Below are 108233 nucleotides of genomic sequence, written 5' to 3'. Positions count from 1 at the left end.
GGTCGGCTGCTTCGAAACCCAGCGCGAAGGCGCGCAGGCTGGCCTCCACGCCCAGGCCGGCGCGCCGCACCGTGGCCTCGAAATCGTCGCGTGCGAACGGCAGCGCGCCGCTGCCCGCCACCGCGCCGAACAGGCTGGCGCTGATGACGCTGCCGGCCCGGTCGGCCAGGTCCTGCAGGTCGAAGCAGAGAAAGCGACGGGCCGCCGCGCGACCGGCTTCCAGCACTTTGTTGGGATCGGCGATGCCGTTGCCGGGCGCGGATTTTTCGCTGACGGCGTAGCTGCGGTGCGACGAGGCCAGCAGCACCGTGCGCTCGGGCGTGACCAGGCCGCGCTGGATCGCGCGCCCGCCTTCCATCAGCTCGGCCGCCACCACCAGGTCCACGTCGCCAGGCGTGGGCATCAGCGCCAGCGCCGGCTGCCTGCCGGCGCGCCGCACTTCGGCCTCGGGCATCAGCTCCACGTAATAGATGGTGGCGCCGGTGCGCTGGGCCACGCCGGGCACCGAAGTGGTCTGGGCCCACCAGCCGGCGTGCTCGGCCATGTCGACGATCCAGTCGGCCAGCACGCCGCCGCCCTGGCCGCCCATGGCCAGGATGGCGATCTTGATCGGATTGGCTTGCTGCATAGCGGCCGCGTTCATGGAGCAGAGTTCCTCAAAGGGCGTCGTGGGTCAGGCGCGCGGCGCGGCGCCGTTGCAGAAAGCCGATCACGGCGCCGCGCATGCGCGCCATGAAGCGGTCCCGGCCGGTCGGGTTGTGGACGATGTCGGCGCGGTAGAACGACGGGCACAGCACCGCGGCATGGGCCACTTCGCCGCAGTTGCCGCAGCCCACGCAGCTGCTTTCGACGTGCGCGACCGGATCTTCCTTGAGCGGATCGCCGCTGTCCTTGACCGTCAGCGACGGACAGCCCGACAGGCGGATACAGGCGTGGTCGCCGGTGCAGACGTCCGGGTCCACGCCGAAGCGTTCCTTGACCGCGCGCTTGCCCGCCTTCACCGCCTGGTTGAACAGCGGCTTGACGCGGCGCTGCTTGTTCAGCATGCATTCGGACTGCGCGATGATGACCTTGGGGCCCTTGACGTCGGTGGTCAGCGCCTCTTCGAGGGTGGCGCGCACCTTGGCCACGTCGTAGGTGCGGTCCAGCGTGCGCACCCATTTCACGCCGACGCCGCGCACGGCCTCGTCGATGGGGTTGTTGGTCGAGCGGTCCGGGTTGTCGGCGCGCGAGGACAGGATGTCCTGGCCGCCGGTGGCCGAGGAGTAGTAGTTGTCGACGATGACGATCACGCCGTCGTACTTGTTGAACACCGCGTTGCCGATGCCCGAGGCCAGCCCGTTGTGCCAGAAGCCGCCGTCGCCCATGATGGAAATGGGCCGCTTGGCCGCCGGCACGTTGAACGCCGCTGCGCTGGAGGCGCCCAGGCCGTAGCCCATGGTGGTGGCGCCCAGGTTGAAGGGCGGCAGGATGGAGAACAGGTGGCAGCCGATGTCGCACGAAATGTGGTGCTGGCCCAGCTTCTCCTGTGCCAGGGTCAGCGCCGAGAAGATCGGCCGCTCCGGACAGCCGGTACAGAAGCCCGCCGGCCGCGGCGGCACCACCGCCGCCAGGCCTTCGACGTGCTTGTGGAAGGTGATGGGCTGCTCGGCCGGCCGGGCCGGCCTGGGCCGCGCCAGTTCGGTGATTTCGAGCTGGCGTTCGGCGGCCTGGGCGTCGGCCGCCACGGCAGGGTGCGTCTGCAGCGATTGCGGGCGGTTGCGCTTGAGGAATTCGCGCAGACCGTCGCGCATGACCTGGGTGGTGTACTCGCCGGCCATGGGCAGCACGTCCTTGCCGGACAGCCGCGTCTGGACGCCGGCGCGGCGCAGCACCGCGTGCAGGTTCTGCTCGATATAGTCGGGCTGGCCTTCTTCCAGCAGCAGCACGGCGCGCTTGCCCCGGCAGAACTCGACGACCTCGTCCTCGATCACGGGATAGGTCACGTTCATGACGTACAGCGGAATGCGGCTGTTTCCGAAATGGTCGGCCAGGCCCAGCAGCTGCAGCGCGCGGATGACGCCGTTGTAGAGGCCGCCCTGCAGGATCAGGCCCACGTCGTCCTGCTCGCCGTCGAAGAACTCGTTGAGCCTGTGTTCCTTGATGTAGCGGATGGCGGCGGGCCAGCGCTCCTTGATCTTTTCCTGCTCGTGCAGGAACGAGGCCGGCGGCAGCACGATGCGGCTGGTGTCGCGCTCGGGGCTTTCCAGCGCCTGGGCCAGCGAAAACGCAGGACGCTTGTTTTCCTTGGCGATGAAGCGGCCATGCACGTGGCAGCCGCGGATGCGCAGCTGCAGCATCACCGGCGTCTTGCTGGCCTCGGACAATTCGAACCCGTCCTCGACCGCCTTGACCATGCTTTCCAGGTTGGGACGCGGGTCCAGCAGCCAGATCTGGGATTTCATGGCGAACGCGTGCGAGCGTTCCTGCATGATGGACGAGCCTTCGCCGTAGTCCTCGCCCACGATCACCAGCGCGCCGCCGGTGACGCCGCCCGAGGCCAGGTTGGCCAGCGCGTCGGAGGCGACGTTGGTGCCCACGGTGGATTTCCAGGTGACCGCGCCGCGGATCGGATACATGACCGAGGCCGCCAGCGTGGCGGCCGCGGTGGCTTCCGAGGCGCTGGCCTCGAAGTGCACGCCGAGTTCCTGCAGGATGTCGTTGGCGTCGGCCAGCACGTCCATCAGGTGCGAGATCGGCGAACCCTGGTAGCCGGCGACGTAGCCCACGCCGGATTGCAGCAGGGCCTTGGTGACCGCAAGAATTCCCTCGCCGCGGAACTCTTCGCCCGCGCCGATTCGCAGTTGCTGGACTTCTTTCTTGAAAGACCTTTCTGCCATCAGGAACTCCTTGCGGGCCCGGTCGTCGGGTCCTCAGCCGTTGCTGCTGCGCAGCATCGCCACGTCATGGAAAATTCATCTAAAAAATACTTTAGGAGTCAACGTTTTAGCTGTCAACAAAAAAGATGAAATTTCATGGAAAGAAAAAAATATCGCAATAAAACAAGGATGTATATACTCGTTGATCACTAGTTTGGGGCACGCCGCGCGCCCCGTCAGAGTGCAAAAACGGGTTGCGATTCCGGGTATACCCTGTGTTGCGCAACAGCATGCGCCCGGGCGCGGACATCGGAGCAGAACAGCATGGAATTGCAGAAGCAGCGGGACACTTCCACGGCGGCGCGCGGCGCTCCCCGTTTCGTCGACGGCTACCTCGCCTATCTGCTGGCGCAGGCCAGCCAGCGCATTTCGGCGGAGTTCCACCTGCAGGTCAGGGCGGCCGGCCTGTCGGTGACCCAGTGGCGGGTGCTGGCCAGCCTGCAGGGCAGCGAGGGCGAAACCATAGGCTCGCTGGCGGTGCTGGCCATCACCAAACAGCCCACGCTGAGCAAGGTGGTGCAGCGCATGGAGGCCGAAGGTCTGGTGGCGCGCAACGGCGTGCGGGCGGACCGGCGCCAGACGCGCGTGCGCATCACGGCCAAGGGATCGAACCTGATTGCCTCGCTGTGCGAGCAGGCCATGCAGCACCAGAAGGCGGTGCTGGCGCCCTTCGGCGAGGCAAAGGCCGCGCAGCTGATCGAGATGCTGGAAGTGCTGATGACCGAGCACGTGCCGCTGGAACTGCCGATCGCGGAAGAGGAATAGGGCGGCGCGAAACCGAACAGCGTTCGTCCGATTTTTTTGTTACAAGCATATGCGTCCCTAATAGTTTTCTCTCTGAGAAAACCTGTTCCGGTACGCATAAACCCTGAATTGACGGGGGTTCCGCGGGTAGGCAATATCGCGCCGGTATTCAGACTACTGTCAGGAGTTGATCCTATGCGCCGCACTTTGATTGCTATCGCGATCGCCGCAGCCGCCGTGGCCGCGCCCTCGATCGGGCAGGCCAAAACCTTCCGCTGGGCCGCCCAGGGCGACATCCTCACCTTCGACCCGCACTCGCAGAACGAAGGCATGACGATCGCCGCCAACAGCTATATCTACGAACCGCTGGTGGACTACGACAAGTCCTTCAAGCTGACCCCGCGCCTGGCCACCGAATGGCAGCAGGTCTCGCCCACGCTGTACCGCTTCAAGCTGCGCCCGAACGTGAAGTTCCACGACGGCGCCGCCTTCACCGCCGACGACGTGGTGTTCTCGATCCACCGCGCGATGGCCCCGACCTCGAACTACAAGGCCTACACCACCGGCATCAAGGAAGCGCGCAAGGTCGACGACCTGACGGTCGAGGTGGAGACCTCGGCGCCCAATCCCGTGCTGCTGCGCCAGCTGACCAATGTGTTCATCATGAACAAGGCCTGGGCCGAGAAGCACAACATCGCCAAGCCGCAGGACTTCGTCAACAAGGAAGAAACCTACGGCGCGCGCAATACCAACGGCACCGGCCCGTACAAGCTGAAGTCGCGCGAAGTGGACGTGCGCACCGTGTTCGAGGAGAACAAGGACTGGTGGAACAAGGCCGGCAAGGTCGGCAACGTGACCGAAGTCGTGTTCACGCCGATCAAGCAGAACGCCACCCGCACCGCGGCGCTGCTGTCGGGCGAGATCGACTTCGTGCTGGACCCGGCGGCCCAGGACCTGGACCGCCTGCGCCAGTCGGCCAAGGTGGTCGAGGGCAACGAATACCGCACCATCTACCTGGGCCTGGACCAGAAGCGTCCCGAGCTGCAGTACTCCACCATCAAGGGCAAGAACCCGTTCCAGGACGTGCGCGTGCGCGAGGCGCTGTACCGCGCCATCGACGTGGACGCGATCAAGCGCGCCGTGATGCGCGGCCTGTCCGCGCCCACCGGCACCATGATCGCGCCGCAGGTGCACGGCTGGGCCGAGTCGCTGCACAAGCGCGTGCCCTACGACGCCGACAAGGCGCGCGCGCTGCTCAAGGAAGCCGGCTACGACGGCACGCTCAACTTCACGCTGGACTGCCCCAACAACCGCTACATCAACGACGAGGCCATCTGCCAGGCCGTCATCGGCATGTGGGCCAAGGTGGGCGTGAAGGCCACCATGAACGCCATGCCGCGCGCCACCTACTTCCCCAAGGTGCAGTCGTACGACACCAGCGCCTACCTGTTCGGCTGGGGCGTGCCCACCTTCGACGCCATGTACACGCTGCAGAACCTGATCCGCACCAAGGGCGAAGGCGCGGACGGCATGTACAACCTGGGCAACTACAGCAACAAGGAACTGGACGCCATCATCGACCGGATCAAGACCGAGACCGATCCGGCCAAGCGCGACGCCGACATCATCAAGGTGCTGGAAGGGCACGCCAAGGACTTCGGCCACATCCCGCTGCACGACCAGGTCATTCCCTGGGCCATGCGCAAGAACGTGACGGTGGTGCACCGCGCCGACAACCGTCTGGTCGCCGACTGGGTCAAGGTCGACTGATCCCGTCCAGGGTTGAAAGACCCTAATCCAGGGCGGGGCCCTCCCGGGGCTCCGCCAATTCGCCTTTTCTCCTATGTTTGCTTTCATACTGCGCCGCCTGCTGCAGGCCGTGGCGGTGATGCTCACCGTCGCGCTGCTGGCATTCGTGCTTTTCCAATACGTCGGCGATCCCGTCACCATCATGCTGGGGCAGGACGCCACCGACGCCGAACGCATGGCACTGCGTGAACGCCTGGGCCTGAACGAGCCGGCCATCGTCCAGTTCGGCCACTTCGTGGCCAACGCCGTGCAGGGCAATTTCGGCATCTCCCTGCGCCAGAGCGAACCCGTATCCGCGCTGCTGAAGTCGCGCCTGCCGGCCACGCTGGAGCTGTCCGTCGTGGCCGCGCTGCTGGCGCTGCTGCTGGGCGTGCCGCTGGGCGTCTACACCGCGCTCAAGCGCAACAGCCTGCTGTCGCAGCTGCTGCTGGCCGGCTCGCTGTTGGGGGTGTCGCTGCCGACCTTCCTGATCGGCATCCTGCTGATCCTGGTGTTTTCCGTGCAACTGGGCTGGCTGCCCAGCTACGGGCGCGGCGATACCGTCGGCATCGGCTGGTGGACGTCGGGGCTGTTCACCGTCACGGGGTGGAAGCACCTGATCCTGCCGTCCATCACGCTGTCGCTGTTCCAGATGACGCTGGTGCTGCGGCTGGTGCGCTCCGAAATGCTGGAGGTGCTGCGTTCGGACTACATCAAGTTCGCGCGCGCCCGCGGCCTGAAGCGCCGCGCCATCCACTTCGGCCACGCGCTGAAGAACACGATGGTGCCGGTCATCACCATCACCGGCCTGCAGCTCGGCGGCATCATCGCCTTCGCCATCGTGACCGAGACGGTGTTCCAGTGGCCGGGCATGGGCCTGCTGTTCATCCAGGCGGTGCAATTCGCCGACGTGCCGGTCATGGCCGCGTACCTGTGCCTGATCGCGCTGGTGTTCGTGGTCATCAACCTGGTCGTCGATCTTCTGTATTTCGTCGTGGACCCGCGCCTGCGCTCCGGGCTGACACGCGGGGGGGCTCACTGATGCGCGCCGTACTCAAACGCTGGTGGGACAGCGACATCGCCTGGGCCTGGCGCCGGGCTCCCGTGGCCATCGCCGCCACCGTGCTGCTGGCGCTGCTGCTCGTCTGTTCCTTCGGGGCCGGCTGGGTGGCGCCGCACAACCCCTTCGACCTGACCAAGGTGGAGCTGCTGGACGCGCTGCTGCCGCCGGTCTGGGAGGCCAACGGGCAGTCCACTTATCTACTGGGCACGGACAGCCAGGGGCGCGACCTGTTTTCGGCCATTCTGTACGGCACGCGCGTGTCGCTGCTGATCGGGCTGGCCTCGGTGCTGCTGTCCATGCTGATCGGCATCGTGCTGGGCCTGGTGTCGGGATACGCGGGCGGGCGGATCGACGCCTTCATCATGCGCGTGGCCGACGTGCAGCTGTCGTTTCCCGCCATCCTGATCGCGCTGCTGATCGACGGCGTGGCGCGTGCCGCCGTGCCGCGCGAAATGCACGAGCTGATCGCCTTTCCCGTGCTGATCGGCTCGATCGCGCTGGCCGGCTGGCCGCAATACGCGCGCACGGTGCGCGGCTCCACGCTGGTGGAGAAGAACCGCGAATACGTGCAGGCGGCGCGGGTCATCGGCGTGGCCTCGCCGGTCATCATGTTCCGCCACGTGCTGCCCAACGTGCTGGGGCCGGTGCTGGTGCTGGCCACCGTGCACCTGGCCACCGCCATCATCACCGAGGCGACGCTGTCGTTCCTGGGCGTGGGAGTGCCGCCGACGGCGCCTTCGCTGGGCACGCTGATCCGCATCGGCAATGACTTCCTGTTTTCCGGAGAGTGGTGGATCACCATTTTCCCGGGCGCGGCGCTGGTGCTGCTGGTGTTGTCCGTCAATCTGCTGGGCGACTGGCTGCGCGACGCGCTCAACCCCAAACTGAATTGAGGTGTCGCGCATGAGCGCTTTACTTGAAGTCCGCAACCTGCGGGTGGAATTTCCCACCCGCCGCGGCACGCTGCGCGCGCTGGACGACGTGTCGTTCTCCATCCAGGAAGGCGAAGTGCTGGGCGTGGTGGGCGAGTCCGGGGCCGGCAAGTCGCTGACCGGCGCGTCCATCATCGGGCTGCTGGAGCCGCCGGGGCGCGTGGCCGCGGGCGAGATCCTGCTGGCCGGCCGCCGCATCGACAACCTGCCCGACGAGCAGATGCGCCGCGTGCGCGGCCGCGAAATCGGCGCGGTGTTCCAGGACCCGCTGACCTCGCTCAATCCGCTGTACACGGTGGGCCGGCAGCTGGCCGAGACCATCGTCACGCATCTGGACATGAGCTGGTCGCAGGCGCGCAACCGCGCCGTCGAGCTGCTGGCGGCCACCGGCATTCCGGCGGCGCGCGAGCGCATCGACCACTATCCGCACCAGTTCTCGGGCGGCATGCGCCAGCGCGTGGTGATCGCGCTGGCTCTGGCGGCCGAGCCCAAGCTGGTGGTGGCCGACGAGCCGACCACGGCGCTGGACGTATCGATCCAGGCGCAGATCATCGAACTGCTCAAGCGCCTGTGCCGAGAGCACGGCACGGCGGTGATGCTGATCACGCACGACATGGGCGTGATCGCCGAAACCGCCGACCGCGTGGCGGTGATGTACGCCGGGCGCGTGGCCGAGATCGGCCCGGTGGCCGACGTCATCCACAAGCCGCGCCATCCTTACACGGCGGGGCTGATGGGCTCCATTCCCACACTGGACGCGCATGCCGACAGGCTGGTGCAGATCGACGGCAGCATGCCGCGGCTGAACGCGATTCCGCCCGGCTGCGCCTTCAATCCGCGTTGCGGGCAGCGCCTGCCGCGCTGCGAGCGCGACCGGCCCGAACTCATGCCCGCAGGCACTTCACAAGCGGCCTGCTGGCTCCATGACGATGCCCCCACGCCGCGCCCGCCGAGCGGGCTTGCTGCCCCCCAAGGGGGCGCTTTTGCCTTGGGGCGGCCCGGCGGCAAAAGAAATACTAAGGAGTCCGCATGAGCACCCCCCTGGTTGAAGTCAAGGACGCGGCCCGCTGGTTCGACGTGTCGCCGCCCTGGCTGGAACGCAAGCTGGCGCGCAAGCCGCAGGTGATGCTGCGCGCCGTGGACGGCGTGTCGTTCGAGATCGCGCGCGGCGAGACCCTGGCGCTGGTGGGCGAATCGGGCTGCGGCAAGTCGACCGTGGCGCGCATGCTGGTCGGCCTGTACGAGCTGACGCGCGGCGACATCCGCTTCGACGGCCAGCCCCTGTCGCGCATGTCGGAGCCGGGCGGACGGGCGCTGCGCAAGCGCCTGCAGATGATTTTCCAGGACCCCTATGCCAGCCTGAATCCGCGCTGGCGGGTCGGACGCATCATCGCCGAGCCCATGCTGACCCATACGCGGATGACGCCCGCCGAGCGCAGCGCCCGCGTCGGCGAGCTGCTGCGGCAGGTCGGTCTGGACCCGGCGGACCAGGGACGCTATCCGCACCAGTTCTCGGGCGGCCAGCGCCAGCGCATCTCGATTGCGCGGGCGCTGGCGGTCAATCCGGAATTCCTGGTGTGTGACGAGCCGACCTCGGCGCTCGACGTGTCGGTGCAGGCCCAGGTGCTGAACCTGATGAAGGACCTGCAGCGCGAGCTGGGGCTGACCTATCTGTTCATTTCCCACAACCTGGCGGTGGTGCACCACGTGGCCGACCGGGTGGGAGTGATGTACCTGGGTCGCATGGTGGAAGTGGCGCCGCGCGACGAGCTGTTCGCGCGGCCGCGGCATCCGTACACGCGGATGCTGCTGCAGGCCATTCCCGACATCAACGGCGCGGGCAAGCCGCGCACGGCGGTGGCGGGCGAGGTGCCGAATCCGCTCAATCCGCCGTCGGGCTGCACGTTCCATCCTCGCTGCCCGCACGCCAATGACCGCTGCAAGCGCGAAGCGCCGGCCGCGCTGGCCTCGGGCGTGTCAGTGGTGGCCTGTCACGCGGTGCAGGAGGGGCGGGTCACGGTGTGATCCGCGCGGGGCGGTCAGTGGCGGCGGGCGTCGCCGTCCGCTTCTTCGCCCTCGTCCTCGTCTTCGTCGTCTTCATCGTCGTCTTCGTCCGGATCTTCCGGCATGGGCTCTTCGGTGAGCGCGAACGGCAGCACGTCTTCCAGGCTGTCGGACCAGGCGGATTCTTCGCCGTCCTGGTCGAGCTTGACGAAGCGCTCGCCTTCGTTGAGCGAGATTTCGATGGCCCAGAGATACAGGCAATCGTAGCTATCGTCGTCGGACGGCGGCAGCCCGCCGCGGTTGCCCAGCAGACGCGCGCCGGGGCCGCCGAGCTGGACGTGGGTCTGCTCGTCGTCGGGCTTGGCGTTCTCGTCCACGGGCACGCCATAGGTGACCCATTCGGTGCCTTCGTCGCCCAGCACCACCTCGGCCAGCACCGGCTTGCCCAGATAGGCACTCAGGGCGTCGGCGGTCTTGGCCAGCATGTCCAGTTCGGCGGCGTTGAAATGGGTCAGGGAAGCTGGGGGAGTGGCGGAGGCGGACATGAGAGGTTCCTGGGCGCGATGAAGCCGCGACGGCACGGCAATACGAAAGTAAACCGTATTGTCTCGCGATCGGCCCGCGCTTGCATCCGACGCTTGGCCGACGCGATTTTCCCGGGTCAGGGCAGGACGTCGCGGCGGCGCGCGCTGTCGGGCGACGTGCCGGTCAGCCGCTGGAACATGGCGATGAAGGCCGACGGCGTGCTGTAGCCCAGCTCATGCGCCACCGACTGGACCGATCTGCCCGCGTCCAGCAGGCCCAGCGCGCTCACGACCCGCAGCCGCTGGCGCCATTCGTTGAAGGACATGCCCAGGTGCTGCTGGCAGCGGCGCAGCAGCGTGCGCTCCGTGACGCCGGCGCTGGCGGCCCAGTGCGCGGCGCCGCGCTTGTCGCCCGGATGCCGCTGCAGCGCCGCCAGGATGGGCGCGAGCAGCGGGTCGCCGGTGGACGGCAGATAGCTGGCGTAGGCGCGCGCCTGGCGCGCCTGGTCGATGACGATCTGCGCCATCCGCCGGTCTTCGGGCGTATCCGGATAGGTGACCGCCCGCCGTTCGAAGTCGGCCAGAATCGCCCGCATCACCGGACTGATCTCCAGCGTGCAGGGCTGTTCGGGCAGGCCGGCGCATGCCGCCGCCGGAATGTCGATGCAGGCGTAATGCACTTCGTCCTGGTTCTGGCAGCAGTGTTCGACGTGCGGCGGTATCCAGATGGCGTACTGCGGCGGAGACAGGTAGCTGACGCCGCCTATGCCGATTTCCATGATGCCGGAGATCGCGAAATTCAGTTCCGCCCATGGCGAGGCATGGCGGCGCATGCGCGAACGGGGCGTGAAATGCAGGATGCGGCAGGCCAGCGGATAGGGCAGGTGGCCGGCAAGCTGCGGCGCGGAATCGGCGGACGGCATGTCGGAACTTCGCAGGATTTGTCTGTTTTTCATTATATACATCGAGTCAGACACGTCCTACACTTGCTCGCTCCCGTTCTGTTTCGATGTCCCCGCCATGCCCACCCCCGCCGCCGCGCACCCGCCCGCCCGTTATCTGCTGTTTCCCCTGCTGGCGGCCCTGATCTGGTCGGTCAACATGATCGTGACCAAGATGGCCGCCGGCGTGATCGCGCCCGCCGCCATCGGGTTCTACCGCTGGGCGCTGGCCGGCGTGATCCTGACCCCGTTCGCGCTGCCCGGCGTATGGGCGCAGCGCCGCCAGATCCGGCCCAACCTGCTGAAGTTCGCGGTGCTGGGCGGGCTGGGCATGGCGCTGTACCAGGGCCTGGCCTATGTGGCGGCCGCCAGCACCACGGCCACCAACATGGGCATCATCACCGCCATGATTCCGCTGATGACCATCGCCGTGGTGGCGGTGGTGCTGCGCGAGCGGCCTTCGGCGATGGCGATGCTGGGCGGCCTGCTGTCGCTGGCCGGCCTGGCGCTGCTGATCGGCGAGGGCGATCCGGCCCGCCTGCTGGCGGTGGGCGCCAATCGCGGCGACGTGCTGATGGGCATAGGCGCGCTGGCGTACGCGCTGTACGGCGTGCTGCTGCGCCGCTGGGCGCTGCCCGTGGGGCCGTGGCAGTCGCTGTACGTGCAGGTCGGCTTCGGCGTGCTGTTCCAGCTGCCGGCCTTCCTGCTGGCGCCGGCCTCGCCGCTCAACGGCGAGAACCTGCCGCTGGTGCTGTACGCCGCGCTGTTTCCGTCGCTGTTCGCGCCTTTCCTGTGGATGCAGGGCGTCAAGCACCTGGGGCCGAACCGCGCCAGCATCTTCCTGAACGTGATGCCGGTGGCCACGGTCGCCATCGCCGCGCTGTTCCTGGACGAAAAGCCGCACGTGTTCCACATCGTCGGCGGCGCGATGGCGCTGGCCGGCGTGACGCTGGCGCAGATGCGCGTCGGCCGCGCGGCGCAGCAGCCCCGCGCGGCCTGACGGCGCGCGCGCCCGCGGGCCGGGGTTCCGGCCTACAATCAGCGGTTTATCAGCTATATCTCCGATACGAGCCCATGGCCCAATACGTCTACACCATGAACCGCGTCGGCAAGATCGTGCCGCCCAAGCGGCAGATCCTGCGCGACATCTCGCTTTCGTTTTTTCCTGGCGCCAAGATCGGCGTGCTGGGCCTGAACGGCTCGGGCAAGTCGACGCTGCTGAAGATCATGGCCGGCGTCGATAAGGAAATCGAGGGCGAAGCCATCCCCATGCCGGGCCTGAACATCGGCTACCTGCCGCAGGAACCGCAGTTGAACCCCGAGCACACCGTGCGCCAGGCGGTCGAGGAAGGCCTGGGCGCCGTCGTCACCGCCAAGAAGCGCCTCGACGAGGTCTATGCCGCCTATGCCGAGCCGGACGCCGATTTCGACGCGCTGGCCGCCGAACAGGCCGAGCTCGAAGCCATCATCGCCGCCGCGGCCTCCAGCGGCGCCGACGACATCGAGCACCAGATGGAAATCGCCGCCGACGCGCTGCGCCTGCCGCCCTGGGACGCCGTGATCGGCAACCTGTCGGGCGGCGAGAAGCGCCGCGTCGCGCTGTGCCGCCTGCTGCTGTCCAAGCCCGACATGCTGCTGCTGGACGAGCCCACCAACCACCTGGACGCCGAAAGCGTGGAATGGCTGGAGCAGTTCCTGCACAAGTTCCCGGGCACCGTGGTGGGCGTGACCCACGACCGCTACTTCCTGGACAACGCGGCCGAATGGATCCTCGAACTGGACCGCGGCCACGGCATTCCCTGGAAGGGCAACTACAGCTCGTGGCTGGAGCAGAAGGAAGACCGCCTCAAGCAGGAAGAGGCCTCGGAATCCGCGCGCCAGAAGACCATCAAGAAAGAACTGGAATGGGTGCGCCAGAACCCCAAGGGCCGCCAGGCCAAGGCCAAGGCGCGTCTGGCCCGCTTCGAGGAACTGTCGTCCTACGAATACCAGAAACGCAACGAAACCCAGGAAATCTTCATTCCCGTGGGCGAGCGCCTGGGCAACGAGGTCATCGAATTCAATAACGTCAGCAAGGCCTACGGCGACCGCCTGCTGATCGACAACCTCAGCTTCAAGGTGCCGCCGGGCGCCATCGTCGGCATCATCGGCGCCAACGGCGCCGGCAAGTCGACGCTGTTCCGCATGATCGCCGGCCGCGAGCAGCCGGACTCGGGCGAGGTCAAGATCGGCCAGACCGTGAAGCTGGCCTACGTGGACCAGTCGCGCGACGCGCTGGAAGACAAGAAGACCGTGTTCGACGCCGTGGCCGACGGCGCCGACCTGCTGACGGTGGGCAAGTTCGAGATGTCCTCGCGCGCCTACCTGGGCCGCTTCAACTTCAAGGGCGGCGACCAGAACAAGCTGGTGGGCCAGCTGTCCGGCGGCGAACGCGGCCGCCTGCACATGGCCAAGACGCTGATCGCCGGCGGCAACGTGCTGTTGCTTGACGAACCGTCCAACGACCTCGACGTCGAAACGCTGCGCGCGCTGGAAGACGCGTTGCTGGAGTTCCCCGGCAGCGTCATGGTGATCAGCCACGACCGCTGGTTCCTGGACCGTATCGCCACTCACATCCTGGCTTTCGAAGGCGATTCGCAAGTGGTGTTCTTCGACGGCAACTACCAGGAATACGAAGCGGACAAGAAGCGCCGCCTGGGCGAAGAGGGCGCCAAGCCCAAGCGCCTGCGGTACAAGGCCTTGAAGTAGGATGGGTGCAGCGCGAGAATCCTTAAGCAAGAACCCAGGTATCGAGCGCGCGTAACCCATCAGGCGGCGCCAGCCGCCGCCTTTCGTGGCAAGAGACGAATGCCGGCTTTCGCCGGCCGATGGGTTACGCGCGCTGGATACCGGAATTCTTGTCCACGTGTCCGCGCGCTGCACCCATCCTACAATCACCATCACGCCCGCAACCGCAACCCGGCGCCTTCCTTCAGGAGTCCAGACCATGCTGCTTTCCGCCGCCGATTCCACCTTGCTGATCGTCGACATGCAGGGACGGCTGATGCCGGTGATCCACGAAGGCCAGGCCGTGCTCGACGCCGCGCACAAGCTGGCGCAGGCCGCGCGGCTGCTGGACGTGCCGGTGGCCGCCACCGAGCATCACGCCAAGATGCTGGGCGCGACGGTCGAGCCGCTGCGCGCGCAGGTGCAGACCACTTTCCAGAAAATGCATTTCTCTTCGGCGCTCGAACCCGGTTTCGAGGCCTGGCTGCCGGCGGGACGCAAGACGGTGCTGGTGGCGGGTTGCGAGGCGCACATCTGCGTGCTGCAGACCGTGATCGGCCTGCTCGACCTGGGCTATCACGCGGCCCTGGTCAGCGATGCCGCGGGTTCGCGCAAGCCGTCCGACCATCACGCCGCGCTGCGCCGCGCGCGCGCCCACGGCGCTGAAATCGTCACGTCGGAAATGGCGATTTTCGAGTGGATGCGCACTTGCGAGCACCCGCGCTTCCGCGAGGTGTTACGTCTGGTCAAATAGCGCCGGCCGCCTGCAACACAGTCCCCGGGGGATGCAAAGATTCTCTCGCCCTTTGACACAATTCATGGGCAAACCTAACAGCCAGCGCAAGAATATTTTGCGATCCTGAAGGTTCCAAACCCGCAAGGGAACCGCGTGCTCGCGTCCTGTTTCATAGGCGCGGTCCCGGGTATGAGAATAGGAACTACACCATGAAAATCGCATCTCTCTCCAAAATCTGTGTCGCGCTGGCGATGACCGCCGCCATGGCCGGCTGCTCTTCCTGGGACGGCATGAGCCATCGCCAGAAAAGCGCCGTCGGCGGCGCTGCGTTGGGCGGCGTGGCTGGCGCCGTGATCACCAACGGCGGCGTCCTCGGTACGGTGGGCGGAGCGGCGATCGGCGGCGTGATCGGCGATCAGGTCGGCAAGCGGCGCTAAGCGCGGCCCGCCCCATGCAAAACGCCCGGCATCGCCGGGCGTTTTTTGTGGCCGCGCGGGGGCGGTCTCAGGTTTCGTTCTGCGGCATTTCGATCTTCACCTCCAGCACTTCCAGCGTGTCCTGGCGTTCCAGGTGCACCTTGATGTCGTTGGGGTTGATCTTCACGTATTTCGAGATGACGGCGATCAGTTCCTGCTGCAGCTGCGGCAGGTAGTCGGGCGAGTCGCCGCGGCCGCGCTCGTGGGCCAGAATGATCTGCAACCGCTCCTTGGCGACGGAAGCGGAGGTCTTCTTTTGACCGAGTAGAAACGACAGGAAGGACATTGCTTACTTGCCTCCGAACAGGCGTTTCAGGAAACCGGGCTTTTCATAATCGGTAAAGCGCAGGGCCTTGTCTTCGCCAAGGTAACGGGCCACGACGTCCTTGTAGGCTTCGGAGACGTCGGAGTCTTTCAGGTGGATGGCCGGCAGGCCCTGGTTCGACGCCTGCAGCACCGATTCCGATTCGGGGATGACGCCGATCAGCTTGATGCGCAGGATGTCTTCGATATCGGTCAGCGACAGCATTTCGCCGTCGACCACGCGCTTGGGGCTGTAGCGCGTCAGCAGCAGGTATTCCTTGACCGGCTCGTCGCCCTCGACCGCGCGCTTGGACTTGGCCGACAGGATGCCCAGGATGCGGTCGGAGTCGCGCACGGACGAGACTTCCGGGTTGGTCACGACCAGCGCGTCGTCGGCGAAGTAGGCGGCCATCAGCGCGCCCGTCTCGATGCCGGCGGGCGAGTCGCAGACGATGTACTCGAAGCCCATGCCCTTGAGGTCGTTGATGACCTTTTCCACGCCTTCCTGCGTCAGCGCGTCCTTGTCGCGCGTTTGCGAGGCCGGCAGGATGAACAGGTTCTCGAGCTGCTTGTCCTTGATGAGCGCCTGGTTGAGCGTGGCTTCGCCCTGGATCACATTGACGAAGTCGTACACCACGCGGCGCTCGCAGCCCATGATCAGGTCGAGGTTGCGCAGGCCGACGTCGAAGTCGATGACCGCGGTTTTGTGGCCCCGCATCGCGAGTCCCGCAGAAAAACTGGCGCTGGTCGTGGTCTTGCCCACGCCGCCTTTGCCGGAAGTCACCACAACAATGCGTGTCATGACGATCAAACCCTTATGTTCGAATAAATCGCGTTATCGTAAAGCAAAAAGCCTTTGTAAGGCTTCTTACAGGATGTGTTGAAAGTTGCGCAGTCGCAATGCCGGCGCCGGTTCCAGGCCCGCGCGGCTCACGCCTTCAAGGCCTCGATGCGCAGCGTGTCGCCGTCCAGCCGCACCAGCGCCGGCTGGTTCTGCAGGCTGCGGTCCAGCTTGTCCTCGACCACCCGGTAGACGCCGGCCACGGCCAGCAGCTCGGCATCCAGATGCGTGGTGAAGACGCGCGCCGACGTGTCGCCGCGCGCGCCGGCCATGGCCTTGCCGCGCAGGGGGCCGTAGACGTGCACGTTGCCGTCGGCGATGACTTCGGCGCCCTGGCTCACCATGCCGATCACCACCAGGTCGGTGTGCCGCGCATAGACGCGCTGGCCGGAACGCAGGGGCCGGGTGATGACCAGCGCCGACGACGAATGCGGCACGGCGGGCGTGGGGCTGGCGGCCGCGGTGGCGCCGCTGGCTTCGCGCTCGGGCAGGGGCTCGCTGTCGGGCTTGGCCGCGGCCGGTTCGGCCGGCGCGGGCGCGGTTTCGATGGCGGCGGCCGGCACCGAAGGCACGGGCGTGGCGACGTCGTTGGGCGGCGCGGTGTCGATGACCGGGGCCGGACGGGCCGCGGGCGTGGACAGCTCCACCGGGGTCAGCCCGGCGGCGCGGGCGGCCTCCAGGTTGGCGCCTTCGGCCACGACGCCGATGGGGGGCAGGTTATGGCCCCGCAGCGCCGCCAGCAGGGCGGTCCAGTCGATGGTCTCTTCGACGCGGCTGGCGTCGATGACCACCGGTTCGTTCTCGAAGAAGCTGCCGGCGTCCGTCATGCGCTTGGCCAGGGCGGCTTCCAGGCGTTCGGGATCGGCGCTGTGCAGAACCACCCTGATCGCATACAGAGTGGCGCTTTTGAAGTCCAGGGCTAGGGATTCAGTGTTCATCTTGGTCGTGGCTGCTGGCGGTCCGGGCGTCTGAAACGGCAGGCGCGCGGCCGGCTGCGGGATGTCGGGCATGATAACCCGCCGTACGTCCCAGGGGAGTGTTTCCGCAGGGGGAGCGGGCAAGGAAAAGGCGCCTTGCGGCGCCTTTCGCGGACAGTGCGGATCCGGGGCGCCTCAGCCCTGGGCCCAGGAGTCGCGCAGGGTCACGATCCGGTTGAGCACCGGCGCCTCGGGCGTGGAATCCTTGGCGTCGGCCACGAAGTAGCCCAGGCGCTCGAACTGCCAGGTCGCGCCCGGCGAGGCCACGGTGCCCGGTTCCAGCCAGGCCGTGACGGTCTGCTTGGAATTCGGGTTCAGGCAGGTCAGGAAGTCCTTGTCGCCGGCGTCGGGACGCGGGTCGGCGAACAGCCGGTCGTACAGGTGGATCTGGGCGGGCACCGCGTGGGCCGCGCTGACCCAGGTGATGTTGCCCTTGACCTTGACGCTGTCGGCGCCCGGCGTGCCGCTCTTGGTGTCGGGCAGGTACTCGGCATGGACCTCGACGACCTCGCCCGCTTCGTTCTTGACGAAGCCGGTGCAACGCACCACGTAGCCGTACTTCAGGCGCACGGTGTTGCCCGGGAACAGGCGGAAGTACTTCTTGGGGGCTTCCTCGCGGAAATCGTCGCGTTCGATCCAGAGCTCGCGCGACAGCGGGAACTCGCGCTGGCCGGCCTGCGGATCGTGCGGGTTGCGCGGCGCGGTACAGATCTCGCTCTGGCCTTCCGGATAGTTGGTGAGGACCAGCTTGATCGGGTCCAGCACCGCCACCGAACGGGCGGCCACCGGGTCCAGGTCGTCGCGCACGGCCTGTTCGAGCAGGCTGTAGTCGATGCGCGAGTCGGACTTGGAAACCGCGGTGCGGTCGCAGAACAGGCGGATCGACGACGGCGTGTAGCCGCGGCGGCGCAGGCCGAAGATAGTGGGCATGCGCGGGTCGTCCCAGCCGTCCACGTAGCCTTCGCGCACCAGCTGCAGCAGCTTGCGCTTGCTGGTGACGACGTAGCTGAGATTCAGGCGCGCGAATTCATACTGGTGCGGCAGCGGGCGGGCCAGCTTGCCCAGCTCGGCCAGGCGTTCCAGGATCCAGTCGTAGAACGGACGCTGGTCTTCGAACTCCAGCGTGCAGACGCTGTGCGTGATGCCTTCGAGCGCGTCTTCGACCGGATGCGCCCAGCTGTACATCGGATAGATGCACCACTGGTCGCCGGTGCGGTGGTGGGTGGCGTGGCGCACGCGGTACATGACCGGGTCGCGCAGGTTGATGTTGGGCGAAGCCATGTTGATCTTCGCGCGCAGCACCAGGCTGCCGTCGGGATGCTTGCCATCGCGCATTTCGCGCAGCAGGGCCAGCGATTCCGCGGCCGGGCGGTCGCGCCAGGGCGAGTTGACGCCGGGCTCGGTCAGCGTGCCGCGGTTGGCGCGGATCTCCTCGGCGCTCTGTTCGTCGACGTAGGCATGGCCGGCCTCGATCAGCGCTTCGGCGAACTCGTACATGTAGCCGAAGTAGTCGCTCGCGAAATACAGGTTGTCGTTGCCGTCGGCCTTCCAGTCGAAGCCCAGCCAGTGCACGGCCTCGATGATGGCGTCGACGTATTCCTGGTCTTCCTTTTCGGGATTGGTGTCGTCGAAGCGCAGGTGGCAGACGCCGCCGAAGTCGCGCGCCAGCCCGAAGTTCACGCAGATGCTCTTGGCGTGGCCGATGTGCAGGTAGCCGTTGGGCTCCGGCGGAAAGCGCGTGCGGATGCGGGCCGGATCCAGGCCGCCCTGCTGTTGCTGCGCCGCCGGGCCAGGCTTGCCGGCCCAACGCTTGCCAGCGTAGCGGTTGGCGTCGAGATCGTCCTGGACGATGTTCAGCAGGAAGTTTGAGGCGGCGGGGGTCGGCGTCGTGGCGGAGGTCATTCTTGAAAGAATAGGAAAAAGCGGCGACAAAGCGTCAATTTTGCCATGTTCCGCCGCAGATCCCTTTTCAGGGCTGGCGCAACCGGTTTCAAACTGTCCCCACAGTCTTGTAACTGGCTCTACACTACGGCCCATCATGGACATATCCACCTTATCCCTGGCCCGCGCGCAGTTCGTGGCCAGCCTGAGTTTCCTGGCGCTGTTCCTGGCTGTTTCCCTGGCGCTCGCCTGGGTGCTGCTGTTTTTCAAGGTCCGGGCGCGCTGGTCCGGCCTGCCCGGCTGGACGGCCGCCTACCGCTTCTGGGTGCGCATCTTCGCGCTCGCCTTCGTGCTGACGCTGGCGGCCAGCGTGCCCGTGCTGATCCAGCTGGGCAGCCTGTGGGCCGGGCTGATGGACAAGGTCGGCAACGTGGCCGGCCCCTTGCTCGGCTACGGCATTCTTTCCGTGTTCATCCTGAAATCGTGTTTCCTGGGCGTGATGCTGTTCGGCCAGCGGCGCGTGTCCGACGGCGCGCACACGATGGCCGTGCTGATGGTGGCGGTGGGGCAGCTGGTGGCGGTGTTCTGGGTGCTGGCCCTGCAATCCTGGATGCAGACGCCCGACGGCGCGCTGCTGGTCGACGGCCGCTACCAGGTCTACGACTGGGTGGCCGTGGTGCTGAACCCCTCGGTGGGGTGGCGCATGGCCGTGGTGGCGGTGGGCGCGGCGCTGGCCGCCTCGTTCCTGATGATGGGCGTGACCGCCTTGCAGGCGCTGCGCCGCCCGCTGGGCGACGGCGAGCGCAACGCGTTCAAGACCGCGCTGGTGGTCGCGCTGGTAGCCGCCTTCCTGCAGATCCCGGTCGCGACCGGCGCCGGCCAGCTGGTCGCCAAGCTGCAGCCGGCCAAGGCGGCCGCGGCGGCCGGCTACTGGGAAAGCGGCGCCGAGCCGGAGCTGGTGCTGTTCGGCTGGCCCGACGCCCGCAACCATCGCAACCTGGCCGACGTGACCGTGCGCAATGCGGGCGGGATGTGGCTGCACCGCAATCCTGACGGCACCTACCAGGGGCTGGACAAGTATTCGGGCATGCTGCCGCCGGTCGCGCTCACCTTCCTGTCGCTGCGCGTGGCGGCCGGGCTGGGCCTCTTGATGCTGGCCGTGGCCTGCGTGACCTTTCTGTGGACGTTCCGGCGCGGGCTGGACCTGTCCACGCTGCCGCGCTGGTGGCAGCGGGTGGTGTGCGGCATGATGTTCTCGGGCGGCATCGCCGTGGTGGCGGGCTGGTGGGTGTCGGTGATCGGGCTGCAGCCCTTCGTGGTCAACGGCACCGTCACCCAATCGGAAGTGCTGGGTTCGGTTTCGTCCAACACCGTGCTGTACGGCCTGATCGGCTACGGCGTGTTGTACGCCGTGCTGCTGGCCGCATTCGCCGGCATGCTGTTTCACGCGGCGCGCTACGGCGTGGTGCCGGTGCGCAAGCTGGCCGGAGGTGCGCCATGATCGCCATGCTGGCCGCTTCGCAAGGCCTCAATCCCGACGACCCCTCGTTCTGGATGCCGCTGGCGTTCATGGCGCTGCTGTTCGTGGTGATCGCCGCGGGCATGGTGCTCGATGGCTTCGACCTGGGCGTGGGCATCCTGCTGCAGCTCGCGCCCGAGCACGAGCGCGGCCGCATGATGAGCCTGCTGAGTCCGTGGCGCGACGCCAACGAGTTCTGGCTGCTGCTGGGCATGGGGCTGTTCGCCTCGGCCTTTCCGTTCGCCTGGGGCGCGGTGCTGGGCAAGCTCTACGGGCCGCTCACCTGCATGGTGCTGGGCGTGGTGCTGCGCAGCGTGGCGTTCGAATTCCGCATCCGCGCGCGCAACGAAATGAAGCCGCGCTGGATCTTCGGCTTCTGGGCCGGCTCGCTCATCACCGCCTTCGGCCAGGGCATGCTGCTGGGCCGCATCGCCACCGGCTACCAGTCCGACGCCGGCTACGGCTGGTTCTCGGTGTTCGTGGGCCTGTGCGCGGTGGCGGCCTATATCCTGCTGGGCGCGGCCTGGCTGGTCATGCGGGTCGACGGCGACCTGCAGCGGCGCGCGGCCAACTGGGCGCGCCACGCCATCCGCTGGACGGCGGTGGGCATGGTGTCGATCGCGGTGACGCTGGGGCTGGCCAACGCCGGCATCTTCTACAAATGGAGCAACATCGCCCACCTGAGCGTGGCCGCCACGGTCTGGGTGCTGATGCTGGCCGGCTTCGTCGCGGCCGAAATGCTGCTGGCGCGGCTGCCCGGCAAGGCGGACCGTTTCAGCTGGCTGCCCTTCGTGCTGTGCGTGGCCCTGTTCCTGCTGATGCTGAGCGGCCTGGCCTACAGCCTGTTCCCCTATCTGATCCTGGACGACATGACGATCTGGGACGGCGCGGGCGCGCTGGGCTCGATGCGGCTGGTCCTGGCCGGCGCGGTCGTGGGCGTGCCGGTGGTGCTGGTGTTCAACATCCTGGCCTACCGCTCGGTGTTCGGCAAGGAACGCCCGCCGGTGCCGCTGCTGCCGCCGCCGGCGTGAGGGGTGGGGGCGGCCGTGATGCCGATTTGATGCGGGCCGGGATGCCGACTGGGATGCTGGCCGTGATGTCGACGGTGATGCCGGCCGTGATGCCGACGGTGATGCCGGCCGTGATGCTTGCGTAGGATGGGTGCAGCGCGAGGGGATTTGGAAAAGGACGCGGGCCTCCAGCGCGCGGAACCCATCGGCCGGCGCAAGCCGGCATTTGTCTCTTGCCTCGAAAAGCGGCGGCTTGCGCCGCCTGATGGGTTACGCGCGCTCGACAGCTGAGTTCTTGCTTAAGAATTCTCGCGCTGCACCCATCCTACGGCCCCCCGCCAACCACACCCTCATCAAACGATCGGCCTGGACACCCGCTGCAGGATTTCCTCGCCGTAGGCTTCCAGCTTGCGCGCGCCCACGCCGCTGATGTGGCTCAGCGCGTCCATGGAGTCGGGCTGGGCCAGCGCGATTTCGCGCAGCGTGGCGTCGTGGAAGATGACGTAGGCCGGCACGCCGTGGCTCTTGGCCACTTCGCCGCGCCAGGCGCGCAAGGCTTCGAAGACGGGCTGCAGTTCGGGCGGCAGGTCGATGGCGGCGGCCTTGGGGCGGCCGCTGCCGGTCTTGCCCGAGCGCGGTTTCTTTTCCGATTCGCGGCGCAGCATCAGCTGGCGCTCGCCCTTGAGCACGGCGCGGCTGCCTTCGGTCAGGGCCAGCGTGCCGTAGCCTTCGTTGTCCACGGTCAGCAGGCCCTGCGCCAGCAGCTGGCGCAGCACGCCGCGCCATGCGGTGTCGCTGAGGTCGGCGCCCACGCCGAAGACGCTCAGGGTTTCATGGCCGTGCTGCCTGGTGCGGTCGGTGACCTTGCCGCGCAGGATGTCGATGATGTGGCCGGCGCCGTAGCGCTGGCCGCGTTCCTTCCATAGCCGGTAGACGGCCGACAGCACTTTCTGCGCCGCGATGGTGCCGTCCCAGGCCTGGGGCGGGTCGAGGCAGACGTCGCAGTTGCCGCAGGCCGTGATCTGCTGGCCGAAGTAGGCCAGCAGCCGCACGCGCCGGCATTCCACGGTTTCGCACAGCCCCAGCATGGCGTCGAGCTGCTGGCCCAGGCGCCGGCGGTAGGCGTCGTCGCCGGGCGATTCGTCGATCATGCGGCGCTGCTGCACCACGTCCTGCAGGCCGTAGGCCAGCCAGGCGGTGGCGGGCAGGCCGTCGCGGCCGGCGCGGCCGGTTTCCTGGTAATAGCCTTCCACGGACTTGGGCAGGTCGATGTGCGCGACGAAGCGCACGTCGGGCTTGTCGATGCCCATGCCGAAGGCGATGGTGGCCACCATGACCACGCCGTCCTCGCGCAGGAAGCGCGCCTGGTTGGCCGCGCGCACCTGTGCGCTGAGCCCGGCGTGGTAGGGCATGGCGTCCACGCCCTGGTTGCACAGGAATTCGGCGGTCTCTTCCACCCGCGCGCGCGACAGGCAGTAGACCACGCCCGATTCGCCTTCGTGTTCGGTGCGGATCAGGTCCAGCAGCTGCTTGCGTACCTCGTTTTTCTCGACGATGCGGTAGCGGATGTTGGGGCGGTCGAAGCTGGCGACGAAGTGGCGCGCCTCGTCCAGCGACAGGCGCTGCGCGATTTCGCGGCGGGTGGCGTCGGTGGCGGTCGCGGTAAGCGCGATGCGCGGCACGTCGGGCCAGCGCTCGTGCAGCATCGACAGGCCCAGGTATTCCGGCCGGAAGTCGTGGCCCCATTGGGACACGCAGTGGGCCTCGTCGATGGCGAACAGCGCGATGCGGCCGCGTTCCAGCAATTGCAGGCAGCGGTCGGTCAGCAGGCGTTCGGGCGCCACGTAGAGCAGATCCAGCTCGCCGGCCAGGAAGGCCTGTTCGACCTCGCGGGCCACGCGCCATTCCTGGGTGGAGTTCAGGTAGGCGGCGCGCACGCCCAGTTCGGTCAGGGCGTCGACCTGGTCCTGCATCAGGGCGATGAGCGGCGACACCACGATGCCGGTGCCTTCGCGCACCAGCGAGGGCACCTGGTAGCAGAGCGATTTGCCGCCGCCGGTGGGCATGAGCACCAGCGCGTCGCCGCCGCCGATCACCTGATCGACAATGGCTTGCTGGTCGCCGCGGAAGGATTCGTAACCGAAAACGCGCTGCAATACGCTGAGGGCGCGCGCGTCAGACATGGGGGTAGGCCGGAAGCATCATGGCAGGGATTTTAAGCCCCAAATCCCGCGGCCCGTCGCGCCAGGGAGATTTCCGTCCGCTACCAGTTCAGCCAGGTGCCGCGCATGAAGGTGTCGACCGGCATGCTGAGGTTGGCGCGCCACTCGTAGTCGCCCGACAGGATGTCGCGGTCGGCGCCGACGGCCAGCTGGACCTTGGGCGCCACGAACATGCTGTGCGACAGCCCGACGCGCTGTTCGGCCTGGGTCGAGCCTTCGCGCAGGCCCGAATAGGTGCCGCTGAAGGTGCCCCAGCCCGAAATGGGGACGCCCGCCGACAGCGTGTTGCGGGTCTGGCCCGTGGCGGCCGCGCCGTCGGCATACATGGACAGGTCGCCGAAACCCGCGCCCACCTGTTCGGCCGTATAGCCCAGGTGGACCAGGTTGGCCACCTCCACGTTGTAGCCGAAGCGGTAGCGCCAGGCGTTGACCGCGTCGAACGAGCTTTGCGTGGCCCCGGCCTGGAAGGTGCCGTATTCGCCGGCGGCGTAGGTGGTGCCCATGCCGCGGGTGGTGAGCGAAGGCGCACTCTGCATCTGGCCTTCCAGGGTGAGGGCCGGCGTGAGGCCGTAGCGCACGCTGCCGCTGCCTGCCGAGGCCCCGTAGTCGACGGCGCCCGAGCGCGCCGCCGGGTCCATGTTGTTGAGCAGGCCCACGGACGAGGAATAGCCGAAGGCGCCTTCGGCGATGGTGGGGCCCGTCCCGGCCCAGTTCGAGATCTGCAGCCCGCCCACGGGGGCGCCGCTGCCCCAGGCCGGGGCGGCGGCGGTGACGTTGCCGACTGCGATGGAGGGGCCGGCCGTGTTGCGGTAGACCCAGTTGCGGCTGCCGCCATAGCGCAGGCCGTCCTGGCCGCTGACCGAGGCGAACCAGGGCCGGGACGGGCGCGCCACACCCGAGATCACCACCACGGGAATGTCGCCTTCCTCCAGCGCGAAGGAGTAGTCGGGCGCGGGCTCCTCGGGGGCGGTGAGGGCGCGGCAGTCGACCGCCGGCGGCCGGACGTCGCCCGACAGCTCGGCCCCGGTGCCGGGAATGCTCAGTTCCGGCGTCTGGCCGTCGCCGCCGCCGTGCACGCGGGTGTCGATGGCGGGTTCCAGGGTCTGCAGATCGCAGGGGGAGGGGTCCAGCGGCACCGCGCGCGCGCCGATGGCGGGCGCGGGACGCACGGGGATGGTCTGGACCGGCGCCAGCGCGCCGATGCCGCGCACCCAGCCGGCCGGCGTGCCGGACGCGGGCAGCAGGGCGTCCGCCGCGCTGCCGGCAGCGGCCGGCAGCGGGCCCAGCGCGGCTGCGGCCAGGATTGCGCGCAGCAGCCAGTTTCGCCGGAAGAATGCAGGGGCGGGCATAGGAACCAGTGTAGAAAGGGAGCGCCGCGGATGCTGTGAACGTTCATGGGCTGTCCGCGGCTGGGCAGGATTCATTTTATCGCCTCGATCGGCTTCCGATAAAAGCGCCGGAAACGGCGTTCTACATCGTGCAACAGGTATATTTCAGTTGATTTCCTGCCTCTTGCGGCCCGACGCGCCGCGCCCCACTATGGCATCCATGGACAATCCCCACACCAAGCTGCTGGTCGTCGACGACGATCCGGCCCTGCGGCAGCTGCTTGCCGACTACCTGAACCGGCACGGCTACGACACGCTGCTGGCGCCCGACGCCACCGACCTGTCGGCCCGCATCACCCGTTACGCGCCCGACCTGCTGGTGCTCGACCGCATGCTGCCCGGCGGCGACGGCGCCGACGCCTGTCGCCGCCTGCGCGAACAGGGCGAGGACATCCCCGTCATCCTGCTGACCGCCCGCGACGAGGCGGTGGACCGCATCATCGGCCTGGAGGCCGGCGCCGACGATTACGTCGGCAAGCCTTTCGATCCGCGCGAACTGCTGGCCCGCATCGAGGCCGTGCTGCGCCGCAAGCGCGGCCCGTCCGCCCTGACCAAGGACGCGCCGGTCTCGTTCGGCCCGTTCCTGTTCGATCCGTCCACGCGCCAGCTCTCGCGCGACGGCACCGTGGTCAAGCTGACGGGCGGCGAGATCAACCTGCTCGAAGCGCTGGTGCGCAATGCCGGCAAGCCCTTGTCGCGCGAACGCCTGCTGGCCCTGGCGCGCGACGACGACGCCGGCGAACGCAACGACCGCGCCATCGACATCGCCATCCTGCGCCTGCGCCGCGTGATCGAGGACGATCCCAAGCAGCCGCGCTGGATCCAGACGGTCTGGGGCATCGGCTACCGGTTTTCGCCCTAGAGCCCCGTCCCGATGCGCTTTTCTCCCGGTTTCCTGATGCCGCGCTCGCTACGGGCGAGGCTGATCCTGCTGATCCTGGGCGCGGTGCTGCTGACGCAGGCGGCCACGCTGGTGACGGTGTCCTACTTCCGCCACAAGTTCATGGAAGAGGTGGCGATCGGCTACATCGTCACCACCATCCGCACGCTGCGGGCCGCCGTGTCGCAGGTGCCGGCCGACGAACGCGCCGATTTCGTGCGCACGGCCTCGCAGAACCAGTGGCGCCTGTGGTCGCGCGTGCTGCCGGCGGAAGCCAAGCTGCAGCGTTTCAACGGCCGCCGCGCCAAGCCGCCGCCCAAGCCCGCGCCCACGCCGCCGTCGGCCGATCCGCAGCTGCACGGCCCGCCGGCGCCGCCGCCGCCCGAAGTGCGCGACGACGACCGCGAAGAACGCCGCGCGGAGCAGGAGTTCAGGCGGCGCCACAAGCCCGAGCCGGACGACATCCGCCAGGACCTGCGCGGGCTGGTGCAGCAGCTCAACGAGCGGCTCAACGACGGCACGCGCGTGGCCCTGTCGCGCGGGCCCACGCCGGAAATCTTCATTTCGCTGGCCCCCAATTCCAACACCGAGGACGTGCCGCGTCTGCGCGAGTGGCTGGTGATCCCGCTGGACCGGCTCGACCCGCCCGTGACCACGCCCTTCATCGCCGCCTGGCTGGGCGGGCTGGGCCTGCTGCTGCTCCTGGCCGTGGGTTTTTCCTGGCACATCACGCGCCCGATCACGCGGCTGGCCGACGCCGCCGACCGGCTGGCCGCGGGGCAGCCGCAGCGGGTCGACCCCTCGGGGCCGCACGAGACGCGGGTGCTGGGCGAGCGCTTCAACGCCATGCTGGACGCGCTGGCCGAATCCGATTCGGTGCGCCGCACGCTGCTGTCCGGCCTGCCGCACGACCTCAAGGGGCCGCTGTCGCGGATGTGGCTGCGCATCGAGCTGGCCGACGATTCCAAGCTCAAGGAAGGCCTGCGCGCCGACCTGCAGGACATGCAGCACATGGTCGACCAGTTCATCGGCTTCGTGCGCGGAACCGACCCGGCCGCCTACCGCTACGCCTCGATGGTGCTGGGCGACTGGCTGATCGAGCGCGTGGGCGCCTGGCAGGGGGCGGGCACCGACATCCGCCTGCGCAACGGCGCCGACGACGACGCGGCGCTGGTGGTGCAGGCCGACGCGGTGGCGCTGGGCCGGCTGCTGGACAACCTGATCGGCAACGCCCTGAACCACGGCGCGCCGCCGGTCGACGTGACGCTGAGCCGCGAAGGGCGCTACGCGGTGCTGGACGTGGCGGACCACGGCGCCGGCATCGCGCCGGAGCGCCGCCGCGAGGCGCTGCGCCCGTTCAGCCGGCTCGACGACGCGCGCACGCGCACCGGCAGCGTCGGGCTGGGCCTGGCCCTGGCCGAGGCCATCGCGCGCGCCCACGGCGGCTCACTGGAGCTGCGCGCGGCCGATTCCGGCGGCCTGTGCGTGCGGGTGCGGCTGCCCCTGTCGGAAACCGCCTAGGGTTACGGTACGATGCATCCTGCTTCGTCCTTTGCCGTTTCCGCACCATGGCCATCCAGTCCGATTCGCTTTCCTCCCGCCCCGACGCCCCCCGTATCGTGGCGCCGCAGCCGGTATCTCCCAACGAGGAGTCGATCGAACGCGCGCTGCGGCCCAAGGCCCTGGACGAGTACGTGGGGCAGCAGCGCGCCCGCGAACAGCTCGAAATCTTCATCGCCGCCGCCAGAAAGCGCGGCGAGGCGCTGGACCACGTGCTGCTGTTCGGCCCGCCGGGCCTGGGCAAGACCACGCTGGCCCACATCATCGCCCATGAAATGGGCGTGCAGCTGCGCCAGACCTCCGGCCCGGTGCTGGAGCGCCCGGGCGACCTGGCCGCGCTGCTGACCAATCTCGAAAAGAACGACGTCCTCTTCATCGACGAGATCCACCGCCTGTCGCCCGTGGTCGAGGAAATCCTCTATCCGGCGCTGGAGGACTTCCAGATCGACATCCTGATCGGCGAAGGGCCGGCCGCGCGCAGCGTCAAGCTGGACCTGCAGCCCTTCACGCTGGTGGGCGCGACCACGCGCGCCGGCATGCTGACCAATCCGCTGCGCGACCGCTTCGGCATCGTCTCGCGGCTGGAGTTCTACGACGCCGCCGACCTGGGCCGCATCGTCACGCGCAGCGCCGGCCTGCTCAACGCCGGCATCACGCCGGAAGGCGCGGCCGAGGTGGCGCGCCGCGCCCGCGGCACGCCGCGCATCGCCAACCGGCTGCTGCGCCGCGTGCGCGACTACGCCGAGGTCAAGGCCGGCGGCATCATCGACGCGGACGTGGCCGGCCGCGCGCTGGCCATGCTGGAAGTCGACCCGCAGGGGCTGGACCTGATGGACCGCAAGCTGCTCGAAGCCATCGTCCACAAGTTCGACGGCGGCCCCGTGGGCGTGGACAGCCTGGCCGCGGCCATCGGCGAAGAGCGCGACACCATCGAGGACGTGATCGAACCCTACCTGATCCAGCACGGCTACCTGCAGCGCACGCCGCGCGGACGCACGGCCACGCTGACGACCTGGCGCCACCTGGGGCTGACCCCGCCGGCCGGCAGCGCCAGCGGATCGGGCGACCTGTTCGGCAAATAGGCCCGCCCGCGCCCGAGGGGCGGCGGCGGGTTTATCATCCTGGGGTTCCGTTTCCCTTCAAGGACCGATTCCCCATGCAGCCCGAATTGCCCTCTTACGACGACGTCGCGCGCGCCAGCGAGCGCCTGGCCGGCAACGCGCACCGCACGCCGGTGCTGACCTCGGCCACCGCCGACGCGATCAGCGGCGCCTCGCTGTTCTTCAAGTGCGAGAACTTCCAGCGCATGGGCGCCTTCAAGTTCCGCGGCGGCTACAACGCGATCGCGCGCCTGACGCCCGAACAGCGGGCCGCGGGCGTGGTCACGTTCTCGTCGGGCAACCATGCCCAGGCCATCGCGCTGGCCTCCAGGCTGCAGGGCGTGCAGGCCACCATCATCATGCCGCTGGACGCGCCGGCGGCCAAGCGCGCCGCCACCGAGGGCTACGGCGGCAAGATCGTCACCTACGACCGCTACACCGAGGACCGCGAGGCCATCGCGCGCCGCATCCAGGCCGAGACCGGCGCCACGCTGATCCCGCCCTACGACCACGCCGATGTCATCGCCGGCCAGGGCACCGCGGCCAAGGAGCTGTTCGAGGACGTGGGCGAGCTGGACTATCTGTTCGTCTGCCTGGGCGGCGGCGGGCTGCTGGCCGGCTCGGCCTTGTCCGCCTACGCGCTGAGCCCGCGCTGCCTGGTCTACGGGGTCGAGCCCGAGGCCGGCAACGACGGCCAGCAGTCCCTGCGCAAGGGTGAAGTCGTCCGCATTCCGGCGCCCAAGACCCTGGCCGACGGCGCCGCCACCACGCACCTGGGCAATCTGACCTTCCCGCTGATCCAGAAGCACGTGCGCGACATCGTCACGGTGACCGACGAGCAGCTGGTCGCCACCATGAAATTCTTCGCGGAACGCATGAAGATGGTGGTCGAGCCCACCGGCTGCCTGGGCGCGTCCGCGGTGATGCAGAACGTGGTGCCGGTGCGCGGCGCCCGGGTCGGGGTGATCATCAGCGGCGGCAACGTCGATCTCCCGGCCTACGCCAGACTGCTGGCGGGCTGACGCACGCCGGCGGCGGCCGGCGCGGCCGGCCGCCGATGCGCGCTTGCGGTTGTCGCCCGTGCAGGGCAGAATCGGGGCTGAATCCTGACGAACAGGGGCTGCGCATGCGTATTCTTGTCATTGGCGGCACCGGTTTCATCGGTCGCCACCTGATCGCGCGGCTCAGCGCGCAGCCGCAACAAATCATCGTGCCCACCCGCCGTTTCAGCCGTGGGCGCGATCTGCAGATCTTCCCCACCGTCACCCTGCTCGAACGCGACGTCCACGACGACGCCACGCTGGACGCGCTGGCGCGCGGCTGCGACGCGGTCGTCAACCTGGTGGGCATCCTGCATGGCAATTCAGGCCGGCCCTATGGCTCGGACTTCGCGCGGGCGCACGTGCTGCTGCCGCAGCGCATCGCGCAGGCCTGCCGCCGCCAGGGCGTGCCGCGCCTGCTGCACGTCAGCGCGCTGGGCGCCGACCCGCAGGGCGACAGCATGTACCAGCGCTCCAAGGGCGATGGCGAGGCCGCCATCAAGCAGGAATTCGCCGGCTGGCGCGAAGGCGGCTGGACCATCTTCCGTCCCTCCGTCGTGTTCGGCCCCGACGACCAGTTCACCAATATGTTCGCCCGGCTGGCGCGCTGGCTGCCGGTGCTGCCGCTGGCCGGCGCCCACGTGCGCATGCAGCCGGTGTACGTGGGCGACGTGGTGGCCGCGCTGATGGCGGCGCTGCGCGACCCCGGCGCCCGCGGCAAGACCTATGAACTGGGCGGCCCGCAGGTCTATACGCTGGGCGAGATCGCGCGCCTGTGCGCCGCCTGGAGCGGCCATCCGCGGCCGGTGCTCAACATGCCGATGGGCGTGGGCCGCATGCAGGCCATGCTGTTCGAATGCCTGCCCGGCACGCCGCTGATGTCGCGCGACAACCTGGACTCCCTGCGCCGCGACAACGTCTGCGGCGGGCCGATAGCGCCCGAGCTGCACGTGGTGCCGACCGGCCTGGAAGCCGTCGCGCCGCGGTATCTGTGACGGGCGGCGCAAACCGCGGTCTTTCGCGGCGGGCCCCGCTCAGCGCACCAATGCCTTGAGCGCCTGCTTGATCCCGTCGGACACGCCCACGCCTTCTGGCAGGGTCTTCAGCGCCGACAGCGATTCCTTCTCGGAGTAGCCCAGCGCCAGCAGCGCGTTCAGGATGTCCGACTGGCTGTCGGGCGCGGCGTGCGGGGTCGCGCCGATGTCGGCGCCGAGCTTGCCGCGCATTTCCAGCAGCAGGCGTTCGGCGGTTTTCTTGCCGATGCCGGGCACGCGGGTCAGGCGTCCGGATTCCTGCAGGGTGATGGCCTGGGCCAGGTCGGCCACCGACAGCCCCGACAGGACCGCCAGCGCGGTGCGCGCGCCGATGCCGCTGACCTTGATGAGTTCGCGGAACGCGCTGCGTTCGCCGGCGGTGGCGAAGCCGTACAGGATGTGGGCGTCCTCGCGCACGGTCAGGTGGGTGTAGAGCGTGACGCGCGCGCCGTTGTCCGGCAGGGCGTACAGCGTGCTCATGGGCACGTCGATGTCATAGCCCAGACCGCCCACGTCCACGCAGATGGTGGGCGGAAGTTTTTCGATCAGGGTTCCGGTGATGCGTCCGATCATGGTGATGGCAGGCCTGGCAAGAGTGGAACCGCGCGCGATGCGCGGCGAATGCGGGGATTCTATACGCTGGGCGCTAGGGCCTGTTCACACTAAAAGGAGCCACGCACAGGCCCTAGCCCAGCAGGCGGCCGTTGCGGATGCGGGTCTTGCCGCCCATGTGCAGGGCGCCGCCCAGGCGGTCGAGCTTGTCCTGGAGGGGGCCGACGTGGGCGTGGCAGATCGCGCAGGCCAGCGCGTCGGCCGAGTCGGGCGAGGGCGCGCCGTCCAGCGCCAGCAGGTGCTGCACCATCATCTGCACCTGCTCCTTGGCGGCGCGGCCGGTGCCGACCACGGCTTTCTTGATCTGCAGCGCGGTGTATTCGTGCACCGCCAGCGAGCTGTCGGCCAGCGCGCACAGGGCCGCGCCGCGCGCCTGGCCCAGCAGCAGGGTGGAGGCCGGGTTGGTGTTGAGGAAGATGATTTCCAGCGCGGCCACGTCGGGCCGCGTGTCGCGCGCGACCTCGCGCAGATTGTCCAGGATGACCTTGAGACGTTCGGGCAGGGACAGCGCCGGCGGGACCACGATGGTCCCGCTGGCGACGTAGCGCAGCCGCGAGCCGTCGGCATCGATCACACCGAAGCCGGTGCGGCGCAGGCCGGGATCGATGCCGAGGACGCGCATCAGTGGCGGAAGTGGCGGGTGCCGGTCAGCACCATGGCGATGCCGTGCTCGTCGGCCGCCGCGATCACTTCGTCGTCGCGCACGCTGCCGCCGGGCTGGATCACGCAGGTCGCGCCCGCCGCCACCACCACGTCCAGGCCGTCGCGGAAGGGGAAGAAGGCGTCCGAGGCCACGGCCGAGCCCTTCAGGGTCAGGCCGGCGTTTTCCGCCTTGATCGAGGCGATGCGGGCCGAGTCGATGCGGCTCATCTGTCCGGCGCCCACGCCCAGCGTCATGCCGCCGCCGACAAACACGATGGCGTTGGACTTGACGTACTTGGCGACCTTCCAGGCGAAGGCCAGGTCGTTCATTTCCTGCTCGGTGGGTTGGCGCTTGGTGACTACCTTGAGCGCGTCGCGCGGCACGTTGTAGGCGTCCGGGCTCTGCACCAGCCAGCCGCCGCCCACGCGCTTGACGTCGAAGGCGTTCTGGCCCGTGCCCATCGGCACTTCCAGCACGCGCACGTTCTTCTTGGCCGCCAGGATGGCCAGCGCGGCGCCGTCATAGGCCGGCGCCAGCAGCACTTCCAGGAACTGCGAGCTGACGGCTTCGGCCGTGGCCGCGTCGACCGGGCGGTTGAAGGCGATGATGCCGCCGAAGGCCGAGGTGGGGTCGGTCTTGAAGGCCTGCTGGTACGCGCCCAGCGTGTCGGCCGCGACCGCCACGCCGCAGGGGTTGGCGTGCTTGACGATGACGCAGGCCGGGGCCTCGAAGCTGCGCGAGCATTCCCAGGCGGCGTCGGCGTCGGCGATGTTGTTGTACGAGAGTTCCTTGCCCTGCAGCTGGCGGTAGTTGCCCAGCAGGCCGGCCGGACGCTGTGCGTCGACGTAGAAGGCGGCGGTCTGGTGGGGGTTCTCGCCGTAGCGCAGCGCCTGCTCCTGCTTGACCTGCAGCGTCAGCGTGCCCGGCCATTCGTTGCGCGCCGGCACGGCGTCCTGCTTGGGCTCGGCGTCGGCCAGGCTGCTGAGGTAGGCGGCGATGGCGCCGTCGTAGGCGGCGGTGTGGGCGTAGACCTTGGCGGCCAGCGCCAGGCGCAGGCCGTAGGAGGTGGCGCCGCCCTGGTCCATTTCGGCCAGCACGCGCGAGTAGTCGACCGGGTCGATCACCACCGTCACGCCGCCGGCTTCGGTGCCGTGGTTCTTGGCCGCCGCGCGCAGCATGGCCGGGCCGCCGATGTCGATGTTCTCGACCGCGTCGGCGAAGGTGCAGTCCGGCTTGGCCACGGTTTCGCGGAACGGATACAGGTTGACCACCAGCATGTCGATGCGATCGATGCCCGCCGCCTTGATGGTGTCCATGTGCTCGGCGCTGTCGCGGCGCGCCAGCAGGCCGCCGTGGATCTTGGGATGCAGCGTCTTGACGCGGCCGTCCAGGATCTCGGGCGAGCCGGTGTGGGCGGCCACTTCGGTGACGGTCAGGCCGGAGTCGGCCAGCAGCTTGGCGGTGCCGCCGGTCGACAGCAGGCGCACGCCGCGCGCGGCCAGCGCGCGGGCAAATTCAACGATGCCGGTCTTGTCGGACACCGAAAGCAGGGCGGTTTCGATTTTCATGGTGAGGGACGGGAGTGGGGCGGGACGCCTTTCTCGTTCTGGTCAGATGGGAAATCTTGAAGGAGCGGGCGGCGCGCCGCGGCGCCTCTCCCGCGCGGGAAAGCTATACCTGAATATTGTGCGCCAGCAGCTTCTTGCGCAGCGTGTTGCGGGTGATGCCCAGCATTTCGGATGCGCGCGACTGGTTGCCGCCCGAGCGCTCCAGCGCCACTTCGAGCACCGGGCGTTCGACGCAACGCATCACCATGTCCCACATGTCGTGGGGCTCGGATTCGCCCAAGTCTTCGAAATAGCGCTCCAGGCTGGCGCGCACGCATTCTTCCAGGACATCTTTCTTGCTCATTTGAGTACAGATATTTTTATGTTGGTGGTGTTGAGGCGGTTATGCCGCCAGCAGGGCTTCTGCGATCGGCGCCGGATGAGGCCCGCCGTCGCGCGAGATGAGGTCGAACCAGTCCGACACCGCCCGCCACTGGTCTCGGGTATTGTCGATCAGATTCATGCGGGCGCAGAACGAATCCGCTCCCGGCAGGCCGTCCAGATACCAGCCGATGTGCTTGCGCGCCGTGCGTACGCCGGTGTGCTCGCCATAGAACCGGTAGTGGTCGTCGAGATGTTCGAGCAACAGCTCGCGCATTTCCCCGTATGAGGGAGGGGCCAGTGTTTCGCCCGTGCGCAGGTAGTGGTCGATTTCGCGGAAAATCCACGGACGGCCCTGGGCCGCCCGGCCGATCATGACCGCATCGGCGCCAGTGTAATCCAGGACGCGCCTGGCTTTTTCAGGAGTATCGATATCCCCGTTGGCGACCACGGGGATGTCCAGCTCCGCCTTGACGGCCCGGATGGTGTCATATTCCGCCTCGCCCGTATAGAGGTCGGCGCGCGTGCGGCCGTGCAGGGTGAGGGCGGCGATGCCGGCCTCCTGCGCCATTTTCGCGATGCGCAAGGCGTTGCGGTTCTCCCGGTCCCAGCCGGTGCGGGTCTTGAGCGTGACCGGCACGCCCAGCGGCGCGCAAGCCGACACCACGGCATCGAGAATCCGGGCCACCAGGTCTTCGTGGCGCAGCAGCGCCGACCCGGAGGCGACGTTGCAGACCTTCTTGACCGGGCAGCCCATGTTGATGTCGATGATCCGGGCCCCTTTATTCGCGTTGAACACCGCCGCCTCCGCCATCATGGCGGGATCGGCGCCGGCGATCTGCACCGAGACCGGGGCGATTTCGCCGTCGTGGTTCAGGCGGCGTGAGGTCTTGACGCTATCCCACAGCTTCGGGTTGCTGGCGGCCATTTCCGAGACGGCGTAGCCGGCCCCCAGCTTCTTGCAGAGCTGGCGGAAAGGACGGTCCGTCACGCCCGCCATGGGCGCGACCAGAACGTTGTTGGGAAGGGACCATTGGCCTATGCGCATGCTCACATTTTAACCGGCTCGATCGCGCCCTCATTTTTCCGGCCGGCAAACGGCTGGTAACGATGGACGACCAAAGCAAACCGAGCCGCCCCGACGGGGGACGGGTCGAGAGGACTCAGGCGCGGAACCCCTGCAGCAGATGCTGGGCCAGCGGCGCGCGCAGCGGCGAGGCCAGGTCCAGCGCCAGCAGGGCCAGGCCGCAGGCGTGCTCGACCGGCGCCAGGCCGGTGGCGAAGACCCGCGGCATCAGGTCGGTCAGGCCGGCGGTGATGGCGCGGTCCACGTGGCGGGCGCGGGCGAACTCGGTCAGGGCCGCGGCCGGGCTGCCCTGGGGATGGGCCAGCCAGCCGCCCAGCGTCTGGGCCAGGCGGGCGGCGTCGCGCAGCCCCAGGTTCAGGCCCTGGCCGGCGACCGGGTGCAGGGTCTGGGCGGCGTTGCCGATGGCCGCCACGCGGCCGTGGACCTGCGCGCGGCGCGCGCTCAGCGCCAGCGGGAAGACGTGGCGCGGCGCCTGGCTCGACAGGCGGCCGAGGCGGTCGCCGAAGGCCGCGGACAGGGCTTGCGAAAACGCGGCGTTGTCCAGCGCGGCGAGTTCGGCGGCGCGTTCCGGCGCGCAGCACCAGACCACCGAATAGGCGTCCGGCGTCTGCGGATGGGGCAGCAGGGCCAGCGGACCCTCCGCGGTGAAGCGTTCCCAGGCCCAGCCGCGGCGCGGCAGCGTGGCCTGCGCGCTGGTCAGCACGGCGTGCTGGCCGTAGTCGCGGCGCAGGTCGGAAGCGCCCGCGCCGTCGGATTGCACGGCGACCTGGCACAGCAGTTCGGTCTCGCCCTGCCGGATGCGCACGCCGTCGCCGTCCTGGCGGTCGATCCGGGCGGGCGGCCCGGACAGCACGGTCACGCCGCTGTCGGCCACGCGCTCGTCCAGTTTCGCGTACAGCCCGGCGTAAGCGACCACGCTGCCCAGCTGGGGCACGCCGAAATCGGTGTTCTGGATCAGGGTGCGGCCCAGCCGCCCGCGCTGCGACACATGGATGTTGCGGATGTCGGCCGAGCGTTCGGGCCAGGCCTGCAGCGATTCCAGCAGCACGCGGCTGCCGTGGTTCATGGCCAGCACCCGCGGGTCCGCGGCCGGCGCAGCGGCCGCCGCGGCCGGGGCGGGCGCGTTGCCCGCGAGCAGGGCGATGCGGGCCGGGTCCGGCGCCACGCGCGCCAACATCAGGGCCAGCACCCGGCCCACCGGGCCGGCGCCGAGTATCGCAATGTCGAAGGCGGATGAGGTCATCCGCGGATTTTAACCGTCCACTACAATCGCACGCAGAGCCGGCGCGCCCAGGCGCCGGCGTTCCCCTTACCGGTTGATCGACATGACGCAGGCCCAGGCGCAATCCTCCCCGTTGTCTACAGCATCCGCCCGCCGTCCCCGCGGCAAGGTCGCCGTGGGCCTGCTGGCCTGTTTCTTCGGCTGGATGGGCGCGCACTGGTGGTATCTGGGCCGGCGCCACGCCTGGGTGGTGACCGCGCTGGCGCTGGTCAGCGGCTTTTGCGCGCTGCGTTTCTATCCGGTCTGGTACGACAACCCCGCCTTCTTCCTGCTGTTCATTCCGATGATCGACGGGTTCATCGAAAGCGCGGTGTTCTCGCTGATGCCGGACGAGAAATTCGACCGCCTCTACAACCCCGGCCTGGGCCGGCCCAGCAACACGGCCTGGGGGCCGGTGCTGGTGGCCCTACTGGCCTGCCTGGTCGGCGCGATCGCGTCGATGGGCGCGATCGCGATGGTGGTGGTCTATACCTGGGTGGCGATGGGCTGGCTGGACGGCTACGTGTTCTAGCGCCCGCTATTCCCGCATCAGCGCCTCGATCTCGCCGGCCTGCACCGGCACGCCCCGCGTGATGATCTCGCAGCCCTCGTCGGTGACCAGCGCGTCGTCCTCGGTGCGGATGCCGATGTTCCAGTAGGCCTCGGGCACGTCGCCGGCCGGCCGCACGTAGATGCCGGGTTCTATGGTCAGCATCATCCCGGCCTCCAGCCTGCGCCATGGACGCTCGGCGCCCTGGGCGGGGCCGGGCTGGCGGTAGTCGCCCACGTCGTGCACGTCCAGGCCCAGCCAGTGGCCGGTGCGGTGCATGTAGAACCGGCTGTAGTCGCCGGATTCCAGCACGCCGTCGAGCGAGCCTTTCAGCAGTTTCAGGTCCAGCATGCCCTGCGCCAGCACGCGCAGCGCCGCCTGGTGGGCGTCGTTGAAGCCGCGCCCGGGCGCGGTGGCCTGGGCGGCGGCCTCCTGGGCCGCCACCGTCAGGTCGTACAGCGCGCGCTGCGGGCCGCTGTAGTGGCCGTTGACCGGAAACGTGCGGGTGATGTCGCTGGCGTAGCTGTCCACCTCGCAGCCGGCGTCGATCAGGACCAGGTCGCCGTCGCGCAGCACGGCCTCGCCGGCCGGATAGTGCAGCACGCAGGCGTTGGCGCCGGCGGCCACGATGCTGTTGTAGGCCACCGACTGCGCGCCGTGGCGGCGGAATTCGTAGAGCAGTTCGGCTTCGAGTTCGTATTCGTGCATGCCGGGGCGGCACACGCGCATGGCGCGCGCGTGGGCGCCGGCCGAGATCTTGGCCGCGCGGCGCATCGCCGCGATCTCCGAGGCGTCCTTGACCAGCCGCATCTCGGCCAGCACCGGCCGGATGTCCTGCTGGCGCGCGGGCGGCGCGTGGCCGCCGCGGCCGGCCTCGCGCGCCGCCGCCAGCCAGCGGTGCAGCCGCCCGTCGGTGCGCTTGTCGCCCGCCAGCGGGGCGTACAGGGTAGGGTGGTCGAGCAGCAGCGTGGGCATCAGCTCGTCCAGCGCGTCGACGGGATGGGCGTCGTCGAAGCCGAAATGCGCCGCGGCGGCCTCGGGGCCGAAGCGCTTGCCTTCCCAGATTTCGTGTTCGGCGTTGCGCGGCCGGCAGAACAGCAGGGCGCGGTCGGACGCGCCGGCGATCAGGACCAGCCACGCGTCCGGCTCGGTGAAGCCGGTGAGGTAGAAGAAATCGCTGTCGTGCCGGTACGGATATTCGGCGTCGCGGTTGCGCACGGCCTCGGGCGCGGTCGCCAGGACGGCGATACCGCCTCCCGCGGCGCGCATCTGTTCCATCAGGCGCTGGCGGCGGGCGGCGAAGGGGGCGATATCGTCGGGAGGCAGGCTCATGGCGGGCGGGGGCGCAAGCCCCGGCAAGGGTTGGGGATGGCGTTTACTTTACCTGCCATACCGCAAACACGACACCCCGCGCGGTCATGCCGAAATGACTGGACGGATCGGCACGGGCTGCTACAATCGCCGCTCTGTCATTGGGGAGTAGCCATCCTTTGCCCCCTCAAAGGAGCTAGCGTCAACAGACTTGGTGGTTCAGCGCTGCGGAGCAGCCGCTAGAACTCCATGGCGTTAGCGGTTTCCATGCTCGGCGGCGCGCCCGCCGCATGGATCAGCCAGGCGAGACCTTTGGCCGCATTGCGTTCACCCCTGGCCGGGCGAGCCGCGATGTCGCGCCAATGGTTTCTGCTCGTCCGGCTGCGTCTATATGTTCCTCACCCTGTTCCTGTTCTTCCTGTCTGCGGCAGTGATCTACTTCGCCTGCGAATTCTTCGTCAACGGCGTCGAGTGGGTCGGCCACCGCTTCCAGCTCGGCGCCACCGCCACGGGCACCGTGCTCGCGGCGTTCGGCACGGCCTTGCCCGAGAGCGCGGTCACCTTCATGGCCGTGGTCTTCGGCGACACCCCCGAGCAAAAGGACATCGGCGTCGGCGCCGCCATGGGCGGGCCGCTGGTGCTGGCCACGCTGGCCTATGCCGTGGTCGGCCTGGCGCTGTGGCGCGCGCGCCGCGGCCGCGTGAGCCAGGCCGACTGTATCAATGCGGACCAGCGCAGGCTGGCCCGCGACCAGGCCTGGTTCATGGGGATATTCGTGTTCAAGGTCGGCCTGGGCCTGCTGGCGTTCGCCTGGAAACCGTGGCTGGGCATCCTGTTCCTGGCCACCTACGCCCTCTATGTCAAGCGCGAACTCAGCAACGACGAGGAAAGCCTGGACAGCGAAGACCTGGAGCCGCTCAAGCTGCGCCCGCGCGACGAGGACCCGTCGCTGTCCTGGGCGATCGTGCAGACGGTGCTGGCGCTGGTGGTGATCGCGGGCGCCTCGCACGTGTTCGTGAACCAGATCGAGGCGCTGGGCGTGGCGATGGGCGCCTCGCCCCACGTCGCGGCCCTGCTGCTGGCGCCGGTGGCGACCGAACTGCCCGAAATCATGAATGCGCTCATCTGGGTACGGCAGGGCAAGGAGCGCCTGGCGCTGGCCAACATCTCGGGCGCCATGATGATCCAGGCCACCATACCCAGCGCGCTGGGCATCTTCATGACGCCCTGGCTGCTGGATGCGCCGCTGCTGGTGGCCGGCCTGTTCACCATGCTGTCGATCGGCCTGCTGTGGCTGCGCTTCCAGCGCGCGGCCATGAGCGTGCCGGCGCTGTCGGCGGTGGGCGGCCTGTACCTGGCCTTCGCGGCCTACCTGGGCTGGCATTTCTACGCCTGATGGCGGGCGGCGCGCAAACCGTCCGCGCCGCCCCTTTTTCAAGCCGTGAATGGCCGCTGGCCCAGGGTCTCCATGACATAGTCCACGAAGCAGGTGATGCGCGCCGCCAGCGCGGTATTGCGGTAGTAGACCGCGTTGATGGATTGGCGCACGTCCAGTGTCTCGGCGGCAAACAACTGCACCAGCTTGCCGCTCTTGCGGTCTTCGCGCGTCATGAAGTCCGACAGGCAGACGACGCCCAGGCCTGCCAGGGCCATGTGGCGCAGGGTTTCGCCGCTGGAGGAGGCTATCGTCGGCTGGATGCGCAGGGTGTCGCCGGCCGGGCCGCGCAGCGGCCAGTCATTGAGCGATTCGGGCTGGGTGAAGCCCAGCAGCGAATGCCGGGCCAGCTGTTCCGTGCCGGTGGGCGTGCCGTGGCGCTTGAGGTAGGCCGGACTGGCCAGAACGCGCACCTGGCTGCTGCCCACGGGGCGGGCGTGCAGCGTGGAGTCCTTGAGGACGCCGATGCGAAAGGCCACGTCGGTGCGTTTTTCGATCAGGTCGATGATGCCTTCGTTGGAGTTCATTTCCAGTTCCACCTGCGGATAGCGCTCGCGAAAACCGGCTATCAGCGGCACCAGCACATGCAGCATGAAAGGAGTGGCCGCATCGACACGCAGCCGCCCGGCCGGGCGCATGCGGCGCGCGGCCATCTGTTCCTCGGCTTCGTCGACCGAGGCGATGATGGCGCGGGCGCTCTGCAAAAAGCTGGCGCCTTCCTCGGTCAGTTCCAGACGGCGCGTGGTGCGGCGTAGCAGCGTGGTCTGAAGCTTTTCTTCCAGCCTGGCCAGCGTGCGGCTGGTGGCCGAGATCGTAAGGCCCAGCAGCTCCGAGGCGGCGGTGATGGAGCCCGTGTCCACGACCGCCACAAAAGCCTGCAACTCATCGAGGGTGGTCTTCATTATTGAATTTAATTCAAAAGAATTTGTTTGATATCGGGCTTAATCCGCAAATATTAAACGAGGACACTGCAAGCCATTGAAAAATATCACTGGATCGCAGCCAGGCCTCTCGCCCTGCTTGCCCTCACCCTGGCGGCCTTTGCCATCGGGACCACCGAATTCGTCATCGTCGGATTGATTCCGACCATCGCCTCCGATCTGAGCGTTTCCCTGCCTTCGGCCGGTCTGCTGGTCAGCCTGTATGCGCTGGGCGTGGCCATCGGCGCGCCCGTTCTGACGGCGCTGACCGGCCGCGTGCCGCGCAAGCTGTTGCTGGTCGGCCTCATGGCCTTGTTCACCGCGGGGAATCTGGTGGCCTGGCTGGCGCCCGGCTACGAAACGCTGATCGTGGCCCGCCTGCTCACCGGCCTGGCCCATGGCGTGTTCTTCTCGGTGGGCACCATCGTCGCCACCAGCCTGGTGCCGCGCGAGAAGGGCGCCAGCGCGATCGCGACCATGTTCAGCGGCATGACCGTGGCATTTGTCACCGGGATTCCGCTGGGTACGTTCATCGGCCAGCATTTCGGCTGGCGCACTACCTTCCTGGTCGTCGCGGCCTTTGGCTTGGTGGCGATGATCGGCGCATGGGCCCTGGTGCCGCGCAATATCGCGCATGCCCAACCGGCGCCGCTCAGCCGCCAACTGCGCGTGCTGCTGCAGCCGCGCCTGCTGCTGGTCTATGCCATGACGGCCGTGGGCTACGGCGGTTCGCTGATCGCCTTCACCTTCCTGGCGCCGATTCTGGAAGACATCACCGGCTTCAGTCCCAACATGGTGAGCCTGGTGTTGCTGGCCTACGGCGTTTCGGTGGCCGTCGGCAATTTCTGGGGCGGCCGCCTGGCCGACCGCAAGGGTCCGGTGGTGGCGCTCAAGCTCATCTTTGCGCTACTGGCCGCCGTGCTGCTGGTGTTGACCTTCACCGCGCCCAGCAAGCCGCTGATGCTGCTGACCGTGCTGGCCTGGGGAGCCGTGGCCTTCGGCAACGTGCCCGGCCTGCAGGTCTATGTGGTGCGCCTGGCGGAAGAAGTGGCGCCCGAGGCCACCGACGTGGCCACCGGCTTCAATATCTCCGCCTTCAATCTCGGCGTGGCCGGCGGTTCCTGGGCCGGCGCCCAGGTCGTCAGCCACCTGGGCCTGGCCCATACCCCCTGGGTTGCAGCGCTGGTGACGCTGGGCGCCCTGGGCCTGACCGTGCTGTCGGGGCGGCTGGACCGCCGCGCCGCCTCCCGGCAGCTGGCCAGCGCCTGAAAGTTCATGGCGGGCGCGGGCGCCGCGAACCTGAGGCCAGTCGTTCGACTGGCTTTTTTTTGCTCCGATATTTAACTTTATTTCAAAAGAATTTGTTCGATAAGGGGCTTAATTGGCAAATATGAAAAGCGCAAACTTCAGCCTATCGGGAAACCACCCCGCCTTTCACATCATCCCAGGAGTCCTTCCATGAGCAATATTCCTTCCTTCGGCGTCGGCACCTTCCGCCTGAACGGCCAAGTCGTGATCGACTCGGTCCGCAACGCCCTGGACGTGGGTTACCGCGCCGTCGATACGGCGCAGATCTACGGCAACGAGGCCGAAGTCGGCCAGGCCATCGCCGAAAGCGGCGTGCAGCGCACGGACCTCTTCGTGACCACCAAGATCTGGGTCGAGAACTACAGCAAGGCCAGGCTGGTTCCCAGCCTGCAGGACAGCCTCAAGAAGCTGCGCACCGACTATGTGGACCTGACCCTGATCCACTGGCCCGCGCCCGGCAATGGCGTGGAGTTGTCCGAGTACATGGAAGCCCTGGCCGATGCCAAGGCCCGGGGCCTGACCCGCCAGATCGGCATCTCCAACTTCAATATCGAGCTGACCCGCCAGGCCATCGCCGCCGTGGGCGAGGGCGAGATCGCGACCAACCAGATCGAGCTCAGCCCCTACCTGCAAGGCCGCAAGCTGACGGCTTTCCTGAAGGAGCAGGGCATCCGGGTCACCTCCTACATGACCCTGGCCTACGGCAAGGTGCTCAAAGACCCGGTGCTGGCCGGCATCGCCGCCAAGCACAACGCCACGGTGGCGCAGGTGGCGCTGGCCTGGGCGCTGCAACTGGGCTATGCCGTGATTCCGTCCTCGACCAAGCGCGAGAACCTGGCCAGCAACCTGCTGGCGCGCGACTTCAAACTGGACGCCGAAGACATGGCCCTGATCGCCTCCCTGGAGCGCAACGGCCGCGAAGTCAGCCCCGAGGGCCTGGCGCCGGTGTGGGACTAAGGAGCGCTTGAAATGGCGACTCTGGCTCGACGAGACCTTCCATGAGATCGCCGAGCACGTGCTGCCTGTTTTTCATCGTTCAGCGGCCAAGGTGACTGCGCCGGCCGAGGAGATTTGCAATGCCTGATATCCAAGACCCCTTGTTCAAGCCATATTCGATGGGCGGCCTCGACCTGCCCAACCGCATCGTCATGCCCCCGATGACGCGTTCGCGCGCCAGCCAGCCCGGCGACGTGCCCAACGCCCTGATGGCTGAGTACTACGCCCAGCGCGCCAGCGCCGGCCTCATCGTCAGCGAAGGCACCTGGATCTCGCCGCTGGGCAAGGGCTATGCCTGGACGCCCGGCATCCATACGCCGGAGCAGATAGCAGGCTGGCGCCTGGTGACCGAAGCCGTGCACGCCGCCGGCGGCCGCATCTTTGCTCAGCTCTGGCACGTGGGCCGCTTGAGCCACAGCAGCCTGTTGAATGGCCAGTCGCCCGTGTCTTCCTCGGCCATCCAGGCCCAGGGCGTGAATGTGTTCGTGGCCGAGGCCGACGGCAAGCCCGGCTTCGCCCAGGCGTCCATGCCGCGCGCGCTCAGCGTCGACGGGATCCACGCCATCGTGGCCGACTACCGCCAGGCCGCGCGCAACGCCATGGAAGCCGGTTTCGACGGCGTGGAGCTGCATGCGGCCAACGGCTACCTGGTCAACCAGTTCATCGACTCCAACGCCAACGACCGCACCGACGAGTATGGCGGCGCGCTGGAAAACCGCCTGCGCTTCCTGGGCGAAGTGACCCAGGCGCTGATCGAGGGCACGGGCGGCGCCGGCCGCGTCGGCATTCGCCTGGCGCCGCTGACCACGCTCAATGGCTGTGTGGACGCCGACCCTGAAACCACTTACCTGGGAGCGGCCCGGCTGCTGGCCGGCATGGGCGTGGGCTATATCCACATTGCCGAGGCCGACTGGGAAGACGCACCGCTCATGCCGGTGGACTTCAAGCAGCGCCTGCGTCAGGCCTTCCCCGGCGCCATGATCTATGCCGGCGGCTACACGGCCGAGCGCGCCCGCCAGGCCCTGGAGCAGGGCTGGGCCGACCTGATCGGCTTTGGCCGGCCTTTTGTCGCCAACCCCGACCTGCCCGAGCGCCTGCGCACCGGCGCGCCGCTGAACATGCATGACCGCGAAACACTGTTCGGCGGCGGCGAGTGCGGCCTGACCGACTACCCCGCACTGGAAACCGAAGCGGCCTGAGCGCATTGCCAAGAACCTGGTGTCGGCCCACGCGCCTCTGCCTCTCTGATCGAAGCCATGAGCACCACTACCCCCTCCCGTCCGTTGTTCGCCGGACGCAGCTTTCGTGTCGACTACGACGGTCTGTCTGCGCACAACATCTATTCGGAAGACGGCAAGACGATCCGCTACGCCATCGTCTCGGGCGCCTACGCCGGCGCCAGCGGCGAGGCGCAATGCCAGTGGCAGGAGGTCAGCGATGGCGTTTACGCGATCTCCTGGCAGGAAGCGGATGGCGCCACCGTCGTGCATATCGACGATTTCATCCGCGGCCGTTCGCAGGCCTGCTTCACCGCCGCCGATCTGAGCTTTTACCGCATGCAGGGGCCGCTGACCGAGCTCCACTGAAAAAGGAAGCAAGCATGGATGCCGGGCATTTTTTCTGTGGATAACCCTTGTCCATAAGTGGAAACCCGGCTAAAATCTCGAGCGTTATCCATCCCAGGAGCAATCTTCGTGAATACCGATTCCGGCGAAAGTTGTCGATCTTGCATCGACGCCGCTGTCTGACAGGTCCACGCAGAACTCCGTCTGCCGCAGCCTGTTGAACAGGTTGCGGTCTTCCCGGTCGCATCAGGCTTACCGGGAACCTCCCCAACGTATACACCGGCGTACCAACCGCCAGAACCGCCGCTAGCCGCAGCGCCCGCGTACGCGCACGCCTGTTTCGTGCCGTGCTTCCAGCGCCGCGCAGGCCTGCGCGCGTATTCGCGATCACGCTCCCCGTTCCTGCAATGGAGGTCGTTATGCGTTTCTTCGACTTGTTCCTGCGCCGCGCCGGCGTGGACCGTGCCGCCGCCCTGAGCCGCCGCCGCGGCACTTCGCGCCTGACCGTCATTTGTCCGCGCGGCGAACTGGGCGCCCTGCGCAAGCAGATCTATCTGGACTTCAGCGCCGCCGGCCTGGCCGTCTCGCAAGTCCAGATCGAACCGGGCCACGACCCCGATACGGCATCGGCCTGCATCACGGTCAATTGCCCCCCCGAGCTGCGCGGCGAGCTGATGTCGCAGGCCCGCCGCCTGAGCGCCAACCCCGCCGTGCGCCGCGTGCATTTCGGCGCGCAGGCCGCGATGGCCTGAGCCGTCCGGCCCAAACCAGGAGAGATCCATGCCCAGTGCCTTAGACCCTGAATCTCGATTGCGCCGTGCAGTGCGCGGCACCGGCATGCCTGTCTGACCCGTCTTCTCGCTGCGAGCCGACGATCGGACAGCCGTTCCGGTCCGTACGGAGCCCGCAGCCCAGGATCCCCGGCCTGGCCCACGCCACGTGAGCCGCTGGCGCCGCCCCGGATTCCTTCGCCAGCCTTTCTTCCGTTTTCCGCACCCGGCGCATCTACGACGCGATCCGGACACCGGCAACATCGCCCCGGCGTCTGCGCACGCCCGTAAGCGGAACGACGACCTGCCCCCCGCAGGCCGTGGCCCGCGGCCGGCCGCGCGCAGCCGCGGGCGGAAGCGTCAGTGTCTCCGACAACACCAGAAAAACCGGAGCACTCCAATGTTCAAGTTCCTCCATTCCTTCTTTTCGTCGGCGGCCGGCCTGCGCCATGTCGCGCGCCATTTCCGCCGCACGCCCATGCCGTTGCGGGCCGGCGACGCCGCCGCGTCGGTCGAAGCCGGCCGCCGCGCCAACCGCCAGATGCTGGCGCTGGCGCGGCTGGACGACGACGCCCTGTTCGCCCGCTACGGCAGCAGCCGGGCGGGGCTGAGCGAAGCCCAGGCCCGCGCCGCGCGCGAGCGCCACGGCGCCAACGAGGTCGACCACGAAAAGCCGCTGTCCTGGCATGCCCATCTGTGGCTGTCCTACCGCAATCCGTTCAACCTGCTGCTGACGGCGCTGGCCGTGCTGTCGTGGCTGACCGACGTGCGCATGGCCGCGCCGGCCGAACAATCGTGGACCGCGGCCCTCATCATCGGCTCCATGGTGCTGATCTCCACCGTGCTGCGCTTCGTGCAGGAGCGGCGCTCCAACCGCGCGGCCGAGGCGCTCAAGGCCATGGTGCAGAACACCGCCACGGTGCTGCGCAGCGATGCCGGCCCGGCGCCGCGCCAGTTCGGCGGCGCGCAGGCCGGCGGGCCGCGCCAGGCGGAAGTGCCCCTGGCCGACCTGGCGCCGGGCGACGTGGTGCTGCTGTCGGCCGGCGACATGATTCCGGCCGACTGCCGCATCCTGGCGGCCAAGGACCTGTTCGTGGCCCAGGCCGCGCTGACGGGCGAATCCCTGCCGGTCGAGAAGCACGCTTGCCAGCGCACCCCGGCCGCCGCCGCGCTGGAGCTGGAAAACATGGCGTTCATGGGCACCAACGTGGTCAGCGGCTCCGGCCTGGCCCTGGTGGTGGCCACCGGCGCGCGCACCTATTTCGGCCAGCTCGCCGGACGTGTGACGCAGGCCAGCCGCGAGCCCACCCAGTTCCAGCAAGGCATCAACCGGGTGAGCTGGGTGCTGATCCGCTTCATGCTGGTGATGGCGCCCATCGTCATGCTGATCAACGGCTTCACCAAGGGCGACTGGCTGGAGGCGCTGCTGTTCGCGCTGGCCATCGCCGTGGGGCTGACCCCCGAAATGCTGCCCATGATCGTCACGGCCACGCTGGCCAAGGGCGCGCTGCGCATGTCGCGGCGCAAAGTGGTGGTCAAGCGCCTGGACGCCATTCAGAACCTGGGCGCGATGAACGTGCTGTGCACCGACAAGACCGGCACCCTGACCCAGGACCGCATCGTGCTGGAGCGGCACATCGACGTCTACGGCGCGAGCTGCGACGAGGTGCTGGCCTACGCCTATCTCAACAGCTACTACCAGACCGGGCTGAAGAACCTGCTGGACGTGGCCGTGCTGCAGCACGCCGAAGTCGAGCGCAGCCTGGAGCTGGCCGCGAAGTACCGCAAGGTCGACGAGATCCCCTTCGACTTCGCGCGCCGCCGCATGTCGGTCGTGGTCAACGAAACCGAGAACGGCCGCGACCACCACGAGCTGATCTGCAAGGGCGCGCTGGAGGAAGTGCTGGCCGCCTGCACCCGCCTGCGCGTGGGCGGCGAGACGCATCCGCTGACCGAGGCGCGCCGGCAGGACATCCGCCGCGTGACGGCGGCGCTGAACCGCGACGGTCTGCGCGTCATCGCCGTGGGCGTGAAGGAAATGCCGCCGGCCGGCCGCGCCTACGGCGTGGCCGACGAGTCCGACCTGGTGCTGGTGGGCTACATCGCGTTCCTGGACCCGCCCAAGGAGTCCACCGCGCCCGCGCTGGCGGCGCTGCGCGAGTCCGGCGTCGAAGTGAAGGTGCTGACCGGCGACGTGGAGCTGGTCACGCAGAAGGTCTGCCGGGAGGTCGATTTCACGGTGCGCAAGGTCTACCTGGGCGCCGAGATCGAAGAGATGGACGAGCGCCAGCTGGCCGCCGCCGTGCGCGAGGCCAACGTGTTCGCCCGCCTGACGCCGGCGCACAAGGAAAGAATCGTGCGCAGCCTGCGGGCGCAGGGCTGCACCGTGGGCTTCATGGGCGACGGCATCAACGACGCGCCGGCGCTGCGCGCGGCCGACGTGGGGATCTCGGTGGACTCGGCGGTCGACATCTCGAAAGAGGCCGCCGACATCATCCTGCTGGAGAAAAGCCTGATGGTGCTGGAGGACGGCATCATCGAAGGCCGCAAGACCTTCTGCAACATGCTCAAGTACCTGAAGATGACGGCCAGCTCGAATTTCGGCAACGTGTTTTCGGTATTGGTGGCCAGCGCCTTTCTGCCGTTTTTGCCCATGCTGCCCATCCACCTGCTGCTGCAGAACCTGATCTACGACATCTCCCAGGCCGCGATCCCGTTCGACAACGTGGACGCGGAACTGCTGCGGCGGCCCCAGCAATGGGACCCCGACGGCCTGGGGCGGTTCATGGTCTTCTTCGGCCCGATCAGCTCCATTTTCGACATCGCCACGTACGCCCTCATGTGGTACGTGTTCCAGGCCAACGCGCCCGAGCACCAGACGCTGTTCCAGTCGGGCTGGTTCGTCGAAGGCCTGCTGTCGCAGACGCTGGTGGTGCACATGATCCGCACGCGCAAGATTCCGTTCCTGCAAAGCCGTCCCGCCTGGCCGCTGGCGGCGATGACGCTGGCGGTCGTGGGCGTGGGGCTGCTGCTGCCGTTCTCGCCGCTGGCCGGGTATTTCCAGCTGCAGGCGCTGCCGTGGCGCTATTTCCCCTGGCTCGCGGGTATCCTGCTCAGCTACTGCGTCCTGACGCAGCTGCTGAAAACGATCTGGGTGCGCCGTCATGGCTGGCAATAGCCGCGGGCGTCCGTGGCCGTATCGGGAGACCGGCATGAAAAGCTTCTGCATGGGCGCGCTGGCCCTGGCCGGCGCGGTTCTGGCGCCCTGGGCGCAGGCCGCGGACGCGGCGAGCGGCGTGCTCCTGTACGGGGTGGTGGACGCCGGCTTGGCCGTCACCAGCACCTCGGGCAAGGGCAGCCGCGCCGGCCTGCTCGACGGCGGGCTCACCGACTCCCTGTGGGGGCTGATGGGCGCCGAAGAGCTGGGCGGCGGCTGGCGGTCGCGCTTCCAGCTGGAAAGCGGCTTCGACCCGTCCTCGGGCCGGCGGGCCGACGGCGACGGCAAATTGTTCGACTACGCCGCCTGGGTCGGGCTGGCCAGCGACGACTATGGCGAGCTGCGGTTGGGCCGCCAGCACCCGGTGGGCCAGCTGTACGGCAGCGCGCTGGAAATCGCTTCCTGGAAGGAAATGGGCATGGGCGCCACCTTCAAGGCTTCGGACAACTACCAGCTCGACAATATGGTGAATTATCTTTCGCCGACGTGGAGCGGTTTCCAGGCCGGCCTCGGCTATTCCTTCGACGCCGACGGCCAGGATCGCTTCCGCACCGCGGCGAACAACCGGGCCGTCAGCGCCGGCCTGAAGTACGAGCAGGGGCCGCTGCTGGCGGTCGCCACCTGGGACCAGCTGCGGCTGGCCGACGGCCCCGAGGCCGGCGGCCGTCCGCAGGCCGTGCAGCTCGGCGCGGCTTACGACTTCGAGGTGCTGAGGCTGTCCGTGGCCTGGTCTCGCCAGCGCAACGGCTATGCCGGGCTGGACGGGGGCGGCCCGGACGGCCTGGGGCCGCCGGCGTTCGCGCGCGGCGGCACGGTCGACGCCTGGCTGATCGGCGCCAGCGTGCCGGCCGGGCCGGGCACGCTGCTGCTGCAATGGTCGCTGGCGCATCCGGATTGGCGCTGGGACGACGGCGCCCGGGCGCGCAACGCGCAGGTGGCCACGCTGGGCTATACCTACGGCCTGTCGCGGCGGACCACGCTTTATGCGTTTGCGGGCTATGCCTCGAACTACACCCTGGAAGAACAGTTCGATCCGGCCCATTCCCACACCATCCGGTGCGGCGCCGGCATCTCCCACCGTTTCTGAGCTCCGCAGCTACAATCGACGGGATGCGGCGCCTGGCGCCGGTCCTCGTCATCCCCGCAGTTTTCCGGACGGTTTGCATGGATAGTCTCGAATGGCTCGTACCCTGGGAGTTCTCTCCCACGCTGGTGGCTTCCTTTGCGGTCGCCATCGCGCTGTTCGTGCGCGGCCAGCGCGTCCATCGCGTGACCGGCGCGCGCAAGATCCTGTTCTGGGCGGGCCTGGTGCTGCTGTACCTGTCCATGCATACCCGGCTGGACTACTACGCCGAGCGCATGTTCTTCATCCACCGCATCCAGCACCTGGTGCTGCACCATCTGGGGCCGCTGCTGGTGATGGCGGCTTTCCCGGGGCAGGTCATGCGTGCGGGCCTGCCCATGGCGTGGCGGCTGCGGCTGCGGGACTTCCTGCGCACCGGCGCGGGCCGCGCCACGGTGGCGGTGCTGACCAACAAGATCTTCGTGCCGTCGCTGTTCGTGTTCCTGGTGCTGGTCTGGCTGATCCCGTCGGTGCAGTTCTATTCCATGCTGGACTGGCGCCTGTACCGCCTGATGAACTGGTCGGTGGTGATCAGCGGCTTCATGTACTGGAACCTGATCCTCGACCGCCGGCCCGCGCCGCCGGCGGCCATGACGCCCGGCGGCCGGGTCATTTCGCCGGTGCTGACGATGCTGCCGCAGATGGTGGCGGGCGCGGTCATCGCCTTCACGGAAAGCGATATCTACCCTTTGTTCGAGCTGTGCGGCCGCGCCATCGCGATGTCGGCCCAGACCGACCAGACCATCGGCGGGCTGACGATGTGGATTCCCGCCGCGCTGGTCGAGGTGATCGGCCTGATGGTGGCCCTGGGAACCTTGATGCGGCTGTCGGCCAAGGGGCGCCTGCGCAAGGCCGACCGCGACGCCCAGGCCCGCGCGCGGGCCAAGAGCCGCGCGCTGTCGGCCTAGCCGCCTAGCGCGGGTTCATTCCGGTTCGAGGCCGTGGTACTTCTTGCCCAGCGCCACGGTGGCCTGGAACATGCCGGCCTTGCTGCCGCAGTCGTAGCGCACGCCGTCGTAGCGGTGCGCGTACACGGCGCGTTCGCGCATCATCGAGGCGATGCCGTCGGTGAGCTGGATTTCGTTGCCGGCGCCCATCTTGGTGGAGCGCAGATGATCGAAGATGGCGGCTTCCAGCACGTAGCGGCCCACCACCGCCAGCGTGGACGGGGCGACTTCGGGATCGGGCTTTTCAACGATGTGCGTGACGCGCTCGGTGCGGCCGTCGGCGCGGGACTCGCCCTCGCGGGTGGCCACGATGCCGTACTTGCGGGTGTCGGCGCGGGGCACGTCCTGCACGCCCAGCACGCTGGCGTTCTGCGCCACGGCCACGTCCACCAGCTGCTTCAGGGCCGGCGTGTCGGAGTCGATCAGGTCGTCGGCCAGCAGCACGGCGAAGGGCTCGTCGCCCACGGCCGGGGCGGCCGACAGCACGGCGTGGCCCAGCCCGAGCGGGGCCGACTGGCGGATGTACAGACAGTTGACGTGCGCGGGTAGAATGCCGCGCACCATGGCCAGGAGCTCGTGCTTGCCCTTGCTTTCCAGGTCGGATTCAAGCTCGGGGGCGGAATCGAAGTGGTCTTCGATTGCGCGCTTGTTGCGTCCTGTCACGAAAATCAGGTCGGTGATGCCGGCGGCGACGGCCTCTTCGACGGCATATTGGATGAGCGGCTTGTCGACCACGGGCAGCATTTCCTTGGGCATCGCCTTGGTGGCGGGCAGGAAGCGCGTGCCCATGCCAGCGACGGGGAAAACGGCTTTACGGACAGGACGCATTGAGACCTCGTTGGGGAGTCGATGAAACATTTTAATCTCATCGCTATCATAGGCTTATGAACCGCAGGAAAATGCCATCCATTTGCTCGATTGCGAAACGAGGCGCAATTTTCGGCCTCTGTGCGGCGCTGGCCGTGCCGGGGCTGCCGGCAACCGCCTGGGCGCAGCCGATGGGGCTGCCCTCGATGGGCGCGGCCTCGGCGGCCGAACTCTCGCCCATGCTGGAGCGCAGCCTGGGCCAGGCCATCATGGCCCAGGGGCGGCGCGACCCCACCTATATCGACGACCCCGAACTCAGCCAGTACCTCACCACCATGGGGCGCAAGCTCGCGTCCTACGCGTCGGGCGCCGTGCCCGAGGTGGAAATGTTCGGCGTGCGCGACCCCGAGATCAACGCCTTCGCCATGCCCGGCGGGTACATCGGCGTCAATACCGGCCTGATCGTGTCCTCGGCCAGCGAATCCGAACTGGCGGCGGTGCTGGCGCACGAAATCGGCCACGTCGTGCAGCGTCACATCGCGCGCGGCATGACGCAGCAGAACCAGAACGGCATGGTGATGCTGGCCAGCCTGGCCGGGGCGCTGCTGGCCGCCCTGGCCGGCGGCGGCGGCAACCTGGCGGTGGGCGTGGCCGCGTTCGGCCAGGCCGCGGCCATCAACCGCCAGCTGGGCTTCTCGCGCGACGCCGAGCGCGAGGCCGACCGCGCCGGGGTCCAGATGCTGACCAAGGCCGGTTACGACGCCAGCGGCATGTCGCAGATGTTCGCGCGCCTGATGAACGCCTCGCGCCTGAACGAAGGCGCCGGCGGCGGCTCCTGGGCCAGCACCCACCCGCTGTCCATCGAGCGCATGTCGGACATCCAGAACCGCGTGCGCGGCATGCCGGCCTCGCGCCATATCGACAGCGACGATTTCTGGTACTTGCGCGCCAAGATGCGGGTGGTGCAGGGGCGCGACGCCGTCAGCCTGCGTTCGGCCGCCCAGCAGCTCCAGGACGAGGCGCAGGCGCTGTCCGGCGTGCGCCGCTCGGCCGCCTACTACGGCCTGGCGCTGCAGGCCTTCCAGCGCAACAACCTGGCCGAAGCCGAACGCAACCTGGAACTGGCCGCCGCGGACGGACGCAACTCGCCCCAGCTGGCCAAGCTCGGCATCGACGTGGCGCTGGCGCGCAAGACCTACCCCAAGGCGCTGGAACTGGCCCAGGCCGCCACCAAGCGCTGGCCCGACCAGCGCGCGCTCGGCATCGCCTACGCCCAGGCGCTGCAAAGCGTGGGCCGCCACGCCGAGGCGCAGGACTACCTGCGGGCCAAAATCAAGGTCTGGGGCGACGACGAGCCCAGCCTCTACCAGATGCTGGCGCAAAGCGAGGAGCGCAACGGCAAGCCCGTGCAGGCGCGCCGCGACCTGGCGCGCTTCTATGTCATGACCGGCGCGTTCGCCGCCGCCGAATCGCAGCTGCAGCAGGCGCGCGGCATGTCCAACGATTTCTATGAGCAGTCGCAGATCGACGTGCAGATCAAGGAAGTCAAGGACAAGCTGGCCGAGGAACGCCAGCTGCTGGAGCGCTTCAAGTCGGGCTGAACCCTACAGCCCGGTTTCGAAAAAGCGCCCCAGCCGCTGCGGCAGCCAGTTCAGGTGGGCCGGGAAGCTGCCCGTGGGAAAGCCCGCGTGCCCGCCGTCCGTAGGTTGGTGCAGCAGGATGGAAGGCGAGCAGTCCTGCGGCGTGGGCAGCGAGGCGGCCGGGATGAAGGGGTCGTTGCGCGCATTGAGCACTAGCGTGGGCACGGCGATCTTCGGCAGCCAGGGCTTGCTGGAGGCGCGCGTCCAGTAATCGAGCGCGTTGCGAAAACCATGCATGGGCGCCGTGTAGGTGTCGTCGAATTCGCGCAGGTCGTGCGCGTGCGCGATGCGCATGACGTCGACGGCGCCCGGAAAGCGGTGCGCCTTCTCCAGCACCTTGTGCTTGAGCGTCTTCAGGAAATGCGCGGTATAGACGCGGCGGTTGAAGACGCCCGTGGACAGGGTCTTGCCGCAGGCCACCAGGTCCAGCGGCGCCGAGACGCCCGCGCAGGCGTTCAGCCAGCGGGTTTCCTCGTGGTGCTCCCCCAGGTATTTCAGCAGCGCGTTGCCGCCCAGCGAGACGCCCACGGCATGCCAGCGCGCGTGCGGGATGCGCTGGCGCACGGTCTCCAGCATGAAGCCCACCTCGGCCGAATCGCCCGAGTAATAGGCCCGCGCCAGGCGGTTCGGCACGCCCGAGCAGCCGCGGAAGTGCGCGATCACCACGATCCAGCCGCGCGCGCGGAAATGGTGCGCGATGGACTGCGCGTAGCGGCTGCTGCTGCCGCCTTCCAGGCCGTGGAACAGGATCAGGGCGGGGGTGTCGGGGTTGTGCGGCAGGGATTGCCAGTCGGCTTCGGTCATCCACCTGGCCGCGGCGGTCTTGCCGTTGGCCACCGGACGCTGGCCGCTGACCGGCGCGCCGTCGGCGGCCTTGTGCGGAAACAGCCCCGGGCCGGTCCAGTCGAAATCGACGAAGTCGGTGTCGGGCGTATCGACCCGCTCGCGCACGAAGGCGATGCGGTGGTACTGCGCGAACAGGGCGGCATAGACCGTCTGGCTATCGCCTCCGGGCAGCCAGGAAGGAACGGGGCAGGGTGTTGTATCCAGGCGAGCAGCGGCCAACGAGAAATCCACCCCGGTCAATGCAGCATGTCGGGTACGTCGTGCAGGTCGAGCACCCCGGCTTCCGTGGGCGCCGGCGAAGCGTGGTGCATGACCATGCGCCAGCCCGTGGGGCCCTTGTGGTAGATGTTGGTGGCGTAGCAATTGGCGAATTGCGTGCCTTCCCGGGTGCGCATCGCCACCTGTTCGACCAGCACGTGCACCGCGCACATCATGCTTTGCATGACCAGCGGGCGCAGCGGGCGGATGTGCAGGGGGCCGTTGGCCAGCACCTGCTGCCACGACTCCTGCACCGCCGAGTGCCCGACGATGCGCAGGCCTCCCGGATGGATGCAGACGACCTCTTCGTCGTCGGCCCAGATCTGCATCAGGCGAACGCTGTCCGCCTGTTCCAGGGCTTCGTAGAACGCGTGTTCTGCTTCTTCGGGCGTGGCGAACATGGTGACGGAAACGGGTATGCGTTGTAAGGCCGGCTCAGTGCCCGTGGCCGTGCAGCACGGTGCCGGGCTTCAGGCGGTACTGGGCGCCGCAATAGGCGCAGCTGGCCGAACCGGTGCGGGCCACGTCCAGGAAGACGCGCGGGTGCATGCTCCAGAGCGGCGCCTTGGGGCCGGGGCAGAAAACGGGCAGGTCTTCGGCGCCGACTTCGATGACTTCGTGGGAGTGGGGGACGGCGGCCGGGGCAGCAGCGGTCATGGATATTCCTGAATAAAAAAACCGGTAAACGGCAGGTTGTGGCGATGGCGCGGCCCGATCGCGGGCCGGGCCGCTGGGATCAGACTTTGCTCAGCCAGTGATGGTACTTCGGGTTGCGTCCATTCACCATGTCAAAAAACGCTTTCTGCAGCTGTTCGGTGATGGGGCCGCGCCGGCCGGAGCCGATCTGGCGGTTGTCCACCTCGCGGATGGGCGTGACTTCGGCGGCGGTGCCGGTGAAAAAGGCCTCGTCGGCAATGTAGACGTCGTCGCGGGTCAGGCGCTTGGTGACCACGCGCAGGCCGAAGTCGGCCGCCAGCGCGTGGATGGTGCTGCGGGTGATGCCGGTCAGGGCGGAGGCGATCTCGGGCTCGCAGAGCACGCCGTCCTTGACGATGAAAAGATTCTCGCCCGAACCCTCGGCCACGAAACCCTCGGTATCCAGCAGCAGGGCTTCGTCGTAGCCGTCCTGCAGGGCCTCGGTGTTGGCGAGGATGGAATTGGCGTAGGTGGTGGCCACCTTGGCGCGCGGCATGGTGACGTTCACGTGCTGGCGCGCATAGGACGACACCTTGACCCGGATGCCCTGCGACAGGGCTTCTTCGCCCAGGTAGGCGCCCCAGGGCCAGGCGGCGATGGCCACGTGCACGCGCGCGCCCTTGGGGGACACGCCCATTTTTTCCGGACCGTAGAACACCAGGGGGCGCAGATAGCCGGATTCGAGCTGGTTTTCGCGCACCACCGTCCGCTGGGCCTCATTGATTGTGTCGCGATCGAAAGGCATGGGGATCTGGTAGATGTGCGCCGAGTTGAACAGACGGTTGGTGTGGTCTTCGAGGCGGAAGATGGCGGTGCCGATCTCGGAGCGGTAGGCGCGCACGCCTTCGAATACCGACAGGCCGTAGTGCAGGGAATGGGTCAGGACGTGCGTGGTTGCGTCCCGCCACGGGACGAGTTTGCCGTCATACCAGATGAATCCGTCGCGGTCTGCCATCGACATGGTCTTCTCCCCGGGTCTGCTTCCCGTCTGCTCCTCTATAGAGGCGCATATTGTATCAAGCAGCGAGGGTACAATACGCGCCTATTCCGCGCCCTGGCGCGGCGCCGCCAGCGCATTGTGCCGCCGGCGGGCGAACGGGTTGTCGTGCGTTCCTTTCCTTAGAGTTTCCATGTCGTCCTGTCCGAATCGCCAGGGGGCTGCCGTTGTCCTCTGAATCTGCGCTTTCCGAAACCGAAGACCCGGCCGTGCACCGGCGGGAACGCGTCACCGCCTTCCGTGCCGGCGTCCACGCCATCGTGCCGGCCCTGATCGCCACGGCCACCTGGGGCCTGGTCACCGGCGTGGCGATGGTCAAATCCGGCCTGACCGAATCCATGGCGCTGGCCATGACGCTGCTGCTGTACGCGGGCTCGGCCCAGCTGACCTCGCTGCCGCTGATCGCCACCGGCGCGCCACTGTGGCTGATCTTCGCCGCCGGCTGCGTGGTCAACCTGCGGTTCCTGATCTTCGGCGCGGCCCTGCAGCCTTATTTCCGCCATCTTTCCTGGCCCAAGCGGCTGGGCCTGGGCTATTTCACCACCGACATGGGCTTCGTGCTGTTCATGCCGCGCTATGGCGACGCCGCCGAGCGCGGCACGCGCGAGCAGCTCTGGTACTTCATCGGCGTCATCACGCCGGGCTGGTTCGTGTGGCAGGGGTCTTCCATCATCGGCATCTACCTGGGCACGATGGTGCCCGCCGCCTGGTCGCTGGACTTCGCGGCGGTGCTGGCGCTGCTGGCGATCACGGTGCCGCTGGCCAACTCGCGTCCCATGCTGGTCTCCATGCTGGCCGCCGGCGTGGTCGCCTGGGTCGGCCAGGCGCTGCCGCTGCGCCTGGGCCTGGCGGCCGCCGTCGTGGCCGGCGTGGTCGCCGGCATCTGGGCGGAACGCTTCTTCAAGGGCCGCGCATGACCCTCTGGCCTTCCGAGATCTACGTCTATTCCGCCATCCTGCTGCTGGCGCTGTGCAGCGTGCTGACCCGCGCCGGCTTCATGCTGTTCGGCGACTACATCCCGCTGCCCGAAGGCGTGCGGCGGGCGCTGCGTTACGCGCCCGCGGCCGCCCTGACCGCCATCATCGTGCCCGATCTGCTGCCCTGGAAGGCCGGGCTGGGCCCGGTGTTCGACTACAAACTGGTGGCCGGCGTGCTGGCGGTGCTGGTGTTCCTGCGCACCCGCAGCGCGGTGCTGGTCATCATCGTTGGCATGCTGGCCCTGTGGGGCCTGCGCTGGCTGGCGGGTTGACGGCCGTTCCGTTCCGGGCGTCCATCAGGTGGACGCTTCCGGCCTGCCTGCCGGACGCTTGCATCCGGCCGCGCAGGGGCCTTGTAACGGCTTTCGAAAGCCGGTTTGACGGCGGCGTAATCCGGCTGCGCTAAAATCAGCCGATACACAGCAATCCGGGCCTGGTACTGCCCTCATAGGTATCGAATCCAGAACGCGCCGCCTGGCCTGCAAGGGCAGGACTCACATGGCGCGTGTTCAGGCTGTCCCGATGCATATGCAGGGCAGTGCGTGCAGCACTCTCGTTTTGTTCTTTTTCATTGGTCCCGGTATCTGCCTAACCCTGATGACTGAATCCACTCAACCCGTAGCACCCGCCTCCGAAGCGCCCGCGCCGACGTTCGCCGACTTCGGGCTGCATCCCCTGCTGTTGCAGTCCATCGCCGAAACCGGCTACACGACTCCCACGCCCATCCAGGCCCAGGCCATCCCCGTAGTGGTGGAAGGGCGCGACGTCATGGGCGCGGCGCAGACCGGCACAGGCAAGACGGCGGCCTTCACGCTGCCCATCCTGCACCGCCTCATGCCGCTGGCCAACACCAGCGCATCGCCCGCGCGCCATCCGGTGCGCGCGCTGATCCTCACGCCCACGCGCGAACTCGCGGACCAGGTGTACGAAAGCGTCAAGCGCTACAGCAAGCAGACGCCGCTGCGCAGCGCGGTGGTGTTCGGCGGCGTGGACATCGGGCCGCAGAAAGAAGCCCTGCGCCGCGGCTGCGAAGTGCTGGTGGCCACGCCGGGCCGCCTGCTCGACCACGTCGAGCAGAAGAACGTGAATCTCAGCCAGGTCGGCATCCTGGTGCTGGACGAAGCCGACCGCATGCTGGACATGGGCTTTCTGCCCGACCTCGAACGCATCATCCGGCTGCTGCCCGCGCAGCGCCAGGGCCTGCTGTTCTCCGCCACGTTCAGCAACGAGATCCGCAAGCTCGGCCGTTCCTACCTGAACCATCCGGTCGAAATCGAAGTCGCCGCGCGCAACGCCACCGCCGCGACGATCACGCAGATCGCCTACAAGATGCCCAGCGACGCCAAGCGCGCCGCCGTCGTGCATCTGGTGAAGTCGCGCGGACTGAAGCAGGTCATCGTGTTCTCGAACACCAAGATCGGCACCGCGCGCCTGGCGCGCGAGCTGGAGCGCGACGGCGTCAAGGCCGAATCGATCCACGGCGACAAGACCCAGGCCGACCGCATGAAGGCGCTGGAAGCCTTCAAGGCCGGCGAGCTGGAAGTGCTGGTGGCCACCGACGTGGCCGCGCGCGGCCTGGACGTGGCCGGCGTGCCCTGCGTCATCAACTACGACCTGCCGTACAACGCCGAAGACTACGTGCACCGCATCGGCCGCACCGGCCGCGCCGGCGCCTCGGGCGAGGCCATCGCGCTGTTCACGCCCGACGAAGAACGCTTCCTGCTCGACATCGAAAAGCTGATCAAGCGCGAAGTGCCGCGCGGCACGCTGGACGTGCCGGCCGACCTGGTGGCGCGCAGCCACCGCCGCAGCGACGACCGCCGCGGCGGCTCGTCCTCGCGCGAAGGCCGCGGCGAACGCGGCCGTTCGGGCGATCGCCGCTCCAGCTACGCCGGCGCGCCGCGCCAGCCGGTGGACGATTTCTTCCTCAAGCCCTACGAGCCCTCGGCGCCGTCGGCGCCGGCCGAAGCGCCCGCCGCGCCCAAGAGCAACCCGTCGGCGCCCAAGCGGCAGCTCGCCGTGCTGCTGGGCGGCAGCCGCAAGCCCTGAGTCCACCCATGAAAAAACCGCAAGCCCTCGATGCGAGGCCTTGCGGTTTTTTTATGGACGGGCGCTTCAGGCGGCCAGCAGCCGCGGCAGGTCGGGCAGCGCCGTCTGCACCGTCGCGCTGTTTTCGTCCAGGCTTTCGAGCAGGCGCTCGAGATGGCCGATGTGCGGCAGCATGGGTCCGTAGAACACCACGCGCGGGCCGATCTGCACCAGCAGCGTGGGGAAGTTCTCCACGTCTTCCTCGCCCAGCAGCTCCGCGTGGTCTTCGATGTCTATCCATGCGAAGACGTGTTGCGGCATGGCCTGGGCCAGCGCCTGCAGCTTGGGCTTGTACTGTTCGCAGGTATCGCACCAGGCCGCGCAGAAACAGGCGACCAGCCAGGTGTCGGGCGACGAGGCCAGGCGCGCCCGCAGCGCGGCCTGATCGGTATCGGGTACGAGTAGAGACATGTGGGCAGATCGAGGCGTGTTTGACTATCATACCCGGGATGTCCACCGCCTCTTTGTCCACGCCATGACCGTTATGCGCACCGATTCCCCCACGCCCGAGCAGGACCGTCTTTCCAGCGCCGGCGCGGGCGCGGCCAACGTGGGCCAGGCGTTCAAGCGCGCGCTGGTGTCGCAATGCCACCCGACGATGCTGTTCGCGGTCCTGCTGCCTTTCCTGATCGCGCTGGTGGGCGCCTTCCTGCTGCTGTGGCTGTTCTGGACGCCGCTGACCGATTGGCTGCGCGCCGAGGTCTCGCACTGGGACGTGGTCAACCGGGTCGACGAATGGCTGGTCGCCGTCGGCCTGTTCTCGCTCAAGATCTATCTGATCCCGGTCATCGCCGCGGCCATCCTGCTGCCGGTCTCGGGCATCCTGGGGCTGGCCATCGCCGCCGTCTTCGTCATGCCGCTGGTGCTGCGCCACGTGGGCCAGCGCGAGTACGCGTCGGTCAGCCGGCAGGGCAAGTTTTCCACCGCGGTCAGCGTCTGGAACGCGGTGTGGGTGTCGGTCGCCTTCGCCGTGGGCTGGACGCTGACCTTGCCGCTGTGGCTGGTGCCGCCGATGGCGGTGGTGCTGTCCATCTTCTGGTGGGCCTTCGCGTTTTCGCGCATGATGCGCGTGGACGCCATCGTCGAACATGCCAGCCCGGCCGAGCGCAAGCTCATCCTGGAACGCAACAACGGCGGCTTCTGGACCATCGGGCTGATCTGCTCGCTGCTGAACCTGTTGCCGCCGGCGTGGATCATCCTGCCGGTGTTCTCGGCCCTGGTCTACGCGCACTACGGACTGGAGGCGCTCAAGCGCCTGCGCCAGGACCGCGTCATCGACGCCTGAGGCGTCATTCTTCTCACCACTCTGGAACCGTACATGGCCGCAGAACCCGCCGCCCGCCGCATCGGCCTCATCATCGTGGGGGATGAAATCCTCTCGGGCCGCCGTCAGGACAAGCATTTTTCCAAAGTCGTCGAGCTGCTGGGCGCGCGCGGCATGCAGCTGGGCTGGACCGAGATCCTGCCCGACGACCGCGACACGCTGACGGCGGCGTACCGCCGCAGCTTCGCCTCGGGCGACGTGGTGTTCTCCTGCGGCGGCATCGGCGGCACGCCGGACGACCACACCCGGCAGGCAGCGGCCGCCGCGCTGGACCTGCCGCTGGCGCTGCATCCCGAGGCCGAGCAGGCCATCGCCCAGCGCACCGCCGAGCTGGCCGCCAAAGGGCAGGGCACGGCCGACATGAGCGCACCCGAGAACCAGCAGCGCCTGCAGATGGGCGTGTTCCCGCAGGGCTGCGAGATCGTGCCCAACCCCTACAACCGGATTCCGGGCTTCTTCATCCGCGACCATACCTTCGTGCCCGGCTTTCCCGTCATGGCCTGGCCGATGCTGGAATGGACGCTGGACACCCGTTATCGTGCGCTGCAGCATGTGCGCGTCCACGCCGAGCATTCCTTCCTGGTGTTCGGCATGCCGGAGTCGCGCATCACGCCGGCCATGGTCAGCGTGGAAACGCGCTGGCCGGGCGTGCGCGCCTTCAGCCTGCCCAGCGTCGGCGAGACCGGCGGCGCCCCGCATATCGAGCTGGGCGTGAAGGGCGAGCCCGAGGGCGCGGCCGAGGCCCTGGCCTTCCTGCGGGCCGAGGTCCTGCGCCTGGGCGGCAAGCTGGAAGCGCCGGCCGGCGTCTGATGGCCGGCAGGCGGATAAGGTGCGGCCCCGTTTTATTTACGAAAAATCCATTGCCAAACAGGCTGGTAAATTTCACAATACGGGATAGAAATGTTTGTTGCGTCGCCGCAAGCAGTTCGCCTGCGGCGCAGACCCACATCATCCCATGGCCCGTCTTTCGCCCTCCCGCAATCCCCTGGACGCCGAAACCGAAGGCGCTTCCGCCCATCCCATCGCCATCCAGGTGATCGAGCGCGCCATGCGCCTGCTCGACGCCCTGGCCGCGCAGCCGGACCCCGTGACGCTCAAGGAATTGTCCGCCACCACGGGCCTGCACGCGTCCACCGCGCACCGTATCCTCAACGATCTGGTGGTCGGCCGGTACGTCGAGCGGGTCGACAACGGCCTGTACCAGCTGGGCATGCGCCTGCTGGAGCTGGGTTCGCTGGTCAAGGGGCGCCTGAACGTGCGCGAGGCGGCCATCTCCGCCATGCGTTCGCTGCACAAGCTGACCGGGCAGACCATCAACCTGTCGGTGCAGCAGGGCGACGAGATCGTGTACATCGACCGCGCCTGGAGCGAGCGCTCGGGCATGCAGGTGGTGCGCGCCATCGGCGGACGCGCGCCGCTGCACCTGACCTCCACCGGCAAGCTGTTCCTGTCCACCGGCGATGCGCGCCTGGTGCGCGCCTACGCGCTGCGCACCGGGCTGGCCGGCCACACGCGCAACAGCATCACCGACCTGGACCGCCTGGAGCGCGAGCTGGCGCTGGTGCGCCGCCACGGCTATGCGCGCGACAACGAAGAGCTCGAACTGGGCGTGCGCTGCATCGCCGCCGGCATATTCGACGACACCGGCAAGCTGGTGGCCGGGCTGTCGATCTCGGCGCCGGCCGAACGCCTGCAGGACGAATGGATCAAGGCGCTGGTGGACACCGCCGCCAGCATCTCCGAGGCGCTGGGCTACGAGCCGTCGGTGTCCGCCAGCTTCAACGGGCTGGGCATGGCGGCCGAGGCGCTCAGGGGCTGATCGTCCCGCGCCCAAAAAGAAAAGCCCCGCGGGGCTTTTCTTTTTTGCATCCGCCTGAGCGGGCGAGGCGGCCTTATTGCGCTTCGACGCCGGCCTTCTTGAACAGCTCGGCCCATTGCGGGACCTGCTGCTTGACCTTGGCTTCCAGTGCCTGCGGGTTGGCTTCGGCCGTCAGGACCGTGGCGCCCAGCTGCTTCATGCGTTCCTGGAACTTGGGGTCGGCCAGGCCGGCCTGCAGGCTCTTGACCAGCTTGTCCACGACCGGCTTGGGCGTGCCCTTCGGCACCCACATGCCATGCCAGATGCCGACTTCGAAGCCCTTGTAGCCGGACTCGTCCATGGTCGGCAGCTTGGGCAGCGTGGGCACGCGCTTCAGGCTGGTGACGGCGTAGGCCTTGACCTTGCCGCTGTCGATCTGCTGCGTGGTGTTGGTGGTCTGGTCGCAGAGCAGGTCCACCTGCTTGCCCAGCAGGTCGTTCATGGCCGGCGCGGTGCCCTTGTACGGGATGGTCAGCAGCTGCACGCCCAGCGCTTCGACCAGCATGGTGCCGCACAGGTGGCTGGCGGCGCCGATACCGGCGTTGGCGAGCGAGACCTTGTCCTTGTTCTTTTTGACGTAGTCGGCCAGTTCCTGGATGTTGTTGGGCGGGAAGTCCGAGCGCGCGATGATGGTCATCGGCACGTCGACCACCAGGCCGATGGGCTCGAAGCTCTTGTAGGGGTCATACCCGGGGTTCTTGTACAGCGACGGCGCCGTCGAAAAACCGGCGTGCATCAGCAGGACGGAATAGCCGTCGGGCTGCGCGCGCGCCACCTGGGTGGTGCCGATCGTGCCGCCGGCGCCGCCCTTGTTTTCGACCACGACTGTCTGGCCCAGCGCGGTCCGCATGGCCTCGGCGAGCGAGCGCGCGACGTTGTCCGTCGGGCCGCCTGCGGCGAAAGGCACCACCATATTGACGGGGCGATCCGGGTATTCCGCCTGGGCTGCGCCGGCAGCGAGCATGGCGCTTGCGGCGAGCAGGGCCGACAGCGTGCGGGGAATGAGGGTCATGGAGTCTCCAGTTGCAGGGTTTTGCTTGCTGCGATTTAGTTATTGCCGGCTGACTTGTCGATTATGTTTTTTTCAGCGGCGTGAAAGCAGTGTAGAAAAGAATTGATACGCCGTCACGTCCGGTTTTTCCCCAAGCGGGGGGCTGTTTGTCTTGGATCAAACGCCGGTCCGCGGGGGCTCGCCGGGAAAGTGCAATCATTTATTGCACCGCACAAAAACTCCTTGACAAGTTTTTTTCCCAGCCTAGAATGGCAATTGTGCAGTGCATCAAACGAGCCGGCGGTAGCTTGTAGTACCAGTTTCCGCGCACGTTTACCCCTTCGTCGCAGACAACCAATCCTTATTTGCCGGATCGCCCCCCGGCTACCTCCCAAGGAGCATTCTATGAGCGCCATTCCGCAACAAGTCCTGGACCGTCAAAAGGCCAACATCAACACCCTCGTGGCCGCTCAATCGGCTGTGTTCGCCGGTTTCGAAAAGCTGGTCGAGCTGAACCTGAAGGTCGTCAAGGCCACCCTGGACGAAGTCGCCCAGAAGTCGCAGCAAGCCGCCGAACTGAAGGACCCGCAGGAAGCCGCTGCTTTCGCCTCGGGCCTGCTGCAGCCGGGCGCCGAAAAGGCCATGGCCTACACCAAGCACGTGTACGACATCGTCGCCGGCGTGCAAGGCAGCCTGGTCAAGCTGACCGAAGAACAGATCGCCGAAAGCCAGCAACAGCTGAGCGAAGTGGTCGACCAGTTCTCCAAGAACGCCCCGACCGGTTCCGAAAGCGCCGTCGCCCTGATCAAGTCCTCGCTGGCCACCGCGACCAGCGCCTACGATTCGATGAGCAAGGCCGCCAAGCAGGCCGCCGAAGTCGCCGAGTCGAACCTGAACGCCGCCGCCAACGCCACGTTCAAGGCCGCCACCGACGCTGCCGAGGCCGCCAACAAGGTCGCCAGCCGCAGCCGCCGCAGCGCCGCCTGAGCCTTTGGCGCGCGCACCGGCGCGCAAACCGCTAGTGCGCAAACCGCAGTAATGTAGTACTGTTGAGTGACAGAGCAGAGCTGGAATTAGGGCCACCCGATGGGTGGCCCCTTTTTTTTCCCGGTCAGCGGGCCACGGCCCGCACGCATTCGCCCACCAGGGCCGGGCCGCGGTAGATCAGGCCGGTATAGAGCTGCACCGCGTCGGCGCCGGCTTCCAGCTTCTCGCGGGCCTGGCGGCCCGACATCACCCCGCCCACCCCGATGATGGCCAGGCTGCTTCCCAATTGCTGCTTGAGCCGGCGGATGACTGCCAGCGACAGTTCGTGCACCGGCGCGCCCGACAGGCCGCCGGCTTCTTCGGCATGCGGCTGGCCGGCGACCGCGTCGCGCGAGAGCGTGGTGTTGGTGGCGATGACGCCGTCGATGCCGTGGCGCGGCAGGGCGTCGGCGATGGCGTCGATCTGTTCCTGCGTGAGGTCCGGGGCGATCTTCACCGCCATCGGCACGCGGCGCTGGTGCCGGTCTTCCAGCGCCTTGCGCTTGTCGGCCAGCTGCGCCAGCAGCGCCGACAGTTCGTCGCCGCCCTGCAGCGCGCGCAGGTTCTTGGTGTTGGGCGACGAGATATTGACCGTCACGTAGTCCGCGTGCGGATACACGCCTTCCAGGCCGATCAGGTAGTCGTCGGCCGCGCGTTCTATCGGGGTGTCGGCATTCTTGCCGATGTTCAGGCCCAGGATGCCGCCCTGGGTGCGCCAGGTGCTGCGCTGCACGTTGGCCAGGAAGGCCGGCAGGCCCTGGTTGTTGAAGCCCAGCCGGTTGATGAGCGCGTTGGCGCGCGGCAGCCGGAACATGCGCGGCTTGGGATTGCCGGGCTGGGCGCGCGGCGTGACCGTGCCCACTTCGATGAAGCCGAATCCCAGGTTCCCGAGCGCGTCGATATAGGCGCCGTTCTTGTCCAGCCCCGCGGCCAGCCCGATCGGGTTGGCCAGCTGCATCCCCATCAGCGTGCACGGCGCCTTGGGCTGCGCGTGCAGCAGCTTGCGCGTGGCGCCGCAGTCATAGGCGCGCTGCAGGCCCGACAAAGTGACTTCGTGGGCGGTTTCCGCGTCCATGGCGAACAGCGCCGGGCGGGCCAGGGGATAGGCGTGGAAGAGAATAGACATGGGGCGGAATTGTAGAGCGAATTCGGCCGGCCCTGCGCCCGCCGCCGGGATCAGGCGGCCGGCGGTTCGGGCTGGTCGCGCCAGGCGCCGTCGACCAGGAACTGCGCGGGATGGAAATTCGACTTGTAGGACATCTTGCGGCTGGCGGCGATCCAGTAGCCCAGGTAGAGCCAGGGCAGGTTCAGGATGCGGCATTGCTCGACCTGCCACAGGATGCTGTAGGTGCCGAGACTGCCGGGGTGGTCCGGGTCGTAGAACGTGTAGACCGAGGACAGGCCGTCGTCCAGCACGTCGATGATGGACACCATGACCAGCTCGCCCTCGGGGCTGCGGAATTCCACCAGCCGGGTATTGACGCGGCTGGTGAGCAGGAATTGCGCATACTGGGTGCGGCTGTCCTCGTCCATGCCGCCGCCGGGATGGCGGCCTTGCTGGTAGCGCGTATAGAGCCGGTAGTGCTCGGGCGACCAGGCCAGTTCGGCGACGAAGGACTGCAGGTCCTGGTGCGCGCGCCAGGCGCGGCGCTGGCTGCGGTTGGGCGCGAAGCCGGCCGCGTCCACCCGCACCGGAATGCAGGCCTGACAGTTGTCGCAATGGGGGCGGTAGGTGAACAGCCCGCTGCGGCGAAAGCCCTGTTCCACCAGCTGCGAGTACGTGCCCGCGTTGATCAGGTGACCGGGCGCGGCGACCTGCGAGCGGGCCTGGCGGCCAGGCAGATAGCTGCAGGGGTAGGGAGCGGTTGCGTAGAACTGCAGGGTCGAGAAGGGAAGTTCTTTAAGCTGGCTCATGGCGATCCCGGAAGACGGCGGCGAGTCCGCGACGGGACGGCTACATAGTAACGCCGTTCCCCGGTCCGCAGGCGCCGTCCGGATGCAGGCGTCCGGCACTGTCGAGCGTGCCGCGCGTCCACGGCGGCCCGGGCTGCGCGGTGGCGCCGCGCACATGCTGCAGGAACGCGACGCGCGAGATCGGGCGCGCGCCCAGGCTCGCCAGGTGGCGGGTCTGCTGCTGGCAGTCGATGCGCTGCACGCCGTGCGCGGCCAGGTAGCGCACCAGGTAGGCCAGCGCCACCTTGGAGGCGTCGGGGCGGCGGGCGAACATGGATTCGCCGAAGAACATGCGGCCCAGGCTGATGCCATACAGGCCGCCGGCCAGTTCGCCATCGATCCAGGTTTCGATGCTGTGCACGTAGCCGGCCTCGTGCCAGGCGCGGTAGGCCTGCTGCATCGCGCCGGTGATCCAGGTGCCGGGCTGGCCGTCGCGCGGCGCGGCGCAGGCGGCCATGACCCGCTCGAACGCGGTGTCCACGCGCACCTGCACGCGGGCCTGGCCCGCGGCCTCCTCGCGCGCGAGCCTGCGCAGCAGCTTGCGCAGCGAGTGCGAGGGCGCGAAATCCCTGACCGCCAGCACCATGCGCGGATCGGGGCTCCACCACAGAATGGGCTCGCCTTCCGAATACCACGGGAAGATGCCGTTGGAGTAAGCCTGGATCAGCCGCGGGATGGACAGGTCAGCGCCCGCGGCCAGCAGGCCGTCGGGGTCCGTCAGCGCGAACTCGGCAGGCGGGAACGGCGTATCGACGGCGAGCCAGGGCAGTTTCAACGGTGCGATTCTAGGGTGTAGTGGTGAGGCGAGAACACGCCGGACTTGCGGTCCTCGAAATAGTGGCGCAGCGTGGTGGCCACGGTGCGGAACGCCAGGTCGTCCCAGGGGATTTCGGATTCTTCGTAGTAGCGCGCTTCCAGGCTCTCGGGGCCGGGGTCCAGGTCGGGCGACAGGGCCTGGGCCAGGTAGAACACGTGCACCTGGTCGATCTGCGGCAGGTCGATGACGGTGTAGAGCTCGCCCAGCTGGATGCGGGCGCCGGCTTCTTCCAGCGTTTCGCGCGCGGCGCCCTGCGCCGTGCTTTCGCCCAGTTCCATGAAGCCGGCGGGCAGCGTCCAGGTGTTGTAGCGCGGCTCGATCGCGCGCCGGCACAGCAGCACGCGGTTTTCCCAGACCGGCACGGTGCCGACCACGAGGCGGGGGTTCTGGTAGTGGATGGCCCCGCAGTGGTCGCAGATGTCGCGTTCGCGGTTGTCGCCCTCGGGCACCCGGCGATTGACGGGCGAGCCGCATTGGCTGCAGAAATGCGAACGGCGCGGCGCGGGGAAGTATTCGATGGGCGATTTGGCGGTCATGGGTAGGATTCTACCGGCTGCGGCGGGGACTGGCGCGCCGGCCCGGCGCGGGCGGGGGCGCCGCCCCGTAGCGCGCTTCCAGGTGTTCGACGAAGGACCGCACCTTGGGCGACAGAAAGCGCCGGTGCGGGTAGAGCGCGTACATGGAGATCGGGGTGTGCGCGTAGTCGGTCAGCAGCGCCACCAGCCGTCCGGCGCGCACGTCTTCGCCCACCAGGAAGTCGGGCTGCAGGATGATGCCGTGCCCGGCCAGCGCCGCGGTGCGCAGCACGTCGCCGTTATTGGCGCGCAGCGCGGCGTTCACGCGCACCAGGTGGGTCACGCCGTCCTTCTCGAAATGCCATTCGTTGCCGGTGCTGGCGTAGGCGTAGTGCAGGCAGCGATGCTGCCTGAGTTCTTCCGGGCTTTGCGGCGTGCCGTGGCGCGCCAGATAGGACGGGGCCGCGCACACCAGCAGCTGCTGCGGCGCCAGCGGACGCGCCACCAGCGAAGAGTCCAGCAGCGGGCCGATGCGCACCGCCACGTCGAAGCCGTCTTCCACCAGGTCGACAACGCGGTCGTTCAGGTCCAGGTCGATGACCACGTCGGGATAGCGCTGCAGGTATTCGGCGATGGCCGGGCCCAGGTGCAGGATGCCGAAAGACACCGGCGCGCTGACGCGCAGCCGGCCGCTGGGACGCTGGCCCTCGGCCTGCAGCGACTGCTCCAGGTCCGCCACTTCTGCCAGGATGGGGCGCACGCGCTCGTAGAACGCGCGGCCGGCGTCGGTCATGCTGAGCTTGCGGGTCGTGCGGTTCAGCAGCCGCACGCCGTAGCGCTGCTCCAGGTAGGCGATCTGGCGCGTGACGACGGAACGGGCCAGGCCCAGCTTGTCGGCCGCCGCCGCGAACGAGCCCAGTTCCACCACCTTGGCGTAGGTCTGCATGGCGGTATGCGTGTCCAAGATTGTTTCCTATCGAGGAACAATAATTTGCGATTCTCCATCTTTATCATTGTTTTTGGAATCGCAAGAATAGCGCTCCCGAATGATCGCTCCAGGAGAGTGCAATGGTTGATACCCGTACCGCGCCTTATGCCGCGCTGCTGCTGCGCTTGGCGCTAGGCGCCATGTTTCTGGCCCATGGCCTGACCAAGCTGCTGGTGTTCACGCTGCCCGGCACGGCCCAGTTCTTCGCCAAGATCGGCTTCGCCGGCTGGCTGGCCTATCCGGTGACCTTCTTCGAGATCGGCGCCGGCGTGCTGCTGATCCTGGGCGTGGTGCCGCGCTGGATCGCCGCCATCGCCGCGGTGCAGCTATTGGTGGCCTCGACCGTGCATTTCGGCAACGGCTGGAGCTCCGGCAATCCGGGCGGCGGCTGGGAATACCCGGTCTTCCTGACCGTGGCGGCCGCCGCGCTGGCGCTGCTGGGCGACGGCAAATTCGCGCTGTACGGCAGCCGCCGCGGCTGAGCGCCGCGCGCGGCCCATAGAATGGAACGGTCGTCCCCAAACACCGGAGTTGCCATGTCCTTGCCCCTGTCGTTTCTCAAGCGCGCCGCGGCCGCGTCGCTGCTGGCCGCCGCGCTGTCGCCATTGGCCGCCCATGCCTCGGCCGAACAGGAAGCCGCCAACAAGGCGGCGGTGCTGGCCTTCTACGAGAAGGGCCTGAACCAGAAGGATGCCGAGGCGGCGCTGAAGTATGTGGGCGACCGCTATGTGCAGCACAACCCGAACGCGGAAGACGGGCCGGACGGCTTTCGCAAGTTCATCGCCTTTCTGCGCGACAAGTATCCGCAGTCCCGAAGCGAGATCAAGCGCGCCTTCACCGACGGGGACTACGTGATCCTGCATGTGCACGCGGTGCGCGAACCCGGCACGCGCGGCAGCGCCATCATCGATATCTTCCGCCTGGAACAGGGCAAGATCGTCGAGCACTGGGATGCGGTCCAGCCCATCCCCGAGCGGTCCGCCAACGCCAACGGCATGTTCTGAGCCGCCGCTCAGGCCGCGGGCGGCCGGGGATCGGGATCGAACCCCAGCTCCCGCGCGACGTCGGCCTGCGCGACCGGCGCCAGCGGCGCGGCCGGATAGGCGCCGGGCCATGCGACCTGGATCGCGCCGCCGGGCGCCAGCTCGTCCAGCGCTTCCAGCAGCGGCGCGCCGTCGCCGGTGACCAGCTTTTCCAGCAGCGCCGGCAGGTCGCGGTCCAGCACGATGCCCGCGCCCAGCGGCGTCATGGCGTAAAGCCGGCCGGCATCGTCCAGCCGCCAGCCGGTCACCGCCTCGACCGCGGCGTCCGTGTGGGTGACCAGGGCGCCGGCCTCATCGTCGAGCCGCAACACGTAGGGCGCGGCATCCAGGCGCAGGTACACGCGCTGCGGGCCGTTCTGGAAATACCAGCGGCCGGCCTCGTCATGTTCGTAATTGCGGTTGATGAACGCCAGGATCTGGCTGTTGGTAATGGATTCGCCCGGCCCGCCCTGCGCGGACAGGCCCTGCGGATGCAGCCGCCAGCGGCCCCTGGCGTCCAGCGACAGCCAGCCGTACACCGCGGGCACGTCGGGCCAGCGGGCGAGAGCGTCTTTTACCGATTGGTCCATATTCCCCGTGCCGCAATGGCGTGCGTCGCGCAGCCGATGGTCAGCAGGCAAGAATAGCGGAAAAGGGGGGAGACTGGAGAAGCTGCTGGAGGCGCAAGCCGGAATCGAACCGACGTACACGGATTTGCAATCCGCTGCATAACCACTCTGCCATTGCGCCAGCATTTCAAGAAAAAAGGAAGCTCGGTATAGGCCGTTGCTTCCTTTTTATAATTTGGAGCGGGAGACGAGTCTCGAACTCGCGACCTCAACCTTGGCAAGGTTGCGCTCTACCAACTGAGCTACTCCCGCATATGCATTGCATTCGATGCCCTGCATGTGTTTTTGGTGCGTTTTTCTTTTTCAAGAAAAAGGCCGTGTTCACCAAAGACAGCGATTATACACAGAATTTCGGACTTGTGCCAATAACGGGATTCAGTGCGTTTCCGCCGCGGGCGCTGCTTCAGCCTCGGCCTGCGGCGCGGCGTCGGCCGCCGCATCGGGCTTCGGCGCGGGCGCGGCCTTGGCGCGCGGCTTGCCGGCGGGGCGGCGGCTGGCCTGGCGGCGCGCGTAGGCGGCCTGCTGTGCGGTCACCTTGCCCACGGGCTGGCCTTGCAGGTCGATGCGCGGCGCGTCTTCGGTCAGGCAGGCCCAGTAGCGGCTGCCTTTGCACCATTCGGCGATGGCCAGCTTGAGCTGTTCCTGCGTCATGGAAAGCGCTTCGAGGTGTTGGGCGGCATCGGCCAGGATGCCCTCCTTGAGCGGCACCTTGGGCGCGGGATTCTTGGGGAAGGCCAGCGGAAACTGCTTCTGCAGGCGCCAGATCGCCTCGATCGTGGGATCGACCGGCTCGCGCTTCCTGGCCTCCTGCTTGCGGGCGGGATTGCGTTGCTGCTTGGCGGCATCGCGCTTTTTCGACTGGCCTGCGGCTTTCGGTTGGGCTGGCGCCGCTTGCTGGGCTTGCGCCCGGAGCTGCTCTCGCAGGTCGGCAAGTTTTTCAAAACCCATTGTTCTTTCCAACACCTCTGACTTGTGCAACCAGAAGGTTACCCCATGTCCGTGACCGGGGCACTGCGAGTGGTTGCGGATGGGCCGGGCGATAAAAAAAGGGCCCGAGGGCCCTTTTCACCGGGATTTCCCAAAAACCGCGCATGCGTTTTCGGAAATCGAAATCTGGAGCGGGAGACGAGTCTCGAACTCGCGACCTCAACCTTGGCAAGGTTGCGCTCTACCAACTGAGCTACTCCCGCATCGTTGCCTGGACCGTCTGCGATCACGGGGACCGGCGGCGGCTTATGGCAAGCGAGGCGGAAGTATACCCAATTTTTCCGGAAACGCCAGCCGCGCAGGCGACGGCCCATTCAGCTTGATCCATATCAAGATTCTGCGCATGTGTTGATGACAGGGCCGGGCGGCTGGTCCCATACTCTGCTTCGAATTAAGTGATACAGAAAAATGTAGATAACAAAAAATTCAGTATCACTTAATCGGGTCGCGACACTTCGCGATCGCACGACGCCCATCCGATCAAGGAGGAGAGGAAAGCCATGGAAAAGCAACGTTATGCCGCCACGCAGGAACTGCCGCCGCCGATAGAGCAGCCCAACGTCTATCCGCTGTCGTGGGTCTGCAAGACCCGCAAACTTCAGGAGGTCTGGGAAGCATCCCTGCGAGAGAACTGGGACCCGGAGAAACTGCCCTGGGACACCCTGGACCTGGAAAGCTACAGCTGGGAAGAACGCGAGGCGATCGCCTATTGGTGGACGCTGTTGTCGGTGTTCGACGCGTCGGCGCCGCCGGTATTCGCCGAGGCCCTGGTCAAGACCTACGAGGTCCATGAAGAGGACGTCGTGCGCAAATGTTTTTTCTCGGTCACGCGCGACGAACAGAACCACGAGATCATGTGCGGTCTGGCCATCACGCGGCTGCTGGAGCATCCCGACCCGCTCACCTACACGCCCAAGACCGAACTCGGCAAGCGGCTGCAGAAGAACGCGCAGTGGCTGTACTTCAACGGCTCGCGCTACTGGACGGGCTACAAGAAGGCGGTGCCGAAATACGATCTCGCGGTGCTGTTCAGTTCGTTCCTGATGGGCGAGATCGCGGCCGCCACGATCTTCAAGCAGATGTACGAAAACTCGCGCGAAGCCGTGTTCAAGGAAGGTTTCAAGAACATCGGCCGCGACGAGGGCCGCCACATGGCCATCTGTATGGCCGTGATGGAGCGCGACTATCCCGGCCTGAAGGACGACGTCAAGGCGGTGGTGACCAAGCAGATCCGCGCCGGCTATCTGTTCCTGTCGGCCGTGCTGTTCGAGCCGCCGATGGAGTTCTGGGACCTGCCGGCCGACTTCATCGCCAACCAGCGCGAGGCCGAGGAAGTGGCGCGCGAGGCCGGCTTCGGTATTCCCACCCATGAGGCCAAGCTGGAGAACTGGCGCAACGCCATGCTCAACCTGAAAGGCGTGCTGGACCGCTACAACATTCCGTTCCCCGCCATCCCCGAAGTCGGCATCACCGGCCAGGAAGTGTCGGACGTGGACCTGGAAGACATCATCCCGGTGTTCTGACCTCATGACATGACTACCATCACCATACAACCCTCCGGCCGGACGGTGGAATGCCTGCCCGGCGACACCGTGCTGACGGCGCTGGAGCGGGCGGGCTACGCCTTGCCCAACAACTGCCGCGCCGGCGCCTGCGGCGAATGCAAGGTCAAGGTGCTCGCCGGCGCGTTCGATCAGGGCACCGTGCTGGACATGGCCTTGACCCCGCAGGAGCGCGCCCAGGGCTACGGCCTCATGTGCATGGCCAAGCCGCTGGACGACGCGCTGGAGATCGAATGGGGCACGGCCGACGCGCGGCCCAAGCTGTTTCCGCCGCGCGAAAACCAGCTGTTCGTGGTCACCGACAAACGGCCGCTGGCCCCGCGCGTCATGGAGCTGCGCCTGCGGCCGCTGGGCAAGCCCATGCGCTACTGGCCCGGCCAGTACGTGATGCTGGGCAACCCCGGCGCGGGCGTCGCGCCGCGCGCGTACTCGATCTCCAACGCCCCGCGGCCCGACGGCGAACTGGTGCTGCAGATCGCGCGCCGGGACGGCGGCGCCACCAGCGTGTGGGCGCACGATACGCTGATGCCGGGCGACAACATCAAGCTGGCCGGTCCCTACGGCACTTTCATCGGCGATCCCGCCGTGGACGCGCCGATACTGTGCCTGGCCGCCGGCACCGGGCTGGCGCCCATCCTGGCGCTGACCGAAGCGGCCATGCGCCGCGGCTTTCGCCAGCGCGTCATGCTGGTGGTGTCGGCGCGCACCCATGCCGACGTATACGGGCTGGGCATGCTGGCGTGGTGGCGCGCCCGTCACCGCAAGTTCGATTACCGCATCGCGCTGACCCGCGAGCAGCGCGACGGCTGCCTCGCGGGCCACGTCCAGGACGTGCTGGCGGAGGTGGCGGCGGACCTGTCGCGGCACACGGTGTTCGCCGCCGGCAGTCCCGGCTTCGTCGCCTCGGCCGTGGCCGCGGCCACGCGCCTGGGCGCGCAACCGGACGCGATCTACACCGAAGGTTTCCACGCCCAGCAGCGGCCCACGGTGGCCGACGACGCCCATTTGCTGTCGGGCGCCGCGGCCTGACGGGGCGCTATCGGCGCGGCGCCGGCCTGAAAGCCGGCGCGGCCAGCAGCAGAAAGCCGCCCGCGATCGCCAGGTTCTTCAGGAAGCTGTTCAGCTGGCCGGAGAACTGCGCCGGTTCCGCGGCCCAGAACGGATGGCCGATGAAGGCCGTGAGCACCGTGAACGCGCCCATCGCCAGCGCCACGTCGCGCAGCCGCCAGCCCAGCGCCACGGCGACGGCCCCGCCGATTTCCACCAGGATCACCATGATCGCCAGAAGCTCGGGCAACGGCAGGCCGAGCTTGGCGAAATAGCCCGCCGTGCCGCCGAAGGCGAGGGCCTTCCTGATGCCCGCGACCAGGAAAAGCAAGGCCAGCAGCAGGCGTGCGGCGAGTTGAAGGCGGTTTTGGTCCATGTCACTTTGCTCCTTGTGGTGATGTGATGGTTGCGTGGTGGACGTTCTGCGCGGCGAGCAGGTCGGCGTACAACTGCTGTGTCTGTGCGACGAAACCCTGCACGCCGAATTCGGCCACGCTCTTGGCGCGGGCCTCCTGGCTCATGGCGTCGAGCCGCGGCCGCTGCGCAAGAATGCGGGTCAGGCATTGCGCGATGTCCTGCGGCGAGGATGGCTTCACTAACCAGCCGTTCACGCCGTCGTCGATGTTCTCGGGCAGGCCCGCGTAGCGGCTCACCATGACCGGCTTGCCCATGGCCATCATTTCGCGGCAGGCGAACGAGATGGTCTCGATGCGGCTGGACAGCACGAAGCCCAGGTCGAACTCCGCCACGAAAGGCCGCACGTCGGTGAGTAGCCCCGCGTAGTACACCTGGCCCATCATGTCCAGTTCCTGGATGCGCGCGAGCTGCGCGGCGCTGGGCGGCTGGCCGGCGACCGCCACCAGCGCCTGTTCGCGCAGGTGCCGTGGCAGCAGCGCCACCGCCTCCACCATGTGCAGCCAGTTCTTGTAGTCCGCCGTGCCGGCGTTGCTGCCGATCACCAGGCGGCCCCGGATCGGAATGGGCCATACCGGGGAGTCCGAGGGCGGGCGCGGCCGGTAGTATTCCGTGTCCACGCCGTTCTTGATGGTGCTTATGGGGCAGCGCGCATAGGGCGAGGCGCGCAGCCTGCGCGCCGTGTCGTCGCATACCGCGATGACCTGGTCGGTGCCCAGGCCGGCGCGCAGCCGCGCGCCCAGCCCGGAAATTTCATGGTTGTCGTGCTTGGTGTAGACGATGCGGGGGCGCGGCCCGCGCATGCGCATGCGCGCCAGCATCACGCAGCGGTGGTCCAGCGGGCCGTTGACGTGCACGATGTGAAAGCGCTCCGCCTCCATGAGCGCCTTCAGCCGGGCGACCAGCGCGGGCGTGCGCCAGATGCGGCTGGAGTATTCCACCGCCACCTTGCGGCTCATGCCGGCCAGGCTGGAATCGCGGTAAAGCCGGCTCGACGCGGGCACGGCAAGCGTCAGGTTGTGCAGCCCGCCCAGCTGCCGGATGAGGGTGGACAGGTAAGTGGTGTGGCCGCCGCCGTCGCCTTTGTGGTAGTTGGTGTACAGAATCTTCATGGATCTCGGGCCCGCATTTCCCGCCGGATGTGCATGTTTCCGCACTCTATGCAAGGGCCGCTGACCCCAGCGTGACCCAGGCCTGACACGAACATGACGGCAGGCTGACCGGCCCGTTTCCTGACAATTGCGTCAGGTTCGAGTCATGCTGCCGACGGCGCCGGCGGTATAAATTCAGGAGGCGCCCCGTGACGGCGGCCGGCGCACCGAAAGCAAATCTCGAAGGAAACCCATGCGCCTGCTGGTAGTGGAAGACGAGCCCAAGACGGCTTCGTACATCAAGCGTGGGCTGACCGGCCTGGGCTACACCGTGGACGTCTCCGGCGACGGCGTCGACGGCCTGTTCCTGGCCCTGGAACACGAATACGACGGCATCGTCCTGGACGTCATGCTGCCAGGCCAGGATGGCTATGCTTTCCTGGAGCGCCTGCGCGCGCGCAAGCAGACGCCGGTGCTGATGCTGTCGGCCCGCGGCTCGGTGGACGAGCGCGTCAAGGGCCTGCGCAAGGGCGCCGACGACTACCTGCCCAAGCCGTTCTCGTTCACCGAGCTGGTGGCGCGCATCCAGGCGCTGCTGCGCCGCCGCGGCGGAAACGGCGTCGACATGACGCTGCTGCAGGTCGACGACCTGCAGGTCGACATGATGGCGCGCCGCGCCACCCGCGCCGGCCAGCGGCTGGATCTCACGGCCAAGGAGTTCGCGCTGCTCAGTCTGCTGGCGCGCCATCAGGGCGAAATCCTGTCCAAGCTGATGATCGCCGAACAGGTCTGGGACATGAATTTCGACAGCGACGCCAACGTGGTCGAAGTGGCGATGCGGCGGTTGCGCGTCAAGGTCGACGCGCCCTACGAAAAGAAGCTGCTGCACACCGTCAGGGGCATGGGCTACCTGCTGGAAAGCCGCGACGAAACTGCGTCCGACGCCTCATGAGCCCCTCGATTTCGTCGCGCCTGGCGCTGATGTTCGCCTTGTCGGTGGCCTTGATCGTTTCTGTCTGCGCGGTGCTGCTGCAGGGCTCGCTCAAGATGTCGCTGCAACAGCAGATGGAAAACGAGCTGGAGCTGCGCCACGCATTCCTGGACCCGCTGGTGATGTCGCGAGAGTCGCCCGCGATGTGGCCCAAGCTGGTCTCCCGGCTCGGCGCCATGACGCCGGACGACGGGCTGGACGCGCAGCACTGGATCATCAGCGACGATCCGCGCTACCGCTACGGCGGCCCGGCACCCGAGGGCGTGGAGTGGAGCCGCGTGCCCGACGGCTTTTCGGTCCTGCCCGGCAACAAGGGCTGCTGTCCGCTGAACGTCCTCATCACCACCATCGGGCCGGCCGGCGACCGCCCCTCGGTGCGCCTGGTCGTCGCGCTGGATTCCACGCCGTACATGAAGACGCTGGGCGATTTCACCAGCGTGCTGATCGCCATCTCCATCGCCGGCGTGCTGCTGGTGGCCTTGCTGGGCTACGGCATCGCGCGGCTGGGGCTGGCGCCGGTGCGGCTGTTGAGCGGCCAGGCGCACGGGCTGGCGCCCGGCAACAACGGGCAGCGCCTGGACATCCGCCGCCTGCCGGCCGAGATCAAGGACCTGGCGGTGTCCTTCAATGGCGTGCTGGAGCGGCAGGAGGTGGCCTGGCGCCAGCTCGAGAGCTTCAACGCCGATGTGGCGCACGAACTGCGCACGCCGCTGACCAACCTGATCGGACAGACGCAGCTCGGGCTGGCGGTGGGCAAGGACCGGCAGGAATTCAAGGAACTGCTGCAGTCCAACATGGAGGAGCTGGAGCGCATGACCTCCATCGTCAACGACATGCTGTTCCTGTCGCACGCGCAGGTCGGCAGGATGGCGATGGACCTGGGCGAAGTCTCGCTGCGCGAAGAAGCCGCCAAGACCGCGGAGTACGTCGAGCCGCTGTTCGTCGAGAAGGAGCTGACGGTCCTTATGCAGGGCGACGCCCGCGCCTGCGTGGACCGCAGGCTGTTTCACCGGGCGCTGGCCAACCTGCTGGAGAACGCGGCCTGCTATGCCGATCCCGGCACCGAAATCGGCGTGACGATGCGCGAGCGGCAGGGCTACGCTTACGTCGAAGTCTCCAACCGCGGCGCGCCGATAGATCCCCAGATCCTGCCGCGCCTGTTCGAACGCTTCTTCCGCGCCGAGTCCGCGCGCAGCCAGAGCGGCAAGCACCACGGTTTGGGTCTGGCGATCGTCAAGGCGATTGCCTCGATCCACCGCGGCGACGTGTTCGTGCGCAGCGAGGGCGGAGTCAATACGTTTGGGTTTTCGATGGCGAGCGGGGAGGCGAGGGCGGGCGGGGAGTGAGGCTGGACCGCGCGTTCACAGGCCGAAATCTTCCCGAAGGCGGTCGATCCGGTGCATCCGTTCGTGGAGTGTCGTCACGATGCCGATATCGTTGTTGGAGAGCCGGCGCCAGTAGGCGAAGTGTTGCTCGTAGCGAAAAAAATAACCGTCTATGCCGAATTCGGCCGGTACGGGACCCGATGGCGTCTTGCGGGTTTCGATTCCGTCGAAAGCCTTGAACAGGCCGGTGATATAGCGGTCGGCCTGCTGAGTGCCCCAACGGTTCCGCGTATATCGATAGATCTCGTCGAGCCGGTAGGCCGCGGCCTCTTGGACTCGTATCCTTGTCTGCGCCACGCTGTCAGGCCCGGTTGCGCGCGATCACCTCGGCCGCTGACAGCGGCAGGTACGAAGATTCGGGAGCGGCGTAAGCAAGGGCCAGTTCCGCTTTCAAGCGGTCGGATGCCTCCTGTTCCACGCGCTCGTTGTCTCGTCGGATCAGATCGCGCACGTATTCGCTGACGTTCTCATAAGCGCCATGCTCGCCGACGTTGGCGGCGACGAAATCGCTAAGCGGGCCGCTAAGGCGGACCGTCATGGTCGTAGTGGTCTTGGGCATGATTGATTCCCATGAGGGATTTGTATTCAATATTATTAAATTTGAATACAACAACAAATCCTGGGACGACGCTTTGCCGGGCGGGGCGGAAAAGCAAAAAGGCCCAAACCGAAGTCTGGGCCTTTTCTGGAATCTGGAGCGGGAGACGAGTCTCGAACTCGCGACCTCAACCTTGGCAAGGTTGCGCTCTACCAACTGAGCTACTCCCGCGTGGGTTTCGTGCCATCACGCTCTGCAATGCCGAAACCGGTTTCTTATTCACTCCGATCAACTTGGTTATCGATCGGAAGGCGCGCATTCTACATGATTTTTTTGAGCTTGTCATTTGATCTGTGCCGTCCAGTCTTGTTCACTGCACGGGGTGCGGATAAGACAAGGCAGGCAAAAGCCAGATCAAACACTCAATCAAGTAATATGAGCGAAGACAGAAACTATAGCATACACAGTCGTGCCCATGTCAAATTCCTTCGCTGACGCCGTCGCGCCGATTTCCATGTCTCCGGTCAGCCAGGATCTCACCCGGCTCAATACGCTGGGCCTGGCGTCGCGGGCCGAGGCCTTCGTCACGCTGGACGATCCGGCCCAGCTGCCGGCGCTGTCGCGCCTGGCGCGGCAGGCGTCGTCGCTGCTGGTGCTGGGCGGCGGCAGCAACCTGGTGCTGCCCGAGCGGGTGTCGGGGCTGGTGGCGCGGGTCGGGTTCAAGGGCGTGCGTCTGCTGCAGGCGGGGCCGGATGCCTGGCTGGTCGAGGCGGCGGGCGGTGAAAACTGGCATGGCTTCGTGCAGACCTGCATCGAACAGGGCTGGGACGGGCTGGAGAATCTGGCGCTGATACCCGGCACCGTGGGGGCGGCGCCGGTGCAGAACATCGGCGCCTACGGCGTCGAGCTGCAGGAGCGTTTCCACGGGCTGACCGCCTGGGACGTGCGCGAGGCGCGCTACGTCGACATGGACGCGGCGGCTTGCCGGTTTTCGTACCGCGACAGCGTGTTCAAGCATGACGAGCCGGGGCGCTGGATCATCGTGAGCGTGCGTTTCGCCTTGCCGCGGCCCTGGCGTCCGGTGCTGAACTACCCCGACCTGCAGCGCCATGCGCGGCTGGCGGTGCAGGCGCCGACGGCGCGCGCGATTTTCGACGCGGTGTGCGAAATTCGCCGCGCCAAGCTGCCCGATCCGGCGGTCACCGGCAACGCCGGCAGCTTTTTCAAGAATCCCATCGTGCCGGCCGACGTGCGCGACGCGCTGGCCGAACGCCATGCGGGCCTGGTGTCCTACGCGCAGCCGGACGGCCGCTACAAGCTGGCCGCGGGCTGGCTGATCGACCAATGCGGGTGGAAGGGGCGGGCGCTGGGCGCCGCCGGCGTGCACGACCGCCAGGCCCTGGTGCTGGTCAACCGGGGAGGCGCCGGCGCGGCCGATATCATGGCCCTGGCGCGCGCGATCCAGGAGTCGGTGTTCGAGCGCTACGGCGTGCGGCTGGAGCCCGAGCCGGTCGTCGTGTGATCCGGCTGGTTCCGGGCAGAAAAAAAGGACCTTTGCAGGTCCTATTTTTGTTGGGGCGCGGGCTCAGAGGCCGAGCACCGATTGCATGTCGTACAGGCCGTTGTGCTTGTCTTCGAGGAAGCGCGCCGCGCGCAGCGCGCCCTGGGCGTAGGTGGCGCGGCTGGAAGAACGGTGCGTGATCTCGATGCGTTCGCCGACGCCGCAGAAGGACACGGTGTGATCGCCCACGATGTCGCCGCCGCGCAGCACGGAAAAGCCGATGGTGCCGGGCTTGCGCACGCCGGTGTCGCCGTGGCGGCTCCAGGTGGCGACGTCGGGCAGCGCGACGTCCCAGGCCGAGGCGATGGTCTCGCCCATCTTGAGGGCGGTGCCGGAGGGCGCGTCGACCTTGTTGCGGTGGTGGGCTTCGAAGACTTCGACGTCGTAGCCGGCGTTCAGGATGCGGGCGGCCATGTCGAGCAGCTTGAGCGTGGCGTTGACGCCGACGCTCATGTTGGGCGCGAACACGATGCCGGTCTTCTGCGCGGCGACTTCGATCGCGGCGCGGCCATTGTCGTCGAAGCCGGTGGTGCCGATGACGGCCTTGACGCCGTGCTTGACGCAGGCCTGAAGGTGTTCGAGCGTGCCTTCCGGACGGGTGAAGTCGATCAGGCAGTCGGCCTGGGCCAGCGCGTCGAGGTCGTCGGTGATGGCCACGCCCGTCTGCTTGCCCAGCGTGGCGCCGGCGTCCTGGCCCAGCGCGGTCGAGCCGGCGCGGTCGAGCGCGACCGTGAGCTCCAGGTCGGGGGCGTTCAGGACGGCGTCGATCAGCATCTGGCCCATACGGCCGCTGGCGCCGGCAATTGCAATACGCATGGCGGGGTCCTTGGAATTAGTTGAGCGGCTGGGGCGCGTTGCCCGGCTGGCCGGGGTATTGGTTCAGCGGGCTGACGGGCGCATCGGCCTCGCGCCGGCTCTCGGCTTCGTCCTGTTTCTGGCGGGCCTCGTCCTCGCTCAGGCGCTTTTCCGCCTTCTCGTCGGCGGCGGCGTCGGGCGTGTTGATCTGGTAGGGCTGCAGGTCGGGCTGCTTGTCGCCTTCCCAGCGGACCAGGCGGTCGTTTTCGAACCAGACGGTGAACTTGCGCTCCTGGGCGTCGCCGTAGCCGGGCTTGAAGTAGTAGGGGTAGTCCCAGCGATTGGCGTGCAGCACGCTGGTCAGCGTCGGGCTGCCCAGCGCGAAGCGCACCTGTTCCCGCGTCATGCCCGGCTGCAGCAGGGCGACCTGTTCCTGGGTGATCCAGTTTCCTTGCTGGACGGGGGCCTTGTAGGGGAAGCCCCACTTGTCGCCCGAGCATCCGGCCAGGGCGACGGCCAGGGCGGCGACGGCCAGGCCGGTCTTCAGCGAACGGGAGGGAATTCGTGCAATCATGGACACTACGCGCCCCTATTATTTGGAAGCAGACAAAACCGTTATCATAAAGGTTTCATAAGGATAGTTCCGCGTGGCGGCATGAATTCGGTGAGCCGGCTCGCGGTGAACCCATCCTTGCCCATGCCAACGCGGACGGAGAGCGATTACACCATGAGCGACCAAAGCGAATTGAAGAACATGGGTTTGAAGGCGACTTTCCCGCGCCTGAAAATTCTTGATATTTTCCGCAAATCAGACCAACGGCACCTCAGCGCCGAAGACGTCTATCGCGCCCTGATCGGCGAAAACGTCGAAATCGGCCTGGCCACCGTGTACCGCGTGCTGACGCAGTTCGAGCAGGCCGGCATTCTTGCCCGCAGCCAGTTCGACAGCGGCAAGGCAGTGTTCGAACTCAACGACGGCGATCACCACGATCACCTGATCTGCACGAATTGCGGCAAGGTGGTGGAGTTCTCGGATCCGGAAATCGAAAAGCGCCAGCAGAAGATTGCCAAGGACAACGCCTTTGCCCTGGAAAGCCACGCCATGGTGCTTTACGGCATCTGCGGCAGCTGCCTGAAAGGACGCTGATCCGATCCTCCGGCCCGTGGCTGCGCTCGCGGCGGGGCAGTGAGTTCCAAAACCCCTTCAAATTGAAGGGGTTTTTTTATTGCAGGCGGTATTGCCGATGGGTCAGGCCGGCGCCTGCCCGAAGCCCTGGAGCATCTCGCGCGCATGTTCGCGCGTGGTGGCGGTGAGCTTGATGCCGCCCAGCATCCGGGCGATTTCCTCGACGCGGGCCGACGGGTCCAGCTCTTCGATGCTGGAGCGCGTCGTGCCGCGCGATTCGGCCTTGCTGACCAGGAACTGGTTGTTGGCGCAGGCCGCGACCTGCGGCAGGTGGGTCACGCACAGCACCTGGTGGCGTTCGCCGAGTTCGCGCAGCAGCTTGCCCACGACTTCGGCGACCGCGCCGCCCACGCCGCTGTCGACTTCGTCGAAGATCAGCGTGGGCACGCGCGCGGCGCGGCTGGCGATGACCGACAGCGCCAGCGAGATGCGCGACAGTTCGCCGCCCGAGGCCACCTTGGCCAGGGCGCGCGGGGTGGTGCCGGCATGGCCGGCCACCAGGAATTCGACCTGCTCGTTGCCGTGGGCGGAGGGCGCGGCGGGCGCCAGCGTGGGCTCGAACCGGCCGCCCTGCATGGCCAGCGTCTGCATGGCCTGGGTGACCAGCTTGCCGAGATCGCGGGCGGTCTTGCGGCGGGCCGTGGTGAGCTTGGCGGCGGCGGCGTCGTACTGGGCCTGGGCGGCCTGCGCTTGCGCCCGCAGCGCCTCGACGTCGCCGGCGGCCTGCAGGGCCGCGAGCTGGGCGTGCAGGCTTTCGCGCAGTTCGCACAGGGCGTCGGGCTCGGTGCGGAACTTGCGGGCGGTCTCGAACACCAGGCCCAGGCGGCTTTCCACGGCGCTAAGGCGTTGCGGATCGAGATCGACGCGGCTGACGTAGTTGTTCAGGTCGGAGACGGCCTCGCTGATCGCGATGCGCGCGGATTCGAGTTCGTCGTACACCCCTTGCAGCCCGGGGTCGTGGCGCAGCATCTGCTGGATGCGCTGGTTGGCCTGGGTGACCCGGTGGTGCGCCGAATCGCCTTCGCCGTCCAGGGCTTCGAGAATCTGGCTGGCGCCGTCGAGCAGCGATTGCGCGTGCGACAGGCGCGTGTGCTCGGTCTGCAGCGCGTCCCATTCGTCCGGGCCGAGGGCCAGCTGGTCGAGTTCGTCCACCTGCCATTGCAGGCGGTCGCGTTCGGTCGCCAGGCTGGCGGCGTCTTTTTCGGCGGATTCCAGCTGGCGCGCCAGCGCGCGCCATTGCTTCCAGGCCTGCGACACGGCCTGGCGCAGCTCGCCATGGCCGCCGTGGGCGTCGAGCAGGTCGCGCTGCGCGTCGGCGCGCATCAGGCTCTGGTGCGCGTGCTGGCCGTGGATGTCGACCAGGCTGTCGCCCAGTTCGCGCAACTGCGCGACGGTGGCGGGCGTGCCGTTGATGTAGGCGCGGCTGCGCCCCTGGGCGTCGATCACGCGGCGCAAGGCGAGTTCGTCGTCGGCGTCGATCTCGCGTTCTTCGAGCCAGGCGTGCAGCGTCTTGGGCGTGTCGAAGACGGCGGTGATGTCGGCGCGCGCCGCGCCTTCGCGCAGCATGCTGGCGTCGCCGCGCTCGCCCAGCGCCAGCGCCAGCGCGTCCACCAGGATGGACTTGCCTGCGCCGGTCTCGCCGGAGAAGACGGTGAAGCCGGGGCCGAAATGGATCTCGGTCTGTTCGACGATGACGAAGTCGCGGATGTGCAGGGTGCGCAGCATGTCGGGGCGCTTACTACTCTACGTTGTCGGTGGCCTGGGGCATCAGGTTCCAGTGCAGCTTGCGGCGCAGCGTGGAGAAGAAGCTGTAGCCTTCCGGATGCACGAAGCGGATGACGTAAGGGGCGCGCTGCACGACGATGCGGTCGCCCGGCTGCAGGTCGGACCAGGTCTGCATGTCGAAATGCACGCTGGCGCCGACCTCCACGCGGCCCATGGCCGTGAGCGTCATGTTGAGCACGCCCGTGTCGGGAATCACGATGGGGCGGTTCGACAGCGTCTGCGGGGCCACGGGCACCAGCACCATGGCGTTCATGCCGGGGTGCAGGATGGGGCCGTTGGCCGACAGCGCGTAGGCGGTCGAGCCGGTAGGGGTGGCGATGATGAGGCCGTCGGCGCGCTGCGTGTACATGAATGCGCCGTCGAGTTCGACCCGGACCTCGATCATGCCGCCGCGCCCGGCGCGGTTCAGAACCACGTCGTTCAGGGCGGTGGCGGAATACATCTGCTGGTCGCCGCGCCACACGCTGCCTTGCAGCAGCGTGCGTTCCTCGATCTGGAAGCTGCCTTCGAGCACGCGCGCCAGCGCGCCGTGCGCGTCCTGCAGCGCGATGTCGGTGATGAAGCCCAGGCGGCCGTGGTTGATGCCGATCAGCGGCACGCCGTAGGGCGCCAGGTGGCGGCCCGCGCCCAGCACGGTGCCGTCGCCGCCCATGACGACGGCCAGCGAGGCGGTCTGGCCGATTTCCTCGAGCGTGGCCACGGGGTATTCGGTCAGCCCGGTATTGCGCGCCGTGTCGGCGTCGATGAGCACATGCCGGCCGGCCTGCGCCAGCGCGTGGGCGAGGGCTCTCAGCGGTGTGTCCAGGCCGGTGTCCTGGTATCTGCCGATCAGGGCGACGGTAGGAAAGTGCATGGCTGCTTGCGTATCCAGAAAGGGCGGGCGCGGGCCGAAATCCGCCCGGAATGTGCTATTAAGCCGATTATATGGGGCCGCATATTGGCTTGCGGGACAAAAATCGCCTCAATCGGAAAAGTTTCCCTAAAATACCTGTTATGGATGACCGTGCACGCGCCCTACTGAAGGCGTTGATCGAACGCTATATCGCCGATGGGCAGCCAGTCGGCTCGCGGACGCTATCGAAAGTATTCGATCTGTCTCCGGCCACGATCCGCAACGTCATGGCGGACCTCGAAGAACTGGGCCTGATCCACAGCCCGCATACCTCCGCCGGCCGCGTGCCCACGCCGCGGGGCTATCGCATGTTCGTCGATTCGCTGCTGGCGGTGCAGTCCTACCAGCTCGAGCCCCACAACATGGGCGAGATGCTGGCGGCGGCCGAACCCACCCGCGCCGTCAACGCCGCGGCGGCGCTGCTGTCGAACCTCACCCAGTTCGCCGGGGTGGTGCTCACGCCCAAGCGTGCGCAGGTGTTCCGCCAGATCGAATTCATCCGCCTGTCCGACAAGCGCGTGCTGCTCATCATCGTCACGCCCGACGGCGACGTCCAGAACCGCATCCTGTTCGTCCAGCGCGATTACTCCGAGACGGAATTGCTGGAAGCCGGCAATTTCTTCAACATGCATTTCGCCGGCAAGTCCTTCAACGTGGTGCGCCAGACCCTGTCGACCGAGCTGGCCCAGCTGCGCGAAGACATTTCGCGCCTGATGCAGGCCGCCGTCGAGGCCAGCGCCGAGGCGGCCGAGGACGGCGACGCCATGGTGATCTCCGGCGAGCGCAAGCTGCTCGACGTGACCGACATCGCCTCCGACATGGACCGGCTGCGCAAGATGTTCTCGCTGTTCGAGAAAAAAACCGACCTGCTGCAGCTGCTGGACGTCTCCAGCCGCGCGCAGGGCGTGCAGATCTACATCGGCGGCGATTCGCAGCTGGTGCCCATGGAGGAAGTGTCCGTCATCACCGCGCCCTACGGGGTCGACGGCAAGGTGGTGGGCACGCTGGGCGTGATCGGCCCGACCCGCATGGCGTACGAGCGCGTCATTCCCATCGTGGACATCACGGCGCGCCTGTTGTCCAACGCCCTCAGCCACAACCAGTAGGCCCATTCAAAACGACATCCTCCTTGCGGAGGAAGGGGAGTGTTTGTGTTTCTTCGCCTGTTCAAATACTTGTGGCCTGAACGGTATCTGCCCGAGCCCGAGCAGGACGACCCCTTCGACGAAGATCCGCCGCCGCGCGGGGCCGGGCGGGTCGGCGTGCTGCTGGTGAACCTGGGCACGCCCGATACGCCGGGCAGGAAGGACATCCGCAAGTACCTGGGTGAATTCCTGTCCGATCCGCGCGTGATCGAGATTCCCCGCTACCTCTGGAAGCCGATACTGCACGGGCTGGTGCTGACCATGCGGCCCAAGAAGCTGGAGCCGCGCTACGCCGGCGTCTGGCTGCGGGAAGGTTCGCCGCTGATGGTGTACAGCCGGCGCCAGGCCGACGGCGTGCGCGCCGCCCTGCGGGCCGCGGGCGTCGACGCCGTGGTCGAGCTGGGCATGCGCTACGGCAATCCTTCCATCCCGGACGCCATCGCGCGCCTGCGCGCCCAGGGCTGCGAGCGCATCCTGACCGTTCCGCTCTATCCGCAATACGCGGCCAGCACCACGGCCACGGCGGTGGACGCGGTAACCCGGCATGCCGGCCGGCTGCGCGACCAGCCGGAGCTGCGCTTCATCAAGCGCTTCCACGAAGAGCCGGCCTACCTGGACGCGCTGGCCGGCCATATCGAACGCTATTGGCAGGAGCACGGCAAGCCCCAGAAGCTGGTCATGAGCTTTCACGGCCTGCCGCGCTATTCGATCGAGCTGGGCGACCCTTACTACCGCGACTGCATGGAAACCGCGCGCCTGCTGTGCCAGCGATTGTCGCTGCCGCGCGCCCAGATCGAGGTGACTTTCCAGAGCCGTTTCGGCTCGGCCCGCTGGCTCGAACCCTATACGGAACCGACCCTCAAGGCGCTGGCCGCCTCGGGTACGACGGAGGTCGATGTGGTGTGCCCGGGTTTTGTGGCAGACTGTCTGGAAACCCTGGAAGAGATCAGCCTGGAATGCCGCGACGCCTTCATGGCGGCGGGCGGCAAGCGCTTCCGCTACATTTCCGCGCTCAACGACGATCCGGCCTGGATCGCGGGGCTGGCCGGCCTGGTGGAACGGCACTTGCAGGGATGGCTCACGCAGTCCACCGACTTGAAGGAGAAGGCGCATGCACCATGATCCCAAGACTGGCAAGACGGTAAAAAAGGGGACGGTTAGCACTCCCGTAGACGAGGATCAGGTCGAGCACGAACTCGACGAGGCGCTTGCGGAGACCTTTCCGGCCAGCGATCCCATTGCGGTCAACCCCGAGCCCGACGATGAAGAAGAGCGCATGGACCGCGCGCTCAAGGAGAGTTTCCCGGCCAGCGATCCGGCCGCGCCGGCGCAGCCTCCCAAGAAATAGCGGGGAGGCGTCGGGGAATATTTCGTTTTCCCGGGCTTGAAATAGGGGTATTGGCCCCCATTCATGTCTGCGAAAGCCATTCTTTTTGGAGGATTCCCCATGACGGCACCCCACGAGCCTGCGGACCAGGCGCCCGAGATCGGCCAGAACGCCGATGCGGCTCCCGCCGGACAGGACGCCGCGCAGGCCGAGCTGAACGAGTTGCGCGCCCAGCTGGACGCCGCCCAGGCTACCGTCAATGAACAGCGCGACCAGGTGCTGCGCGCGCACGCCGAAGTCGAGAACATGCGCCGCCGCGCCCAGGAAGACGTGTCCAAGGCGCGCAAGTTCGGCATCGAGTCGTTCGCCGAAAGCCTGGTCCCGGTGAAAGACAGCCTGGAAGCCGCCCTGGCCCAGCCCGACCAGACGGTCGAGGCGCTGCGCGAAGGCGTGGAAGTCACCCTCAAGCAGCTGTCGGCCGCCTTCGAGCGCAACCTGCTCAAGGAAATCGCGCCGGCGCAGGGCGACAAGTTCGACCCGCACCTGCACCAGGCCATTTCATCCATTCCCAACGAGCAGCCCGCCAATACCGTGGTGCAGCTGCTGCAGAAAGGCTATTCCATCGCCGACCGGACGCTGCGCCCGGCGCTGGTGGTGGTGTCGGCCGGCCAGGGCTGAGGCATCCCATGAACGATCCCCGCTTCGACCCCGCCCAGGTATTCCAGGTGTTCGGCATGCGTCATGTCGACTCCGATGGATTCGACCGGGCGGTGATCGAGGCGCCGGGAACGGATTTGCGCTGCGTGTTCCTGTGGGGCCAGGATTGCTACAACTGCAACCTGTTCAAGCAGGCCGCGCTGCTGCACCGGGAGACCCTGCTGGGGCTGGGCCTGACGTGGTTCGAGGCCGACGTCTACGCCGACGAACCCCTGGGCCGGCGCTTTTCCCTGCATGGCGTCCCCACTTTTGTGCTGTATCGCGCCGGCAAGCGGCTGGGGCGCATCACCGGCTGGCCCGGGCTGCCCCAGTTCACCGAGGCGATCCGGCGCCAGCAGGAAACGGCCGCGGAAAATTCTGGCCCGGCGTCTTGAAAAACCTTACGGGCAGCCCCAGTTATGTGGGGACAAGACGTTTCCCCCTATTTACACAGATTCAATCAAGGTAACCCACCATGAGCAAGATTATCGGCATTGACCTGGGCACGACCAACAGCTGCGTGGCTGTCATGGACGGCGGGCAGGTCAAAATCATCGAAAACGCGGAAGGCGCGCGCACCACCCCCTCCATCGTCGCCTACATGGACGACGGCGAAACGCTGGTCGGCGCCCCGGCCAAGCGCCAGGCGGTGACCAACCCCAAGAACACCCTGTACGCGGTGAAGCGCCTGATCGGCCGCAAGTTCGAAGAAAAGGCGGTGCAGAAGGACATCAACCTGATGCCCTACGCCATCGTCAAGGCCGACAACGGCGACGCCTGGGTGGAAGTGCGCGGCAAGAAGATGGCGCCTCCCCAAGTGTCGGCCGACGTGCTGCGCAAGATGAAGAAGACCGCCGAGGACTACCTGGGCGAAGAAGTGACCGAGGCCGTCATCACCGTGCCCGCGTACTTCAACGACAGCCAGCGCCAGGCCACCAAGGACGCCGGCCGCATCGCCGGCCTGGACGTCAAGCGCATCATCAACGAACCCACCGCCGCCGCGCTGGCGTTCGGCCTGGACAAGACCGAAAAGGGCGACCGCAAGATCGCCGTCTATGACCTGGGCGGCGGCACGTTCGACGTGTCCATCATCGAAATCGCCGACGTCGATGGCGAGAAGCAGTTCGAAGTGCTGTCGACCAACGGCGACACCTTCCTGGGCGGCGAAGACTTCGACCAGCGCATCATCGACTACATCATCGGCGAGTTCAAGAAGGAACAGGGCGTCGACCTGTCCAAGGACGTGCTGGCCCTGCAGCGCCTGAAGGAAGCCGCCGAAAAGGCCAAGATCGAGCTGTCCTCGGCCCAGCAGACCGAAATCAACCTGCCGTACATCACGGCCGACGCCTCGGGTCCGAAGCACCTGAACCTGAAGATCACGCGCGCCAAGCTGGAAGCGCTGGTCGAAGAACTGATCGAACGCACGATCGAGCCCTGCCGCGTGGCCATCAAGGACGCCGGCGTGAAGGTTTCCGACATCGACGACGTGATCCTGGTCGGCGGCATGACCCGCATGCCCAAGGTCCAGGAAAAGGTGAAGGAATTCTTCGGCAAGGATCCGCGCAAGGACGTGAACCCCGATGAAGCCGTCGCCGCCGGCGCCGCGATCCAGGGTTCCGTGCTGTCGGGCGACCGCAAGGACGTGCTGCTGCTGGACGTCACCCCCCTGTCCCTGGGCATCGAAACCCTGGGCGGCGTGATGACCAAGATGATCCAGAAGAACACGACGATCCCGACCCGGTTCTCGCAGACCTTCTCGACCGCCGACGACAACCAACCGGCCGTGACGATCAAGGTGTTCCAGGGCGAGCGTGAAATCGCCGCGGGCAACAAGGCCCTGGGCGAGTTCAACCTCGAAGGAATCCCGCCGTCGCCTCGCGGCATGCCGCAGATCGAAGTCACGTTCGACATCGACGCCAACGGCATCCTGCACGTGTCGGCCAAGGACAAGGGCACCGGCAAGGAAAACAAGATCACCATCAAGGCCAACTCGGGTCTGTCGGAAGACGAGATCCAGCGCATGGTCAAGGATGCCGAGGCCAACGCCGAGGAAGATCACCGCGTCGCCGAACTGGCCCAGGCGCGCAACCAGGCCGACGCGCTGGTGCACGCCACCCGCAAGTCGCTGACCGAGTATGGCGATAAGCTCGAAGCCTCCGAAAAGGAAGGCATCGAAGCCGCCATCAAGGAACTGGAAGACACGCTGAAGGACGGCGACAAGGCCGCCATCGACGCCAAGGTGGAAGCCCTGTCCACGGCCTCGCAGAAGCTGGGCGAGAAGATGTACGCCGACATGCAGGCGCAGCAGGCTGCCGGCCAGCAACAGGCCGCTGACAACGCGAAGCCGGTGGACGACAACGTGGTCGACGCCGACTTCAAGGAAGTCAAGCGCGACCAATAATGGCCAGGCGCTGACCTGCCTCTGCCGCCCGGTAGCCGGAGAAATCCGGCTACCGGGCGCACTCATTCTGTAGCACTGAAAAGAAGGCTCGATTCGAGCCCACGGATCATGGCAAAACGTGACTATTACGACGTTCTGGGCGTGGCGAAGAACGCCTCGGACGACGAACTCAAGAAGGCCTATCGAAAGCTGGCCATGAAATACCATCCGGACCGCAATCCGGACAGCAAAGAAGCCGAAGAGAAGTTCAAGGAAGCCAAGGAAGCCTACGAGGTCCTGGGCGATGAACAAAAACGCGCCGCCTACGACCGCTACGGCCACGCGGGGGTGGACCCCAACGCCGCCGGCATGGGCGGGGGCATGGGCGGCGGTTTCGCCGACGCCTTCGGCGATATTTTCGGCGAGATCTTCGGCGGCGGCGGCGGCCGTCGCGGCGGCGGTCCGCAGGTCTATCGCGGCGCCGACCTCAAGTACGCGCTGGAGATCACGCTGGAGCAGGCCGCGGCCGGCTTCGACACCGAGATCCGCGTGCCCAGCTGGGAAAACTGCGACACCTGCCACGGCTCGGGCGCCAAGCCCGGCACCTCGCCCAAGACCTGCCGCACCTGCGGCGGCTCGGGCGCCGTGCGCATGCAGCAGGGCTTTTTCAGCGTCCAGCAGACCTGCCCGACCTGCCACGGCAACGGCAAGGAGATCACCGATCCCTGCCAGGCCTGCGACGGCGTCGGCCGCATCCGCCGCAACAAGACCCTGCAGGTCAAGATTCCGGCCGGCATCGACGACGGCATGCGCATCCGCTCCAGCGGCAATGGCGAACCCGGCATCAACGGCGGGCCTCCGGGCGACCTGTATGTGGAAATCCACATCAAGCAGCACAAGATCTTCCAGCGCGACGGCGACGACCTGCACTGCGAACTGACCATCCCGTTCACCACCGCGGCCCTGGGCGGAGAGCTCCAGGTCCCGACGCTGGGCGGCAAGGCCGAGATCTCCATCCCCGAAGGCACCCAGTCCGGCAAGACCTTCCGCCTGCGCGGCAAGGGCATCCGCGGCGTGCGCGGCAGCTACCCGGGCGACCTGTACTGCCATGTCGTGGTGGAAACGCCGGTGCGCCTGAGCGACGACCAGAAGAACATCCTGCGCCAGTTCGAGGCCTCGCTCAACGACGGCGGCGACCGCCATTCGCCGCAGAGCAAGTCCTGGACGGACCGCGTCAAGGAATTCTTCAGCTGAGGCCGCTCCCGAGGCGCCAGGAACGCAAAAAGCCGCGACAGCCGTCGCGGCTTTTTCTTTGCGCGCAAGAAAAAAACCGCGGCTTGCGCCGCGGTTCGTACTGCTACTGCTACTGCTACTGCTACTTCAACTTCTATTGCTGCTACTTCTACTGCTACTTCAAGCGCCGCTGTCGCCGAAAAATACCGGCCTCAAGCCATGATGCCGCCTGAGGCCGGTCGGGCCACAGCAAGCAGCTCACCGGGCGATCGGCGGGTATTCCAGCTCGCCGAACGTGTATTGGCCGTTGGCCTTGGCCTGGGCCAGCTCGGCCTGGACCTCGGCGCGCGTGAGGCCGGCGGCAGCGGGCTTCGCGGCGGGCGGGTATTCCAGTTCACCGAACGTGTACTGGCCGTTGAACTTGGCTTCCTGCAGCTCGGCCCGGACCTGATCCGAACTCAGGCTGGCGGCCTGCGGCCGGGCGGGCGGGTAATCCAGTTCACCGAAGGTGTATTGGCCGTTGGCCTTGGCTTCCTGCAGTTCGGTCGCCACTTGGGCGCGGGTCTTGGCCTGCTCGATGCCGGCAGCCTGGGCGCCGACGCCGGCCAGGGCCAGGGAAAGCAGGAGGGTGGTGGCTAGGGTTTTCATGGTTGACCTCCAATTCGTTTTGGGTGGGGACCGAATCCGGCGGCCTTCCGTCGTGGTTCGTTGTCTGTTCCCGATGACTGAATTTTGCGCGTTATCCCACCTGGGATAAACCCTGATTAGTTGAAAACATCTTTTCAAATTCATGGCTAATCGGATTTTATTTATCGATTGCCCCCATGGGTGGCATGGTGGCCATGAATTCAGACGGCTCCAGCGCGGGCCTGCAATAAAAAACCCGCCGGCGGGCGGCGGGTTGGAAGCCGGGAGGCGGGGACGGATCAGGGGGCGGCGTTCTTCTTGAAGTCGCCGGCCACCGCCGTGCTGAAGCCGTCGGCGCGCAGGTACTTGCGCAGGGCGGCGTTGACCGCCTCGGGCGTGAGCGCGGAGATCTTCTGGTCCATTTCGGCCGACCAGGCGAACGTGCGGCCGCGCTGCAGGTAGTCCAGCCAGGTGCTGGCCAGGATGTCGTCCTGGGCGCGGGCCAGGTTGCGGTAGTTCAGCAGCGCGTGCTTGCCGTCGGCGATTTCCTTGTCGGTGAAGCCGTCTTTCAGGACCCGGGCCAGCTCTTCGCCGATCGCCTTTTCCAGCCGTTCGCGGTTCTGCGGCGCGTAGATGGCGTACATGGTCCAGCTGGCGGTGGGTTCGAACGACGAGACCGACAGCGAGCTGCGCACGTTGTAGGACAGGCCTTCGGTCTCGCGCACCCGGTTCCACAGGCGCGAGGTTTCCGAGGCGCCGAACAGGTAGTTGGCCAGGTACAGCGCGGCGTAGTCCGGGTCCGTGTCCTGCAGCTTCAGCGGCATGCGCGAGATGTAGAAGGCGTTGGCCTTGTCGGGCGTGGCGATCTCGAACTGCTTGGCGGCGATGTCGCGGTACGGATTGGGCACGCGGGTGTAGGCGGGCGCCTTCTTCCAGCCGGCCAGGCCGGTCTTGAGCGCCTTCTCGACGGCCGCGGGCTCGAAGTCGCCGACGGCCGCGTACTCGATGTCGCCGGCGCCGTAGAAGCGCGAATGGAACTTGACCAGGGCGTCGCGGGACAGGCCCTGCGCGCTGGCCAGCGCTTCATCGAAGGTCGGCACGTAGCGTACGTCGTCGACGGGCCAGGGGTTGTCCTGGCGCGCCAGGGCGCGTCCGGCCAGGGCCGAGGGCTCGGTCATGGCGTTGCGGATCGAGGTTTCGAGCTGGCGCTGGTATTCCTCGAGCTGCTCTTGGGGGAAATTGGCGTTGCGCACGATGTCCAGCGCGAGTTCGGTGAGCGCGGGCAGGTTCTCGCCCTTGGTCGACATGGCGACCTTGAGCGTGGTGCCGCTGCCGCTGAAGCCCAGCTCGGCCTGCAGCGCGTCCAGGCGGTCCTGGATGTCCTGGCGCGACAGCCTGGGCGTGCCGCGCATCAGCAGGTCGGCCGTGGCGTCGGCGTTCACGCGCTGGCCGCGCAGATCCTTTTCGTTGCCGAACTGGATCAGCATCTGCGCCTGCACCCGGCTGCCGCGCGTGGCCTTGGGCAGCAGCGCCAGCTGCACCGGGCCGTTGGGCAGATCGAGCTTGCGCCGCTGGGTCAGCTTGTCGATGTTCTCGGGCGAGGGATCGAAGGCCGAGGCGGCCTTGAAGTCCGGGTCGCCCTTGTAGTCCTTGAACACGGCCGTCAGGTCCACGCGCTGCGCCTGCGGGGCGCGCACGGGTTTTTCCGTGGGGATGTAGCGGCCTTCGATGCGGTTGCTCTGGACCAGGTAGGCGGTGGCGGCCTGCTGCACTTCGGTCAGCGTGGCCTTGCGGGCGCGGTCGCGCTGCAGGAAAAAGAGGCGCCAGTCGCCGGCGGCGATGGCTTCGGACAGCGCCACCCCGACCTGCTCGGGATCGCTGTACGTCTGTTCCCAGGCGGTCAGCCACTTGCTGCGGGCGCGGTCCAGCTCCTGCTGGGTGAAAGGCTTCTTGGCCAGCGATTCCAGCGTGCCGGTCAGCGCTTTCATCGCGGCGTCCATGTCCTTGCCCGGGGTCAGTTGGGCGGCGAACATCGCCAGGCCCGGGTCCAGGTTCTCCATGGTGAAGCCGAACACGCCCGAGGCCAGCTTGGTCGGGACCAGGGCGTGGTACAGGCGGCCCGAAGGCGTGTCGGCCAGGATGGTGGCGGCCAGGTCCAGCGGCACGTAGTCGGGGCTGCCGGCGGCGGGGATGTGGTACATGGCGGCCACCAGCGGCGTGCCGCCGGCGCGGCGCAGCGTCACCGCGCGTTCGCCGTCCTGCGCGGGCTCGACGGTGTATTCGGGCGGCAGCTTGCGATCGGGCTTGGGCAGCTTGCCCAGCGTGGCCTCGATGTCGGCCAGCGTGGTCTGCGGATCGAACTTGCCGGCCACGATCAGCACCGCGTTATCGGGCTGGTAGTACTCGTGGTAGAACGCGCGCAGCTGGCCGATGTCGACGTTTTCAACGTCGGAGCGCGCGCCGATAGTGGTCTTGCCATAGCTGTGCCACTGGAACGCCGCCGACTGCATCTTCTGCATCAGGATGCGGAAAGGGCTGTTCTCGCCGCTTTCCATCTCGTTGCGGACCACGGTCATTTCCGAATCCAGGTCTTCCTTGGCGATCAGGGAATTGACCATGGCGTCGGCCTGCCAGCCCAGGTACCACTTGAGCGTGTCGGGGTTGGCGGCGAAGCTGGCGAAGTAATTGGTGCGGTCGCTGGAGGTCGAGCCGTTGGCCTGCAGGCCGCGGCGCGAGAACTCGCCCATCGCGTTGCGCGTGGTCGAGGTGCCTTTGAACAGCATGTGCTCCAGCAGGTGGGCCATGCCCGTCTGCCCGTAGTTCTCGTTGCGCGAGCCCACCAGATAAGTCATGTTGACGGTGGTGGAGGGCTTGGATTCATCGGGTACCAGCAGCACCCGCAGGCCGTTGGCCAGGCGGTACTCGGTGATGCCTTCGATCGAGGCGGCCTCCGAGACGCCGGCCGGCAGGCTGGCGGCCCCGGCCTGAAAGGCCAGGAAGGAGGTGAACAGCAGCGCGCCCAGCGGACGCGGCAGCTTCGACAGGGAAAGGCGCATGGCAGATAATTCCTTAGGCATGGCAGAATCCGTTGGAGTGTATACGCTGGCATTGGTTCAGGCGCGCCCGGCCAGGGGCGCCCGGCCAGGGGCGCCGCTGGCCCCCAAGACTCAAGGAAACCCCGCATGTCCCTGTCCATCGACGTCGAAACGCCGCGCCTGCTGCTGCGGCAGTGGCTTGCGGCCGACCGCGAACCTTTCGCGGCGCTGAACGCGGACCCCGAGGTCACCCGATACCTGCTGCCGCTGGCCAGGCCCGAGAGCGACGCGCTGGCCGACCGCCTGGCCGCCGGCATCGACGAGCACGGCTGGGGGTTCTGGGCGGTCGAGGCGCCGGGCGTCGCGCCCTTCATCGGCTTCGTGGGCATCAAGCCGCTGGCTCCCGCGCTGCCGTTCGCGCCCGGCGTGGAGATCGGCTGGCGCCTGGCGCGGCCATACTGGGGCAGGGGCTACGCCTGCGAGGCGGCGCAGGCCGCGCTGAAGGTGGGGTTCGAGCAGGTGGGGCTGGACGAGATCGTGGCGTTCACGGCCACCGGCAACCTGCGCTCGCGCGCCGTGATGGAGCGCCTTGCGATGCGCGCGGACGCGGCGCCCTTCGACCATCCCGCCGTGCCGCCGGGCCATCCGCTGCGCGAGCACGTGCTCTACCGCATCGCCCGCCGGGACTGGCGCGCGCGGGAAAATGGTGACACGGACCCCGGCGACGCCCCGGTGGCGGCCGCCTGATTTGAGGCGTCCGGGCTGCGGGTGTAAGATTTTCAGCACGTAGTAGCTGTCCGCCGACGGGATGCGCGATAGCCGCCTACAGGCTTCCCGTCCAACGCCAGGCGCCGCCCCTTGCGCGCGGCGCCGGCGCTTGTCGTTCGCGCCTTCGCTGCCGGCATTCTGCCGGCGCATCTTTCGGAGGAACGACCCATGCTGACCGAGATCGTCACGCGTGCGCTGTCCCAATTGACCGGAACCCCCCTGAGCGGCGACGGAATCAAAGGGCAGTTTCAGTACGCCTATGCCAGCGATGACGGCCAATTCGTGGCCATACTGACCCACGACATGACCACCTACGTGGTGGACTTGAACACGCAACGATATTTTGCCGAGTGCGGCGGTTCGCCCAGGGGGTTTGCCGGGCACGTGCTCGAGATGGAAGGCACCGCGGCGCGCAGCCACCCCTGGCCCGCGGCCAACGACCTGTTCGACCTGGACATGGACGCCGACGAGCTGTCGTGGCGCAAGTGCCCGGGCCTGCGGCGCACGCCGCCGGCCGACCGATCAGTGGAGAGCCGCGCCGCCTGAGAGTGGCCAGAAGCGGCAACAAAGTTCATTGAACCGGCGCTTGCGCCGGTTTTTTTGTCGCCGGCGTGCGCAGTATGGGGGCATCTCCTATCGGTGCGGCCGGCTCGCTAAAATCAGCGCCATGACTACGCCCGCCCCAATCCGCGCGCCCGAAGGCGCCATCCTGGTCGATTGCACGCACGAGCGCCATGCCGACCAGATCCTCGCCATTTTCAACGAGGCCATCGCCACCTCCACCGCGCTGTACGACTACAAGCCGCGGCCGCGCGAGGCGATGGCGGGCTGGTTCCAGGCCAAGCGGCAGGGCGGCTTTCCGGTGGTGGGCTACGAAAACGCCGAAGGCGAGTTGATGGCGTTCGCCAGCTACGGCACGTTCCGCGCCTGGCCGGCCTACAAGTATTCGGTCGAGCATTCCGTGTACGTCGACAACCGCTTTCGCGGCCGCGGCCTGGGCATTGCGCTGATGCGCGAACTCATCGAACGCGCGCGCGCCCAGCAGGTGCACGTGCTGGTCGGCGGCATCGACGCGGCCAACCAGGGCAGCATCGCGCTGCACGAGAAGCTCGGCTTCACGCACGCAGGCACCATCCGCGAGGCCGGCTTCAAGTTCGGCCGCTGGCTGGACCTGGCGTTTTATCAGCTGGTGCTGGAGACGCCGGAACGGCCGGTGGATGGGTGATCCGGTGCTTGGGGTGGGAAATGGGCCGATGGGTTACGCGCGTTGTATGTCGAGGTTCTTATTCAAGGGGGTCTCGCGCTGCACCCATCCTACGTTCATGGATCGGATCGTAGGATGGGTGTAGCGCGAGACATCCGCGATAAGAAACAGATCGCCGAACGCGCGTAACCCATCGGCCGGCATTCATTATTTCGACAGCACCCGCATGGCCTGTTCCAGGCCGGCGACGGTGACCGGGTACATGCGGTCCTGCATGATGTCGCGCAGCAGCGCGATGGACTGGCGGTACTGCCAGGACGCGGTGGGCTCGGGATTGAGCCAGACCGATTTGGGCCAGGCTTCCAGCAGGCGGCGCAGCCATTCGGCGCCGGGTTCCTTGTTGTAGTGCTCGACCGAGCCGCCCGGCTGCAGGATTTCGTACGGGCTCATGGTGGCGTCGCCGACGATGATCAGGCGCCAGTCGGGGTTGTACTTGCGCAGCACGTCCCAGGTGTCGAAGCGTTCGCTCTGGCGCCGGCGGTTGCTTTGCCACAGGCTTTCGTACGGGCAGTTGTGGAAGTAATAGACCTCGAGGTGGCGGAACTCGCTGCGGGCCGCCGAGAACAGTTCCTCGACGCGCGCGATATGGTCGTCCATGCTGCCGCCCACGTCCAGCAGCATCAGCACCTTGACCGTGTTGTGGCGCTCCGGGACCATGCGCAGGTCCAGGTGGCCGGCGTTGCGCGCGGTGCTGGCGATGGTGTCGTCCAGGTCCAGCTCCATGTCGGCGCCCTGGCGCGCGAAGCGCCGCAGGCGGCGCAGCGCGACCTTGAAGTTGCGCGTGCCCAGCTCGACCTGGTCGTCGTAGTCCTTGAACTGGCGCATGTCCCAGACCTTGACCGCGGTGCGGTTGCCGGCCGACGCGCCGCCCACGCGGATACCTTCCGGGTGGTAGCCGCCGTTGCCGAAGGGCGAGGTGCCGCCGGTGCCGATCCACTTGCTGCCGCCGGCATGGCGTTCCTTCTGCTCTTCCATGCGCTCCTTGAAAAGCTCCATCAGCTTGTCCCAGCCGTGCTTTTCGATGGCGGCCTTTTCTTCCGGCGTCAGGCTTTTCTCGAACTGCTTGATGAGCCAGTCCAGCGGGATTTCCTTGCCCGCCGGCAGGGCGGCCGCGATGCCGCGGTAGTAGGCGCCGAAAGCCTGGTCGTAGCGGTCGTAGAGCGCTTCGTCCTTGACCAGCGCGGCGCGCGCCAGGAAGTAGAAATCGTCCAGCGTCGGCGCCATGAGGTTGTGGCGCAGGGCGTCCACCAGGGTCAGGTATTCCTTGACCGAGACGGGCAGCTTGTGCGCCCTGAGGTGGTAGAAGAAGTCGATCAGCATGTGCGAACCGCCACGGATGGTGCGCCGGATCAGCGGCGCTGGCCGCCGCGCGTCATGGCCGCCAGGCGCTCCAGCAGATGCACGTCCTGCTCGTTCTTGAGCAGGGCGCCGGCCATCAGCGGCACCGCCGTGGCGGTGTGCGCGTCGATCTCGGCGGCGCTGGCGCCTTCGGCCAGCAGCAGGCGCAGCCAGTCCAGCAGTTCGGAGGTGGAGGGCTTTTTCTTCAGGCCCGGCGCCTCGCGCAGCGCGAAGAAGGTGTCCAGCGCCGCGCGCAGCACGTCCTGCTTGAGGTCGGGATAGTGCACGGCGACGATGTCGCGCATCGTCTCGCGGTCGGGGAAGCGGATGTAGTGGAAGAAGCAGCGCCGCAGGAACGCGTCGGGCAGGTCCTTCTCGTTGTTGGAGGTGATGATGACCAGCGGGCGGTGCCGCGCCGAGATGGTCTCGCGCGTTTCGTAGACATGGAATTCCATGCGGTCCAGCTCGCGCAGCAGGTCGTTGGGGAATTCGATGTCGGCCTTGTCGATCTCGTCGATGAGCAGCACCGCCGGCTCCGGCGACTGGAAGGCCTGCCACAGCGTGCCCTGTACGATGTAGTTGCGGATGTCGCGGACTTTCTCGTCGCCCAGCTGCGAGTCGCGCAGGCGCGAGACGGCGTCGTATTCGTACAGGCCCTGGTGCGCCTTGGTGGTGGACTTGATGTGCCATTGCAGCAGCGGCCGGCCCAGCGCGCGGGCGACCTCTTCGGCAAGCATGGTCTTGCCGGTGCCGGGTTCACCCTTGATGAGGAGCGGGCGCTGCAGGATCAGCGCGGCGTTGACGGCGAGTTTCAGGTCATCGGTGGCGACATAACTGTCGGTCCCGTCGAAGCGGTCAGGCGTGGCGGAAGTGGCGGGCTGAGCTGCGGACATGGTTCGATGGCATCCGGGTTTTGATGATGGTCAATACCATATTAAGGTATTAATCCTGAGCAAGTATCGTACAATCAGGCGGTTTTGCTTTGGGTTCGACCCGCAACATGTTTGCCGAGGGCCTTTCTTGCATGCAGGCCCTAGTCCTTAGCCATACGAAGAAGAGCCACTCCAATGAAGTTGCGAACCTCTCTGAAGTACAAGCTATCCCTGTTGGCCGCAGCGGCATCCTGTGCGATCGCCGGCCAGGCCGTCGCGGCGGAAGCCGCCGCCGTGGTCGGTAATGTACAGAACGCCCGCGACAAGGTCTCGATGTGCATCGGTTGCCACGGAATCGAAGGCTACAAGGCGACGTTTCCCGAGCTCTACCACGTTCCGATGATTGCCGGCCAGAACGCCAAATACATCGAAACCGCCCTCAACGAGTATAAGAAAGGCGCGCGCAGCCATCCCACGATGGACGCCATCGCCGGCAGCCTGTCGGACCAGGACATCGCCGACCTGGCCGCGTATTACTCGAATCTCAAATAAGGGGCACACATGAATCGCACCATGCTTGCCCTCGCGGGCGCGACCCTGGCCGTGGCGGGCGCCGCGGCCCAGGCCCAGGACCTGGCGGCCGGCAAGGCCGTGTTCGACAAATTCAATTGCGCGTCCTGCCACGGCGCCGACGCCAAGACGGCCGTGGACCCGGCGTACCCGACCCTAGCCGGGCAGCACGCGGACTACCTGGCCCATGCCCTGAAGGCCTACAAGCGCGGCGCCTCCGGCAGCGCGGCCACGGCCAACGTGCGCAAGAACCCGATCATGGGCGCCTTCGCCACGCAGCTGTCCGACCAGGACATCACCAACGTCGCGGCCTGGCTGTCCACGTTGCCCAGCGACCTGGGCGTGCGCAAATAACGGCCCGAAGCAAAGGTCCGAAAAAAAGGCGGTACCCAGAAAAAACCCCGGCACGATGACCGGGGTTTTTTTCAGCGTCCCGCGCGCTGGCGGATCAGGTCGATGTAGGTGTCGCTGTCCAGCGGCGTGCCCAGCCGCTGGGCTTCCCAGACCACCTGGCCCAGGCATTCCATGATCTCGTGCGCCGCCTGGTGCGCGTCGCTGCGCGCCACCAGCTGCTGGTAGGCGTTGCGGATGCCCGGCGGATGGTCGATGGACAGCTGCTCGGCGATGGCCAGGTGCATGGACAGGTGCAGAAACGGGTTGGTGCGCCCCTTCTCCACGGAGTATTCCGCGGTCATGGCGTCGGGGCTTTCCAGGTCGCCGTGGTATTCCGGATGTTCGATGATCCAGTCCAGCGCGATGGCCTCGAGCGGGGTCAGCACCTCGGCCGCGCGGTGCTTGCGCCAGGTTTCGATGAAGAATTCGCGGACTTGGTCGCGGGAGGGATTGAACATCTGGAAGGGACGGAAAGCGGGCTGAGGATGCATTATTTTACCGCCCGGCGCGGCCCGCCGGGCCGGCCGGCCCCGTTGCGATATAGAATGGGTTGCTATCCGCCATCCGGTGTGCGGTTCCCCAGGACGGGTTTCCCCGGGAGCCGGACGCTTCCCGATGCCGGCGCGTGCAGAAAAATCACCCGGAGCAAATGGAGCATTCATGTCCTACCAACATATCAAGGTTCCCGCCGGCGGCCAGAAGATCACGGTCAACGCCGATTTCTCGCTGAATGTGCCCGAGCAGCCCATCGTTCCCTACATCGAGGGCGATGGCACGGGCGCCGATATCACCCCCGTGATGATCAAGGTCGTCGACGCGGCGGTGCAGAAGGCCTATGGCGGCAAGCGCAAGATCCACTGGATGGAAGTCTATGCCGGCGAAAAGGCCACCAAGGTCTACGGCCCGGACGTGTGGCTGCCCGATGAAACCCTGGATGTCGTCAAAGACTATGTGGTGTCCATCAAGGGCCCGCTGACCACCCCGGTCGGCGGCGGCATCCGCTCGCTCAACGTGGCGCTGCGCCAACAGCTGGACCTGTATGTCTGCCTGCGCCCGGTGCGCTATTTCAAGGGCGTGCCCTCGCCGGTGCGCGAGCCCGAAAAGACCGACATGGTGATCTTCCGCGAGAACTCCGAAGACATCTACGCCGGCATCGAATACATGGCCGAAGGCGAGCAGGCCAAGGAACTGATCCAGTTCCTGCAGACCAAGCTCGGCGTCAAGAAGATCCGTTTCCCGAACACCTCGTCCATCGGCATCAAGCCGGTCTCGCGCGAAGGCACCGAGCGCCTGGTGCGCAAGGCCCTGCAGTACGCCATCGACAACGACCGCAGCTCGGTCACGCTGGTGCACAAGGGCAATATCATGAAGTTCACCGAGGGCGGGTTCCGCGACTGGGGCTATGCCCTGGCGCAGAAGGAATTCGGCGCGCAGCTCATCGACGGCGGCCCGTGGTGCAAGTTCAAGAACCCCAAGACGGGCCGCGAAATCACCGTCAAGGATTCGATCGCCGACGCCTTCCTGCAGCAGATCCTGCTGCGTCCGGCCGAATACGACGTGATCGCCACGCTCAACCTCAACGGCGACTACATCTCCGACGCGCTGGCCGCGCAGGTGGGCGGCATCGGCATCGCCCCGGGCGCCAACCTGTCCGATTCGGTGGCCATGTTCGAAGCCACCCACGGCACCGCGCCGAAGTACGCGGGCAAGGACTACGTGAACCCCGGTTCCGAAATCCTGTCGGCCGAAATGATGCTGCGCCACATGGGCTGGACCGAAGCCGCCGACCTGATCATCTCCAGCATGGAGAAATCCATCCTGTCCAAGAAGGTCACGTATGACTTCGCCCGCCTGCTCGAAGGCGCGACCCAGGTGTCGTGCTCGGGCTTCGGTCAGGTCATGATCGAAAACATGTAACCCTCGATAGGCCACTTGCGAGCAAGTCCTGGACGAAATCCGCCCGCCGTCATGGCGGGCGGTTTTGTCTGCATGCTCGGCAGGGCGCAGATGTTCCGCTACGTTTTTCCAGGTTGATTGTTGTGCCCCGACTGTACGTTTCCTTGGCCACCTGGCTGGTGTTGCTGATTCCCGCGCTGGCGTTGACCAGTCCCGTGGGCGGGCCGGCCATTATTTATCTCACCGGCCTGATCGCATTGGCGGCGCTCGCCGCCAATGCGATCAAGCGCTATGAACCGATGGATTTCCAGGCCCTGTGGCCGATCGCCCTGGCGCTGCTGCTGCCGCTGGCCTGTATGTTCATCACCTCCGCTGTGCGGGGCGTGTGGAGCGGCTCCGAACTCGAGAAACTGCTGCGCTTCGCGCTGGCGGTGCCGGTCCTGTGGCTGTTGCTGAGAGCGCCCCAGCAATGGCTCAGGCAGATCCAGTGGAGCCTGCTCATCGGCGCGCTCGCCGGCTCGATCATGCTGATCGTCACCATGACCTGGTGGGAGCGCGCCACCGTGGCGGAGATCGGCGGGCGCTATAACGCCGTGGCCTTCGCCAACCTGACGCTGCTGTTCGGCATGATGTCGCTGCTGTCCATAGGCTGGGGCGCGACCACGCGCTGGCCGCGCGCCGAAGCCGCCGCCAAGGTGCTGGTGGCCGTGCTGAGCGTGTGGGGCACCTGGGTGTCCGAGACGCGCAGCAGCTGGATGCTGCTGCCCATCCTGGCCGTGGTGTTCCTGCTGGGCCTGCGCGGCTGGCGGCGGCGCCACAAGGTGTACTGCGCGCTGGGGCTGGCCGTGGCGCTGGCGGTCTCGGCGGTCGGCATCTGGAACTTCAGCAGCCGCATGCACGAGATCCAGAGCGACCTGCATGGTTTCACCACGTCGAGCAACCGCGACACCTCGTTCGGCATCCGCCTGCAGTTGTGGGAAGCCTCGCTGCTGATGTTCGAGAAAAGCCCGGTGGTGGGGCTGGGGCCGAACCAGTTCCGCAGCGAACTGCTGGCGCTGGAGAAGCAGGGCGTGGTGACGCGCGAGGTCGTCGACGGCTTCGGCGAGCCGCATAACGACATGCTCGCGGCCCTGGCGGGCTACGGGCTGCTGGGCCTGGCGAGCATCCTCACCCTCTACCTGCTGCCGGCGGCGGTGTTCCTGCGCAGGATGGCCAGCGACGACCGCGTGATACGCGTCGGCGCCCAGATGGGCCTGTTGTTCTGCCTGGGCTATTGCGCCTACAGCCTGACCGAAATGATGTTCCGCAACATGCGCAGCGTGCCTACCTATGCGCTGATCATGGTGGCGCTGATCGCGCTGACCACGCCGCGCCAGCCCTGAGCCGGGCCCCGGTTCAGGCCGTCTGCAGCCGGCCGGGGCTTGCGTGCAGCGCGCCCATCGCCCGTTGCAGGCGTGCGCCCAGTTCGCGGCTGGCGCTGGTCATGGGCAGGCGCAATTCGTCGGCGATCAGCCCCTGCATGGCGAGCGCGCGCTTGATCGGCGCCGGATTCGGTTCGGCGTACAGCAGCCGGATCAGGCCGCGCAGCGGCTCGAACAGTTCGCGCGCGGCCTCGGCATCGCCGTCGCGGGCCAGCTGTGCGATTGCGACGTAGCGCTCGGGATACAGATGCGCGGCGGCCGGGATGGCGCCGCGGCCGCCGGCCAGGAAGTGGTCCAGCAGCGCGGGTTCCGTGCCGCACAGCGCCGGCAACGCGCCGCGCGCATTCAGCGCCGCCAGCACCGATGGATTGCATTCCTTGACCGCGCTGAAGCCGGGCAGGGACGCCAGCGCCTCCATGGTCTCCACCGTCATCGCGACGCCGGCGCGCTTGGGGATGTTGTACAGGATGATGGGCTGCCGCGTGGCCCACGCGATCTGCCGGTAATGCCACAGGATGCCGGCCTGGGACGGACCCAGGTAGTAGGGCGGCGGCACCAGATAGCCGGCGGGCCGGTACTTGTCCAGGCGGCGGATCGCGGCGGCCACCCCGCGCGTGTCCACGCCGCCCGCGCCGAACACCAGCGGCAGCGCGTGGGGGTCGCTGGAGATCGCCTCGATCATCTCGATCTTCTCCGGCAGGCTCAACAGGCTGCCTTCGCCCGTGGAGCCGAACAGCACCAGGCCCGCCATGCCGGCGTTACGGTAGTAGCGCGCCAGCGCCTGCGCGGCGTCCAGGTCCACGCGGCCGGCGCGCATCGGCGTGACCATGGGCAGCCAGATGCCCTCGAAGGCGGTCTTGGTCGGCATGTCCATGGCTCAACGCGCCGTGTACGCGGGGGCGGCGAGCACCGGGCCGAATTCCGCGCGCGGCAATCCGGACATGACCGCATGCATCAGCGCGTCCAGCTGGCCGCGGCCGCATTGCAGCTGCAGCGCGCAGCGCGCGCCGGCGCCATCGACCGACAGCACATAGACGCCAATGCGCTCGCCCAGCGCGCGGTGCAGGGCCAGGCGCAGATTGAGGGCGTCGAGCGTGTCTATCGTGACGGTCAGCGCGACCCGGTCGTTGCGCGGGGCGGGCAGGGGGCGGCGGCGCGGTTGCAGTCTGGGGATCATGGCGGGGGCGGGATGGACGCGCCGCTGGCGGCGCTTCGGTATCCGGTTGGTTGATGACGGTTTCACTATAGGAAGCGCGCCATAAAAGCTGCCGATAAATGCGAACGGGACGCGTAAAAAACGCGTCAATGCCCGCGGCGGATCAGAACGTCTTGGTCACGGACAGCAGGCCCGCGGCGCGGCCCATGTCGCGCCCGCGCGTGTTGGTGTAGACGGCGCGGTCGGCGTCGGTGTCCAGATAGGCCAGCGACACCGACAGGCCCTGGCCGAAGTCTTTCGTCAGCCCCAGCTTCCAGTCGGTGTACGCGCCGTCGTCCACGTTGCGCACCAGTTGGCGGCCGACGTGGGCATTGAGCGTCAGGCCCCAGATGCCGGTATCGATATTGCCGGACAGGTCGAAGTACTGGCTGTACTTGCTGTCGGCGAATCCGAACAGGTTGGTCATGGCGATGGAGTACTTGAACGTGAGCGGACCATAGCCGATGCCGGCGTACAGCTCGGTGGTATCGGGGCTGGTGTAGTGCGACGGGTAATCGCCGGGGTAGTAGTACTGCAGGACGCCCAGGTCGACGGGCACGTCCTGCGCCAGATTGGCTTTGTAGCCTCCGTAGAAATCCATTTCCACGGGCGCGGAGACGCGGCTGTCGGCGTCGTTGAGCCAGCTGATGCTGGAGTTCCAGTTGCCGAGGTAGAAGCCGCTGGCGTGGACCACATCGAATCCGCCCTGGATGGCGGGCTTGTTGTTGGACTGCATCAGACCGCGATAACGGTACTGGCTGGCCAGCGTGACGTTCGCGGTCAGCGTAAAAGCGGGCGCGGCGGGCGGCGCTTCGGCGGCGCACGCATGGCCGGCGTGCGCGGTGGCAAGGGTCAGCAGCGCGGCCGCGGCGAGTGAGTGGCGGGGCATCGGAATCTCCTGTTGTTGGATGGGACCGCAACAATAGGATCAACCGCATAAAGGCCGAGACAACACTTGCCGGCCGCGCGTAAACGCGGCGTCAACGCCAGGCGCGCGTTTCAGCCCGCGAAGCGGTAGCCCACGCCGATCTCGGTCAGCAGATAGACGGGCTGGGCGGGATCGGCCTCCAGCTTCTGGCGCAGGTGGCCCATGTAGATCCGCAGGTAGTGGTTGCTTTCGACGTGCGAAGGCCCCCATACCTCGCGCAGCAGTTCGCGGTGCGTCATGACCTTGCCGCGATGCGCCAGCAGCGCCGCCAGCAGCCGGTACTCCATCGCGGTCAGGTGCACGTGGCGTCCGCCGCGCTCGACCACGCGGCGCGCGAAATCCACGCGCACGTCGCCGAACGCGATCTCCGCCGCATTGCCCGCGCCGCCGCGGGCGTGGCGCCGCAGCAGCACGCGCAGGCGCGCCAGCAGTTCGCTGACGCCGAACGGTTTGGTCAGGTAGTCGTCCGCGCCGGCATCCAGCGCGGCGACCTTGTCGGCCTCGGCGCTGCGCGCCGACAGCACCAGCACCGGCACCTCGGTCCAGCCGCGCAGTTCGCGGATCAGGGTCATGCCGTCCTCGTCCGGCAGGCCCAGATCCAGCACCACCGCGTCGGGCTGGCGGGTGCCGGCCTCGATCAGGCCGCGTCTGACGGTGTCGGCCTCATGCACGACGCAGCCCTCGGTTTCCAGGGCCTGGCGCACGAAGCGCCGGATATGGGCGTCATCCTCGATGAGCAGGAGGGTCGGCTGGTAATCGAACATGCGGGGCGGCGCTCAGGCGGTTTCGGGTTGGATCGGGGGCGGCGTGCCCAGCGGGAGCGTGAAGACGAACTGCGCGCCGGCCTGCTGGCCCGGCGCGTGCTCGACCCAGATTCTGCCACGGTGGGCGGCGACGATGGCCTCGCAGACGGCCAGGCCCAGGCCCACGCCGGGCGTGGCGGACTCGCGTTCGCCGCGCGTGAATTTCTCGAAGATGCGGCGTTCGGCGCCCGGCGGCACGCCGGGGCCGTTGTCGCAGACGGCCACGCGCAGCTCGCCGTCGCCGGCCGCCGCCGACAGGCGCAGCGTGCTGCCGGGCGGCGTGTACTTGGCCGCGTTCTCCAGCAGGTTGCACAGCACCCGCTCGATCAGCACGCCGTCGCATTCCACCAGCGGCAGCTGCGACAGGCTGTCGACGACGACCCGGTGCGCGGCCAGCGGCTCGCGCATGGCGGCCAGCGCCGCGCCCACCAGTTCCTCGATGGACTGCCATTCCAGCCGCAGCGGCGTGTCGCGGTTCTGCAGCCGCGCCATGTCCAGCAGGTTGGCGACCAGCGCGTGCATGCGCTGGGCCTGGTCGCGCATGGCGCGGATGGTGTCGTGCACGTCGGGCGGCAGCGCCGCCTGCTGGCGCATCAGCGTGTCGGTCATGCCGACCAGGCTGGTCAGCGGGGTGCGCAGGTCGTGCGATACCGCGGCCAGCAGCGAGTTGCGCAGCTTCTCGGATTCCATGCTGACCAGCGCCTGCTGCGCGACCTCCACGTAATGCAGGCGTTCGAGAGCGATGGCGATCAGGGTGGCGTAGGCTTCGATCTGGCGGCGCGAATCGGGGTCGGAAAACAGGCTGCGCCGCGCCGCCGCCAGCGCCAGCACGCCGCGGATGCGCATGGGCGCTTTCAGCGGCAGGTACAGCAGCGCGCCGTGCGCCAGCGTGGCGGTGCCCGCGCCGGCCGGCTGGCCGTGGTCGTAGACCCATAGGGCCACGGCGGATTCCGGCGGCGGCATGTCGGGCTCGGGCGGCGAGGCCAGTTGCAGGCGCTCGTCCATGCCCAGGATGTACAGCGCGCAGCGCGAGCCGAAGGTGGCGTGCACGAACGCGCCGGCCAGCGCGACGATCTGTTCGGGCAGCAGCGCCGACGAGAGTTCGCGCGCGAATTCGTAAAGGCTGCGGGCGTCGGCTTCGCGCTTGACCGAGGCCTGCGCCTGCAGGCGCAGCCCGGCCGTCAGCTGCCCGATCAGCAGGCCCACCGACAGCAGCACGCCGAAGGTCAGCAGGTACTGCACGTCCGACACGGCGAAGGACGCCAGCGGCTGCACGAAAAAGAAATCGAACAGCCCCACGCTGACCACCGAGGCTAGCGCCGCCGGCCCGCGGCCGTGGCGCAGCGCCACGGCCACCACCGCCAGCAGGAACAGCATGACGATGTTGGTCTGGTGCAGGGTGGGAAAGGCCAGCGCAGACAGCGCGGTGGCGCCGGCGCAATAGCACAGCGCCCAGGCGTAGCCGGCCAGCGGGCGCGCGCCGCGCTCGTCGCCGCGCCCCTTCGGCGCCAGCGCGTCGCGCACCGAGGCGGCGCTGGCGGGCAGGGGCGGGGCGCCCAGGCGGATCACATCGATCTCGGGGCAGCCGGCCGCCAGCATGTCGGCGAAGCTGTGGCGGCGCCAGAGCCAGCCCGGCGCGAGGGCGCTGGTCAGCGCGGCCGACAGCGACAGGCGCAGGCGCTGCAGGCCGGCGGCGCGGGTGCGGCCGATGACGGCCTTGGTGATGTTGTGGCGGCGCACGTAGCGCACCACCGCGTCGACCATGTCGTCGCCGGCCAGCGTTTCGCTGCGCGCGCCCAGCGAATCCGCCAGGGCCAGGCTGCGCTGCATGCGTTCGCGTTCGGCCTGCGGCGGCGGGGCCGCGCGCGGCGTGTCGATGGTGACCACGTGCAGGTCGCAGTCCAGCTGCCGGCTCAGCTGGTGGGCGCTGCGGATCACGTACTCGGCGTCGATGTCCGGGCCGATGCAGGCGACCACGGCCTCGCGCGTGCGCCATACGGATTCGATGGCGCGGTCGCGCCGGTAGGCCTGGACGTCGTCGTCCACGTGGTCGGCCGTGCGGCGCAGCGCCAGCTCGCGCAGCGCGATCAGGTTGCCCTTGCGGAAGAAGTTGCGGGTGGCGTGGCGCGCCTGCTCGGGCACGTAGACCTTGCCTTCTTTCAGGCGGCGCAGCAGCTCGTCGGCCGACAGGTCGACCAGGATCACTTCGTCGGCCGAATCGAAGACCGCGTCCGGCACGGTCTCCCAGACCCGCACCCCGGTGATGCTGCCGACCGCCATGTTCTGGCTGTCCAGGTGCTGCACGTTCAGCGTGGTCCAGACGTCGATGCCGGCCGTCAGCAGTTCTTCGATGTCC

107 protein-coding genes, 4 tRNA genes and 1 riboswitch (2 of these 112 only partly in view) are annotated in these 108233 nt (G+C 67.5%); of the genes, 57 read left to right on the top strand and 54 right to left on the bottom strand.

What is annotated here, in order from left to right; translation table 11 throughout:
* Both AC1IQ6_RS23115 and AC1IQ6_RS23110 read right to left on the bottom strand, forming a co-directional pair.
* Positions 1-643 carry the beginning of an indolepyruvate oxidoreductase subunit beta family protein gene (locus AC1IQ6_RS23115; protein ID WP_111826438.1) on the bottom strand. The gene continues 902 nt to the left of window position 1, outside the view, so only the first 643 of its 1545 coding nucleotides appear in the window; the start codon lies at positions 641-643; its stop codon lies beyond the left edge, outside the window.
* Positions 644-656: 13 nt separating this feature from the next.
* On the bottom strand, positions 657-2879 hold the full coding sequence (locus AC1IQ6_RS23110) for a thiamine pyrophosphate-dependent enzyme (protein WP_485865358.1): 2223 nt from the start codon (positions 2877-2879) through the stop codon (positions 657-659).
* Positions 2880-3182: 303 nt separating this feature from the next.
* Between AC1IQ6_RS23110 and AC1IQ6_RS23105 the strand changes: the two genes are divergently transcribed.
* The 6 genes from AC1IQ6_RS23105 to AC1IQ6_RS23080 all read left to right on the top strand — a co-directional run bounded on the left by AC1IQ6_RS23105 (position 3183) and on the right by AC1IQ6_RS23080 (position 9470).
* Positions 3183-3683 carry a MarR family winged helix-turn-helix transcriptional regulator gene (locus AC1IQ6_RS23105; protein ID WP_485865357.1) on the top strand — a complete coding sequence of 167 codons (501 nt, stop codon included), beginning with the start codon at positions 3183-3185 and terminating at the stop codon, positions 3681-3683.
* 174 nt (positions 3684-3857) lie between these two features.
* A complete protein-coding gene (locus AC1IQ6_RS23100; protein WP_111826441.1) occupies positions 3858-5432 on the top strand; it encodes an ABC transporter substrate-binding protein in 1575 nt (524 codons plus the stop codon).
* A gap of 73 nt (positions 5433-5505) precedes the next feature.
* The gene (locus tag AC1IQ6_RS23095; protein ID WP_102775550.1) at positions 5506-6492 is read left to right on the top strand and encodes an ABC transporter permease; all 987 of its coding nucleotides are present in this window, start codon (positions 5506-5508) and stop codon (positions 6490-6492) included.
* Entirely contained in the window at positions 6492-7406 is a 915-nt protein-coding gene (locus tag AC1IQ6_RS23090; protein WP_102775551.1) for an ABC transporter permease, read from the top strand. Before AC1IQ6_RS23095 ends, AC1IQ6_RS23090 begins: the two co-directional genes overlap by 1 nt.
* Positions 7407-7416: 10 nt before the next feature.
* Positions 7417-8478 carry an ABC transporter ATP-binding protein gene (locus AC1IQ6_RS23085; RefSeq protein ID WP_102775653.1) on the top strand — a complete coding sequence of 354 codons (1062 nt, stop codon included), beginning with the start codon at positions 7417-7419 and terminating at the stop codon, positions 8476-8478.
* Entirely contained in the window at positions 8475-9470 is a 996-nt protein-coding gene (locus tag AC1IQ6_RS23080) for an ABC transporter ATP-binding protein (protein WP_485865356.1), read from the top strand. Before AC1IQ6_RS23085 ends, AC1IQ6_RS23080 begins: the two co-directional genes overlap by 4 nt.
* 14 nt (positions 9471-9484) lie before the next feature.
* Here the strand turns inward: AC1IQ6_RS23080 and AC1IQ6_RS23075 are convergent, their stop codons facing one another.
* Together AC1IQ6_RS23075 and AC1IQ6_RS23070 are read right to left on the bottom strand one after the other, a co-directional pair.
* Positions 9485-9994 (bottom strand): hypothetical protein, encoded by a 510-nt coding sequence (locus tag AC1IQ6_RS23075; protein WP_102775553.1) that lies wholly within the window; start codon positions 9992-9994, stop codon positions 9485-9487.
* A gap of 116 nt (positions 9995-10110) precedes the next feature.
* Entirely contained in the window at positions 10111-10896 is a 786-nt protein-coding gene (locus AC1IQ6_RS23070) for an AraC family transcriptional regulator (RefSeq protein WP_102775554.1), read from the bottom strand.
* A gap of 97 nt (positions 10897-10993) precedes the next feature.
* Between AC1IQ6_RS23070 and AC1IQ6_RS23065 the strand changes: the two genes are divergently transcribed.
* From AC1IQ6_RS23065 to AC1IQ6_RS23050, 4 genes are all read left to right on the top strand, one after another.
* Complete coding sequence (locus AC1IQ6_RS23065; protein WP_485865355.1) at positions 10994-11914, top strand: DMT family transporter; 921 nt, start codon at positions 10994-10996, stop codon at positions 11912-11914.
* Positions 11915-11988: 74 nt separating this feature from the next.
* Positions 11989-13662 carry an energy-dependent translational throttle protein EttA gene (ettA, locus tag AC1IQ6_RS23060; protein ID WP_102775556.1) on the top strand — a complete coding sequence of 558 codons (1674 nt, stop codon included), beginning with the start codon at positions 11989-11991 and terminating at the stop codon, positions 13660-13662.
* Positions 13663-13900: 238 nt separating this feature from the next.
* Positions 13901-14434 carry an isochorismatase family protein gene (locus AC1IQ6_RS23055; RefSeq protein WP_102775557.1) on the top strand — a complete coding sequence of 178 codons (534 nt, stop codon included), beginning with the start codon at positions 13901-13903 and terminating at the stop codon, positions 14432-14434.
* 191 nt (positions 14435-14625) lie between these two features.
* On the top strand, positions 14626-14853 hold the full coding sequence (locus AC1IQ6_RS23050) for a YMGG-like glycine zipper-containing protein (protein ID WP_102775558.1): 228 nt from the start codon (positions 14626-14628) through the stop codon (positions 14851-14853).
* A gap of 67 nt (positions 14854-14920) precedes the next feature.
* Here the strand turns inward: AC1IQ6_RS23050 and minE are convergent, their stop codons facing one another.
* From minE to AC1IQ6_RS23030, 4 genes are all read right to left on the bottom strand, one after another.
* Positions 14921-15178: a cell division topological specificity factor MinE gene (gene minE, locus AC1IQ6_RS23045; RefSeq protein ID WP_102775559.1), complete on the bottom strand. Its 258-nt coding sequence runs from the start codon at positions 15176-15178 to the stop codon at positions 14921-14923.
* Between the two features lie 3 nt (positions 15179-15181).
* On the bottom strand, positions 15182-15997 hold the full coding sequence (gene minD, locus AC1IQ6_RS23040; RefSeq protein ID WP_102775560.1) for a septum site-determining protein MinD: 816 nt from the start codon (positions 15995-15997) through the stop codon (positions 15182-15184).
* Positions 15998-16125: 128 nt separating this feature from the next.
* Positions 16126-16974, bottom strand: a complete 849-nt coding sequence (minC, locus tag AC1IQ6_RS23035) for a septum site-determining protein MinC (RefSeq protein WP_102775654.1) — start codon at positions 16972-16974, stop codon at positions 16126-16128.
* Positions 16975-17148: 174 nt separating this feature from the next.
* Entirely contained in the window at positions 17149-18915 is a 1767-nt protein-coding gene (locus AC1IQ6_RS23030) for a glutamine--tRNA ligase/YqeY domain fusion protein (protein ID WP_485865354.1), read from the bottom strand.
* A 136-nt stretch (positions 18916-19051) separates the two neighbouring features.
* Here AC1IQ6_RS23030 and AC1IQ6_RS23025 point away from each other — a divergent pair, with 136 nt between their 5' ends.
* Both AC1IQ6_RS23025 and AC1IQ6_RS23020 read left to right on the top strand, forming a co-directional pair.
* Positions 19052-20395 carry a cytochrome ubiquinol oxidase subunit I gene (locus AC1IQ6_RS23025; RefSeq protein WP_479730469.1) on the top strand — a complete coding sequence of 448 codons (1344 nt, stop codon included), beginning with the start codon at positions 19052-19054 and terminating at the stop codon, positions 20393-20395.
* Positions 20392-21444 (top strand): cytochrome d ubiquinol oxidase subunit II, encoded by a 1053-nt coding sequence (locus AC1IQ6_RS23020; RefSeq protein ID WP_102775563.1) that lies wholly within the window; start codon positions 20392-20394, stop codon positions 21442-21444. Before AC1IQ6_RS23025 ends, AC1IQ6_RS23020 begins: the two co-directional genes overlap by 4 nt.
* Before the next feature lie 332 nt (positions 21445-21776).
* On the opposite strand, the gene recQ is transcribed toward AC1IQ6_RS23020, so the two are convergent.
* Both recQ and AC1IQ6_RS23010 read right to left on the bottom strand, forming a co-directional pair.
* The gene (gene recQ, locus AC1IQ6_RS23015; protein ID WP_485865353.1) at positions 21777-23606 is read right to left on the bottom strand and encodes a DNA helicase RecQ; all 1830 of its coding nucleotides are present in this window, start codon (positions 23604-23606) and stop codon (positions 21777-21779) included.
* 80 nt (positions 23607-23686) lie between these two features.
* On the bottom strand, positions 23687-24994 hold the full coding sequence (locus AC1IQ6_RS23010; protein WP_485865352.1) for a fimbrial protein: 1308 nt from the start codon (positions 24992-24994) through the stop codon (positions 23687-23689).
* Between the two features lie 199 nt (positions 24995-25193).
* Between AC1IQ6_RS23010 and AC1IQ6_RS23005 the strand changes: the two genes are divergently transcribed.
* The 5 genes from AC1IQ6_RS23005 (at position 25194) to AC1IQ6_RS22985 (ending at position 30608) form a co-directional block, all read left to right on the top strand.
* Positions 25194-25895 (top strand): response regulator, encoded by a 702-nt coding sequence (locus AC1IQ6_RS23005; RefSeq protein WP_102775566.1) that lies wholly within the window; start codon positions 25194-25196, stop codon positions 25893-25895.
* Positions 25896-25907: 12 nt separating this feature from the next.
* On the top strand, positions 25908-27434 hold the full coding sequence (gene risK / locus AC1IQ6_RS23000; RefSeq protein WP_485865351.1) for a sensor histidine kinase RisK: 1527 nt from the start codon (positions 25908-25910) through the stop codon (positions 27432-27434).
* 47 nt (positions 27435-27481) lie between these two features.
* The gene (ruvB, locus tag AC1IQ6_RS22995; RefSeq protein ID WP_102775567.1) at positions 27482-28555 is read left to right on the top strand and encodes a Holliday junction branch migration DNA helicase RuvB; all 1074 of its coding nucleotides are present in this window, start codon (positions 27482-27484) and stop codon (positions 28553-28555) included.
* Positions 28556-28629: 74 nt separating this feature from the next.
* Positions 28630-29595 carry a threo-3-hydroxy-L-aspartate ammonia-lyase gene (locus AC1IQ6_RS22990; protein WP_102775568.1) on the top strand — a complete coding sequence of 322 codons (966 nt, stop codon included), beginning with the start codon at positions 28630-28632 and terminating at the stop codon, positions 29593-29595.
* A 104-nt stretch (positions 29596-29699) separates the two neighbouring features.
* Positions 29700-30608, top strand: coding sequence for a complex I NDUFA9 subunit family protein (locus AC1IQ6_RS22985; protein ID WP_102775569.1), 909 nt, complete (start codon positions 29700-29702; stop codon positions 30606-30608).
* Between the two features lie 39 nt (positions 30609-30647).
* Here AC1IQ6_RS22985 and ruvA read toward each other — a convergent pair whose 3' ends face one another.
* The 6 genes from ruvA to AC1IQ6_RS22955 form a co-directional block, all read right to left on the bottom strand.
* Entirely contained in the window at positions 30648-31220 is a 573-nt protein-coding gene (gene ruvA / locus AC1IQ6_RS22980) for a Holliday junction branch migration protein RuvA (protein WP_102775570.1), read from the bottom strand.
* Positions 31221-31332: 112 nt separating this feature from the next.
* Positions 31333-31881: a crossover junction endodeoxyribonuclease RuvC gene (gene ruvC, locus AC1IQ6_RS22975; protein ID WP_485865350.1), complete on the bottom strand. Its 549-nt coding sequence runs from the start codon at positions 31879-31881 to the stop codon at positions 31333-31335.
* Positions 31881-33470, bottom strand: a complete 1590-nt coding sequence (purH, locus tag AC1IQ6_RS22970) for a bifunctional phosphoribosylaminoimidazolecarboxamide formyltransferase/IMP cyclohydrolase (protein ID WP_102775572.1) — start codon at positions 33468-33470, stop codon at positions 31881-31883. Before purH ends, ruvC begins: the two co-directional genes overlap by 1 nt.
* A 103-nt stretch (positions 33471-33573) precedes the next feature.
* Positions 33574-33813 (bottom strand): helix-turn-helix domain-containing protein, encoded by a 240-nt coding sequence (locus tag AC1IQ6_RS22965; RefSeq protein ID WP_006217670.1) that lies wholly within the window; start codon positions 33811-33813, stop codon positions 33574-33576.
* A 39-nt stretch (positions 33814-33852) separates the two neighbouring features.
* Complete coding sequence (gene dusB, locus AC1IQ6_RS22960; RefSeq protein WP_168202257.1) at positions 33853-34878, bottom strand: tRNA dihydrouridine synthase DusB; 1026 nt, start codon at positions 34876-34878, stop codon at positions 33853-33855.
* 115 nt (positions 34879-34993) lie between these two features.
* The gene (locus tag AC1IQ6_RS22955; RefSeq protein WP_485865349.1) at positions 34994-36160 is read right to left on the bottom strand and encodes a UbiH/UbiF/VisC/COQ6 family ubiquinone biosynthesis hydroxylase; all 1167 of its coding nucleotides are present in this window, start codon (positions 36158-36160) and stop codon (positions 34994-34996) included.
* Between the two features lie 82 nt (positions 36161-36242).
* Between AC1IQ6_RS22955 and AC1IQ6_RS22950 the strand changes: the two genes are divergently transcribed.
* Positions 36243-36710, top strand: a complete 468-nt coding sequence (locus tag AC1IQ6_RS22950) for an NINE protein (RefSeq protein ID WP_102775656.1) — start codon at positions 36243-36245, stop codon at positions 36708-36710.
* Positions 36711-36716: 6 nt separating this feature from the next.
* Here the strand turns inward: AC1IQ6_RS22950 and AC1IQ6_RS22945 are convergent, their stop codons facing one another.
* Positions 36717-38060 carry an aminopeptidase P N-terminal domain-containing protein gene (locus AC1IQ6_RS22945; protein WP_111826446.1) on the bottom strand — a complete coding sequence of 448 codons (1344 nt, stop codon included), beginning with the start codon at positions 38058-38060 and terminating at the stop codon, positions 36717-36719.
* Between the two features lie 129 nt (positions 38061-38189).
* Positions 38190-38387: riboswitch (yybP-ykoY riboswitch) on the top strand.
* Positions 38388-38430: 43 nt separating this feature from the next.
* Here AC1IQ6_RS22945 and AC1IQ6_RS22940 point away from each other — a divergent pair.
* Positions 38431-39435, top strand: a complete 1005-nt coding sequence (locus AC1IQ6_RS22940; protein WP_102775576.1) for a sodium:calcium antiporter — start codon at positions 38431-38433, stop codon at positions 39433-39435.
* A gap of 38 nt (positions 39436-39473) precedes the next feature.
* Here AC1IQ6_RS22940 and AC1IQ6_RS22935 read toward each other — a convergent pair whose 3' ends face one another.
* Positions 39474-40376, bottom strand: coding sequence for a LysR substrate-binding domain-containing protein (locus AC1IQ6_RS22935; RefSeq protein ID WP_485865348.1), 903 nt, complete (start codon positions 40374-40376; stop codon positions 39474-39476).
* Positions 40377-40469: 93 nt separating this feature from the next.
* Here AC1IQ6_RS22935 and AC1IQ6_RS22930 point away from each other — a divergent pair, with 93 nt between their 5' ends.
* From AC1IQ6_RS22930 to AC1IQ6_RS22895, 8 genes are all read left to right on the top strand, one after another.
* Positions 40470-41663 carry an MFS transporter gene (locus AC1IQ6_RS22930; protein WP_485866597.1) on the top strand — a complete coding sequence of 398 codons (1194 nt, stop codon included), beginning with the start codon at positions 40470-40472 and terminating at the stop codon, positions 41661-41663.
* Between the two features lie 189 nt (positions 41664-41852).
* Positions 41853-42659 (top strand): 2,5-didehydrogluconate reductase DkgB, encoded by an 807-nt coding sequence (gene dkgB, locus AC1IQ6_RS22925; protein WP_485865347.1) that lies wholly within the window; start codon positions 41853-41855, stop codon positions 42657-42659.
* A 119-nt stretch (positions 42660-42778) separates the two neighbouring features.
* Positions 42779-43897 (top strand): alkene reductase, encoded by a 1119-nt coding sequence (locus tag AC1IQ6_RS22920; protein WP_485865346.1) that lies wholly within the window; start codon positions 42779-42781, stop codon positions 43895-43897.
* A 57-nt stretch (positions 43898-43954) separates the two neighbouring features.
* A complete protein-coding gene (locus tag AC1IQ6_RS22915; protein WP_485865345.1) occupies positions 43955-44284 on the top strand; it encodes a phenolic acid decarboxylase in 330 nt (109 codons plus the stop codon).
* Between the two features lie 398 nt (positions 44285-44682).
* Positions 44683-45015 (top strand): hypothetical protein, encoded by a 333-nt coding sequence (locus tag AC1IQ6_RS22910; protein ID WP_102775585.1) that lies wholly within the window; start codon positions 44683-44685, stop codon positions 45013-45015.
* Between the two features lie 418 nt (positions 45016-45433).
* The gene (gene mgtA / locus AC1IQ6_RS22905; protein WP_485865344.1) at positions 45434-48211 is read left to right on the top strand and encodes a magnesium-translocating P-type ATPase; all 2778 of its coding nucleotides are present in this window, start codon (positions 45434-45436) and stop codon (positions 48209-48211) included.
* Positions 48212-48245: 34 nt separating this feature from the next.
* Positions 48246-49337 carry a porin gene (locus tag AC1IQ6_RS22900; protein ID WP_485865343.1) on the top strand — a complete coding sequence of 364 codons (1092 nt, stop codon included), beginning with the start codon at positions 48246-48248 and terminating at the stop codon, positions 49335-49337.
* Between the two features lie 77 nt (positions 49338-49414).
* On the top strand, positions 49415-50281 hold the full coding sequence (locus AC1IQ6_RS22895; RefSeq protein ID WP_102775588.1) for a cytochrome c oxidase assembly protein: 867 nt from the start codon (positions 49415-49417) through the stop codon (positions 50279-50281).
* Positions 50282-50296: 15 nt separating this feature from the next.
* Here the strand turns inward: AC1IQ6_RS22895 and galU are convergent, their stop codons facing one another.
* Positions 50297-51148 (bottom strand): UTP--glucose-1-phosphate uridylyltransferase GalU, encoded by an 852-nt coding sequence (galU, locus tag AC1IQ6_RS22890; protein ID WP_102775589.1) that lies wholly within the window; start codon positions 51146-51148, stop codon positions 50297-50299.
* 56 nt (positions 51149-51204) lie between these two features.
* Between galU and AC1IQ6_RS22885 the strand changes: the two genes are divergently transcribed.
* Entirely contained in the window at positions 51205-52728 is a 1524-nt protein-coding gene (locus tag AC1IQ6_RS22885; protein ID WP_247747897.1) for a M48 family metalloprotease, read from the top strand.
* A 3-nt stretch (positions 52729-52731) separates the two neighbouring features.
* On the opposite strand, the gene AC1IQ6_RS22880 is transcribed toward AC1IQ6_RS22885, so the two are convergent.
* The 4 genes from AC1IQ6_RS22880 to AC1IQ6_RS22865 form a co-directional block, all read right to left on the bottom strand.
* A complete protein-coding gene (locus tag AC1IQ6_RS22880; protein WP_111826453.1) occupies positions 52732-53832 on the bottom strand; it encodes a YheT family hydrolase in 1101 nt (366 codons plus the stop codon).
* A 17-nt stretch (positions 53833-53849) separates the two neighbouring features.
* Complete coding sequence (locus tag AC1IQ6_RS22875) at positions 53850-54272, bottom strand: YybH family protein (protein WP_102775591.1); 423 nt, start codon at positions 54270-54272, stop codon at positions 53850-53852.
* 34 nt (positions 54273-54306) lie between these two features.
* The gene (locus tag AC1IQ6_RS22870; RefSeq protein ID WP_102775592.1) at positions 54307-54528 is read right to left on the bottom strand and encodes a zinc-finger domain-containing protein; all 222 of its coding nucleotides are present in this window, start codon (positions 54526-54528) and stop codon (positions 54307-54309) included.
* A 79-nt stretch (positions 54529-54607) separates the two neighbouring features.
* Entirely contained in the window at positions 54608-55528 is a 921-nt protein-coding gene (locus AC1IQ6_RS22865) for a branched-chain amino acid transaminase (protein ID WP_102775593.1), read from the bottom strand.
* A 203-nt stretch (positions 55529-55731) separates the two neighbouring features.
* Here AC1IQ6_RS22865 and AC1IQ6_RS22860 point away from each other — a divergent pair, with 203 nt between their 5' ends.
* The 3 genes from AC1IQ6_RS22860 to AC1IQ6_RS22850 all read left to right on the top strand — a co-directional run bounded on the left by AC1IQ6_RS22860 (position 55732) and on the right by AC1IQ6_RS22850 (position 58590).
* Positions 55732-56481, top strand: coding sequence for an AzlC family ABC transporter permease (locus AC1IQ6_RS22860; protein ID WP_168202235.1), 750 nt, complete (start codon positions 55732-55734; stop codon positions 56479-56481).
* Positions 56478-56813: an AzlD domain-containing protein gene (locus tag AC1IQ6_RS22855; protein ID WP_102775595.1), complete on the top strand. Its 336-nt coding sequence runs from the start codon at positions 56478-56480 to the stop codon at positions 56811-56813. Before AC1IQ6_RS22860 ends, AC1IQ6_RS22855 begins: the two co-directional genes overlap by 4 nt.
* 325 nt (positions 56814-57138) lie before the next feature.
* Complete coding sequence (locus tag AC1IQ6_RS22850; protein WP_102775596.1) at positions 57139-58590, top strand: DEAD/DEAH box helicase; 1452 nt, start codon at positions 57139-57141, stop codon at positions 58588-58590.
* A 66-nt stretch (positions 58591-58656) separates the two neighbouring features.
* Here the strand turns inward: AC1IQ6_RS22850 and AC1IQ6_RS22845 are convergent, their stop codons facing one another.
* A complete protein-coding gene (locus AC1IQ6_RS22845; RefSeq protein ID WP_102775597.1) occupies positions 58657-59040 on the bottom strand; it encodes a thioredoxin family protein in 384 nt (127 codons plus the stop codon).
* A gap of 64 nt (positions 59041-59104) precedes the next feature.
* On the opposite strand from AC1IQ6_RS22845, the gene AC1IQ6_RS22840 reads away from it, so the two are divergent.
* The 3 genes from AC1IQ6_RS22840 to AC1IQ6_RS22830 all read left to right on the top strand — a co-directional run bounded on the left by AC1IQ6_RS22840 (position 59105) and on the right by AC1IQ6_RS22830 (position 61772).
* Positions 59105-59914, top strand: coding sequence for an EI24 domain-containing protein (locus tag AC1IQ6_RS22840; RefSeq protein WP_102775598.1), 810 nt, complete (start codon positions 59105-59107; stop codon positions 59912-59914).
* Between the two features lie 33 nt (positions 59915-59947).
* Positions 59948-60763, top strand: a complete 816-nt coding sequence (locus tag AC1IQ6_RS22835) for a competence/damage-inducible protein A (RefSeq protein ID WP_102775599.1) — start codon at positions 59948-59950, stop codon at positions 60761-60763.
* Between the two features lie 145 nt (positions 60764-60908).
* Positions 60909-61772, top strand: coding sequence for an IclR family transcriptional regulator (locus AC1IQ6_RS22830; protein WP_102775600.1), 864 nt, complete (start codon positions 60909-60911; stop codon positions 61770-61772).
* Positions 61773-61845: 73 nt separating this feature from the next.
* Here the strand turns inward: AC1IQ6_RS22830 and AC1IQ6_RS22825 are convergent, their stop codons facing one another.
* Entirely contained in the window at positions 61846-62823 is a 978-nt protein-coding gene (locus AC1IQ6_RS22825) for a tripartite tricarboxylate transporter substrate binding protein BugD (RefSeq protein WP_102775601.1), read from the bottom strand.
* Between the two features lie 384 nt (positions 62824-63207).
* Here AC1IQ6_RS22825 and AC1IQ6_RS22820 point away from each other — a divergent pair, with 384 nt between their 5' ends.
* Entirely contained in the window at positions 63208-63789 is a 582-nt protein-coding gene (locus tag AC1IQ6_RS22820) for a phasin family protein (RefSeq protein ID WP_102775602.1), read from the top strand.
* A gap of 124 nt (positions 63790-63913) precedes the next feature.
* On the opposite strand, the gene AC1IQ6_RS22815 is transcribed toward AC1IQ6_RS22820, so the two are convergent.
* The 5 genes from AC1IQ6_RS22815 to AC1IQ6_RS22795 are packed head-to-tail and all read right to left on the bottom strand — an operon-like array spanning position 63914 to position 68077.
* Positions 63914-64954, bottom strand: a complete 1041-nt coding sequence (locus tag AC1IQ6_RS22815; RefSeq protein ID WP_102775603.1) for a quinone-dependent dihydroorotate dehydrogenase — start codon at positions 64952-64954, stop codon at positions 63914-63916.
* A gap of 50 nt (positions 64955-65004) precedes the next feature.
* Positions 65005-65742: an arginyltransferase gene (locus AC1IQ6_RS22810; protein WP_102775604.1), complete on the bottom strand. Its 738-nt coding sequence runs from the start codon at positions 65740-65742 to the stop codon at positions 65005-65007.
* A 40-nt stretch (positions 65743-65782) separates the two neighbouring features.
* Entirely contained in the window at positions 65783-66556 is a 774-nt protein-coding gene (aat, locus tag AC1IQ6_RS22805) for a leucyl/phenylalanyl-tRNA--protein transferase (protein ID WP_102775605.1), read from the bottom strand.
* Positions 66553-67134 carry an NUDIX hydrolase gene (locus AC1IQ6_RS22800; protein WP_102775606.1) on the bottom strand — a complete coding sequence of 194 codons (582 nt, stop codon included), beginning with the start codon at positions 67132-67134 and terminating at the stop codon, positions 66553-66555. The genes aat and AC1IQ6_RS22800 overlap by 4 nt, the downstream gene beginning before the upstream one ends.
* Before the next feature lie 10 nt (positions 67135-67144).
* Positions 67145-68077 carry a LysR family transcriptional regulator gene (locus tag AC1IQ6_RS22795; protein WP_181391071.1) on the bottom strand — a complete coding sequence of 311 codons (933 nt, stop codon included), beginning with the start codon at positions 68075-68077 and terminating at the stop codon, positions 67145-67147.
* Between the two features lie 104 nt (positions 68078-68181).
* Here AC1IQ6_RS22795 and AC1IQ6_RS22790 point away from each other — a divergent pair, with 104 nt between their 5' ends.
* Together AC1IQ6_RS22790 and AC1IQ6_RS22785 are read left to right on the top strand one after the other, a co-directional pair.
* Positions 68182-68583: a DoxX family protein gene (locus AC1IQ6_RS22790; protein ID WP_102775607.1), complete on the top strand. Its 402-nt coding sequence runs from the start codon at positions 68182-68184 to the stop codon at positions 68581-68583.
* A 54-nt stretch (positions 68584-68637) separates the two neighbouring features.
* Positions 68638-69105, top strand: a complete 468-nt coding sequence (locus tag AC1IQ6_RS22785) for a nuclear transport factor 2 family protein (RefSeq protein ID WP_111826454.1) — start codon at positions 68638-68640, stop codon at positions 69103-69105.
* Positions 69106-69113: 8 nt separating this feature from the next.
* On the opposite strand, the gene AC1IQ6_RS22780 is transcribed toward AC1IQ6_RS22785, so the two are convergent.
* The 5 genes from AC1IQ6_RS22780 to AC1IQ6_RS22760 form a co-directional block, all read right to left on the bottom strand.
* A complete protein-coding gene (locus tag AC1IQ6_RS22780; RefSeq protein ID WP_485865342.1) occupies positions 69114-69713 on the bottom strand; it encodes a DUF2946 family protein in 600 nt (199 codons plus the stop codon).
* A gap of 86 nt (positions 69714-69799) precedes the next feature.
* Positions 69800-69873 (bottom strand) — tRNA-Cys (locus tag AC1IQ6_RS22775).
* Between the two features lie 55 nt (positions 69874-69928).
* Positions 69929-70004 (bottom strand) — tRNA-Gly (locus AC1IQ6_RS22770).
* A gap of 123 nt (positions 70005-70127) precedes the next feature.
* A complete protein-coding gene (locus AC1IQ6_RS22765) occupies positions 70128-70700 on the bottom strand; it encodes a ProQ/FinO family protein (RefSeq protein ID WP_102775636.1) in 573 nt (190 codons plus the stop codon).
* A gap of 166 nt (positions 70701-70866) precedes the next feature.
* Positions 70867-70942, bottom strand: a tRNA-Gly gene (locus tag AC1IQ6_RS22760).
* A 297-nt stretch (positions 70943-71239) separates the two neighbouring features.
* Here AC1IQ6_RS22760 and AC1IQ6_RS22755 point away from each other — a divergent pair.
* Both AC1IQ6_RS22755 and AC1IQ6_RS22750 read left to right on the top strand, forming a co-directional pair.
* On the top strand, positions 71240-72262 hold the full coding sequence (locus AC1IQ6_RS22755) for a hypothetical protein (RefSeq protein WP_111826456.1): 1023 nt from the start codon (positions 71240-71242) through the stop codon (positions 72260-72262).
* Between the two features lie 9 nt (positions 72263-72271).
* A complete protein-coding gene (locus tag AC1IQ6_RS22750) occupies positions 72272-73330 on the top strand; it encodes a 2Fe-2S iron-sulfur cluster-binding protein (protein ID WP_485865341.1) in 1059 nt (352 codons plus the stop codon).
* A 7-nt stretch (positions 73331-73337) separates the two neighbouring features.
* Here AC1IQ6_RS22750 and AC1IQ6_RS22745 read toward each other — a convergent pair whose 3' ends face one another.
* Together AC1IQ6_RS22745 and AC1IQ6_RS22740 are read right to left on the bottom strand one after the other, a co-directional pair.
* Complete coding sequence (locus tag AC1IQ6_RS22745; RefSeq protein ID WP_485865340.1) at positions 73338-73724, bottom strand: DoxX family protein; 387 nt, start codon at positions 73722-73724, stop codon at positions 73338-73340.
* 1 nt (position 73725) lies between these two features.
* Positions 73726-74874: a glycosyltransferase family 4 protein gene (locus AC1IQ6_RS22740; protein WP_111826459.1), complete on the bottom strand. Its 1149-nt coding sequence runs from the start codon at positions 74872-74874 to the stop codon at positions 73726-73728.
* Between the two features lie 232 nt (positions 74875-75106).
* On the opposite strand from AC1IQ6_RS22740, the gene AC1IQ6_RS22735 reads away from it, so the two are divergent.
* A complete protein-coding gene (locus AC1IQ6_RS22735; protein WP_111826460.1) occupies positions 75107-75805 on the top strand; it encodes a heavy metal response regulator transcription factor in 699 nt (232 codons plus the stop codon).
* Positions 75802-77190, top strand: a complete 1389-nt coding sequence (locus AC1IQ6_RS22730; RefSeq protein ID WP_111826461.1) for a heavy metal sensor histidine kinase — start codon at positions 75802-75804, stop codon at positions 77188-77190. The genes AC1IQ6_RS22735 and AC1IQ6_RS22730 overlap by 4 nt, the downstream gene beginning before the upstream one ends.
* Positions 77191-77205: 15 nt before the next feature.
* Here the strand turns inward: AC1IQ6_RS22730 and AC1IQ6_RS22725 are convergent, their stop codons facing one another.
* From AC1IQ6_RS22725 to AC1IQ6_RS22715, 3 genes are all read right to left on the bottom strand, one after another.
* Positions 77206-77526: a type II toxin-antitoxin system RelE/ParE family toxin gene (locus AC1IQ6_RS22725; protein WP_111826462.1), complete on the bottom strand. Its 321-nt coding sequence runs from the start codon at positions 77524-77526 to the stop codon at positions 77206-77208.
* A gap of 4 nt (positions 77527-77530) precedes the next feature.
* Positions 77531-77788, bottom strand: coding sequence for an addiction module antitoxin (locus AC1IQ6_RS22720; RefSeq protein WP_247747900.1), 258 nt, complete (start codon positions 77786-77788; stop codon positions 77531-77533).
* Between the two features lie 134 nt (positions 77789-77922).
* Positions 77923-77998: transfer RNA gene (locus AC1IQ6_RS22715), tRNA-Gly, on the bottom strand.
* Positions 77999-78242: 244 nt separating this feature from the next.
* On the opposite strand from AC1IQ6_RS22715, the gene murB reads away from it, so the two are divergent.
* On the top strand, positions 78243-79289 hold the full coding sequence (murB, locus tag AC1IQ6_RS22710) for a UDP-N-acetylmuramate dehydrogenase (protein ID WP_485865339.1): 1047 nt from the start codon (positions 78243-78245) through the stop codon (positions 79287-79289).
* A 63-nt stretch (positions 79290-79352) separates the two neighbouring features.
* Here the strand turns inward: murB and dapB are convergent, their stop codons facing one another.
* Both dapB and AC1IQ6_RS22700 read right to left on the bottom strand, forming a co-directional pair.
* A complete protein-coding gene (gene dapB / locus AC1IQ6_RS22705) occupies positions 79353-80144 on the bottom strand; it encodes a 4-hydroxy-tetrahydrodipicolinate reductase (RefSeq protein ID WP_111826465.1) in 792 nt (263 codons plus the stop codon).
* Positions 80145-80160: 16 nt separating this feature from the next.
* Entirely contained in the window at positions 80161-80697 is a 537-nt protein-coding gene (locus AC1IQ6_RS22700; protein ID WP_102774195.1) for an outer membrane protein assembly factor BamE, read from the bottom strand.
* Between the two features lie 153 nt (positions 80698-80850).
* On the opposite strand from AC1IQ6_RS22700, the gene fur reads away from it, so the two are divergent.
* Positions 80851-81270 (top strand): ferric iron uptake transcriptional regulator, encoded by a 420-nt coding sequence (gene fur, locus AC1IQ6_RS22695; protein WP_062679813.1) that lies wholly within the window; start codon positions 80851-80853, stop codon positions 81268-81270.
* Between the two features lie 102 nt (positions 81271-81372).
* On the opposite strand, the gene recN is transcribed toward fur, so the two are convergent.
* Positions 81373-83034 (bottom strand): DNA repair protein RecN, encoded by a 1662-nt coding sequence (gene recN, locus AC1IQ6_RS22690; RefSeq protein WP_111826466.1) that lies wholly within the window; start codon positions 83032-83034, stop codon positions 81373-81375.
* Positions 83035-83047: 13 nt separating this feature from the next.
* Positions 83048-83947: an NAD kinase gene (locus AC1IQ6_RS22685; protein WP_102774197.1), complete on the bottom strand. Its 900-nt coding sequence runs from the start codon at positions 83945-83947 to the stop codon at positions 83048-83050.
* Between the two features lie 140 nt (positions 83948-84087).
* Here AC1IQ6_RS22685 and hrcA point away from each other — a divergent pair, with 140 nt between their 5' ends.
* From hrcA to dnaJ, 7 genes are all read left to right on the top strand, one after another.
* A complete protein-coding gene (gene hrcA, locus AC1IQ6_RS22680; protein WP_102774198.1) occupies positions 84088-85092 on the top strand; it encodes a heat-inducible transcriptional repressor HrcA in 1005 nt (334 codons plus the stop codon).
* Between the two features lie 45 nt (positions 85093-85137).
* Positions 85138-86253, top strand: coding sequence for a ferrochelatase (gene hemH / locus AC1IQ6_RS22675; RefSeq protein ID WP_485866596.1), 1116 nt, complete (start codon positions 85138-85140; stop codon positions 86251-86253).
* Positions 86243-86479, top strand: a complete 237-nt coding sequence (locus AC1IQ6_RS22670; protein ID WP_111826467.1) for a hypothetical protein — start codon at positions 86243-86245, stop codon at positions 86477-86479. The genes hemH and AC1IQ6_RS22670 overlap by 11 nt, the downstream gene beginning before the upstream one ends.
* A gap of 99 nt (positions 86480-86578) precedes the next feature.
* Complete coding sequence (gene grpE, locus AC1IQ6_RS22665) at positions 86579-87136, top strand: nucleotide exchange factor GrpE (RefSeq protein ID WP_102774200.1); 558 nt, start codon at positions 86579-86581, stop codon at positions 87134-87136.
* An 8-nt stretch (positions 87137-87144) separates the two neighbouring features.
* Entirely contained in the window at positions 87145-87549 is a 405-nt protein-coding gene (locus tag AC1IQ6_RS22660) for a thioredoxin family protein (protein ID WP_102774201.1), read from the top strand.
* 80 nt (positions 87550-87629) lie between these two features.
* Complete coding sequence (gene dnaK, locus AC1IQ6_RS22655) at positions 87630-89555, top strand: molecular chaperone DnaK (protein ID WP_102774202.1); 1926 nt, start codon at positions 87630-87632, stop codon at positions 89553-89555.
* 108 nt (positions 89556-89663) lie between these two features.
* Positions 89664-90788: a molecular chaperone DnaJ gene (gene dnaJ / locus AC1IQ6_RS22650; RefSeq protein WP_043543720.1), complete on the top strand. Its 1125-nt coding sequence runs from the start codon at positions 89664-89666 to the stop codon at positions 90786-90788.
* Between the two features lie 237 nt (positions 90789-91025).
* Here the strand turns inward: dnaJ and AC1IQ6_RS22645 are convergent, their stop codons facing one another.
* Entirely contained in the window at positions 91026-91415 is a 390-nt protein-coding gene (locus AC1IQ6_RS22645; RefSeq protein WP_111826469.1) for a DUF4148 domain-containing protein, read from the bottom strand.
* Between the two features lie 278 nt (positions 91416-91693).
* Positions 91694-94450: a M16 family metallopeptidase gene (locus AC1IQ6_RS22640; protein WP_102774204.1), complete on the bottom strand. Its 2757-nt coding sequence runs from the start codon at positions 94448-94450 to the stop codon at positions 91694-91696.
* A 126-nt stretch (positions 94451-94576) separates the two neighbouring features.
* Between AC1IQ6_RS22640 and AC1IQ6_RS22635 the strand changes: the two genes are divergently transcribed.
* The 3 genes from AC1IQ6_RS22635 to AC1IQ6_RS22625 all read left to right on the top strand — a co-directional run bounded on the left by AC1IQ6_RS22635 (position 94577) and on the right by AC1IQ6_RS22625 (position 96422).
* Positions 94577-95176, top strand: a complete 600-nt coding sequence (locus AC1IQ6_RS22635) for a GNAT family N-acetyltransferase (protein WP_111826470.1) — start codon at positions 94577-94579, stop codon at positions 95174-95176.
* Between the two features lie 189 nt (positions 95177-95365).
* Complete coding sequence (locus AC1IQ6_RS22630) at positions 95366-95743, top strand: hypothetical protein (protein ID WP_111826471.1); 378 nt, start codon at positions 95366-95368, stop codon at positions 95741-95743.
* A gap of 121 nt (positions 95744-95864) precedes the next feature.
* On the top strand, positions 95865-96422 hold the full coding sequence (locus AC1IQ6_RS22625; RefSeq protein ID WP_485865338.1) for a GNAT family N-acetyltransferase: 558 nt from the start codon (positions 95865-95867) through the stop codon (positions 96420-96422).
* Positions 96423-96608: 186 nt separating this feature from the next.
* Here AC1IQ6_RS22625 and AC1IQ6_RS22620 read toward each other — a convergent pair whose 3' ends face one another.
* Both AC1IQ6_RS22620 and AC1IQ6_RS22615 read right to left on the bottom strand, forming a co-directional pair.
* Complete coding sequence (locus AC1IQ6_RS22620; protein WP_102774208.1) at positions 96609-97781, bottom strand: vWA domain-containing protein; 1173 nt, start codon at positions 97779-97781, stop codon at positions 96609-96611.
* Between the two features lie 29 nt (positions 97782-97810).
* On the bottom strand, positions 97811-98692 hold the full coding sequence (locus tag AC1IQ6_RS22615) for an AAA family ATPase (RefSeq protein ID WP_111826473.1): 882 nt from the start codon (positions 98690-98692) through the stop codon (positions 97811-97813).
* A 174-nt stretch (positions 98693-98866) separates the two neighbouring features.
* Between AC1IQ6_RS22615 and AC1IQ6_RS22610 the strand changes: the two genes are divergently transcribed.
* Positions 98867-99223 carry a c-type cytochrome gene (locus AC1IQ6_RS22610; protein ID WP_102774210.1) on the top strand — a complete coding sequence of 119 codons (357 nt, stop codon included), beginning with the start codon at positions 98867-98869 and terminating at the stop codon, positions 99221-99223.
* Between the two features lie 9 nt (positions 99224-99232).
* On the top strand, positions 99233-99595 hold the full coding sequence (locus AC1IQ6_RS22605; RefSeq protein ID WP_102774211.1) for a c-type cytochrome: 363 nt from the start codon (positions 99233-99235) through the stop codon (positions 99593-99595).
* A gap of 71 nt (positions 99596-99666) precedes the next feature.
* On the opposite strand, the gene AC1IQ6_RS22600 is transcribed toward AC1IQ6_RS22605, so the two are convergent.
* On the bottom strand, positions 99667-100092 hold the full coding sequence (locus tag AC1IQ6_RS22600; RefSeq protein WP_102774212.1) for a DUF1841 family protein: 426 nt from the start codon (positions 100090-100092) through the stop codon (positions 99667-99669).
* 202 nt (positions 100093-100294) lie between these two features.
* On the opposite strand from AC1IQ6_RS22600, the gene icd reads away from it, so the two are divergent.
* Positions 100295-101551 carry an NADP-dependent isocitrate dehydrogenase gene (icd, locus tag AC1IQ6_RS22595; protein ID WP_102774213.1) on the top strand — a complete coding sequence of 419 codons (1257 nt, stop codon included), beginning with the start codon at positions 100295-100297 and terminating at the stop codon, positions 101549-101551.
* Positions 101552-101673: 122 nt separating this feature from the next.
* Complete coding sequence (locus AC1IQ6_RS22590) at positions 101674-102912, top strand: O-antigen ligase family protein (RefSeq protein WP_485865337.1); 1239 nt, start codon at positions 101674-101676, stop codon at positions 102910-102912.
* Between the two features lie 13 nt (positions 102913-102925).
* Here AC1IQ6_RS22590 and AC1IQ6_RS22585 read toward each other — a convergent pair whose 3' ends face one another.
* From AC1IQ6_RS22585 to AC1IQ6_RS22565, 5 genes are all read right to left on the bottom strand, one after another.
* Positions 102926-103825, bottom strand: coding sequence for a 4-hydroxy-tetrahydrodipicolinate synthase family protein (locus tag AC1IQ6_RS22585; RefSeq protein WP_102774215.1), 900 nt, complete (start codon positions 103823-103825; stop codon positions 102926-102928).
* A 3-nt stretch (positions 103826-103828) separates the two neighbouring features.
* The gene (locus AC1IQ6_RS22580) at positions 103829-104128 is read right to left on the bottom strand and encodes a hypothetical protein (protein ID WP_102774216.1); all 300 of its coding nucleotides are present in this window, start codon (positions 104126-104128) and stop codon (positions 103829-103831) included.
* 142 nt (positions 104129-104270) lie between these two features.
* A complete protein-coding gene (locus AC1IQ6_RS22575; RefSeq protein ID WP_485865336.1) occupies positions 104271-105035 on the bottom strand; it encodes a TorF family putative porin in 765 nt (254 codons plus the stop codon).
* A 110-nt stretch (positions 105036-105145) separates the two neighbouring features.
* Positions 105146-105838 (bottom strand): two-component system response regulator KdpE, encoded by a 693-nt coding sequence (gene kdpE, locus AC1IQ6_RS22570; protein WP_102774218.1) that lies wholly within the window; start codon positions 105836-105838, stop codon positions 105146-105148.
* 12 nt (positions 105839-105850) lie between these two features.
* Positions 105851-108233: the 3' portion of a DUF4118 domain-containing protein gene (locus tag AC1IQ6_RS22565; RefSeq protein ID WP_485865335.1), read on the bottom strand. 392 nt of this gene lie beyond the right edge of the window; 2383 of the gene's 2775 nt are visible here — the last part of the coding sequence; its start codon lies beyond the right edge, outside the window; the stop codon is at positions 105851-105853.

It is taken from the genome of Achromobacter sp. MUI-25009338 (assembly GCF_057359325.1).
Note: the sequence above shows the minus strand (reverse complement) of the source record. Positions and strands in the feature narration are given on the sequence as shown.

Excerpts from the sequence above, each read along its gene's own strand:
- AC1IQ6_RS23110 (WP_485865358.1), bottom strand. The coding sequence starts at position 2,879 with ATGGCAGAAAGGTCTTTCAAGAAAGAAGTCCAGCAACTGCGAATCGGC.
- AC1IQ6_RS23105 (WP_485865357.1), top strand. The coding sequence starts at position 3,183 with ATGGAATTGCAGAAGCAGCGGGACACTTCCACGGCGGCGCGCGGCGCT.
- AC1IQ6_RS23100 (WP_111826441.1), top strand. The coding sequence starts at position 3,858 with ATGCGCCGCACTTTGATTGCTATCGCGATCGCCGCAGCCGCCGTGGCC.
- AC1IQ6_RS23095 (WP_102775550.1), top strand. The coding sequence starts at position 5,506 with ATGTTTGCTTTCATACTGCGCCGCCTGCTGCAGGCCGTGGCGGTGATG.
- AC1IQ6_RS23090 (WP_102775551.1), top strand. The coding sequence starts at position 6,492 with ATGCGCGCCGTACTCAAACGCTGGTGGGACAGCGACATCGCCTGGGCC.
- AC1IQ6_RS23085 (WP_102775653.1), top strand. The coding sequence starts at position 7,417 with ATGAGCGCTTTACTTGAAGTCCGCAACCTGCGGGTGGAATTTCCCACC.
- AC1IQ6_RS23080 (WP_485865356.1), top strand. The coding sequence starts at position 8,475 with ATGAGCACCCCCCTGGTTGAAGTCAAGGACGCGGCCCGCTGGTTCGAC.
- AC1IQ6_RS23075 (WP_102775553.1), bottom strand. The coding sequence starts at position 9,994 with ATGTCCGCCTCCGCCACTCCCCCAGCTTCCCTGACCCATTTCAACGCC.
- AC1IQ6_RS23070 (WP_102775554.1), bottom strand. The coding sequence starts at position 10,896 with ATGCCGTCCGCCGATTCCGCGCCGCAGCTTGCCGGCCACCTGCCCTAT.
- AC1IQ6_RS23065 (WP_485865355.1), top strand. The coding sequence starts at position 10,994 with ATGCCCACCCCCGCCGCCGCGCACCCGCCCGCCCGTTATCTGCTGTTT.
- ettA (WP_102775556.1), top strand. The coding sequence starts at position 11,989 with ATGGCCCAATACGTCTACACCATGAACCGCGTCGGCAAGATCGTGCCG.
- AC1IQ6_RS23055 (WP_102775557.1), top strand. The coding sequence starts at position 13,901 with ATGCTGCTTTCCGCCGCCGATTCCACCTTGCTGATCGTCGACATGCAG.
- AC1IQ6_RS23050 (WP_102775558.1), top strand. The coding sequence starts at position 14,626 with ATGAAAATCGCATCTCTCTCCAAAATCTGTGTCGCGCTGGCGATGACC.
- minE (WP_102775559.1), bottom strand. The coding sequence starts at position 15,178 with ATGTCCTTCCTGTCGTTTCTACTCGGTCAAAAGAAGACCTCCGCTTCC.
- minD (WP_102775560.1), bottom strand. The coding sequence starts at position 15,997 with ATGACACGCATTGTTGTGGTGACTTCCGGCAAAGGCGGCGTGGGCAAG.
- minC (WP_102775654.1), bottom strand. The coding sequence starts at position 16,974 with ATGAACACTGAATCCCTAGCCCTGGACTTCAAAAGCGCCACTCTGTAT.
- AC1IQ6_RS23030 (WP_485865354.1), bottom strand. The coding sequence starts at position 18,915 with ATGACCTCCGCCACGACGCCGACCCCCGCCGCCTCAAACTTCCTGCTG.
- AC1IQ6_RS23025 (WP_479730469.1), top strand. The coding sequence starts at position 19,052 with ATGGACATATCCACCTTATCCCTGGCCCGCGCGCAGTTCGTGGCCAGC.
- AC1IQ6_RS23020 (WP_102775563.1), top strand. The coding sequence starts at position 20,392 with ATGATCGCCATGCTGGCCGCTTCGCAAGGCCTCAATCCCGACGACCCC.
- recQ (WP_485865353.1), bottom strand. The coding sequence starts at position 23,606 with ATGTCTGACGCGCGCGCCCTCAGCGTATTGCAGCGCGTTTTCGGTTAC.
- AC1IQ6_RS23010 (WP_485865352.1), bottom strand. The coding sequence starts at position 24,994 with ATGCCCGCCCCTGCATTCTTCCGGCGAAACTGGCTGCTGCGCGCAATC.
- AC1IQ6_RS23005 (WP_102775566.1), top strand. The coding sequence starts at position 25,194 with ATGGACAATCCCCACACCAAGCTGCTGGTCGTCGACGACGATCCGGCC.
- risK (WP_485865351.1), top strand. The coding sequence starts at position 25,908 with ATGCGCTTTTCTCCCGGTTTCCTGATGCCGCGCTCGCTACGGGCGAGG.
- ruvB (WP_102775567.1), top strand. The coding sequence starts at position 27,482 with ATGGCCATCCAGTCCGATTCGCTTTCCTCCCGCCCCGACGCCCCCCGT.
- AC1IQ6_RS22990 (WP_102775568.1), top strand. The coding sequence starts at position 28,630 with ATGCAGCCCGAATTGCCCTCTTACGACGACGTCGCGCGCGCCAGCGAG.
- AC1IQ6_RS22985 (WP_102775569.1), top strand. The coding sequence starts at position 29,700 with ATGCGTATTCTTGTCATTGGCGGCACCGGTTTCATCGGTCGCCACCTG.
- ruvA (WP_102775570.1), bottom strand. The coding sequence starts at position 31,220 with ATGATCGGACGCATCACCGGAACCCTGATCGAAAAACTTCCGCCCACC.
- ruvC (WP_485865350.1), bottom strand. The coding sequence starts at position 31,881 with ATGCGCGTCCTCGGCATCGATCCCGGCCTGCGCCGCACCGGCTTCGGT.
- purH (WP_102775572.1), bottom strand. The coding sequence starts at position 33,470 with ATGAAAATCGAAACCGCCCTGCTTTCGGTGTCCGACAAGACCGGCATC.
- AC1IQ6_RS22965 (WP_006217670.1), bottom strand. The coding sequence starts at position 33,813 with ATGAGCAAGAAAGATGTCCTGGAAGAATGCGTGCGCGCCAGCCTGGAG.
- dusB (WP_168202257.1), bottom strand. The coding sequence starts at position 34,878 with ATGCGCATAGGCCAATGGTCCCTTCCCAACAACGTTCTGGTCGCGCCC.
- AC1IQ6_RS22955 (WP_485865349.1), bottom strand. The coding sequence starts at position 36,160 with ATGACCTCATCCGCCTTCGACATTGCGATACTCGGCGCCGGCCCGGTG.
- AC1IQ6_RS22950 (WP_102775656.1), top strand. The coding sequence starts at position 36,243 with ATGACGCAGGCCCAGGCGCAATCCTCCCCGTTGTCTACAGCATCCGCC.
- AC1IQ6_RS22945 (WP_111826446.1), bottom strand. The coding sequence starts at position 38,060 with ATGAGCCTGCCTCCCGACGATATCGCCCCCTTCGCCGCCCGCCGCCAG.
- AC1IQ6_RS22940 (WP_102775576.1), top strand. The coding sequence starts at position 38,431 with ATGTTCCTCACCCTGTTCCTGTTCTTCCTGTCTGCGGCAGTGATCTAC.
- AC1IQ6_RS22935 (WP_485865348.1), bottom strand. The coding sequence starts at position 40,376 with ATGAAGACCACCCTCGATGAGTTGCAGGCTTTTGTGGCGGTCGTGGAC.
- dkgB (WP_485865347.1), top strand. The coding sequence starts at position 41,853 with ATGAGCAATATTCCTTCCTTCGGCGTCGGCACCTTCCGCCTGAACGGC.
- AC1IQ6_RS22920 (WP_485865346.1), top strand. The coding sequence starts at position 42,779 with ATGCCTGATATCCAAGACCCCTTGTTCAAGCCATATTCGATGGGCGGC.
- AC1IQ6_RS22915 (WP_485865345.1), top strand. The coding sequence starts at position 43,955 with ATGAGCACCACTACCCCCTCCCGTCCGTTGTTCGCCGGACGCAGCTTT.
- AC1IQ6_RS22910 (WP_102775585.1), top strand. The coding sequence starts at position 44,683 with ATGCGTTTCTTCGACTTGTTCCTGCGCCGCGCCGGCGTGGACCGTGCC.
- mgtA (WP_485865344.1), top strand. The coding sequence starts at position 45,434 with ATGTTCAAGTTCCTCCATTCCTTCTTTTCGTCGGCGGCCGGCCTGCGC.
- AC1IQ6_RS22900 (WP_485865343.1), top strand. The coding sequence starts at position 48,246 with ATGAAAAGCTTCTGCATGGGCGCGCTGGCCCTGGCCGGCGCGGTTCTG.
- AC1IQ6_RS22895 (WP_102775588.1), top strand. The coding sequence starts at position 49,415 with ATGGATAGTCTCGAATGGCTCGTACCCTGGGAGTTCTCTCCCACGCTG.
- galU (WP_102775589.1), bottom strand. The coding sequence starts at position 51,148 with ATGCGTCCTGTCCGTAAAGCCGTTTTCCCCGTCGCTGGCATGGGCACG.
- AC1IQ6_RS22885 (WP_247747897.1), top strand. The coding sequence starts at position 51,205 with ATGAACCGCAGGAAAATGCCATCCATTTGCTCGATTGCGAAACGAGGC.
- AC1IQ6_RS22875 (WP_102775591.1), bottom strand. The coding sequence starts at position 54,272 with ATGTTCGCCACGCCCGAAGAAGCAGAACACGCGTTCTACGAAGCCCTG.
- AC1IQ6_RS22870 (WP_102775592.1), bottom strand. The coding sequence starts at position 54,528 with ATGACCGCTGCTGCCCCGGCCGCCGTCCCCCACTCCCACGAAGTCATC.
- AC1IQ6_RS22865 (WP_102775593.1), bottom strand. The coding sequence starts at position 55,528 with ATGTCGATGGCAGACCGCGACGGATTCATCTGGTATGACGGCAAACTC.
- AC1IQ6_RS22855 (WP_102775595.1), top strand. The coding sequence starts at position 56,478 with ATGACCCTCTGGCCTTCCGAGATCTACGTCTATTCCGCCATCCTGCTG.
- AC1IQ6_RS22850 (WP_102775596.1), top strand. The coding sequence starts at position 57,139 with ATGACTGAATCCACTCAACCCGTAGCACCCGCCTCCGAAGCGCCCGCG.
- AC1IQ6_RS22845 (WP_102775597.1), bottom strand. The coding sequence starts at position 59,040 with ATGTCTCTACTCGTACCCGATACCGATCAGGCCGCGCTGCGGGCGCGC.
- AC1IQ6_RS22840 (WP_102775598.1), top strand. The coding sequence starts at position 59,105 with ATGACCGTTATGCGCACCGATTCCCCCACGCCCGAGCAGGACCGTCTT.
- AC1IQ6_RS22835 (WP_102775599.1), top strand. The coding sequence starts at position 59,948 with ATGGCCGCAGAACCCGCCGCCCGCCGCATCGGCCTCATCATCGTGGGG.
- AC1IQ6_RS22830 (WP_102775600.1), top strand. The coding sequence starts at position 60,909 with ATGGCCCGTCTTTCGCCCTCCCGCAATCCCCTGGACGCCGAAACCGAA.
- AC1IQ6_RS22825 (WP_102775601.1), bottom strand. The coding sequence starts at position 62,823 with ATGACCCTCATTCCCCGCACGCTGTCGGCCCTGCTCGCCGCAAGCGCC.
- AC1IQ6_RS22820 (WP_102775602.1), top strand. The coding sequence starts at position 63,208 with ATGAGCGCCATTCCGCAACAAGTCCTGGACCGTCAAAAGGCCAACATC.
- AC1IQ6_RS22815 (WP_102775603.1), bottom strand. The coding sequence starts at position 64,954 with ATGTCTATTCTCTTCCACGCCTATCCCCTGGCCCGCCCGGCGCTGTTC.
- AC1IQ6_RS22810 (WP_102775604.1), bottom strand. The coding sequence starts at position 65,742 with ATGAGCCAGCTTAAAGAACTTCCCTTCTCGACCCTGCAGTTCTACGCA.
- AC1IQ6_RS22800 (WP_102775606.1), bottom strand. The coding sequence starts at position 67,134 with ATGACCGCCAAATCGCCCATCGAATACTTCCCCGCGCCGCGCCGTTCG.
- AC1IQ6_RS22790 (WP_102775607.1), top strand. The coding sequence starts at position 68,182 with ATGGTTGATACCCGTACCGCGCCTTATGCCGCGCTGCTGCTGCGCTTG.
- AC1IQ6_RS22785 (WP_111826454.1), top strand. The coding sequence starts at position 68,638 with ATGTCCTTGCCCCTGTCGTTTCTCAAGCGCGCCGCGGCCGCGTCGCTG.
- AC1IQ6_RS22780 (WP_485865342.1), bottom strand. The coding sequence starts at position 69,713 with ATGGACCAATCGGTAAAAGACGCTCTCGCCCGCTGGCCCGACGTGCCC.
- AC1IQ6_RS22765 (WP_102775636.1), bottom strand. The coding sequence starts at position 70,700 with ATGGGTTTTGAAAAACTTGCCGACCTGCGAGAGCAGCTCCGGGCGCAA.
- AC1IQ6_RS22755 (WP_111826456.1), top strand. The coding sequence starts at position 71,240 with ATGGAAAAGCAACGTTATGCCGCCACGCAGGAACTGCCGCCGCCGATA.
- AC1IQ6_RS22750 (WP_485865341.1), top strand. The coding sequence starts at position 72,272 with ATGACTACCATCACCATACAACCCTCCGGCCGGACGGTGGAATGCCTG.
- AC1IQ6_RS22745 (WP_485865340.1), bottom strand. The coding sequence starts at position 73,724 with ATGGACCAAAACCGCCTTCAACTCGCCGCACGCCTGCTGCTGGCCTTG.
- AC1IQ6_RS22740 (WP_111826459.1), bottom strand. The coding sequence starts at position 74,874 with ATGAAGATTCTGTACACCAACTACCACAAAGGCGACGGCGGCGGCCAC.
- AC1IQ6_RS22735 (WP_111826460.1), top strand. The coding sequence starts at position 75,107 with ATGCGCCTGCTGGTAGTGGAAGACGAGCCCAAGACGGCTTCGTACATC.
- AC1IQ6_RS22730 (WP_111826461.1), top strand. The coding sequence starts at position 75,802 with ATGAGCCCCTCGATTTCGTCGCGCCTGGCGCTGATGTTCGCCTTGTCG.
- AC1IQ6_RS22720 (WP_247747900.1), bottom strand. The coding sequence starts at position 77,788 with ATGCCCAAGACCACTACGACCATGACGGTCCGCCTTAGCGGCCCGCTT.
- murB (WP_485865339.1), top strand. The coding sequence starts at position 78,243 with ATGTCAAATTCCTTCGCTGACGCCGTCGCGCCGATTTCCATGTCTCCG.
- dapB (WP_111826465.1), bottom strand. The coding sequence starts at position 80,144 with ATGCGTATTGCAATTGCCGGCGCCAGCGGCCGTATGGGCCAGATGCTG.
- AC1IQ6_RS22700 (WP_102774195.1), bottom strand. The coding sequence starts at position 80,697 with ATGATTGCACGAATTCCCTCCCGTTCGCTGAAGACCGGCCTGGCCGTC.
- fur (WP_062679813.1), top strand. The coding sequence starts at position 80,851 with ATGAGCGACCAAAGCGAATTGAAGAACATGGGTTTGAAGGCGACTTTC.
- recN (WP_111826466.1), bottom strand. The coding sequence starts at position 83,034 with ATGCTGCGCACCCTGCACATCCGCGACTTCGTCATCGTCGAACAGACC.
- AC1IQ6_RS22685 (WP_102774197.1), bottom strand. The coding sequence starts at position 83,947 with ATGCACTTTCCTACCGTCGCCCTGATCGGCAGATACCAGGACACCGGC.
- hrcA (WP_102774198.1), top strand. The coding sequence starts at position 84,088 with ATGGATGACCGTGCACGCGCCCTACTGAAGGCGTTGATCGAACGCTAT.
- AC1IQ6_RS22670 (WP_111826467.1), top strand. The coding sequence starts at position 86,243 with ATGCACCATGATCCCAAGACTGGCAAGACGGTAAAAAAGGGGACGGTT.
- grpE (WP_102774200.1), top strand. The coding sequence starts at position 86,579 with ATGACGGCACCCCACGAGCCTGCGGACCAGGCGCCCGAGATCGGCCAG.
- AC1IQ6_RS22660 (WP_102774201.1), top strand. The coding sequence starts at position 87,145 with ATGAACGATCCCCGCTTCGACCCCGCCCAGGTATTCCAGGTGTTCGGC.
- dnaK (WP_102774202.1), top strand. The coding sequence starts at position 87,630 with ATGAGCAAGATTATCGGCATTGACCTGGGCACGACCAACAGCTGCGTG.
- dnaJ (WP_043543720.1), top strand. The coding sequence starts at position 89,664 with ATGGCAAAACGTGACTATTACGACGTTCTGGGCGTGGCGAAGAACGCC.
- AC1IQ6_RS22645 (WP_111826469.1), bottom strand. The coding sequence starts at position 91,415 with ATGAAAACCCTAGCCACCACCCTCCTGCTTTCCCTGGCCCTGGCCGGC.
- AC1IQ6_RS22640 (WP_102774204.1), bottom strand. The coding sequence starts at position 94,450 with ATGCGCCTTTCCCTGTCGAAGCTGCCGCGTCCGCTGGGCGCGCTGCTG.
- AC1IQ6_RS22635 (WP_111826470.1), top strand. The coding sequence starts at position 94,577 with ATGTCCCTGTCCATCGACGTCGAAACGCCGCGCCTGCTGCTGCGGCAG.
- AC1IQ6_RS22630 (WP_111826471.1), top strand. The coding sequence starts at position 95,366 with ATGCTGACCGAGATCGTCACGCGTGCGCTGTCCCAATTGACCGGAACC.
- AC1IQ6_RS22625 (WP_485865338.1), top strand. The coding sequence starts at position 95,865 with ATGACTACGCCCGCCCCAATCCGCGCGCCCGAAGGCGCCATCCTGGTC.
- AC1IQ6_RS22620 (WP_102774208.1), bottom strand. The coding sequence starts at position 97,781 with ATGCTGATCGACTTCTTCTACCACCTCAGGGCGCACAAGCTGCCCGTC.
- AC1IQ6_RS22615 (WP_111826473.1), bottom strand. The coding sequence starts at position 98,692 with ATGTCCGCAGCTCAGCCCGCCACTTCCGCCACGCCTGACCGCTTCGAC.
- AC1IQ6_RS22610 (WP_102774210.1), top strand. The coding sequence starts at position 98,867 with ATGAAGTTGCGAACCTCTCTGAAGTACAAGCTATCCCTGTTGGCCGCA.
- AC1IQ6_RS22605 (WP_102774211.1), top strand. The coding sequence starts at position 99,233 with ATGAATCGCACCATGCTTGCCCTCGCGGGCGCGACCCTGGCCGTGGCG.
- AC1IQ6_RS22600 (WP_102774212.1), bottom strand. The coding sequence starts at position 100,092 with ATGTTCAATCCCTCCCGCGACCAAGTCCGCGAATTCTTCATCGAAACC.
- icd (WP_102774213.1), top strand. The coding sequence starts at position 100,295 with ATGTCCTACCAACATATCAAGGTTCCCGCCGGCGGCCAGAAGATCACG.
- AC1IQ6_RS22585 (WP_102774215.1), bottom strand. The coding sequence starts at position 103,825 with ATGGACATGCCGACCAAGACCGCCTTCGAGGGCATCTGGCTGCCCATG.
- AC1IQ6_RS22580 (WP_102774216.1), bottom strand. The coding sequence starts at position 104,128 with ATGATCCCCAGACTGCAACCGCGCCGCCGCCCCCTGCCCGCCCCGCGC.
- AC1IQ6_RS22575 (WP_485865336.1), bottom strand. The coding sequence starts at position 105,035 with ATGCCCCGCCACTCACTCGCCGCGGCCGCGCTGCTGACCCTTGCCACC.
- kdpE (WP_102774218.1), bottom strand. The coding sequence starts at position 105,838 with ATGTTCGATTACCAGCCGACCCTCCTGCTCATCGAGGATGACGCCCAT.